Source organism: Fulvimarina thalattae (assembly GCF_040239565.1).
In the GTDB taxonomy this organism is placed as follows: domain Bacteria; phylum Pseudomonadota; class Alphaproteobacteria; order Rhizobiales; family Rhizobiaceae; genus Fulvimarina.
On the sequence record NZ_JBEHWS010000002.1, the window covers coordinates 56712 to 172054 of the forward strand.

The window sequence follows — 115343 nt, forward strand, 5'->3', positions numbered from 1 at the left end:
ACGATACCAGCATTTTAGGTCTCGATACCGATCAGCCGCCTGAAACGCCGAAGCGCCGAAAGGAAGACCGCGAGGGGATCGCCCTCGCCCTCGGTGGCGGCGCGGCACGCGGCTGGGCTCATATCGGCGTTATCAAGGCACTTGAAGAAGCCGAAATCCCGATCTCGATGGTCGCCGGAACATCCATCGGCGCCCTGGTGGGCGGCTGCTACCTTGCCGGCAAACTCGATGAGCTCGAACATTTCGCCCGATCCCTCACCCGCCGCAGTATGTTCCGCTTTCTCGATTTCCAGATGGGCGGCAGCGGTCTCATTCGCGGCATGCGGCTGTCCAACCGGCTGACGGAGTCCCTCGAAGGCTACACCGTCGAAAAGCTCTCCAAGCCGTTCATTGCCGTTGCGACCGATGCCCGGTCGGGTCACGAGATCTGGATCGACAGGGGCCCGCTGGTTCTCGCCATGCGCGCCTCCTACGCCCTGCCGGGCGTGTTTGAACCGGTCGATTGCTCAGGCCGCCGCCTTCTCGATGGCGCACTCGTCAATCCGGTGCCCGCCAATGTCTGTCGCACCATGGAGGAGCGCCTCGTCGTCGCGGTGAACCTGCATCACGATCTGTACGGCCGGGCCGCCGTCGTCCGAATGGGCGCGCGGGACTGCGACGACACGAGCAATCAGGAGCATCGCGACCGGCGGAACCCGGATATGGCGGCACGCCGCGAGAATTTCGGCGTCATCCGCTCCATGGTCGATGCCTTCAACATCATCCAGGACCGCATCTCGCGGGCAAGGCTTGCGGGCGACCCGCCGGACATGACGGTAAGCCCACGGGTTCGCGAGATTGGCCTGTCGGAATTCCACCGCGCCGGCGAGGCGATCGAGATCGGTTACGAGTCCGCCATGGCGCGGATCACCGAAATCAAGCAGATCGCCGAAGAGGTCGCACGCATCCACGACTGACCCGCTCTTGGGGCGACGCGATGCGAAGGTCAGCTGGTGTGGATATAGTCCCGCATCATCGAGGCTTCCGCCTCGGCTTCGGAAATCTTGCGCTTCACCACGTCACCGATCGAGACGAAGCCGACCAGTGCCTCGTTCTCATCGACAACGGGCAAGTGGCGGAAGCGCTTCTCTGTCATCAGCCGCAAAGCTTCATCGATCGTGATATCCTCACGAACCGTGATCACTTTCGGCGTCATCGCCTCTTTCACAGGTTGCTTGAGAATTTCCGGGCCGCTCGCCGCGACGACGCGAACGATGTCACGCTCGGAGACGATACCGGCAAGACGCCCGTCCTCCTCGATGAGAATGATCGCGCCAATCCGCTTTTCCGAAAGAACCTTTGCGACCTCGGCCAAGGTCACGCTTGGCGTCAGGGTCGTCACGTCGCGACCCTTTTCCTCCAGAATTCGCTTGATCGTCATGCCATTTCACTCCTCGAATCCTGGCACCCTCCGCACATATCGTGCGACGGAGTGCCCTTTCCCGCAAGTGGGCTTTTCGAATGAGATCAGGCCAAGCTGTTGGGCGGCGGCCTTCTATCGAACAGCGCAAAGCCCAGAAATCCGAACGCGAAGCCGCCCAGATGGGCCTCCCAGGCGACGTTCCCTTCACCGAGCGCCCCACCGAGGCTGGTCGAAAACAGGAAATTCGTCACGAAGAACGCGGCAACGAAAACCACCACCGTTCGATTGGTGAGGCAGGTGGCGATCGGCTCCAGTGGCAGACGCATGTCTGCGCGCATGAGATTGACTCGCCCGCCACGCGGCAGCGCGAACCGGCTCGCTCCGCCCATCAGCGCTGAAACCGCGCCCGAAGCACCGATCACCGGCGCGAGCAGATCGGGATTGACCAGGAAGAACAGCGCGGCGCCCGCGACTGATCCGGCCAGGGAGAAGGCAATGAAACGCTGGGACCCAAGTCGGCGGGCGACGGGCGTTCCGAAGACCAGAAGCCACAGGCTGTTCAGACCAATATGCATGGCATCCCCATGCAGCAGCGTGTAGCTGACCGGCGTCCAGTAATCGACGCCGGCTAGCCGGTCCGAGCAGTCGATGGCAAGATCTCCGTAGCACCCCGGAATGAAAGCGAGGTTCAGGACGAAGGATCGCTCCAGTTCCGGTCCTGCTACATAGACGCGGAATACGTGTACGACCACCAGCACGGCAATGCAGACGAGGATGATCGTCGGCGCGTTGAAGGCCGGCGGCGGTCTCCGCCGGATCGGTTCATAGGGGTCGGGTTGTGGTGTCACGTCAAATCCGGTTCGGCTGTCTCATGTCGGATGGCAAGCTAGGGCGTAGTGTGGCGGCGGCATCAACACCGTCGATGAAGGGTCGAGATCACGGATCGCATACTGGTCAAACTTAAAAAAAGAGGCCGCCCTCGCGACTGATGCGCGCTGGCGGCCCTAAAATATCCGACGAGATGTGAGGTCAGGCACCCCGACAGTTTGATCCGTGCTGCAGATCGAGAACCGGTATTGTCCTGGAACCACTGATAGCTGGACTCCGCAGCGACCGCAAAGCGTATTCTAACTCATCGTTAACGCACCCCAAGGCAGCCCGTTAACCCCAAGCTCGCGATGCTTGGCATCTTCAGATTTGAAGCGAATTGCGAAAGAACGCCGCCGGACGAGAGCTCCCCGTGCGGCGGCGTTCCTGTGCCCCCGCAGCTATTCCGCGGGCTGACTGCGATCGCCGAGAAGCTGGGGCGGCCCCTTCAGCAGCTTCTCGTCGACAAAGGGGCTTGGGCTCGCGGCTTCCGCCTCGGCCTCGTTTCGATAGAACTGTTCGTTTCGGTAGAGCGGAAGTTTGTCGCGCCCGAGCGCTCGTAGGAGACCCCACATCAGAAGGAGCAGGACGAATGCGAACGGGAAGCCGGCAATGACGGCTGCCGCCTGAAGGGCATTGAGCCCACCGGCTGCCAGAAGGATCGCCGCGATCACGCCCTCGGTCGTGGCCCAGAACAGACGCTGGATCTTCGGTGGGTCGTCGTGCCCGCCCGCGGTCAGCATGTCGATGACGAAGCTGCCGGAGTCCGAGGACGTCACGAACCAGACGACGATCATCACGAGGATCAGGGTCTGTACGATCGAGGTGAGCGGATAGGACTCCATCAGGACGAAGATCGTGTTGCCGTAGCTCTCCTTGGTGGCCTCAATGAGGCCCGGATCGCCGTTGAGGCTCATCTCGACGGCGACGCCGCCGAAGGCCGTGAACCAGAAGAACAGGATCGCACACGGGATGAAGAGGACGCCCAGAATGAATTCGCGGATCGTACGCCCGCGCGAGATACGCGCGATGAAGATGCCGACGAACGGCGACCAGGAAATCCACCAGGCCCAGTAGAAGATCGTCCAGTTCACCTGCCAGTCGGTGCCAGAATAGGCCTCCGCCCAGGAACCGAAGACGATCATCTCGGAGAGGTAATTGCCGGTGTTTTCAAGGAAGCTGTCGAAAATATAGAGTGTCGGGCCGAAGATCACCGCGAAGGTGAGAAGCACGATCGTAAGCCAGATGTTGAAGGCCGACAGGCGGCGGATTCCGTCGTCGAGACCCATCATGACCGATGTCGCCGCGAAGGCCGTGATGATCGCGATGAGGATGATCTGCACGAAAGCATTGTTCGGAACGCCGAAGATCGTCTCCATGCCGTCATTGAGCTGGATCACGCCCAAGCCCAGGGTGGTCACGATACCGAACATTGTGCCGAACACTGCCAGAACGTCAACCGTATGGCCCCAGGGCCCGTATATCTTCTTGCCGATGAGCGGAAACAGCGCCGAGCGGATCGACAGGGGCAGACCGTGACGGAAATGGAAATAGGCAAGCGCCAGCCCGACCATCGCGTAGATAGCCCAGGCATGCAGCCCCCAGTGGAGGAAGGATAGGACCATCGCCTCCTTGGCGGCGGCGGCCGTCTCCGGCTCTTCGATCGGGGGAGAAAAGAAGTGGTAGAGCGGTTCAGCCACGCCCCAGTAGAGCAAGCCGACACCGATGCCGGCCGAAAACAGCATCGCGATCCAGTTGAACAAGCTGTATTCGGGCTGTTCTGTCTGCGCTCCAAGTCGAATATCGCCGTATCGGCTAAAAGCGAGATAAAAGCTCAAGACGAGAGCGATGTTCACGATGATGATGAACATCCAGCCGAACTTGTTGACGATCTCCTTTTGAAGCCAGGGAAAGACCTCGGAAGCCAACTCGGTAAAGAAGGCGCCAAAGACGATAAAGCCGAGAATAAGCACAGCGGAGGCGATGAACACCGGTACGCTGACATGAGGAAATGGCCCTAGGGCCCTCGCTTTGACTTCTCCGCCTGTACCGGTTTCGGCCATGCCTTCTCCTTCTCTCAATATTTCTGATTATTCGTTTCGTAACATGAAACCATAGGGCTGTCGCCAAAGCTTCAAATCTGCAATCGTGAACCGCCTAAACAATACACCCAGAGCGTGTAGTTGAGCCGATGCAACCCTTTCCGGCGCAAGCGCATTGTTTTGTCAGTTAAGAAAACGATGACGCACCAAAGCAGGAATTGAGCGATGATCCGCAGTATTCTGAAAGCCATCTTCGTGGGCTGGGTCGCCCGGAAATTTACAGGCCGAGGCCGTCGCCGCGCACCACGCCGCTACTGAGCGGTTGGCAATAGCAAGACGCAGACGTTGAGTGAAAAAGGGTCGGCACAGAGCCGGCCCTTTCTTTATGGGATACCAATCGGACCCGCGCACGGAAATGTCTTCCATCCGTCAGCCGATGAAACCGATGAACCGGCCGGCGAAGATAGCAAGCGTCCAGACGCACAGAGACACGAAAGCCGAAGCTTTAACGGACACGGATACGTTTCCTATCGAAGACGCATCACGCCATGACGGACGCGTATGCAGCCAGAGCGCATGGATAACTCCAATCGCGACGAGAAGGAGCTTGATCTGAAGCGCCGGATTGGCGGCATATTCGAAAGGCTCGACCGCAAAGAGCGCAAAGCCGGTGAGGAGCGCCGTGGCTAGACCGCCGGCCGCAATTTTCGGAAGAAGCTCAGCCAGCGGCGCGACGGGCACCGACCGGAAAGCGCCAAGCAAACGCAAATCGAGCGAGAGGATCGCACCGAACAAGGTCGCGAGGGATAGTATGTGCGCGGCGTTGACGAGCGGATAGGCGAGACGCGACGTCTTCATCGCTTCGGCGATAGGCGATGCCTCCACAGCGGCGAGGAACGCGTCGATCATTGTGCATGACCATCCACCAGCGATCCGAAATGCCGCACCTGTATAGCCGCTCGGTTTGTCGGCACCATCTCGATCAGCATGACCCCACGCATCTCATTCATTCTCGCAACCGTCATCGGCCTCGTAATGACCGCCTCAGCACTCGCCGCTCCGCTCTCTGCCTATCGCTGGGAAGCGCGGCCTCTCCTCATCTTCGCGCCCGAAACAAACGAAGCCCATCTCACGCGCCAGAGCGAATTGTTGGAACGGGCGAACGAAGCCATCGATGAACGCGACATGGTGGTTCTTCTCGTCACGAGCGACAAGGAAAACGCCGTCGCCCGTTTTGGACCACCGAAGCTCAAATCTGTTCGAGCGCCGCAAAACGAGGCACTTCGGAAAGCCTATTCCGTTGCCGCCGATCGGTTCACGGTTATTCTCGTCGGCAAGGATGGCGGCGAGAAAAACCGTTGGAGCGATGTCGTGGAACCGCAGCGGATCTTCGACCAGATCGATTCCATGCCGATGCGCCAGCGGGAAATGCGCGAGGGCGGATAAAACCGACCGCCCTCGCCTCGTTATGCGCTGTCAGGCGGCCGGTTCGGGCTCGAGCGTCTTTTCGCGGCGCGGATAGACGTCGTAGGTTTTCCCGTTCACCGTGATCGTCTCGGCCTTAAACGCGCGCTCGCTTTCGTCGCGCGAGCGGTGGCCGGTAAAGGTGGCGGCGTCACCGACATTCGCGACACCTTCGACGAAGCCGGCGCTTTCGGTGGCATAAGGCGGCGCGAGATCGACCTCCCAGATGCCCTCTTCATTCTCGATCTGGAGATGGGCGTGGGGATTTCCGAGCGAGATTTCCTGGATCGTTCCGGAAAGCCGCGATTCCTCGTCGGCCGTCCAAGACCAGCCATGATGTGCAAAGGCGAAGACGGGCGCGGCCACGAGGGCGATGGTGGCGATCGAGGCGCGCTTTGCGAAGGAGGCAGTGAAAGTTTTCATTCGTAGTCTCCTGATCTGAAAGGGAAATCAGGAACTGAATCTAGGCTGCGGCCAAGGAAACAACAGCCCTGCCCCCGCATCACAGCGCGATGACCATTGCGCGACCGCCTCGCTTCCTAGCCCCTTACTGCCCGGTCCATTCCGGCTTGCGCTTTTCCAGGAACGCGCCGATTCCTTCTTCGGCGTCCCTGGCCATCATGTTGTCGACCATGGTGCGGGCCGCGTAGTCGTAGGCTTCCGACAGGGGCATCTCCATCTGCCGGTAGAAAGCTTCCTTGCCGGTCCTGACGGTGAGCGGCGACTTGGACGCGATGGTGGTGGCGTATTTGCCGATGATGGTGCCGAGATATTCCGGCGGGACGACGCGGTTGATGAGGCCGAATTCGCGGGCGGTGCGGGCATCGATGCGCTCGCCGGTGAGCAGCATCTCCATGGCGTGCTTCGGGGCGACGTTGCGGGACAGGGCGACCATGGGCGTCGAGCAGAACAGGCCGATATGGACGCCGGGCGTCTGGAACTGGGCCTCCTCCGAGGCGATGGCGAGGTCGCAGGACGCGACCAGCTGGCAGCCGGCGGCGGTGGCGAACCCGCCGACCTCGGCGATGACCGGCTGCGGCAGGCGGACGATGGTCTGCATCAGATCCGAGCAGAGCCGCATAGTCTTTTCGTAAAAGGCGCGGCCACGGTCTTCGTCGGTGCGGTGGGCGGTGAGTTCCTTGAGGTCGTGGCCGGCGCAGAAGGTCTCGCCCTTGGCCGCGAGGATCACGACGCGGCAGTCGGTGTTTTCGGCGCAGCGTTCGAAGGCGGCCTTCAGCGTCTCCATGACTTCGATCGAGAGCACGTTGGCCGGCGGGTTGTTGAGGACGATCCGGGTGATGCCGGGCCCCTCCTCTATCGTGATCAACGCATCGCTTTTCGCTTCGGGCGACAATTCGACGATATCGGCCAAGGTGATGTCTCTTCAGGTCGTGATCTGGATGGCGGTGGCGGCAGTCACATCCACTGCGGCGTCTCGGTCGATTTCGGGCTTACCATTGGCAGGGCGAAACGCCTCGTATAGCCAACCCGTCATCAGTGCCGTTGAAATACAGTCAGACAGTGTCTGCTTCCCAAGCTCCAAGATAGGGCGGCGGGGCGGCGGGAAGCAAGACGAGGGGGCGACAAATGCAGGCGATCGACAGCGTGGACGCAATGGATGCGTTCCTGCACGAGCACTTTCCCGAACTCGCCGAAGCCCTGCCGGGCCTCAGCGTCGCCGAGGTCGCGCCGCGGCGGGCGGTGCTGAAGCTTCAGACCGACAAGCGGCATCTGCGGCCGGGGGGCACGGTGTCGGGCCCGACGCTGTTCACCATCGCGGACGTGACCGGCTGGCTGTCGATCCTGACCGAGATCGGGCCGAAGGCGCTGACGGTGACGACCAATCTCAACATCAACTTCCTGAAGAAGCCACAGCCGGGGGCGATCATCGGCCGGGGCCAGGTGCTGAAGCTCGGCAGCCGGCTGGGGGTGACCGAAGTCTCGATGCTCAACGAGAGCGACGGCGAGATCGTCGCTCATGCGACGGCCACCTATTCGATCCCGCCGAGGTAGATGCGGGACCTCGATTGGTTCCGACATATATGTCACAGGTGAAACACGACTGTTTGAGCCGTCACTTTAACGCTTCATTTAGACTGTGCCGTGACCCTGTTCGCATCTGAAATCGCGAAGAGGGGAATTCGCAATGAAGGTAACGAGACGCTCGCCGAGCCTGGGGATCGCCGCGGCATTCGTGGTGATGGGCCTGCCGGTCGCGCTGATGATGATCGGCGGCTGACGCACTCGGCTCAAGCGTCCGGCGATCGACCAAGATCGCCCGACCCTTTCGTGTTCTTGAGTGCCGCGCCGGGTGGTCGAAAAACCGGTGGCCACTTTTTCGCCCGGCGCTTCGAGAGGGGACGCAAGCCGTTCCGGCATCGGCCGGGGCGGCTTTTTTCCTGAAGTAGCGGCCAGGCCGGGCCGGCGTGGATGCCGCTTCCTGTCGCCCATGCTTCGCCGTCCCGCACCGCACCGCGGCCGGGTTCGATCGTCTCGCCTTTCTGGTCCCCGGCGTCAGGGACGCCGCTCTGTCCGCCACCGCCTGTCAGGGCGGCGATGCGCCGGAGGCAAGCCCTCCGAATTTGGTATGTTACGGCTCGCCTCCAGCGCACCGCGCGGGGTTTGTCGAACTCGCTGCGCCCGAACTTCGGGGCCTGCCTCGCTGGAACCGATCCATGCCAGCCTTGCGCCGCGCCTTGGGGGCGGCGAAGGGGGGATGAGACCGGCCCGGCCAAGGCCTGACCCGTGGTTAGAGCGGCTGCCGGCGCTTCGGACGCGTTTCAACGCCCTCAAGCGGACCGATCCGCACCCGCGCCGTATTACGCGAGGGGCCGGCGGAGCCGCGAGCCGTCCGGGACGCGATCCCTCCGGAAGAGACCACGCCGCAGACCCGCACCATCCGTCCGAGAGCGATCCCGGTGATCACCCGTGCCCCTGGAGCGGAATGGCTGCGGGGATTATGAGGGTGTGGGGTGGGGTGGGGATAAGAATTTCATTTGGCGGCACTGTGATTTCCTCCGCACCGTCGTCATCCCGGGCTTGACCCGGGATCCATGCCTGAAGTCTCTCCGCCATCTCGTGGTTCTTCGTGGGTACGGACCAAGCGTCGATCCGATGGGACTCACAAATGGATCCCGGCTCGGAAGCCGGGATGACGAAGCTCTCAGGGTATCGTTGAGGGCCGATAGGAATGCGCGACTCAACTACTTTACCTCACACTTGCCAACATCGAGTCCGACCCAGAAGCGGCTTGTTTCATCGTATTCCAACCCACTGACGTTTACGAGAATTCGGTTGCCGTCGTCGAAGAGGCGATCGGCAGCCATCGCGATGGCATTGCTGGAGACAAGCTTCACATTGCTAACGTCAAGGCAGGCATCGACGGACAGCACATATCCGTTGAATTAGGCATGGGCGAACACGCTCGGAGATTTCGAGGTCCGATAAGTGAATTCGATTTCCAGATTTCCGACGTCAACGACTAGTGGGAAAGCGGCGTGATGCTGAGGCGTTGCCACGCATCTGACCACGAACTCTGGCCCTTCTCCCACAACGAAAAATCGGCTTCGCTGACATACAAGGCACACTCTTCGACATCGTATGTCAGGATTTGAAGAGCGAAATTCGTTCGTGAGAGGATGTTGTCATCTGCGAGCGCCGGAGACGCGCTACCGATGCGGCGGAATAATACTATTCTCGTAAAATCTGGCTTGTTGCCAATTAAATAAGCTCAATAATAAGCTGCGGGTTAAAATAATATCTAATAAACTAGGTCGTTATAACGCGGCATCACCTTCATCAGCGCAGACAATCTATTACCATCTTTGATGACTAGATATTCACGCGGCTGTCTAAAATTGAAACACGTCATATTCAACATCTCAATTCATAAGGAGTCGTTCTTAATAAAATTAAGGCGAACAAAGATCGATGTAATCGATGGATTCTATCAATGAAAGAGCAACCTCAGTGGCGTTTGCTGCGGCAACGCTCCTGATTTCGTTCCCCGTCTCTTTATCCAAATCTCCCTTATACTCGCAAATGTCCGAAATGCCGCGCACAATCACTCCTCCAAATAAGTTACTACAACCACCTTCTGAATCTGGAGTGGCCCTAGCGCTTTCCACGGCCCGCAAGACTCCGTAGCTCTCCATATCCACAGCTAAAACTGGACTGTCTTCCCATTGAACCCGATCTGAGTCTCCCCGCTGGCGATGGACATCGAGGTGAACTTTTGCGTTCTTCTCGACAAGATATTCTCGATACTCAGTGCTATCCACCACATGATGGCTGCCCAGCAACCACCCAAAATGCACTTCGCGATCGCGGCCCGACGACTCGAGCTCAGAGAACCTTTTTGGAAGCTTATCCTTCCGCAAAGGAATGAGCTTACTGCATCGTAGATGTGCTTCGATGCTTGATATCAAGCCATCCATCGGCCTCGAATGAGCTATCTTTCTCTCGTATCGAAGAAACGACGACGAAAGAAAACGATCGCGTTCATCAACTACGATCTCGCCTTTTGCCGCACTTTTCAATTCTTTTTCGCCACCGAATATGTAACGAGAGCTCGTTTCTTCTTTGTAGATTTGAGCAACCTTGTCGCTTGCGTAAAATTTTGCTCCGTTTGACACAACTACGTCGCCAAGCCCGACGGTTATCGGGTCAAGTGATCCTGCAATTCCGACCATGACGACAAGATGTGGGGTTACTGTCGCAATTGCGGAACCAGTGCCCACTACGGCCTCGATATGCCCCATGCCGTCCAGCGTCTGAACTGCAACGGAAACCTTTCCATGAGGTGACTCATACGTACAATAATAGCGCTTGCGAGCGGTTGTAGCTGTCCAATTAGGCCTACTGCTGACTACATCATGGAAGTATTTTCTTTCCTCGGGAAGAGCTACGACCAAGACTATATTTGCAATTGGCAAATCGATAGATCTATGCATCATCGCGCTTTCTCGAGCGGCCTTCTTCCTGTTTCTCGCCATAAAATCAGTAGACCCTGCGTTTCCCAACCCGCGCGCTAGCTTCGAACGCACGATACCTTTGCTTATTGGCCAACAAATTATCAAGTCCAGCAATCACACTAGAACTTGGCACTAAACTTTCGAGCGTGAAAACCACCTTTACACACCCTGTTCTAATTTCGATGATTTTTAGTTCCGAAATCAAAGACCTCTCTAGAAAACTTTTAATTGAATATATTATATTAAAAATGGGAATTTTCTCGTATTTTTTTTCTATATCTTTGAATAAAACAGGTCCATTTCGGTCGCTTGGCCAGTCTGCATCTATATGCACACTTACATAATCAATCTCTTGTCTATTAGGAACTGGGTAAAAGTAAACCATGTTCGGAAAGCGATCGTCGTTTTCACCCAACATCGCAAACAGTTCACTTCGCGGATCACGCATGCGGCTTGCCCGTTTCATCTACCTACGTCAATCAAGATAACGACCGTAAGATTTTGTATGACTCTCGCTTTCGGAATCCATAAGCGTTCCATCTCGGGGTTCGTTTCGATGCCAACTGGTGCTCGGCGGCAACTATCTCAGATAGTCGTGCTCTACTTAATCTGGCGGGTCAATAGGAATTTACGATGCTCAACAGAAAACGGATCTCTTCACCTTCCGTTCCGGTTGGCCTGTCCTGAAATTTGTTTCAGCGAATTACCCTACGTAATTTCAAAGATTTTCAGCAATTTTGGCCAAGTCAATTAAGTTTGGGTGGGCGAATGCCCCTTTGGCGTGACGGGTGAACGTAGAAAAATTTTCTGCTATCTAAAGAAAATTGAGTGCCAATAATCTGATTGATGCGGAGACCGGTTAGCAAGATGGCCGTTTTGATAGACCTATCGCCGCGGCCGCCCGGTCTTGCTCGGCCGGCGTTTGCGGCATTTCTGGCCGGATTCGTCCTCGTAGGAGCCTCGCCCAACGCGGTGGCGGCGGATGGGTTCGGCGGTGTTGGATATGTGGAGCTACCGTTCCAACAGCTTGTCGTAATCCGCATGGGTGCCGATCCAGAACCAGATGCAATCATCTCCCTGTCGGACAGCAAGTGCGCGGGTGCGAAGACCGACACGGGATGACCAGAAGCGGCCGACTGGCTTGAAATGCAAGGAGGGATGCGAGGGGTCCGTCTTCATCAGTTTAAAGCTGCGATCCGCCAAACGTTGGGTCTTCGACGGTAGGGCCTCATAGGCCTTCCAGAAGGTCGGGGTCGCATGATGGTTCACAGACGACGGGTGCAGCCTGAGGCGAAGTCGGCAAGGGCTGCATCGGCGAAAGCGTCGAGACGGCCGGAGGTCGCGTCCTCTTCGATCGCCGCGTCGAAGCGTTCGGCGTCGTAGGCGTCGAACCATTCGCGAAAGCGGGAGAGTTCGTCGGCCGAAAGTGCGGCTACGTCGCGTTCGATCTTTTCGAGTTTGGTCATGCGGACAACCTGCGGAACGATTTCCGAGATTGTACGGGATTCTTTCCGCTTTCGCACGGAATTTGCGGATCGGTTTCCGCATGGAAGCGGAAGGAAATCCGGGTGGCTTTCATAGCGGTGCGTTTACCGTCCCGGCCGGCCGGTCTTGCTCGGCCGGCGTTTGCGGCGTTTCTGGTCTGATTCGTCTTCGTAGGAGCCTCGGCCGACGCGGTGGCGGCGGATGGGTTCGGCGGTGTTGGGATCGGTTCTGGGCTCGCTGGCTTTGTTCGCGGTGGAGGGTTCTGTACCCCCCTCTGTCGCCTTCGGCGCCTGGGCGCGAGTCGCGTGCCTCGCCCCGTCCTGCGGACCCCCCTCAAGGGGGGAGAGGGTCCCAGACGCTGGCTTTTTCGGCTTCGCCTTGTCCACCGGCTTTTCGGTTCGACCCACCGTCATTTCATCCAAGGTGTTCTTGCGGAACAGGGACTTGCCCGCCGGGGTCGCGGTGTCGGTGCCGGGGCCCATGTCATCCAGCGAGGGTTTGCGGAAGAGTGAGGCGGGGGCTTCGACTTCGCCGGAGCCGCGGGGCTTGAGGGGTTCGCCGCGGGGGCCGAAGCGGTCGCCGCCGATGGGGCCTCGGTCGCGCTTGGCCTTCTTGCCGTATTTCGACTTGCCGGAGGCGGGGGACATCGCCTCTTCTTCCATGGCGATGGCGGCGGAGGCGGGGTCGGCTTCCTCGACGGCGTTCTTTGCGCCGCCTTTGCCTTTTGCGCTCTTCGCCTTGCCGGAGCTGGCGCCACTGCTGGACACGTCGCCGAATTCCAGCTCCTTGGCCTGGAGCTTCTTGATCTCGTCGCGGAGTTTGGCGGCCTTCTCGAAGTCGAGATCGGCGGCGGCCTCGCGCATGGACTTTTCCAGATGCTCGATATGGGCGCGCAGATTGTTGCCGACGAAGGCGCCGGAATCCTCAGAAACCCCGCCGGTATCCACCCGGACGTGATCCTTCTCGTAATAGCTGTCGAGGATGTCGGCGATCTTCGCCTTCACCGAGGCCGGGGTGATGCCGTGCTCGGCATTATAGGCGAGCTGCTTCTCGCGCCGCCGGTCGGTCTCGGCGATGGCGCGCTCCATCGAGCCGGTCTTGTTGTCGGCGTAGAGGATGACCTTGCCGTCGACGTTTCGGGCGGCGCGGCCGATGGTCTGGATGAGCGAGGTTTCCGAGCGGAGGAAGCCTTCCTTGTCGGCATCGAGAATGGCGACGAGGCCGCATTCGGGGATGTCGAGGCCCTCGCGCAACAGGTTGATGCCGACGAGGCAATCGAAGGCACCGAGGCGGAGATCGCGGATGATCTCGATGCGCTCCAGCGTGTCGATGTCCGAATGCATGTAGCGCACGCGGATGCCCTGCTCGTGGAGATATTCCGTCAGGTCCTCGGCCATGCGCTTGGTGAGGACCGTGCAGAGGACGCGGTAGCCCTTCTCGACGGTTTCGCGGATCTCGCCGAGGAGATCGTCGACCTGGGTGCGGGCGGGGCGGATCTCGACCGGGGGATCGGTCAGGCCGGTGGGGCGGATGACCTGCTCGGCGAAGACGCCGCCGGACTGTTCCATCTCCCAGGTGGAGGGGGTGGCCGAGACCGCGACGGTCTGCGGGCGCATGGCGTCCCATTCCTCGAAGCGTAAGGGGCGGTTGTCCATGCAGGACGGCAGGCGGAAGCCGTATTCGGCGAGCGTCGCCTTGCGGCGGAAGTCGCCGCGATACATGGCGCCGATCTGGGGCACGGTGACGTGGGACTCGTCGATGAAGACGAGGGCGTTGTCGGGCAGGTATTCGAAGAGCGTGGGCGGCGGGTGGCCGGGCTGGCGGCCGGTGAGATAGCGCGAATAGTTCTCGATGCCGGGGCAGGAACCGGTGGCCTCGATCATCTCGATGTCGAAACGGGTGCGCTGTTCGAGACGCTGGGCTTCGAGCAGGCGGCCGGCCTTTTCGAGCTCGACGAGGCGGTGCTTCAGCTCCTCCTTGATGGACTTGATCGCCTGATTGAGCGTCGGGCGCGGCGTGACATAGTGGGAGTTGGCGTAGATCTTCACCGACTTCAGATCGTCGGTCTTCCGGCCGGTGAGCGGATCGAATTCGTGGATCGCCTCGATCTCGTCGCCAAAGAGCGAGATGCGCCAGGCGGCATCCTCAAGGTGGGCGGGAAAGATCTCGATGGTGTCGCCCTTCACGCGGAAGGAGCCGCGCTGGAAGTCCATGTCGCGGCGCTTGTATTGCTGGGCGACGAGATCGGCGAGGAGCTGGCGCTGGTCGAGGCGGTCGCCGACCGACATCTGGAAGGTCATCGCCGTATAGGTCTCGACCGAGCCGATACCGTAGATGCAGGAGACCGAGGCGACGATGATGCAGTCGTCCCGCTCCAGAAGCGCGCGGGTGGCGGCGTGGCGCATCCGGTCGATCTGCTCGTTGATCGAGGATTCCTTCTCGATATAGGTGTCCGAGCGCGGGACGTAGGCCTCCGGCTGGTAGTAGTCGTAGTAGGAGACGAAGTATTCGACCGCGTTGTCCGGGAAGAAGGACTTGAACTCCCCGTAGAGCTGGGCGGCGAGCGTCTTGTTGGGCGCGAGGATCAGCGCCGGGCGCTGGGTGCGCTCGATGACATTGGCGACGGTGAAGGTCTTGCCCGAGCCGGTGACGCCGAGGAGGACCTGCGTCTTGTCCTCGTCGCCGACGCCGGAGACGAGATCGGCGATGGCCGTCGGCTGGTCGCCCATGGGGGTGTAGTCCGACGCGATGCGGAATTTCACGCCGCCTTCCGACTTGTCGGGCCGGGCGGGGCGATGGGGGATCCAGAGTTCGCCGTTCTTGTGCAGCGGGTTGCCGGAAGAGATGAGGTCCGACAGGGCCTGGACGGTGGCGGTGACGCCGCCTTCGGGCAGGGATTTCGCGTCCTCGAGGGAGACGTCCATGCCGGCGACGGGATTGAGGCCGGCGGCGGCGCGCTTCCTGGGGTCGGACGTGCCGCCCATGGAGGTGCCGCGCGCCGATTTCATCGGCTTCTGGTTCTTATCGCTGGCGGCGGTGCGCGGCTTCGCTTTCGGCTTGGGGTCGCGGGCGGAGGTCTTGGGCTTTGCGTCGGCGTCCCCGGGCGCTGCGTCCGGGTCGTCGGCCGTGCGTTCGGCGCGGGTTTCGGCGGTCTTGGCGATTTCCTCGGCCCAGGAGCCGATGGGGCCGGAAAAGGTCTCCGACGCGTCGAATTCGGCCTGGGGGGCTTCGCCGAAGCCCTCGGGCGAGCCGCGACGCGCCGGGCGTGTCGGGTCGAACGCGGTCTCTTCGTCGAACGTCTCGGTGTCGGACGAGCGGGACGCGGGCTTGCGCGATGCGGACTTGCGGGGTCGGGAGGCCATGGCGGAACATATAGAGACCGCGACGGCCGGATGGAAGGCGGGAAACGGGCTCGATTTATGCGGCGCAAACGCACCGTCGAAGGCTGATCGTCAGCCCTTCGCGGTCAGCAGCCAGGCGGTCTCGTCGACGTCGTCGTGGCGCTTGAGGCCACCGGGGATGCGGCCCTGTTCCAGGAGATGCGGCAGGTAGCGCGCGCCGTGGACGCGGTCGATCTCGGCGGCGTCCACCGAAAAGGGCGGGCCGTCGAAGAGACGCTGGTCGTAGTCGAAGCTGAGGAGCAGCTGGCGCGCTGCGTCGGTAATCTCGGCGAGATGGGCGGCGTAGCGGGCTCGCATGTCCGCCGGCAGGGCGACGAGGGCGGCTCGGTCGTAGATGGCATCGACGGGACCGAGCTGGTCCCATGTGAGGGCGAAGACATCACCGACGAAGATGTCGATGTTCGGGGCGCTATAGCGGGTGAGCTCGCCGTCCTCGGTGATGGACGGTTCGAGGCCGAGATCGTCGAAGAGCTGACGGATCGCGATCGGGCTGAGATCAATGCCGACGACGCGGAAGCCACGGCCGAGGAGCCAGTGGATGTCGATCGCCTTGCCGCAGAGGGGCAGGAAGATACGCGCGCCCTCGGCGAGTTCGAGCGCGTCGAAATGCTTGATCAGGAGGCGGTTGGGCTTGCCCTCGTGGAAAGCGGTCTCGCCCTTGTCCCAGCGCTCGTGCCAGAAATCCGCTTCCATGTCCGGTCTCCTCGAAGGCGGTCAGAGCGCGTCGATCAGTGCTCCGACGATATGGTCCTGAACCTCTTCGGAGAGATAGGGATGCATGGGCAGGCTGATCACCTCATGCGACAGTCCGTCGGTCTCCTCCAGCACGTTGCCGGCAACCGGGAAACGATCGTAAGCGGTCTGGCGATGGAGCGGGATCGGGTAGTAGACCGCCGTCGGCACGCCCGCCTCGCGCAGCGCGGCCTGAACGGCCTCGCGCTTCGACGGTTCAGGCAGGCGGACGGTGTACTGCGCCCACGTCGAGACAGCACCCTCGGCGAGCTTCTGGGGGACGACGTGGCCTTCGAGCTTGGCGTGATAGCGCGCGGCGATCCGCATGCGGGTCTCGATCTCTTCGGGGAAGATCGCAAGCTTCTCCAGAAGGATCGCGGCCTGCAGCGTGTCCATGCGGCCGTTCATGCCGATACGCACACAGTCGTACTTGTCCTTGCCCTGACCGTGGACGCGCATGGAGCGCATGATGGAGGCAAGATCGTCATCATTGGTCTGGATGGCACCGCCATCGCCGTAGCAACCGAGCGGTTTGGCCGGGAAGAAGCTGGTCGAGACGACGTCGGCCCATTCGATGGAGAGCTTGCCGTTGGTGGTGGCACCATAGCCCTGAGCGGCATCGGAGATCAGCTTTAGGCCGTGCGAGTCGCAGACGGCGCGGATGGCGGCGTAATCGGCGGCCTGCCCGAAGAGATCGACAGCGATGACGACTCGCGGCGTCAGCTTGCCCTCCCGCTTGACCGCCTCGATGGCGAGGTCGAGCTTCGCCGCGTCCATGTTCATCGTGTCGCGCTCGACATCGACGAAGACCGGCGAGGCGCCGAGCCACGCGACGACTTCCGCCGTCGCGGCAAAGGTGAAGCTCGGGCAGAAGACGGCGTCGCCCGTGCGCAGGCCCCAGGCCATCAGCGGCAGGGCGAGCGCATCCGTGCCGGACGAGCAGGACAGGGTGTGCTTCGCCTGTCCGAACGCATCAAGCGCCTGCTCCAGCTCAGTGATTTCCGGCCCCATGATGTAAGCGCCATGATCGAGCACCGTCGCCATGCGTCGATCGACCTTGTCGCGAATGCGGTCGCGCTGGGTCGCGAGATCGATGAACGGAATGGCTTGGGGCGGAGGTGTCCGATTCATGGGAAAAATGGTCTCGTTGAAAGCTGTTGCAGCGCAGCAGGTGACGCAGATCGCGCCGTGGTGCCAGTCAAAAAAGATAACGGTCGTTCATCAAGGCTGAGACGCGGCCAGAATGAGCGGCCTCTGCCATATTGCAAAGCGACTTGTCGCGCCCGATTATGGCGGTATCGCGCCGGTTTCCGGCGGCAGCCCCCTCGCCCCTTCTCAGCTTGCGTGAGGCTTGCGGCGCAGATCAGGCCGCTTTCTTCTCCGCGAGAATACCGAGCACGTACATCGCGACCGTCGCGCCGGCTATGGCGGTGATGTCGGCATGATCGTAGGCCGGCGCGACTTCGACGACATCCGCGCCGACGAATTCGAGATTCTTCAGATGGTGGAGAACGGCGAGCATCTTTGCCGATGACGGCCCGCCGGCGACGGGCGTTCCGGTGCCGGGCGCGAAGGCCGGATCGAGGCAGTCGATGTCGAAGGTGAGGTAGACGTTTGTGCCCTTCGTGCGTTCGTAGATCTGCTCGGCGATCGCTTTCGAGCTCATCTCCTCGATATCGTAGCCATAGAGGATATCGACGCCGCAGGTCTCCGGCGCATGGGTGCGGATGCCGATCTGGATCGAGGTGTCCGGATCGATCAGCCCGGTCTCGACGGCGGCTTTCACGAAGGAGCCGTGATCGACGCGCGCCTCGTCGCCCTCGGCCTGATCGCGCGCCACCGGCCAGGTGTCCTGATGGGCGTCGAACTGAACCAGCGAAAGCGGCTCGTGCCACTCGCGAAACGCCTGAAGCAGCGGGAAGGTGACGGAATGGTCGCCGCCGAGCGAGAGAAGGAAGCCGGTCTTTTCCAGAAGATCGCTCGCCTGCGCACGAATGGCCGCATGGGCCGTCTCGGGCCGACGATAGTCGAGGGCGCAGTCGCCGAAATCGGCAACCGACAGCCGCTCGAACAGGTCGCGGTGGAAGGGATATTGCGGATCGTTGTCGAAGATCGCCGAGGCCCGGCGGATCGCCTGAGGACCGAAGCGGGCGCCCGGCCGGTTCGACACGGCGCAGTCATAGGGAATGCCCCAGACCGTCACGTCCGTGCCGGTGACGTCCTTCGTGAACCGCCGCCGCATGAAGGAGAGCGCGCCCGCATAGGTAGGATCGCCGGCCGCTCCGAGCGTTCCGGTGGCTGTGAAGGCGTGGTCGGGATTGGGGTCTGCCATGGCTGCATTCCTCAAAAAGAAAGCCGCCGAGAGATCCCGGCGGCTTTGTAGAAATTCGAGACTGGCGCTCCGAAACCGGAGCCCGTTCGATCAGCGCTTGGAGAACTGGAACGAACGACGGGCCTTGGCGCGGCCGTACTTCTTACGCTCGACCACACGCGAGTCGCGGGTCAGGAAGCCGCCCTTCTTGAGGACCGGACGCAAGCCCGGCTCGTAGAAGGTGAGAGCGCGCGAGATGCCGTGACGAACCGCACCGGCCTGACCGGACAGGCCACCGCCGGCAACCGTCGCGATGATGTCGAACTGGCCGTCGCGATCAGCGGCGACGATCGGCTGGCGCAGAACCATCTGCAGGACCGGACGGGCGAAATATTCCGCGAAGTCCTTGTCGTTGACGATGATCTTACCGGAGCCGGGCTTCACCCAGACGCGGGCAACGGCGTCCTTGCGCTTGCCCGTGGCATAGGCGCGGCCGTACTGGTCGAGCTTCTGGACATGGACCGGAGCCTCGGGCTGGACGCCCGTTTCGGCCTGGCCGAGATCTTCGAGGGAGGAAAGCTGGGACATGGAAATTATGCGGCCTTCGCGTTCTTGGAATTCATGGCGCGGACGTCGAGCGTCTCGGGCTGCTGTGCCGTGTGCGGATGCTCGCTACCGGCATAGACGCGGAGATTCTTGAGCTGCTGGCGTCCCAGCGGACCGCGCGGGAGCATGCGCTCGACGGCCTTTTCGACGACGCGCTCCGGGAAACGGCCTTCGAGGATGTCGCGCGCCTTGCGCTCCTTGATGCCGCCCGGATGGCCGGTGTGCCAGTAATAGGTCTTGTTCCAGTACTTCTTGCCCGTGAGCACGGCCTTGTCGGCATTGATGATGATGACGTTGTCGCCATCGTCCACGTGCGGGGTGAAGGTGGCTTTGTGCTTGCCGCGCAGGCGGAGCGCGACGAGCGAAGCGAGACGGCCGACGATCAGTCCTTCGGCATCGATCAGAATCCACTTCTTCTCGATCGTCTCGACCTTCTGCGTGAAAGTCTTCATGGGGTTGGTCCCGGTGCTGGTAATTTCGGTCGGCGCAGGCGATGTCGCGCGCCACATAAAAAAGGGCGGGCCGTGGGGCCCGCGCTTCGTGAGGGCGATCTACGGACAGATGCACCCGGTGTCAAGCGCCAAATGGAAAAACGGATGCGCCGGAAAAGCCGGATTTTCAGCGCTTCGCTCCGCCTTGGTATCTGGATACCGCATCGATGATCGATATGGCAAGTTCGATTTTCCGCTGTCGGGGCCTAGCTCTCGGACGGGACCCCCGGAACGAGAGCGTATTCACCCAGTGGCCGATCAAAACATCGACGACGTCGTCGGCATTCTCGACAAGCTGAAGGAACTGGCGGAAAGCGACCATCAGGTCTCGGTCGGCGAGGTGACGGACGCATTCGGGCGACGCGGGTATGGTCCGCTTCTCGCTGTTCCCGCGCTTGTCGGGGCTTCGCCCGTCGGCGGCATTCCGACGGTACCGACGATCCTGGCGGTCGTCATCGTCATCGTGGCAGTCCAGATGGTGTTCGGAGCCCGGAGTTTCTGGATGCCGGGTTTCCTGTCGGACCGCGCCGTCTCCTCCAAGAAGCTCGGCAGCGCGGTCGAGCGCGTAAGGCCATGGGGCAAGCGGCTGGACCGCCTGTTCAAGGATCGGCTCCAGGTTTTGACGACGATGGTCTTCGAGCGGATCGCGGCGGTCTGCTGCGTGGTGCTGGCCCTGATCGTGCCACCGCTCGAATTCGTGCCCTTCGCGGCGGCGATCCCGTTCATCGCGATTCTGCTGTTCGGGATCGCGCTCGCTGTCCATGACGGCGTTGTCATGCTGGTCGCCTTCGCGTCGGCAGCCGGCGCTGCCTATGCGGCCTACACGTTTTTCCCGAGCGACACGCCTTCGTGGTTCCCGTTCTGAACGGGAACCATCGACCTCGTTGCTTACGAGGGAGCCTCTCCCTCCGACACGTCGTGACTGGCTTCAAGCGTCTCGATGAAGCTCTGGCACCAGGTCTGCGCCGTACCCGAGAAGACCGCCTCGCGCATCGCCTCCCAACGGCGCTTGCGCTCTTGCAGGGGCATGGTGAGCGCGCGCTGCATCGCGGCTGCGACATCGTCCGTGTTGTAGGGATTGACGACGATGCAGCCGCTTTTCAATTCGTCGAGCGCTCCCGCGAAGCGTGACAGGATGAGGACGCCGGGATCTTCAGGATCCTGCGCCGCAACGAATTCCTTTGCGACGAGATTCATGCCGTCGCGCAGCGGCGTGACGAGACAGACGCGGGCGGCGCGGTAGATGCCGGCGAGCGCCTTTCGCGTGAATCCGCGCGTCATCATCTGCAACGGCGTCCAGTCGAGCGTGGCGAAGCGGCCGTTGAGATGGCCCGCGGTGCGTTCCAGCTCGTCCCGGAGGTCCGCATAGGCGTCAAGTTCCGAGCGCGAAAGCGGCGCGACCTGCAGAAAGATCGCGCTGCCGCGGTTCTCCGGATAGTCCTCAAGCAGGCGTTCGAAGCCGTAGAAGCGTTCGAGCAGGCCCTTGGAATAGTCCATCCGGTCGACCCCGACGATGAGCTTGCGCTCGGCCCCCTCGCCTTCGTTGTTGCGCCGGTCGCGCGTCATGGAAATCAGCATTTCCTCGTGCTCGCTCGCCTCCGGCGAGACCGCGAAGCGGGCATACCCCTCGGCATCGATGCCGATCGGGAAGGTCTTGGCGATCACCGTGCGGTCGCCGACGCGGACGCGGTCCTGCTCCAGCTCTTCGCCGCCCAACTCCCCGACGCAGAAACGCACGAAGTTGTTCCTGTCTGTGTCGGTCTGGAAGCCGATCACGTCGTAGGCGAGAAGTGCGCGCACGATGTCGTGGCTGGCCGGAAGCGCGGAGAACACTTCCGGGGCACAGAAGGGAATGTGAAGGAAGTAGCCGAGCCGCCCCTTGTAGCCCGCCTGCCGCAATTCCGAGCCCATGTAGAAAAAGTGGTAGTCGTGCACCCAGACGAGATCGTTCTCCTTCAGATGCGGAATCAGGCGAACGGCGAAACGGTGGTTCACCTGACGGTAAACCTTGTCCGACGCCCGGTCGAACTCGGCGAGATCCAGCCGGTAGTGCAGCAAGGGCCAGAGCGAGCGGTTGGCGTAGTTGTAGTAGAAACCCTGAAGCTCCTCCTCGCTCATGTCGATCGTGGTCATTTCCACGTTTTCCTGAACCTCGGTCTTGGCGTCTCCCTGCGTGCCCTTGTCGGAGGTTTCGCCGCTCCAGCCGAACCAGAGGCCGCCGCGCCGTTTCAGGGCATCGGAAAGACCCACGACGAGCCCGCCTGCCTGTCCTTCGTCGCTCAGCGGGCCGACACGGTTCGACACCGCGACGAGACGCGGATTGCTGTCAGCCATTGGAATTCACCTCGTCCTTGTCTGTCTTGCCGATCGTTTCGGCGATCCATCGATGCACGGCCTCTACATCGGCTAACCGATATTCGGCGGCACTGTTTCGGCTGCCGACCTTGACCGAGATGCCGCCGCGGCGCTTCACCTCTTCCAGCGCGAATTCGTCGGTCGTGTCGTCGCCGGCATAGATGGGCGTGCGGCCCTTGAACGGCGGCTCCTCCATCATCGCGGCCAGCGCCCGGCCCTTGTCCATGCCGGCGGGGTGGACCTCGACGATGTTGTCGCCATCCATGACGACGAGATCGTCGCGGTCCTCGACCGCGTGCTTCACCGCCGAGCGGGCGACCTCCTCAAGATCGGGCGCGGTGCGGTAATGAACGACGAGGGCGAGGCCCTTGTCTTCGAGATGCAGGCGCGGATTTTCCTCGACCAGCGAACTCAGCGCCTTTCGAACGGGCTCAAGCTCGTCTTCGGTCATCAGGCGCGTCGTTTCGGCGCCGGGTTGGACGCGCCGTTCGAGGCCGTGGACACCGGCGGCGGCGAACTTCATCGGGTCCAGAAAGCGGTCGAGATCGGAGACCTTGCGTCCGCTGACGATCGCAAGCGCGCCTTTGCAGGCACGCTGGAGCGCCATCAGCGGCTCGAGCGTGCCCTCGGGAAGGGAGACGGCATCGGGGTCGTCGACGAGTTCGGCGAGGGTGCCATCAAAATCGAGGAAAATGGCGTGGGTTGCGGGATCGATCGGAGGCGGTGCGTCTGAATGGGTCATCGTGATCGGAAACCTAGCGCCAAGCCGACCGGCGCCAAGCGCTTCCATCCAAACGAACCGTCCTCCGGCAGGTTCGGCGGGCTATAGACGGAGCATGGTTGCGGTTCGTTCGTCGACGACGCCGGTTGCCGGAAGCCCGGCGGCGGCCTGCCAGGCGCTCAAGGCCGCGGCCGTGCGCGGACCGAAAAGGCCATCGATGCGGATCGCCGAACCGGCGGATCGAAGCGCTTCCTGTAGGCGGAGCACCGCCCTTCCCTTTGCACCGATTGCGAGCGGTCGCATGGCGTGATCGGTGGCTTCCAAAGCCGCAGAGGCGCGCTTGAAGGCCGCAGCGATCTTCTTGTCATAGGCGTTTCGGCGATAGCCGGGGCCGTTGTAGCGGCGGGCGAAACCGGCATAGTCGCCATCGGACAGACGATCGGACAGCGCGCCGATGCGCAGGAAGCGCGCGGCGACATCGAACTGGCCGGCAATGGAACGCCGCGCTGTCGCCGCGAGCGCTTCGGCGGAGCCGTAACCGAGCGTCTCACCGTGCGATCCCATCACCTGGCAGAGCCCCCAGGAGACCGAGCCGCAGGCCGCTTCCGCATCGATCCGGCAGGCGCGCTCGAACAACGCCCAGCGTGCGCTCTGACCGACGGGATTCTTGATGCGCCCGGCGCGCGGGCTGGAGAGACCCTCGGCGCGTGCTCGCGTCCGTGCGGCCTCCGAAAGGCGCCGGTCGAAGTAATGGCCCTCGAACCGGATCAGCGGTTCGGGCCGCCCGTCGATTTCGGCGAAAGGCACGGCGCGGGTTTCGACCAGCGCAACCGCGATCAGCACATTCGGGCCAACGCCCGTTTCACCGGCGACATGCTGCGCCGCCTCGATTACCCGTTTCTCGATCGCCATTATCGTCATCCTTTCCTTCGGACCTGTTCCGAAGATCGAGGATGCGGGCGGTAGCGGAGGCCGTGGATAAAGCCGGCCTGGACACGGGGAGATCGAGCGACGGTTGTGCCCTCGCCGGCGCTTCCAGCGGCAAGCAGGCCTACTCGGCGGCCTCGGACCGTTCCGGCATGTCGGTGGCGACCGAAGTCCGTCCGTAGGCTCCAGCGATTTCGTTCGCGATCATCTCGGCGGTGACGGGACCGAGGGTCCAACCGAGATGGCCGTGTCCGGTGTTGTAGAAGACCGTCTTCGTTTTTCCCGGCCCGACCTTGGGCATCATGTTCGGCATCATCGGACGAAGGCCGGCCCAGGATTCATAGTCGCCGATCGCAACGCCCGGAAAGCGCGTGCGGCACCAAGCGAGAAGCGGATCGATCCGCTCCTGGCGCACGGTGCGGTCCTCGCCGGTGAACTCGGCGGTTCCGGCGATGCGCAGGCGTTCGCCGAGGCGGGTGCCGACGACCTTTGCGTGATCGTCGAGGATCGAGACATGGGGCGCTGCATTTCGGCTCTCTTCGTCCTTCAGTTCGATCGTGATCGAATAGCCCTTCACCGGATAGACGTTGACGCGATCGCCCAGCATCTTCGCGATCGCCCGGCTCCGAACGCCTGCGCAGACGACCACCGCGTCGAAGGTCTCGGTCAGCTCCGGGCCGTCGTTGTTGAGGTCGCGCACCGTGAGTTCGGCGCGTTTCTCGTCGGCGTTCGCGCCGGTCACCTTTGTCTCGTAGCGGATCGAAGCCCCTTTGCGCTGGCAGGCCTCGGCAAGGCCGCGCGTGAAGGTGTGGATGTCGCCGGTGAAGTCGCTTTCGGTGTAATAGCCGCCGATGAAATTCCCGGTGACGGCCGGTTCGATCTGGCAGATATCCTCGGGGGAGATATAGCGGCGGGAGAGCCCTCCCCGTTCGAGCAGCTTGTTGACCTCGGTCGCGTGCTCCAGCTCGCCGGCATCCTCGAAGACATGCATGATGCCGCGCTTCTCGATGTCGAAGTCGATGCCCTCGCGATCGGCCATGTCGAGAAGGTGGCGCCGGGCGGCGATCGCCATCTCGGTCGTGCGGACGGTGTTGTCCTCGTAGGAACGCGAGGCGAGCACGAATTCCAGAAGCCAGGAGAGTTTGTGCGGCGTCGGCGCCGGGTGGACGAGCAGCGGCGCGTCCTTGGTGAACATCCATCTGAGGCCCTTGAGGAAGGTCGAGGGCCGGTTCCAGACCTCGGCGTTCGAGGCCGACAGCTGTCCGGCGTTGGCAAAGGATGTTTCCATCGCCGCACCCGGCCGCTGCTCGAAGACGGTGACGTCGAACCCTCTCTCCAGAAGCTTGTAGGCCGTGGTGATACCGGTGATACCGGCTCCGAGGACGGCGATGGAGGTCATAAGCGCCACTCCGCTTGCGAGCTTGAACACGAATGGAAGTTTGTGTGCTGCAAGACCGAAAGGCAATCTTCGGATTTCACATGACGGCGGAAACCCACGGTTTCGAGAGGCGCACTTGAAACTGAATACGCTGAAAGTGGTTCAAAAATGGAGCGTTCGAAAGGCCGGGATAAGCGGCAAGCGACCATATCAGCGACCGCTGTCTAACGGCAGCCATGCGGACGACGCGGACCCACAGCTGTAGAAACTGACATGTGGTGCGCGCGTGGCGTTCAATTTAAGCGTGTCACCGATCAGGCTTACCGCATCAAGCGCCCCGTCATATTACGACCTATGTGATAGCACGTTGAGAATCTTCCCGGTGGGATCAGCGACGAAGAAGCGACGCACTCCCCACGGCTCATCGGTCAGGTCGTACTTGATGTTGCAGCCCGTCTCTTTGCTCGATCATAAACAGCGTCCACGTCGTCAACCTCAATGGAAAGGTCAGGCACCGGAGCCCCTGAGCCGCCTTCGCTCATCAGACTTACCTGGGTAGTCGCACGTTCCTCGGAGCCTAGAGCACATTTGCCGAGCCGCCCGGAAAATCGCAGCGCGTCGTTCCGGCTTCGACATGCATGAAGGTATCGGCGACGAAGGCCGCGTCTCCCATCACATAGGTTACCGAGCCAAGCGTGTGGCCCGGCGTAAGCATGACCTTCACCGGGATGGAGCCAACTTCGAAGGTTTCGCCGTCGGCCAAAAGACGATCAAAATCGCGGTCGGGATCGAAGGCGCCCGGCGTGTGGTAGAGATCGCGCCAGAGACCGGCGATCTCGCGCACCTTCTCGCCGATGGCGGCGGGCGCGCCGAGCTTCTCCTTGAGATAGGCTGAGGCCATCAGATGGTCGGCATGCGGGTGCGTGTCGAGGATTCAATCGATGTCCAGACCCTTTTCCCTGACGAAATTCAGGATCTCGTCGGCCGCTGCCGCGCCAGCGTTTCGACGCCGCCGAATACAAGCTCGTGCAGAGCCTCGGCACGAACATCACGGCCAAGCGCAGCAAGTTCGAGCTTGCCGCCGGAAAGCTCAGCCCGAACAGTCTGGAAACGCGTGCGCAAAGAGATCGGACAGCACTCCAACGGCTGGCGCGCGATCTTCCAAGGGCGCTCGAGCGCGAGAAGGACCGCAAGCGGGACCTGCTGAGGTTCCAGGCGGCGCGACTGACGCCGGCCGGTATCGAACGGCAATACAGGCAGGGTCGCGAGCGTCTCGACGCGCTCCCGAAACGCCTTGACCGCAGTATAACGCAGAGACTTGCGGAAGCGCGCAACGATGTCGATCAGAAGGCGCGGCTGCTCAAGGGCCTTTCCTATGAAGCTGTGCTCGACCGGGGCTTTGCGCTGGTGCGCGACGAAGCCGACAAGCCGGTCAAGCAGGCGTCCGATGTGAGTGAAGAATGGCGAAAAGCTGACGCTTGAGTTCGCCGGGCGCCAACGCGTCGATGTCGTCGCAACGGAGGGCGCAGCGGCAAAGCCGTCTCCGCGGCAAGGCGATCTGTTCTAGCCTTTAAAACGCAAGAAAGCCCCGAGGATCATCCATCGGGGCTATTTGGATATTTTGGTCGCGTGGGCAGGGTTTAGACACTGCTTCTTTTGATCCGCGACCAGAATGCCTGACAAAAATCCAGCCCTTACGCCAATGCAACGGGGCTTCCTGTAGAAAACAGGATAGATACGTTGCTCCCGGCCTTTACCGGGAGCTTGTCGTTGCGATTGGCCTTTCCGGTCCTCAGAATGCCCAGCTCAGATTTCCGCGTCCACCGTGATCGGAAACGCCGTCGCCGACTTTTCCGGAATACGATACGCCAATGCTCAGAGCATCATTGATCGCTGTATTCAGGCCTGCTTCGAACACAGCCACATCCTCGGGGAGCGGAACGCCCGAGATGGTGAACGGGCTGCTGCCGTCAAACTGATGCCTGCTCGTCGGCGTTTCGTCACTGAAGGCATGGCTCCAGCCCACCATACCCGAGGCCGTCAGTGGGACCTCTCCAAAGTTGAAGTCCTGGGACACCCGAAGACCGATCGTCGAGAACGTCGTGTCTATCTCGTTGCCAAAACCGGTCAACGCGGCAGCCCCACCGGACTCGGTGAACCCATCCGTGTTCAGGTTAACGTATTCCAGTCCCACGAAAGGTTCGAAACTCGCCTCGCCCACATCAATTGTGTAGCCAACATCACCATAGATCTGGAAGCTCTGAGCATCGTAATCTGCCGAAAGCTTATCGCTGAAGCCGCGAAAGGCAACAGACCGATCCGTCGAGACGTCATGCCAAGTGTAGCTGATGCCGAAACTCGCACCGAGCTTATCCCATTGGCCACCACCATATACACCCAAGTCGAAATTATCGCTGGTACCGGACGAGTTGAGATCATCCACGCTGAAAGAAGATTGGCTATGACCACCGACCACCCCGAGACGCATATTTTCGGAGACAGCAACGTCGGCGCCAACAAACAGACCGCCGATATCGCGTTCCATGTCGGCTGCATTGCCATCGCCATCGAACTGCCCCCACGAACCGAAACCGCGAGTCCAAAGGGCAAGCCCTTGGGCTTCTTCAGCATCTACGATCACTGCGCGAGGTGTCCGATCATTCAGATCAATGCCAGGTTCATAAGTGATGACCTGCTGCGGCTTACCAACTCCGCCAAAAGCACCACGAATATGATCGCCAGTGGCTTCGCGCACGAAGCGGCCGTCCTCGATCAGAACCGTCATTGCCGAGGCATGAATCTCGCCGGAACTCTGATCAAAAGCGGCGCGTGCTGTTGCATCGTCCGGCATTGTTTCGATTATACCGCGCAATCCATTGCCGACCGGCAGGCTTTGCAGACCGGAGCCAGCACCATACTGGTTGCGTGTCAGCGCTGCATCTGTAAAGGACCGGATCTGGGCCACGTCGAGATAGACATTGTTGGCGTCATAGTTATCGCGGATACCGTAGAACGCCGAGATAAGTGTGTCGTTGAGCGTGTAAGTGCCTGTTACGCCGCCTGTCGCAGTTAACACTGTATAGCGGCTATTGGGTAGAAAGCTGCCGGTGCCGTAGCTGGTAGCCTGAAGAGTTGCACCGTTCTGAATTGTGGCAGTTCCGTTAACGACAATCTTGTCGGACGTCGTTGTTCCGGGCACCAGCTCCACCGCATAGGCAGAGCCAGGTTGAGCCACATAGTTGCCGTTGACCGTCAGTGTGCCAGGACTGTTGCCGGGAGAAATTGTAGAGCCGGCTTGTGCCACGATGCCGCCGACCGTGCCGGAACCTGACAAAATCGAGCCGGACTGCGTCGTCACCACGGAGCCCGCCAGCGAGCCGTTCACGTTCAAGCGGCCATCTGCAAGCGTCGTCGCTCCCGAAAAAGACGAAGAATCCCCTGTCAGATTTAGTGTGCCCGTGCCCATCTTGGTTAGGGTACCTGTGCCCGAAATCGTTTTGGCGAAGGTAAAATCGTCATTATCGGCAAAGGTCAGTGCGCTGTTGTTCGTGATCGACCCGCCGAAATTCGCGTCTGCGCCCATCAGTAGCCCCGCCCCGGAAGCGATGACGGCTGAACCGGTGAATCGAGAGGCGTCTCCCGTCAGTGTCGTTGTGCCGGCGAGTGCGTCGATCACGCCATCGCCAGCAATAGCCGCGGCAAACAAATAGTCCGATGCAGTATGGTTAAAGACCAGCGTGCCATCGCCCTCGCCAAAGGCGAGATTGGCCGCCTTCAGTGTACCCGGCGCAGCCGCGGATTGCCCGGCTCCGGCCCCGATGTTCAGCGTGCCAGTCGATCCAGCTTTGGAAGCTATGCTGAGGGTCCCATCATACATTCCGTTCGTCTCGGCGCCAACCGTCACCAAACCACCATCGGAGATGTTTAGCGTGCCATTGCCTTCGTAGCCGACACGAAGGGTGCTGCCATTATCGGTCAGGGTCGAGTTAGCGCCAGTGACGGTTACCACGCCGGTACCGCCGGAACTCAAGCCAATACGACCGTCTTTATTGATGACCGTTCCGCCATTCTCGATGGACAGTGTGCCCGCAGAGGCTCCAAAGCCAAGTATCAGCTGGCTGCTGTTCGTCCAGATCGATCCCGCATCCCTAACCGTCACGGTACCTGAACCACCGGCGCGCGCGCCGATGAAGCCGTTAGAATTGCTGACTGACCCACCGTCCGTGATCGTTAGTGCACCAGTGCCGCTCCAGCCTATGGAGAGTTCGCGGCCCGGTCCGTTGACCCAGGATGAACCTGAACCATCCACCGTTACCGTGCCGTTGCTGCCAGCTTGATATCCGACAGTACCTTCGCCAGCATTGGTGACTTTCCCACCATCCTTGATGTTCAGGGTACCGGTGCCGCCTGAGCCGACAATGAGCTCGCCGGTATATGAAGTTGTCGTGTTAACGTCACGGACATCGCCGTCGTCGATGACCTCGTCAACCGAGGCCGCCATAGCCCCGTGCGAAAGCATAGCCATCAACGCCGTCGAGGCAAGGAACAGTCGCTTGCGGGCAACAAGGCAAGCAGAGCGCGAGCAGGAATTCTGTAAATCAGTGGTCATCAAAAAAGCTTTCTCGCCCCTTCATTCACTACATAAATTCGTACCGTCTGGCACTTTTCGATCCGTCTGGCACTTTTCGATTCCGAAAATGAACGGACAAGAATCTCGATACGTGAGACCAGTGCTCGAATCAAGTGTAAAATACAATCTCCGAGACTTTCCAGAGAACTAAGGATTCCCACTTTCCAGAAAACTAAGAAATCCCACTTTTCCCTTATTATACAATGACTTACGTCGAATCTCTCCTGCGCTCGATCGCTCGAGCCCTTCTCGGCATATCGCCTGCCGCCCCAGCCGAAAGAAAGGCACGGTCACAACTGAACCGCCAGCTCCAGGACAAGGCCGCGAATCGGCTCATGAACCCAGCGATGTCGTGACTGGCCTCAGTTCGCGCGCAAGCTTTATGGCTGGCGTGCGCGCCAATTCGTCAATGAAGCGATCCATGAGCACGTTGACATCGCGACTTATGGCAAGGCCAGGTGCGCCGATCAGTTCCGTTCGTCGCTGCGTTAGGTGTTTGGTCCCGCAGCGTGATGATCCATCCGAAATCCATCAGCACGCCGAGTCCGAACAGGTCAGTATAGAACTGCTGCACCTCGCTCGGAACGTCGGCTGCAACGTTCGCAACGATACGCAACACCTTCATCTGCTCACCTCTCAATGTTCCCGTCACCATGGGCAGCAGTCTAGATAAAGCCACGCTAGAAGCTTCACGCTTCCCATTGCAAAACCGCTGTCCTTCATTCTTTCGAACGGCAGCAACTGGTAATTTGGGCCGGAAGCTGAACGCAGCTTCCGGGTGGGATTGGCGGAAAGCTGCCCTCTGGCCCACGATCCTTCCGATGCGTTGAATGCGCCATCGTCATCATCCGGCAACTGCAATCGGCAGACATTCGAAACCACAGGCCTTGCGACCCCGGCCAACAGCTGGAGCGGTATTGGAGCCATTCGCCGGACACACGAATTGACACCGAGGATCAATTCGTGTGTCCGGCAGGACGAGAAAATTGGCGGGCGTCTAAACGCGGACGCGTCTGGTCATCGGTGTCTTGCCGAACCATCTACGCCAGCGCCAGGCGTCGAGGTCGCTTTTCCAGCCTCTTGATTGTCGCGCCGCCAATGGCAGACCCAAGAAGAGGACATTCACCTTCATGACAGCCGCACTGTTTCAACCGCTTGATCTCGGCGCGCTCAAACTTTCCAACCGCATCGTCGTCGCGCCCATGTGCCAGTATTCGGCGGACAATGGTTCGGCAACAGACTGGCACATGATGCATCTGGGGTCGCTCAGCCTGTCGGGTGCCGGTCTTCTTATCTTCGAGGCCACCGGCGTGTCACCCGAAGCGCGGATCACAGCGTGGGATCTGGGACTTTATTCAGACGAAAATGAAGCCGCGCTCGCTCAGGTGATCGCCGCCATCCGCGTTCATTCCGATATCCCGCTTGCCATCCAGCTCGCCCATGCTGGACGCAAGGCGTCCAGCGACAAGCCCTGGAACGGCGGGAAGCAGATTTCCGCGACCGAGCCCATGGGCTGGCGCACGAAGGCACCTTCTGCCGTGCCCCATTCTGAGGGCGAGCAAGCCCCCGAGGCGCTCGACGACGCTGGCCTTCAGAAAGTGATGGACGATTTCGTGGACGCTGCCCGGCGCAGTGTCGCTCTCGGCTTGCAGGGCATCGAACTCCACGCGGCACACGGATATCTCCTGCACCAGTTCCTCTCTCCGATCGCCAACAGGCGCGACGACGAATATGGTGGCTCACTGGAAAACCGCATGCGCTTTCCGCTCGCGGTGTTCGACGCGGTCAAGGCTGCCGTTCCCGCCGGTTTTCCGGTCTGGGTCCGTGTCTCCGCCAGTGACTGGGTCGAGGGCGGATGGGATATCGACGGCACGATCGCGTTTTCCAAAGCGCTCGAAGAGAAGGGTTGTGCGGCGATGCACGTGTCCTCGGGCGGTGTTTCGCCGGACCAGCAGATTCCGATCGGCCCCGGCTACCAGCTGCATTTTGCCGAAGCGGTGAAAAAGGCCGTGTCGATCCCGGTCATGGGGGTCGGTCTCATCACCGACGCCAAGCAGGCCGAACAGGTGGTCGAGACCGGTCAGGCGGACGCCGTCGCTCTTGCCCGCGCGATGCTCTACGATCCGCGTTGGCCCTGGCACGCGGCCGCTGAACTGGGTGCGAGCGTCACCGCTCCGCCGCAATATTTCCGCTGTCAGCCGCACGGCCTGAAGCACCTCTTCGAGGCGGCAAGCCACGGAAAGCGTTAGAGCGCGGGGCGAAAAGGTCGGCACCCGTTTTTCGATCGACGCAACGCGCACACTGGTCTTCCCATCGCCGGCGCTTGTCGCTATACGGGCCGCCCTTTGCCCGGATCGTTACGTCCACTTCTCCCGGCATTTCCCATAGATGCCGCAGGTTGGCGTCCGTCCGTCGCTGCGCTGTCCGAGGCTCGTTTCCATGTCCATCACGGTTTTTCCGGGCGTCGATTTCGGCACCACGAATTCGACTGTCGCCCTCGGCACCGCTGACGGTGCCCCCCAATTGGTCGCGCTCGAGGGAGAGCACCTCAGCCTGCCGTCGGCGCTGTTCTTCTCGCTCGAGGACGGAGAGACCTATTACGGGCGGGCGGCTGTAGACGAATACGTGGACGGTGCCGAGGGCCGGTTCATGCGCGCGCTGAAAAGCATTCTCGGCTCATCGCTCATGAAGGAGACGACAGCTGTCGGTCGTCAGCGCATGAGTTTCGAAGCCTTGATCGGCTGTTTCCTCAAGCGCTTGAGGGAACGGTTGGAAGCTGCGACCGGTGCGGCGGCGGGACCGGTGGTCTTCGGACGCCCGGTCCGGTTCGTCGACGAGGACGATGCGGCCGATGCAAGGGCTGAGGAAGAGCTGGCGCGCGCGGCGCAGAGCGTCGGCTTCTCCCATGTCGAATTTCAGTTCGAGCCGGTGGCAGCCGCGCTCTATGCCGAACGTCAGCTGACCGCCGAACGGCTTGCCCTCGTCGTCGACATCGGCGGCGGCACGTCGGACTTCACTCTGGTGCGGTTATCGCCGGAACGGGCACGCTCGCTCGATCGGCGGGAGGATATCCTCGCGACCGGCGGCGTCCACGTGGGCGGAACGGATTTCGACCGGCTCCTCAACATCGCGCGAATGCAGCCGCTGCTTGGTCTCGGCTCCTTCACGCGCGATGGCAAGCGTGAGATGCCGCGCTGGTACTTCAACGACCTCGCCACCTGGCACCGGGTCAACCTCCTCTACACGCAGAAGATCAGGCGCGACGTCTTTGAGTTGACGCGTGAGGCCGCCGAGCCGGAAAAGCTGGAGCGGCTCGCCCATATTTTGGAGAGTCGCTCCGGCCACCGGCTCGCGGGCGCTGTGGAGCGCGCCAAGATAACTCTGACCGACGAGCCGGAAACGGCGATCCGCCTTTCGGAGCCGGGTCTGAAGCTGGACGCCCCGGTAAGGCGCGCCGATTTCGAGATGGTGACCGAGGAGCTGACCTTAAGGATCACCGACGCCATCGAAGCCGTGCTTGGCGGCGCGGGCGCGAAGGCGAAAGCGGTTGAGACCGTGATCCTCACCGGAGGCGGCGCGGAGGTTCCAGCAGTGCGACGGGCGGCCCTTGCTCCCTTCCCCCATGCGGAGGTGACGCGCTCCGATGCCTTCGGCTCCGTCGGTCTCGGCCTTGCGCTGGATGCAGCCCGCCGCTTTCGTTGAAAGCGAAAAGCGGCAAGCAGGCGTCGTGAAGCGCAGGGCGACCTCGAAGCCGTGATACCGTTTTCCAAGCGAATCCGGCTCTCAGCCTCGAAATCAATGGAACTTGAAAGCTGTCACAATGCATGAGCGGTGGATCGCTCTAAAGGGTCGGAAGCTGCCAGTCCCTCACGTCGCCAAACCTGAAACAGATCATCATTCTGTTCTATTGACCGGGCAAAATCATCAGCTATCGTTTTCGACACCGTCCCGGCGCTCGCCCTTTGCCACAACGCTAAGCGTACCGTCCGGCAAGGGCCGCTGCAGATTTTTCGCCTCGTCCCACTCCGCACGCAGCCATGTGTCGATCTCGCCCGCCTCGGTCAGGATCACCGGCATCGCCTTCGGGTGAACCTTGCCTACCTCCTCGTTCGCGTCGCAGGTGAGGAAGCCGTACAGATCGGCGTTGACCTTCCCCTCTTTCACCTTCCGCACGCTAGTCCAGTTCGTCCAGATGCCGGCGAAGACGGCAAGAGGTCGCTCTTCGGAGAGCGCGAACCAGATGGGCACCTTCTTGCCGCCGACGCTCTCGTATTCGCTGAAGGAGGTGAATGGCACCACGCAGCGATGCGGGGGCGAGAGCCAGCGCCGCCAGTGCGGGCTCTTCGTGTTCCGGATGTTGGTGACGCCGGGATCCGTCTTCCGGTCCTTCAGAACGAATTCCGGGCTGGGCATGCCCCAGCGCATCATGGTCAGCTCACGATCGCCGGACTCGCCGGTTCGCACGACCGGTGCTTCCATGTCCGGAAAAATGCCCGGCAGGCTCGGCAGATTGCCGGTACGGTCCGTTATCGCCCGCGTGAACTCGCGGATCGCCGCCTGGCCCTTGCTCATCGAATAGAGATTGCACATCGAATAAGTTTCCAGACGTCTAGAGCCGCTCCTCCCGCCATATGGGGCGCCGTATCGTCCTGACGCGCACCAGACGCCTGACGATCAGATCGCGCATCTCAGGTCCGGTGAGATATGGCGCGTCCACCTCGACGTAATCCCTTCGGCCGCACCGTTCGCATTTCAATCGCCGCCGCAGTTGGTCGACCTCGACGTCTCCAAGGAGGATTGCGAGATCGTCCGGGTGATAGAAGCGCGTGGCCGATCGGCAGTAGTCGCACTTCACGCGCACAAATCGGCCCTGCGGGCCAAGCTGGCGAAGCGTCAATCCCACGGTGGTCCGGTGCGGCGTCATTCGGAACGAATAAGGAACAAACGGTCGATTCGGCAAGGAAGCGAGAGAATGCCAGATCGCGCCTCAAACGAACTCCGTATCCTCGAAAGCCGCGTGATCGGGCGCCGATCCAGCCGGTGAGACAGAATAGGGTGAAAGTGTTTCGGAAAGAGCGTTCGAAAGGCCGGGCTGGGTGGATTGCTGCTGGTCAGTTTTGGGAAGGATGATCGGCAAGCTGCCATGCGCTCCGATTTAAGCTTCGGTAACGTGCCAAAGGACGCCAGAGGATCGTGAACAAATCTGACGATCAGCGCCCATGGCTAAAGAGCTGGACGGGACGGCGGTTTGGCTCCGAAGCGCGCTGCCACCTGTTCGGGATCATACCGCTCCCACCAATCGGAGAGATCGGTAATCGCTCGCTGAATCATGAGGTTTTCGGCCAAATCCTTCAGGTAAAAGTTTGGAGAAAAAAGCCGTCGGTCCCGTGTGCCATGGCGGTGATCTGGTCTGTTTCAGACCCCGCCACGAACCCACGAGCTTCGTAGAACTGTCGTGATTGATCGTAATTCTTTGCGGGCACAAACGGTCGAAGCACAAAGACCCCCAGCGCACACGGCACTGTGGCACGTCAGATTCTGAGATGCGGCAACTGCTGAGTCAACGACGAGGAAGGGTCCAAACCTGCCGATCACCTATCCCGCCGTGTCTGAAACCGAGTTGATATTTCAATCCCGACGTCGGGTTCATGCGGGTGCGTCAGAACCCTCGCCTGCCGCTCGAGCATTCGCAGCTGAGATTGTCTGCGTGTTCTGAATTCACAGCGCCGCCTGGATTTCGATGCGTGACTTGAGCTGCTCTTTCACGAGGCCATTCGCCAGATCGGCCATGAGAGAGAGGCTGAGACCGCCAATGTTCTGCGCGACATCCTTGGTCTTCTGCCAAATAGCCGGATCGCGGATGCTGTCGAGGAAATCGTGGCCGAAGGACGTGAGCCGTAGAACGCTTGTTTCAGCACCGTTTACCGGAGCGGTATGAATGAGGCCGCTCTCAGCCATAAGCGCCAGATGATACTCGACAGCGTTTTTCGAATATCCTCCGAATTCCCAGCCGGCTATCGCGGTAGATCCATCGAGATCCTCGTTTTGCTCGAAATCGAGGAGAATTTCGCGGATCAAGTCCATATCGCGTGTCATGCGGCTTCCTCTCCAGGTCGTCGTGGTTCTGCAGAACCAAGCCACAGATTTCCAATTTGGTGAATTTGACACATAATCACTTTTTATCTGTGATCGTTGCAGCCGTTCTCAGAATTTTTTATCGCCGGTGCTTGGTTGCACTTTCAGTCTGAAAGCACAAAAGGCCTTTTCGGAAGACATGGGTCGTTACCCCAAAACCTGCGGGGGACTTTTCATATCCGGAGCCTTCGTCATCCTTCCGCCCTCCTAAAGCTTATCGAAGGGATTCGAAGTCGCCTTGATGGATGTACTCAGGCGTATAGTCGAACTCCATCCGGCCCAAGCGAAAATCGAGAAAGGTGAAAATAGACAACCTGGTGGGGCGAGGGTTGCCTGCCGGCTTGTCCGTCCGCTTGATGTGCGTTGCAACCTCTTTCAGATCGAACATGACCTCTTCGAAGCCCTCAAGCTCCGACTACCACGTGAACGTCAAAAGCTTAGCGGGGAATACTGTCTCCGGCGGGTCAGAAAGACCATCAGCAACTCACCTAGCATCGGCAGACGCAGACCCGGCACCGATCACCGATCACCGATCATTACATCCGTTCGTGAAGAGTACGTTTTCGGTGCGGATACGAAGAATAGGGTGAAACATCCGAGAAACCGTCTGAGCTTCTTTTATCGTTTCGTTTAAATTATAGCCGTAGCGAACAAGACAACACTGCAAATAATCGAGGGGGAATACAAGTATATTTTTGAAAAGATCGAGTACATCGAAGACCGAGAGCTGATATATGGAGCGAAGAACCTCCATGCCACCGTTATTTCGACGGCTCACGTGACAGAGCGGAAAGGCCAGCGCGGACTTTCTTGCGCTAACTCTCAAATATCACGGAAAAGTGCGGCAATCTTAAATAGAATACGGTGATTCTGCTTTAAAGATGGTGTCGCTAAAGCAAACGGTTTTGAGATTCGTGCCTGAAGCATCATCTCGGTGTAAGGTTTGGGCACAGCAACGGCTCAGCTTATACTGCTGGCCTCGCTCGAATATCGTCGATCAGAACCTGAAGCCGATCGAGGTGCGGCCGCTGTGGATTTCGGTGTCGTCGCCGAAGGCGCCGTCATAGCGAGCCGTCGCCGTGATTGTCTCGGTGATATTCGCTGCAGCCCCGAAGCCGATCGCGAAGCGATCGTCGTCAGCGTCGACACCGCGCACCGTGAACGGTGTCGACGGTGCTCCGGCAAGCTTCATCCGCCGGTCCGGACGGTGGTCGCCGAAGCCGTACTCATAGGCAAGACGGGCGTCGAGACGGGCCGGCATACCGCCGAGCGCCAGCTCGTAGGTGAATGCCGCCCCCACCGAGGCAGCGGCATGTGTGTAGTCATCATCGCCGCTTTTAAGGTTGAGCGCGCCTGCGCCGTTTTCCCGGAAGCCGTCGACGCTCACCGAGGCGAGATCGTAGGCGACAAGCGGCGAGACCGTGACGCCGCCGCCGAGCGCGATTGGGACAGAGACTTCGCCCGAGGAAGTGAAGGTCACCGCGTCGTAGTCGGCCGTCGCCGTCCGGTCGATCGCGCCGAAGCGGATGCGCCGGTCGGTCTCGACATTCGAGAAGGCGACCGAGCCCGCTGAGGACAGGCGCACGAGACCGAACAGCTCGCTCGCGGCGTAATAGCCGATATGGCCCGTTTGGATGTCGGCTTCGGACAACCGGGCGGCGACGTCGAGATCGCTCTCCGAATAGCCGCCGGCGAGACCTAGCGTCAGCGGGCTTGCGCCGAGGCCGACCATGGTCATCAGCTCGTCGAAGCGGCCCTCAATGCCGACCGCGACACCGATCTCGTCGCTTTCGAAGTTGCCTGCGCCGATCGAGCCGGAGCGGTTAGGATCGCCGTCCCAGTCCGCTCCTCCGGCGAAGGCGGCGGTCCACACGCCGAGCGTGCGCGAGGTCGTTGGATCTAGCGGCTCGCCCTCGACCGGGAAGACGCCCGGCATCTTGCCGTCGGAGCCGTCCTCGCCATAGGCGAGCGCGAGCGGCGCGTAGCTCGTCGCGACACCGCCGAGCGAGCCGCTGGTGCCGTCGAGGCCGGCGAGCAGGCCTGCGCGGCGGCGCAGCGTGCGGGTGAACTCAGCCCCGCTCTGGCCGAGGGCATTCTGCAGCGAGGCGTGGATTTCGCCGGACGAGAGATCGAAGGCGCGCTGAGCCGCCTCGAAGCTCGGCAGCGAGAGAATCTGGTTGAAGACGTAGAGCGAGTCCGAGTCGGGGGCCTGGGAAAGACCGTTGAGGCCGTAGGAACTCGCAAACTGGTTGTCGGTAATCGCCGCAGCGGGGAAGATCAGCGGCGTGCCGTTCGGCGTTTCGGCCGGCTCCTCAGGATCGGTGACCCAAACGACATTCGCCTGCAGAAGCACATCGTCCGCCGTATAGATCAGCGAGAAGTTGACGAAGGCCGAATTCAGACTATCGGTCACATCGTCGAAGGTTCCAGACACGCCGTTTGCCGTGTCGATGATCAGCGACTGTCGGCCGTCGACATAGCTTGCCTCGGGATCGAGCGCGACGACTTTGACCTTGCCGCCGTTGATCGTAACAGTGTCGGAGACCAGCCTGTCCGCATTGCCGCTTCCGTCCACCTCGACCTCGAAGGTAGATCCAGGCTGGAAGGTCGTATTGCCGGCAACGTTCAGGGTACCGATCGAATTGCCCGGCGCGATAGTCGAGCCGGCATCGACGACGACCGTGCCGACCGTGCCGGAGCCGCCGATTGCGCCACCATTAAGCATGAAGGCTGCGTTTGGCAGAGAAGCGTTGTTTGTGAGAAGGCCGTCGTTGACCATGAAAGATCCGGCGATCGTGGAGCTCGTGCCCGTCAGAGTCCAAGCACCGGCGCCATTCTTCGCGTAATTCTCAAAGTTCAAGAGCGGCGTCGTATCGAGGTTCAACACCCCGCTCGTGCCGGTCTGGCCATTGAGAATGAAGCTATCTGACCCGTCACCGCCATCAATTGCTCCGGTCACGGCTGCCGTCGGAAGCAATGTCACCCTGTCATTGCCTGTAAAGAGGTCGACCGCAGTCCCCGATGCAACGCCTGTCGCGACCGTTCCTGCAATCGTCAACGCCGTGTCGATCGCGACCGGCGCGCCGGAAGAGGGCGCAGCTTCGGTGATGGCAACAGCCTGGGCCGACGAGACACGTCCTCCGGCGGCGATGCCGATCACGGCCGAGGCGTTGGCACCGTCATTGGGCGTCGTGGCGCCGCTAGTGTCACCCGCAACCACGCGAATGCCGGCTGCGTCAGCACCGGTCGTCTCCACAATACCGGCCACGTCGATGTCCGCTATCGCACCGAGCGGCGCGCTACCACTGCGCTGGCTCTCAGCTCGCAACCCGTCGGAACCGGAGCCGGCAGTGCGCACCGTGCCGTCCGTCACCGCAACGCGCGACAGGCCGCTTGCATCACGCAGGGAGAAGAGCCCGTGTGCCAGGTTACCTCCGGTCGAGACGGCCGCCCCCGAGGTGACCGTGACGTCCCCCAAACCAGAATGATAGCCGTAAAGGCCGTGGGCGCTGCTGCCCGTCGTTGTGATGCTGCCGCCGGTCGCACTGACCGACACCGTGCCCGTGCTCGCTGGGTTGTTGGCTTGGCCGTAGAGGCCGATGGCGTTCGATCCGCGCGTGCTGATGTCGGCGACCGACGTGACCGTAACGTCGCCCAAGCCAGTATGAAAGCCGTAAAGGCCGTAGGCGTCATTGTTCGTCGTCGTGATGGTGCCGCCGGTCGCACTGACCGACACCGTTCCCGTACTCGCTGAGGAGGCTCGGCCATAAAGGCCGGTGGCTCTCAATCCGCCAGTGCTGATGTCGGCTGCCGACGTGACCGTGACATCCCCCAAGCCAGAATGAAGGCCGTAAAGGCCGTAGGCGTTGGCGTTCGTCGTCGTGATGGCGCCGCCGGTCGCACTAAGCGACAGCGTGCCCGTGCTCGCCGAGTTTTTGGCGTGGCCATAAAGACCGGTGGCGTTCAATCCGACCGTGCTGATGTCAGCGGCGGACGTGATCGTGACGTCCCCCAAGCCAGAATGAGAGCCGTAAAGGCCGTAGGCGGAAGAGCGCGTCGTCGTGATGGCGCCGCCGGTCGCACTGAGCGACACCGTGCCCGTGCTCGCCGAGTTGTTGGCGTTGCCGAAAAGACCGTAGGCGGCAGATCCGCCCGTCTTGATCTCGGCGGCCGAGGTGACCATGACGTCCCCCAGGCCACGATGAATGCCGTAAAGGCCGTGGGCGTTGCTTTTCGTCGTCTCGATGGTGCCGCCGGTCGCACTGACCGTCAAAGTGCCCGCGCTCTGTAAGTTGGCGGCTTGGCCGTAAAGACCGTAGGCGTCAGATCCGTCCGTCTTGATCTCGGCGGCCGAGGTGACCGTAACGTCTCCCGAGCCTTGATGATATCCGGCAAGGCCGTAGGCATCGTTTTTCGTCGTCGTGATGGTGCCGCCGGTCGCACTGACCGAAACCGTGCCCGTGCTCGCTGAGTTGGTGGCTTGGCCGAGAAGACCGACGGCTCCCAATTCGCGCGTGCTGATGTCGGCGGCCGACCTGACAGTGACGTCCCCCAAGCCAGAATGAAGGCCGTAAAGGCCGTGGGCGTTGCCGTTCGTCGTCGTGATGGTGCCGCCGGTCGCACTGACGGACACCGTGCCCGTGCTCTCCGGATTGGAGACTTGTCCGTAAAGACCGTGGGCGATAGGTCCGTCCGTAGTGATGTCGGCGGCGGACGTGATTGTGACGTCCCCCAAGCCATAATGACGGCCGTAAAGGCCGTAGGCGGAAGAGCCCGTCGTCGTAATGGTGACCGGACCCGTTGCAGTGATGGCAAGACCGCGCGTCTCGTCGGTCCTTGTCGTTTGATTTGAAACACCCGTTTTCGCGCCGCTATTGATGACCACGGGTGTGTCCGCGTCGCCGTCGAGCACGACCGTAGCCGCGTCCGTAGTAGTATAGGTGATGCCGTTGGCGTACGGATTGCCTGTGCTCGTGCAGGTCACCGTGCGGCCGGTCCCAACCGCGCCGCATTCATCTGCGGCGGCGGCAGAATCCGCGAGCGCAAGCGTCAGAGCTGAGGTCAGGGCCAATCCCGACACACTGAGGAGAAGTTCACGCGGTAAGCCAATCAGATGGCTTGCATTCTTAGTCATCGCCCTACCCACTCGCGGATGAACTGCGTCCAGCAAGCCTTCATGCTCTCTGCGCAAAGCTCTTCACTCGAATTTCGTTCACGGAACGAATTACTCTCCACGCGTGTGTTGTCGCAACGAAAATGTCCACGATGGAAATTTGATTTTTTAAAGCGTTGCTTGGAAGGCACTGGTCAGAAATTCAATTAGTAGAATATAATATTCCCTTATTGTAATGTATGCTGCCGTCTTTTCTGAAAAACCAATAATATGAAACAGATGGGTTTTGAGACGGTTTTTCAACTCGTCATAGATCCATGGCTTACCCAACGCAAAGTTTGTCGCGCAATAGAGGCCGGTTTTCGGCCCTTTCTCATACTTCGAAGCCGCGACCGTCTTGGGCCGTGCTTCTAAGCTGCCAACGCCACCGAGGCTGATGTGAAAAGCCCCGGACGAACCGTCCGGGGCTTTCTGGTTGGAGATGCCTTGATCTTCGCAGGGGTCAGATGGCGCCGTTGCGCTGCTGGATCATCATGAAGGTGTCGTAGGTGTATTCCGAGAGCTGCGCGTAGAGATAGGCGTCGCGCTTGAACTCGGTCTGGCTGTCGTGGATTTTCTTGAACGACTCGTTCGAGCTCGAAATCTCGGTGTAGATTTCCTTCGCGGCATCGTAGGCGGCCTGCATGACGTCCTGACTGAAGGAGCGAAGCTTCGCACCTTCGTTGACGAGCCGGCGGATGGCGGCGGGGTTCTTGTAGTCGTAGCTTGCCAGCATGTCGCAATTGGCGGCTTGGCAGGCGGAGGTGAGAACGCTCTTGTAGTTGTCCGGCAGTTCGTTCCACTTGTCGAGATTGATGAAGGTGTGGACCGTCGGCCCGCCTTCCCACCAGCCCGGATAATAGTAGAAGGGCGCGACCTTCACGAAGCCGAGCTTCTCGTCGTCATAGGGACCGACGAATTCGGCGCCGTCGATGACACCCTTTTCGAGAGCCGGATAGATGTCGCCGCCCGCAAGCTGCTGGGGCACCGCGCCGAGCTTTTCCATGATGCGGCCTGCAAGACCGGCGATGCGCAGCTTGAGACCCTGGATATCCTCCAGCGAATTGATCTCCTTGCGATACCAGCCGCCCATCTGCGCACCGGTATTGCCCGAGGGCAGACCGTAAAGACCCTTCGTGGCGAAGAACTCGTTCATCAGGTCGTTGCCGCCGCCATAATAGTACCAGGCGTTCATCTGGCGGGCATTGAGGCCGAAGGGCACCGTGGTGCCGAGCGCATAGGTCTCGTCCTGACCGACATAATAGTAAGAGGTGGTGTGCGCCATCTCGACCGTACCGTCGCGCACGGCATCGGCCGCCTGGAGGCCGGGCACGATCTCGCCGGCCGCGAAGACCTGAAGCTCGAACTGACCGTCGGTCGCCTCGGTCACGTATTTCGCGACGGTTTCCGCGCCGCCGTAGATGGTGTCGAGCGACTTGGGAAAGGACGAGGTGATACGCCATTGCAGCTTGGGATTTTCCTGCGCGATGGCGGGGGTCGCGAGCGCCGTCGCGCCGAGAGCGCCCGTTGCTGCGCCCGAAATGAACTTACGTCGATCCATGGTGATCCTCCCTGATGGTTTTGGGCAATTTATGGCCCTTCGCCCTATGATACGAGAGGGTTGGATACAAGATAACATCACGCGTCCGGCAAACCGATCCGCTGCGAACCGACAATTTGCCTCAACAGCCCCTCGCCTTGCGATCGCGCCCGCGAAGCGATTAAGGCTTGGTTTCCCGGAACCCACCCTTTCCCGAGCGACTGATCCGATGTCCCCTGCCCCGCTGATCGCCCTTCCCGCCGATGTCCGTGAGTTCGACAACTACCGCTGGCACGCGACACCGGACACGTATCTCAAGGCGGTGACGCGGGTGGCGAAAGCGATCCCGGTTCTCGTGCCGGCGATGGCCGAGGAAATCGACATCGAGACGCTGCTGACGCGCGTCGACGGCATCATGCTGACCGGCGCGGTCTCGAACGTGCATCCCGACCGCTACGGGGTTCCGCCAAGCGTCGCGCACGAACCCTACGACCCGGACCGGGATCGGCTCACCGAAAAGCTGATCAAGAAAACGATCGAAGCCGGTGTTCCGCTTCTCGCGATCTGCCGGGGCCATCAGGAACTCAACGTCGCCTTCGGCGGGACCCTCGTGCCCGAGGTCCAGGAGATCGAAGGCCGGATGGATCACCGGGCGATCAAGCATCACGAACAGCGCGAGCGCTTCGCGATCCGGCATGACGTGTCGATCGAGGCGGGCGGAAAACTGGAGGGTATCGTCGGCAGCGGCCCGATCCGGGTCAACTCGCTGCACCGCCAGGGGATCGACCGGCTGGGCGAAGGCCTTTCGGTGGAGGCAACGGCGCCGGATGGCACGATCGAAGCCGTGTCGGTGAAGGATGCGCGCGCTTTCGCCCTCGGCGTTCAGTGGCACCCGGAATACTGGGCCGAAACCGATGCGGCCTCGCGGGCGATCTTCGAGGCCTTTGCCGCGGCATGCCGCGACCGTGCGGGACGATCAGCCTAGGATCAAAAAGAACAGCGCCAGAGCGCCGCTCACCCATAGAAGACGGTTGAAGAGCTTTCGCGTGAGCCGGAGAGCCGCGTCGATATCGGCCGGGGCCAAAGTGGTTCGCCCGGCGGGATTCAGATAGGGCGCATCGACGATCAGATCGCCGTAGCGGCGGGGGCCGCCAAGCGCGATCCCCAGAGGCACCGCTGTCGCGGTTTCCGGCCAGCCGGCATTGGGCGAGCGATGGAGCGGCGCGTCCCGTTTGACGATCTCGGTCGCCTCATGCCGGGCTTCGGTATCCCGAATGCCAGCGCGCAGGAGAAGCCAAGCCGTGATGCGAGCCGGAGCCAAGTTGAGAAGATCGTCGAAGCGAGCCGAGGCCCAGCCGAAATCGCGATATTTGTCGTTGAGATGCCCGATCATGGAGTCGGCCGTGTTGACGGCCTTGTAGGCGATAACACCCGGCAGGCCCAGGACGAGATACCAGAAGAAGGGCGCAACGATGCCGTCGGAAGCGTTCTCGGCAAGACTCTCGATCGCGGCGCGCGAGACCCCCGCCTCGTTGAGGACGTTCACGTCGCGGCCGACGATCTTTGCGACTTCGGCCCGCCCGCCGGCAATGCCATTCTCGCTGAGGGCGACCGCCACCGCCTTCACGTGATCAACGAGGCTCTTTTGCGCGAGAAAGGCGGAGAGAACGGCGATCTCGGCGAGAAAGCCGATGGGACCGAAAAGCCCGAAAAACGCCGAAAGACCGAGGCCCAGAACAAGGCTGGCCGTGACCAGACCAGCGAGAAACAGAAGACCATCCCGCCGGCGCTTCTTCGAAGACACAGTCGGGTCGTTCATTCGCCGATCGAAAAAATCGATGACGCGGCCGATGAGGACAACCGGATGCGGGCAGTGCCGCCACACCGCTTCGGGCTCTCCGATGAGCCGATCGAGCAGGGTCGCGAAAAACAGAATAGCGAAATGAGCGGCCATGGTCCGGTGTCGAAGGCGCTGCGATACGGCCGGAGAGCGCGGATACTTCTACGCGCAAAAATCCCGGCGTTGCAAAGCAGACGCCGGGACCTTTCGAAAAGCCGTTCGGCTCAGGTTTCGGTGCGGACGATCACCGGAATCAGGAGATCGCCCCAGTTGTTGTTGCCGCCATGATGCCGGGCCGAGCGTACGAGTTCGACCGAGACACCCGCTTCCACCGCCTTCATGACGGACTGATTCAGGCGATGAAGGTCGTTCGCCAGCATGCGGATCGCCGCCTGCTGATCGTCGCCCATCGTGCTCGACTGCTCCTCGGCACGCTCGCGAACGCGGGTGCGGGGACGGTCCTCACCGGTCGTATTGTTGTCGCTCATTGATGCACTCCCAAAAATCGGTTGTCCGTGTTTTGACCGTTTCCTGTCCGCTTCGCAAGGGTGCGCCCGAGGCGACCCGCAAACCCGGCCGGAAATGGCGGAGTTGCCAGAGGATCGTTTTACAAAATCCTATCCAGCAGCTTGTCATAGTTGTAAAAACCGGCAGCGCCGCAATGGACGACTTCAATCACGGGCCCGTGAGATTTCGTTGCCCGATCGCAACACTATGCAAAGGACCTCATCTGACTGAGATCGCTCACCAAAATTCAGCCTGGAAGGACCTTCATTTGCAAATTAGCAACGGATTTCAGTCAGTGTTGGCGTGGTCAAGAAACACGTTCAAACAAGGAAAGGGCCGCGGTCATGGTCGCATCTTGCAAGCGCCTGGTCTCGCACATCGTCGCCTTCTTTCACCCGTCCTACCGGCCGGAGCGCTATTACATGCGCGGTCCCGGCCCGGCCTGCGCGCGCCGTTCGGGGCAGCTGACGCTTTCCTGACCGAAAGACGCCAAGTGCGCCGCGGCTCGAGGGGCTGAGCCGTGGCCGAGAACAAGATCTTCGCCGGCCCGCGCATCCGCAGCATTCGCCATGGTCTCTCCCTGACGCAGACCGCGATGGCGGAGCAGCTCGGCATCTCGCCTTCCTATCTCAACCTGATCGAGCGCAATCAGCGGCCGCTGACAGTCCAGCTGCTGTTGAGGCTTTCCGAGACCTATAAGGTCGATCTCGGCGATCTTCGCGGATCGGAAGACAAGATCCTCGGCGAGTTGAAGGCGCTCTTTTCCGATCCACTGTTGAGCGGCGAAATCGCGGGCGATCAGGAGCTCGCCGAGATCGCGGAAGCAGCACCAAATGCGGCCAAGGGCATTTTGAAGCTCTATCGCGCCTATCGCGAACAGCAGAGCCGCCTTACCGATCTCTCGACGCTGCTCGCCCAGGAAGGGCGCACGACGAGCGTCGCCGCGACGCGGTTGCCGATCGACGAAGTGCACGAGATCTTCGAGAGCCGGCCGAACTTCTTTGCCGCAATCGACACGGCGGCCGAAGCGTTTCACGCGGAATTGCAGATCGATGCAGGCGAAGACGCGACGGCTGCGCTGAAGGCATGGCTGCGCAAGGAGCGCGACGTGACCGTGCGCGTGCTGCCCGTTCACCGGATGCCGAACTATCGCCGCCGCTTCGACCGGCATTCGCGGCGGCTGTTTCTCTCCGAGCGGCTTTCCCATGCCGATCGGCTGCGCGAGATCGCGCTTCAGGCCGTGACCCTGAAATTCGCCGACGTAATCGCGGCGGAGTGGAAGACATTCACCTTTTCCACCGACGAAGCCGGACGCCTCGCGCGGTTCGAACTCCTGCGCTACGCCGCCCACGCGCTGCTGATGCCCTATGACGCCTTCCAGAAGACGGCGGCGAAGGAAGCCTACGACATCGACGTTCTCGCGGCGCGGTTTCAGGTGTCGTTCGAACAGGCGGCAAACCGGCTGACGACGCTGCAGCGGCAGGGCGCGCCCGGCCTGCCCTTCTTCATGCTGGAGATCGACAATGCCGGAAACCATTTCCGGCGCGCCGGCGCTCGGGGCTTTCCTGCCCAGCGCTTCGGCGGAGAATGCCCGAAGCTGCCCGTTCACGCCGCCTTTGCACAGCCCGGCCATATCATCGTCGAAGGCGCGGTTATGCCGGAAGGAGCGGAATTCCTTCTTCTGGCGCGAACGCTCGAAGGGCTCCAGACGGGATTCGAGGAACGGCCGCGGCGCACGGCGATCCTGATCGGCTGCGATATCGGCTACAAGGACGAGACCGTCTACGGCCGGCAGCTGGAAACCGGCAGAGCGCGGCTGGACAAGGCCCGTGCGGAACGCGAGCCGAGCGAGGGCGAGCGAACCGACAAGGAGCCGAGCCATCTCCTGAAGATCGGCCCCGCCTGCCGGCTCTGCGAACGCCAGGCCTGCCTCGCCCGCGCAGAGCCACCGCTGGCCCGTCCGTCCGGCTTCGACGAGATGGTGACCGGCCTCTCGGCCTTTGATTTTCAGTGAACAATCCTCACATCGCAACTTGAACGACGGATTTTCCGTTTGACGACGATTCAATGACGGCCCGGAACGGCGGCATGTAAGCCTGCCGAACCTGCCGCCGGCAGCGCACGACACGAGTTGAGATCATGAGCAAGACAGCGACCGACCAGAAGTTCAAGACGGAAGGCCTCGAGGACACGATGGGCGGTGGGGGTTTCGCCGCCCGCACAGTGCAGAGCCTCGTCGACAAGGCCGAAAAGCTCAATCTCAAGCATTCGGCCGTCGGAAATCCACCTGTCTTTCCGACCGATGCCTTCCCGTGGGCGCGCGAGGTGGAAGCCGAGTGGAAGCTGATCCGCGCTGAGCTCGACAAGCTTCTCGTGCGAAAGGGCGAATTGCCGGCCTTTCACGAAATTTCCTCGGAAGTCCGCTCGATCTCCTCCGACAGCGACTGGAAGACCTTTTTCCTGTGCGGCTACGGCATCAAGTCGGAAGAGGCGATCAAGCAGTGTCCTGAGACCTGGCGCATCCTCCAGAAGATCCCCGGCCTCAAATCAGCGATGTTCTCGATCTTCGAGCCCGGCAAGCACCTTCCGCCCCATCGCGGCCCCTATAACGGCGTCCTGCGCTTCCATCTCGGCCTGATCGTGCCCGACGAGCCGGACAAGGTCGGCATCCGCATCGACGACCAGACCTGTCATTGGGAAGAAGGCAAAGCACTGATCTTCGACGACGCTTACGAGCACGAGGCCTGGAACCATTCGGACGCGGTGCGCGTGGTGCTGTTCGTCGATTTCGAAAAGCCGCTGAACCAGCCGGCCAAGGCGACCAACAAGGCCATCCTCAACATGGCGATGTTCACGCCGTTCATCCGCGAGGGGTACAAGGCCCACAAGAAGTGGGAGAAGATGTTCTACGGCGAGGGCACGAAGCACCGGTGACGGTGTGCCCAGGATGATAACAATCGCGAGCTCTCACCCGCCGGCCATCATCTCCAGTTCCAGCCATTCGTCCTCGGCCTTCGCCAGTGCAGCGCGGTCGGCGTCGATGGCTGAGGCGAGTTTGTTGAAGCGGTCGGGGTTCTTCGCGAAGAGGTTCGGGTCGCTCATCTCGCTTTCGGCCTTGGCGATCCGGGTCTCCAGCTTCTCGATTTCCTTCGGCAGGTTTTCGAGGGCGAATTTCTGCTTGTAGGAGAGCTTGTTTGAATTCGAAGCCGGCTTCGGAGTGGCCGAGGCATTCGAGCTCCCACCCTTCTTCGGCGCGCCCTTCCCGCCGCCATCCGATTTCTGCGCCTTGGCCGCATCGCGCTTCTGGGCGAGCATGTCGGAATAACCGCCGGCATATTCGAGCCAGCGTCCATCACCCGCAATGGCATCGGCTGGATTGACGACACTCGTCACCGTGCGGTCGAGGAAGTCGCGGTCGTGGCTGACGAGGAGGACGGTGCCAGGATAGTTCGCGACGAGCTCCTCCAGAAGGTCCAGCGTCTCCATGTCGAGATCGTTGGTGGGCTCGTCGAGCACCAGAAGGTTGGCGGGCGTCGCCAGCGTCTTGGCGAGCAGTAGCCTTGCCCGCTCACCGCCGGAGAGATTGCCGACAGGCGTCCGCATCTGCTCGGGCTTGAAGAGAAAGTCCTTGAGATAGCCGGCCACGTGGCGTGGCTCGCCGTTGACCATCACCTGATCGCCGCGCCCGCCGGTGAGGGCATCGGTCACGCTCTCTTCGTCCTTCAGCGCCGCACGCTTCTGGTCGAGGAAGGCGAGATCGAGATTGGTGCCGAGCTTCACGCGGCCGGAATCCGGCTTGATCGCGCCGATCAGCATCTTGAGCAGGGTCGTCTTGCCTGCCCCGTTCGGGCCGACAAGGCCGAGCCGGTCGCCGCGCGCGATGCGGGTGGAGAAATCCTTGACCAGCGTGCGCTCGCCATAGGCCTTGGTGACGTCGATCGCCTCGATGACCAGCTTGCCGCTCTCACGCGTCTCGCCGGCGTTCATCACCACCTTGCCCTCGGCCCGCCGCGCATCCTTGCGGTCGCGGCGGAGCTGATGGAGACCTTCGAGCCGCCGCTGGTTGCGCGTGCGCCGCGCGGTGACGCCGTAGCGCAGCCAGTGCTCCTCGCGGACGATCTTGCGGTCGAGCTTCTGAAGGTCCCGCTCTTCCTCTTCGAGCAGCTTGTCGCGCCAGCCCTCGAAGCTCGCAAAGCCCTCGTCGAGCCGCTTGGCCGCGCCGCGATCGAGCCAGACGGTCGCCCGGGTCACGGTTTCGAGGAAGCGCCGGTCGTGGCTGATCGTGACGATCGCGCTCTTGATCTGGCCGAGTTCGCCCTCCAGCCATTCGATGGTCGGAAGGTCGAGATGGTTGGTCGGCTCGTCGAGAAGGATGATGTCGGGCTCAGGTGCCAGCGTGCGGGCCAGCGCCGCGCGGCGGGCCTCGCCGCCGGACAAGTTCGCCGGCACCATGTCCTCTGTTATTCCGAGCGCCATCAGGCACATGTCGACCCGGTAAGGATCGTCCGCCGGGCCGAGGCCTGAGCGCACATAGTCGCCGACGGTCTCGAACGTGCCGAAATCGGGCTCTTGCGGCAGGTAGCGCAGGGTGGTTCCGGGCTTCAGAAACACCTCGCCGCCATCGGGCTCGATCTGCCCGGCCGCGATCTTCAGAAGCGTCGACTTGCCGGAGCCGTTGCGGCCGACGAGCGCGATGCGGTCGCCCGGCAGAACATTGAGTTCGCAGCCGGTGAGGAGAGGCGTGCCGCCGAAGGTGAGGCGGACATCGTCGAGGCGAAGAAGCGGTGGTGGAGCCATGGCGCCCATTTAGACGAATGCAGACGCCTTCGTAAGACCGGGAGCGATGCGATTTTGGATTGATTGGAGAGCAGGCCGTATGCGGGCGCGCCGAGTTCGTTACAACACATGTTGCAACATGGCACGAGCAGCGATATACTCACCGTTAAACTACGGAGACATCCCATGAACGTCACCATCCGAAAGATCGGCAATTCCGAGGGGATCATCATCCCGAAGGAGATGCTGCATCGACAAGGGCTCGAAGCAGGTGACCACCTCACGATCGTCGAAGATGGCGACAATCTTGTCCTAAAACGCGGACCAGAGGATCGCGAGGCCTTCCAGCGCAAGCTCGAGATCGCACGCGAGCGCATGAAAAAGTACGAGGTCGCGCTTCGCGAACTTGCGAAGTGACATGATCGAATTTCACGACCGCGCCTTCATTGAAGTGGTGCACGCCGAGCAGTTGAGATTGCACGGCGGCGCTGCCGGGTTGCGCGACGAGGGCATGCTCGAGAGCGCCTTGATGCGCGCTGAGCAGAAGTATCACTACGGTGAAAACGATCTTTTCGTCCTCGCCGCCGCCCACCTCTTCGGCATCGCAAAGAACCACCCATTCGTGGACGGCAATAAGCGAACGGCGTTCGTCGCCGCAGACCTGTTCCTGTACCTCAATGGCTGGTCGATCGAAGCCGACCAGTTCGACATCATCGCCTTCGTCCTCGGCGTCGCGGCAGGCGAGATCGACGAAGAGGGAACTGTACGGTTCCTGCGCGATCATACGGAGCCTGTCGCGGGCTGAGACTGGAAAGACTCGCGGGCTTACCCCTCCGCTCCGAGAGAGATTGATTATTTCGAGCCGGCGGCAGGCAGGTATGAAGCCGCCCGACCGTGAAGTCGCGGTCCGACCTCATCCGATCACGTCTGTGTGCATGGTAATCGGACTTTCGACGCCTTGCGGTCGTCCGTCCGGTTGCGCAAGCTGAGCGCGCGTGAGCGTCGGCGATTGGGAGAACGCCGTTTCGCGCAAAGAAACTTAGAGAACGCGAATACGGGAGGAACATCATGAGCGACACACTCGAAAGACCGAAGACCGACCAGAAAAGCGAAATCCGCAAGAAGACCGAAGCCTGGTTCGCCGATTTCGAAAAGGCGCTGGCCGCAGGCAATGCGGAGGCCGCCGCGAACATGTTCGCGGCCACCAGCTTCTGGCGCGACCTCGTCACCTTCACCTGGAACATCAAGACGGTGGAGAACCCAACCGGCGTGAAAGACATGCTGTCGGCAACCCTCGACCGGGTGCGGCCGAAGAACTTCCAGCTTTCCGACGAGCCGACCGAGGACGGCGGCGTCACCACCGCATGGTTCACTTTCGAGACCGATATCGCGCGCGGCGAGGGCCTTGCCCGGCTTCAGGACGGCAAGGCCTGGACATTCCTCACCGCCATGACCGAACTTAAGGGCCACGAGGAAAACCGCGGCAAGGAACGGCCGCTCGGTGCCGTCCACGGGCACGACACCGACAAGCTCAATCTTCGCCAGCGCATCGACCACGAGAAGGAGACGCTCGGCTACGAGACCCAGCCCCATGTGGTGATCGTCGGCGGCGGCCAGGGCGGCATCGCGCTCGGCGCGCGGCTTCGCCAGCTGGGCGTTCCGACCATCATCCTCGAACGCCGCGAGCGGCCGGGCGATTCCTGGCGCAACCGCTACAAGTCTCTCTGCCTGCACGATCCGGTCTGGTACGACCACCTGCCCTATCTGAAATTCCCGGAGAACTGGCCCGTCTTCGCGCCGAAGGACAAGATCGGCGACTGGCTGGAATTCTACACGAAGATCATGGAGCTCAATTACTGGGAGAAGTCGGAAGCGACTTCGGCCCATTACGACGAGGCCAAGGGCGAGTGGGTCGTCGAGGTCACCCGCGACGGCGAAAAGGTGACGCTGCGCCCGAAGGAGCTGGTCTTCGCCACCGGCATGAGCGGCAAGGCGAACATGCCGAAGCTTCCAGGGCAGGACACATTCAAGGGTGAGATCCAGCACTCCTCCCAGCATCCGGGACCGGACGCCTACAAGGACAAAAAGGTCGTTGTCGTCGGCTCGAACAATTCGTCCTTCGACATCTGCAGCGCGCTCTACGAGGCAGGTGCGGACGTCACTATGGTGCAGCGGTCGTCGACCCACATCATCCAGTCCGACAAGCTGATGGAGCACGGGCTCGGCGACCTCTATTCGGAGCGCGCGGTCGAGAGCGGCGTCGATACGCACACGGCGGACATGATCTTCGCGTCCCTGCCCTACCGCATCCTCCACGAGTTCCAGAAGCCGGTCTATGACAAGGTGAAAGAGCTCGACAAGGAGTTCTACGACGGGCTCGAAAAGGCAGGCTTCAAGCTCGATTGGGGCGATGACGGCTCCGGCCTCTTCATGAAGTATCTGCGCCGGGGCTCCGGCTACTACATCGATATCGGCGCGGCCCAGCTGATCATCGACGGCAAGGTGAAGCTCGCCTCGGGCCAGGTGAAGGAATTCACCGAGACCGGCATCAAGCTGGAAGACGGCACCGAGCTGCCGGCCGATCTCGTGGTCTTCGCCACCGGCTACGGCTCGATGAACGGCTGGGTGGAAGACTTGATCGACCGCGAGACCGCGCTGAAGATCGGCAAGGTCTGGGGCCTCGGCTCCGACACCACCAAGGACCCTGGCCCCTGGGAGGGCGAACAGCGCAACATGTGGAAGCCGACGCAGGTGGAACATCTGTGGATGCACGGCGGCAATCTCCACCAGTCGCGCCACTACTCGCTCTATCTCGCGCTCCAGCTGAAGGCCCGCTACGAGGGCATCCCGACGCCGGTCTACGGCCTGCAGGAGGTGCATCACGCGGGAATTTGAAGCTGCGCTGCAGCGCGGACGAATTCGCGGAAAGGGCTGGTCTTCGGATCGGCCCTTCTTTGTGTCTGGCATCCGAAAGGCGTCACACCGAAAAGTTCCCTTTACTTTGCCAGCGCAAATAATTTTTTATTCAGCACTTTGGGCGGGACAATCTTCGATAAAATACGACAAGAGAAAATACGATGGATCGCGGTGTCTCACTCACTTTATTGACCTTATTCAAAAGAATCTTGCAGCCGGACGGGATCACATCACACGTTACGGCGTTTTAATTTCCGAAATCACCGACGACCCGACCGAAGCAGGAAATAGCGCGGTCCCGCGCCGATGATGAAAACCGATCTCGAAAGGACCATGAGTATGTTTGGTTGGGCAATTCTGTTTCTCGTCGTCGCGCTCGTCGCGGCAGTTCTCGGCTTCGGCGGCATTGCTGGCACGGCAGTCGGCATCGCGAAGATCATCGCCGTCGTCGCGATCGTTCTCTTCGTGATTTCGCTGTTCATGGGCCGTCGCGGGCGCTCGCTCTGACGGGCACTTAGACAAGTGGAATAATCAATACGGCGCCAACCCGGCGCCGTATTATCTAGCTTTAGTATCGCCTATCCCAGTCGTCTCGCGCCCAATCAAATGATCGCGCGGCGCACCTTGGATGAGACCCACTCGCTGACGATCACGGTGCCGAGGATCATGATAAGGATCGTCGCCACTTGGCTCCAGGCCAGCGTGTTGAGCGAAGCCTGCAATTTCAGTCCGATACCGCCCGCGCCGACAAGGCCGAGAATGGTGCTCTCGCGGATATTGATGTCCCAGCGAAAGATCGAGATGCTCCAGAAGGCGGGCATGATCTGCGGGACGATGCCGTAGGTGAGTACCTGCGCGCCGCTGGCGCCGGTGGCCGTCACCGCCTCCACCTGACGTTCATCGATCTCTTCGATCGCCTCGTAGAGCAGTTTTCCGATAAATCCGATCGAACGAAGCGCGATGGCGACGATGCCGGCGAGCAGTCCCGGACCGATGATCGCCACCAACAAAAGCGCCCAGATCAGCGCATTGATCGACCGGGACGCGACGATGATGAAGAGGGCGATGGGCCTCAGGATCGTCGCTGAAGGCGTGGTGTTGCGGGCGGCGAGAAAGGCGACCGGCACGGCCATGATGACGCCGCCGACCGTTCCGAGCGTTGCGATGTTGATCGTGTCCCAGAGCGGCATAAGCAGTTCTGGAATGTAGGAAACACTCGGCGGGAACATGCGCGAGCCGATATCCGCCGCCTGACGCGGCGCGTCGGTGACGAAATACCAGATCGTGTCCGCCGTCATGATCTGCCAGCACCAGATGAACAGCGCGACGAGCGCCACCCAGCCGACCCACCTGACAAGCCGACTTTTCGGCGTGCGGTAGGTCCAGGTGTCGGAATAGTGCTGGATCTCGCTGAATTCGCTCACTGCAGATATTTCCGAATGGTGCTGGAGCCGTATTCGGCGATCAGGACGAAACCGATGATGATGAGCAGGATCGCACCGGCATCGTCATATTCGTAGCGGTCGATCGCCGTGTTGAGCGTCGCGCCGATGCCGCCCGCGCCGACGATGCCGATAACCGAGGACTCGCGGAAATTGATGTCGAGCCGGTAGAGCGACAGGCCGATAAGGCGCGGCATCACCTGCGGCTGAACTGCATAATTGACGAGTTGGAACCAGGAGGCGCCCGTCGAGCGGATCGCCTCGGCCTGCCGTGCGTCGATCTCCTCGATATCGTCTGCGAGGAGTTTGGCGAGGAAGCCGATGGTGGCGAACGAGAGGGTCAGGAAGCCTGCGAAGGGGCCGAATCCGAACATGGCGACGAGGAAGATCGCGATGATGATTTCCTGCAGCGCGCGGCTGACGGCGATGATGGAGCGGCAGACATAGTAGACCGGGGCCGGCACGAGATTGCGGGCCGCGCCGATGCCGATCGGCACCGAGATGAGGACGCCGACGACCGTGGAGGTCAGCGTCATCGTCAGGCTTTCGGTGAGACCACGCACGATCTCGTTCCATCGGCTGGTGAAGTCCGGCTGAAGGAAGCCCATGACGAAGCGCTGGCCGCGTTCGAGGCCGATATAAACGCGCTGCCAGTCGACATCGATCGAGAGGGAGGCGAGGATGAGATAGACGAGAATACCGCCATAGAGCGCATAGCGCGTGGTGCGGGTCGTGAAGACCTGCGGTGGCCGGCGCCAGGTTGTCGGATAATTCGAGGCGGCCGTTGTCATGCGATTTCGGCCATATGCCTGTCGGCCTCGGCGTCGGCCTCCTGCTTCTCCTCGTCATCCTTGCGCATCGTGTTCCAGTCTTCCGCGCCGTAGATCGTCGTCAGCGCGTTTTCGGTGAGATCATCCGGCGAACCATCGAACACGATCTCGCCGGCTCTGAGGCCGACAATGCGCTGCATGAACTGCTTGGCGAGAGGTACGTCGTGAATGTTCACAACGGCGGGAAGATCGCGTTCGGCGCAGATTTCGATGAGGAGACGCATGATCTGGCGGCTGGTCTTGGGATCGAGGCTCGCCGTCGGTTCGTCGACGAGGAGAAGCTCAGGTTCCTGCGCGAGGGCGCGGGCGATGCCGACACGCTGACGCTGGCCGCCGGAGAGGGCATCGGCGCGCTTGTCCACGTGGTCGATCAGGCCGACGCGGTCGAGAAGCTGGTAGGCCCGCTGGATGTCCTTGCCTGGATAGCGGCGCAGCCAGCTTCGCCAGAAGGAGACATAGCCGAGACGGCCGGAGAGAACATTCTCCATGAGCGTCAGGCGCTCGACGAGGGCGTATTCCTGGAAGATCATGCCGATGCGCCGCCGCTGGCGGCGCAGATCGGCGCGGCTGAGACCCGCAAGGTCAACATCGCCGAGGAATATCGAGCCGGATGTCGGTTCGACAAGCCGGTTGACGCAGCGAATGAGTGTCGATTTTCCGGCGCCGGAGGGGCCGATGAGGCCGAGGATCTGGCCCTTGGGCACGTCGAGCGAGACGTCGCGCAGGGCCGTGTCGCCGGTCTTGTAGGTTTTGTTGAGCCCTTCGATCCGCAGCATCCGCGATCCCGATATCTCCGCCGACGAAACTTACCGGCCCGGTTGAACATAACGAGCCGGCGGACGGATGAACCCGCCCGCCGGACAATCAGTGCGCGAAACGCGAATTACTGACAGTTATATTCGACGCCGTTGGCCTCGTCGATCTGACGGATGACGGACCAGTCGTCCTTGAAGGTGATCGGGATGAACTTGTCTTCGCCGTTCTTGCCGAATTCCTCGGCGAGCGCGGAGCCTTCCCAATCGAAGCTGAAGAACGCTTCCTTGATCTTTTCCTGAAGCTCCGGCTTCAGATTGTAGACCATGCCGTAACCCGTCGTCGGAAAGGTCTCCGAGGTGTAGACGATCTTGAGCTGATCTTCGTTGACGACATCGCGCTCGATCATGCGAGCCTTCACCGAATTCGCGATCGCGGCGGCATCGTAATCCTTGTTCGCAACGCCAAGGATCGAGGCGTCATGCGCGCCGGAAAAGGTCGTCTGGAAGTCCTCGCCAGCATTCAAGTCGAACTCCGACTTGAGGATCGCGGAGGGGGCCTTGAAGCCGGAATTCGAGCTTTCGGAGGTGAAGGCGACCGTCTTGCCCGCGAGGTCGGCCGGCTTTTCGATGCCGGAATCCGGATAGGTGATGATCTCCATCTCGTAGCCGAAGGAGCCGTCCTCGGACGCCATGATGGTGAAGGGACGGAAGCCGGCGCAGGCGACGGCGAGCGGGTTGCCGCCGGTGTTCACGCCCGCAATGTGCAGGCGGCCGGCGCGCATCGCCTCGATCTGCGCGGCGTTGGACTGAACCGGAAAGAACTGAACGTCCTTGCCCGTCGCCTCGGCGAGATGATCGAGAAAGCCGGCCCAGGCCTCCTGATAGACCGCCGGATCCTCGACCGGCGTATAGGAGAAGATCAGCGTATCGGGATCGATTTGTTCCGATGCGTCTTCCGGAATATCCGCGATCAGATCGCCGTCCTGATCCTGATACCGATCACTCAACGTGAAATCAGCGTGCGCCGGATAGGCGAGTGTGACAGCCGCGATCGCCGCGATGGCTAGCGTTTTCATGGTTTCTCCCATTTTCATTCAAACCGCGCCGTCACCTAACGATGCCGTATGACACCACTGTAACAGTTTGGCCTCCCACGAAATCAGATAGCATTGTCGGGAAGCGGAGTCAGCATCGCGGGGCGAGCATGGCGCCGGCGCGCCGTTTCACAAGCGAATTTGGGCCGTGGAATCGATGGGAAGCCAGTGGAGACCGGAATGTCTTTATCCGGACGAATCGGCGGCGAACCCATGCAAACCGGTTGACTTCCGCCGGCCAAACTTGTTGGCCTTGTCGCCATGTGAGGGAGTTCGAGAATGGCGGGCAAGTCAAGCCGGGAGGTCGAGGATGGCCGAAAGCATCTGGTTCAATGCCTGGGCCAGATCGCAGTCGGCGACAAGGCCGCGCTGAAAGAGCTTTATGATCGCACGCAGGCGAAGCTTTTCGGAATTGCCCTGCGTATCTTGAACGACCGGCGGGAAGCCGAAGACGTTCTTCAGGACGTCTATCTTTCGGTCTGGATGAAGGCCGCCGATTTCGACCCCGGCCGCGCGAGTCCGATCACCTGGCTCGCGACGATCGCGCGAAATCGCTCGATCGACCGCGTCCGGCAGATCGGCCGACGCGACGAGAAAGACATCGACACGGCTCCCGACGTCGCAGACGATACGCCCGACGCATTCGCTCAATTGAGCGCGGAGGACGATCGAAAGCGGCTGGATTCGTGCCTCGAAGAACTCGACGAGAGGACGGGCCAAGCCATTCGCACCGCGTTCTTTGGTGGACGGACCTACCAAGAGCTCGCGGATAAAGCCGAGGTTCCCCTCGGCACCATGAAGAGTCTCATCAGGCGCGGCCTGATCAAGCTGAAAGGATGTCTCTCCCAATGAGCGACACTCAGGATCAGCCGGAGGCAAGACCGGATGTGGCGGCGGAGTACGTCGTCGGCGTTCTCAATGGTGCCGAACGACGCGAAGCCGAACGCCGGATGCGCGAAGACGGCGCGTTCGCCTCCAGCGTCGTCTGGTGGGAGAACCGGCTCGCGCCGCTGATTTCCGAAATCCGCAGCGTCGAGGCCTCCTCCGTCGTGTGGGATCGGATCAGCGCCGATATCGACCGGATCGCGCGGGTGAGTGCCACCTATCGGGCCCGGTCCGAGCAGTCGACCAAGAAGAAATCAAAGGGTCTTGGCGGGGTTTCGCCGATCTGGCGCACGCTGGCAGGTGCAAGCTCACTACTGGCCGTGGGCGCGCTTGCCGCGCTGGCGATCCTCGTTCCACCGCAGGAATTTGGACCCGGCACGCCGGGAGACCAGACGACCCTCGCCGCGCGCCTCGCTTCCGATGCGGGCGAGACCATCTTCACGGTGGTCGTCGATCTCGAAAGCCGGACCGCGACGCTCGTTCCTGTCGACGGCATTAGCGATCAGGACCGCGTCCCAGAGCTGTGGCTGCTCGAGCAGCAGGCTACAGAACCCCGTTCTCTCGGCTTGATCCAAGCTGGCGAGCCGCTGACCCTTCAGCTTCAGGAGATCGGCGAGAACGCCATTGGCGGAACCGTCGAAATTTCGCTCGAACCTCCGGGCGGTTCGCCGACCGGTCTTCCCACGGGCCCTGTCGTCGCCATCGGCTCGCTCGACCGAATCTGATCGGCACGAGGACCTTCGCTCGCACCGCATGCCGATCGAGCTATTCAAGGTCCTTGTGCTCCGGGTTCGAGACGGCGTCTGAATCTCGCGCTTCTTCCGAACGTTACGCGAAAATTTTCGCACAGCACGCCTCGCTCGCGGGCTTCGTGCCGCTATGCTTTGGATAAGAAAACACCCGCAAAGGGTTGAGCCGGTCTTGGGTAGGCGGCCGGCAAAGCGTTGGGAGGCGCTGCGACATGAAAGAGAAGACGCCCTTTTTCTATTCGGGGATGACCGTTCCCTTCGTTCTCCTCGTCACCTGCTTCGCCGCCTGGGGCATCGCGGCGAACATGACCGATCCACTGGTCAACGTCTTCTCGAAGATCTTCTCCATGTCTGCGCTGCAATCGGCCTTCGTGCAGTTCGCCTATTACGGCGCCTATTTTCTGCTCGCCCTCCCCGCAGCCTTCATTACGAGGCGCTATTCGTACAAGACCGGCGTTCTCGTCGGGCTCGGGCTCGCGGCGGTAGGGGCATTCATGTTCTATCCGGCGAGCATCTGGATGACATACGGTCCGTTTCTTGCAGCCCTTTTCGTGCTGGCGGCCGGGCTTTCGGTGCTGGAGACGTCGGCCAACCCCTTCGTCATCGCCATGGGGCCGGAGGAGAACTCCACCCGGCGGCTGAACTTTGCCCAGTCCTTCAATCCGGTCGGCACCAATATCGGCGTTCTTCTCGCCGCGACGCTCATCCTGCCGCAGCTCAATCCGGCGAGCCAGTCGGAACGGGCGGAGATGGCGCCTGAACGGCTCGAACAGATTCAGCAGGCCGAACTCAGCGCCGTGATGACGCCCTATGTGGGCATGGCCTGCCTGCTCGTTCTCATCTGGATCGGCATCGCGCTTTCGAAGGTGCCGAAGACGCGCGACGACGAGGCCGGCATCTCGACCCTCGATTTCAGGCCAACCATCAAGCGGCTGATGAAAAACCGGCATTATCGCTTCGGCGTCATCGCCCAATTCTTCAACGTCGCGGCCCAGACCTGCACCTGGACCTTCACGATACAGTATTCCCAGGCGGCGATCGGTGCGAGCGAGTCCGAAGGCGGGGCCTGGCTTCAGGCGAGCCTCATCGTCTTCCTGATCTCGCGCTTCGTCATGACCTATCTCCTGGGTTTCTTCCGGCCGTCCCTGCTACTCTCGGCGATGGCCGTGCTGGGCGTGGTCCTGTGCCTCTATGCCGTACTCGTGCCGAATCTCAGCGGCGTCATCGCGGTGATCGGGCTCTCGCTCTGCCTGTCGCTGATGTTCCCGACGATCTACGGCATCGCGCTCGAAGGCCTTGGCGAAGATACCAAGTTCGGCGCGGCGGGGCTCGTCATGGCCATTCTCGGCGGGGCGCTTCTGCCGCTCGTCCACGGCGCGACGATGGACGCCTTCGGCGCGACGACCGCCTATATCGTGCCGGCGGTCTGCTTTGCGCTCGTGGCGGCATACGGCATCTTCGATCTATCGGTCAGCCGACGGAAGCACGGAGGTCGTGTCTTAGGCACAGAAGGATGAAGCTTGCGTGAAACGACCCATGCATTGAGGCATGGGCGATTCCCATCTCGGCGAATTGTGGTCTGGTGCGCTCAGCGTCATATTGCGGTGCAACAGAGACAGAAAGCCAGCAATGGAGACCACCGATGCTCACGAGCTTTACCGCAATAGACCACAACAAGCTGAAGCAGATCGACGAGAACGCTGATCGCCTCTCCGGCGAACCGAGAACCCGCATCCGCTTCTCGCTTCTTCCGCACCGGATCGCGGCGCGCAACGCACGCTGATGAAGCACATCGGCTGAGATTTCCGGCCGATACGCGTAAGATCAGATCGATCCGGCTTCGACCATATAGTTGTTGGCCGTGCACATCGCCGCATCGTCCGATGCGAGGAAAAGCACCATTCGCGCCACGAAGACCGGCTCGATGAGATCGGGCAGGCATTGGTTCTTCCGATGGGCCTCGATGGCATCCTCCGTGACCCAGAGCTCCTTTTGGCGCTCGGTCATGATCCAGCCCGGCACGACGGTGTTCACACGGATGCGGTGAGGACCGAGATCACGCGCAAACGCGCGGGTCATGCCGTGAACGCCGGCTTTCGCGGTCGTATAGACCGGCATGCCGCCGGCTTTTTCCCACCAGGAATTCGAGCCCATATTGACGATCGAGCCCTTGCCGGCCTCGATCATATGCGGCGCTACGGCCTGCGTCGCAAAGAACATATGCCGGATATTCGTCGCGATGCGCTCGTCGTAATAGTCCGGCGTCACGTCCTTCCAGTCGTGGCGGTCGTCGCGGGCGGCGTTGTTGACGAGGACGGACGGGGTGCCGATGCGATCGATCAGAGCATCGAGCGCCGGTTTGATGGAGGCAGCGTCGCGCAGATCGCAGAAGGCGAACTCGACTGACGACCCGAGTTCCGCCGCAAGCGCTTCACCGCCCTCCCGATCGAAATCGAGAAAGCCGACCTTGCTTCCCTGATCGGCGAAGGCCCGCACGATCTCGGCGCCGATACCGGACGCACCACCCGAAACAAGGACGGCCGCGCCTTCGAGGCTCGGATACTTAGCGAATTTCATCGGACTTCCCCCATGCCGGCGCCGGTCGAGCAATTCGAGCGACGCGAAGGGTTCTATCGGACGAAGCCGCGTTTCGTCCATCGCATGAACGACGCTGTTGTCGAAGGTGAGAAGCCGGACCGGCCGCTCGCACTGCCTACATTCCGAAAATGCTCTCCAGCAGGGACGGATTGCGCACCCGGCCCTGAACGCTGACGCCCGGAGGCGGAGGTGTATCGAACACCCGGCCGCGACCATCGGCCGTCCGCTGGCCTCCTCCGACATCTTCCGGCGGAATCTGACCGGCCGGCGCATAGTACGGATCGCCGTTCGGGTCCATGGACGGATCGTAGAAGCCACCGTTGGATCCGTCGGCCACCAGCGGCTGCTGCGGTCCGCCGATCTCGTAGCCACCCGGCAACGGGGACGCGGGAATACCCTCGTGAGCGGCGGTCATGAATTTTTTCCACGCCTCGGCCGGCAATGAACCACCGGTGACCTGACGCATCTTCGCGCCGTTGTCGTTGCCGAGCCAGACGCCGGCCGTCAGGTTCGAGGTGTAGCCGACGAACCAGGCGTCCTTGTAATCGTTCGTCGTCCCGGTCTTTCCGCCCGCTTGCCAGCCATCGAGCTGCGCACGGCGCGCCGTGCCGCTATTGACGACGCCCGAGAGCATCGCGTTCATCATCGCCACCGTATCGGGATCGACGATGACCGGCGGGACCTCCGCGCCGCGCTCCCAGATGATCTTTCCGTCTTCGCTCGTCACGCGATTGACGAGGTGTGGCTTGGCCTCGTAGCCGCCGTTCGAATAGGGCACGAAGGCGTCCGTGAGCTCCAGTAGAGAGACTTCAGACGTGCCGAGCGCGATCGCGGCGTTATCGGTGATCTCCGACTTGATGCCCATGCGGTTGGCGGTTTCGATGACCGAGGCTGGGCCGACGGCGTCGATCAGCTGCGCGGCGATAGTGTTAAGCGATTTCTGGAGAGCGACCGCGAGCGTCACGGGACCACGATATTTGTTGTCGTAGTTCGACGGCGTCCAGTTGCCGATCTTCACCGGCGCGTCGTTGAGGACGGTCTCCGGCCGCCATCCCTGCTCCATCGCCGTCTGGTAGACGAACGGCTTGAAGGAGGAACCCGGCTGGCGGCGCGCCTGGAAGGCACGGTTGTACTGGCTTTGCGAATAATCGACGCCACCGACCAACGCACGGATCGCGCCAGTGCCGTCGATCGCAACGAGCGCGCCCTGCGAGACGTTCTGGGTTGCGCCGTTGACGGTCTCCTTGATGACCTTCTCGGCGGCCTTTTCCAGATTGAGATCGATCGTCGTTTCGACGATCACGTCTTCCTTCACTTCGCCGATGAGGTCTTTCAGGTCGTCCATCACAACGTCGGCGGCATAGTTCTCCGCGCCGCTCCAGAAGCTCTTGGCCTTGGTCGGCTCTTCGGCCTTCGCGGATTTGTATTCCGCCTCCGTGATGAAGTTTTCCTGGCGCATCGCGGCAAGCACCACGTCCGCCCGCTCCTTGGCCGCTTCCGCATCCCGCGCCGGGGAGAGGCGCGAGGGCGCCTTGAGAAGCCCTGCGAGAAGCGCCGCTTCGTGAAGATCGACCTCCGCCGCACTCTTGTTGAAGTATCGCCGAGCAGCCGCCTCGACACCGGTCGCGCCGGAGCCGAAATAGACCCGGTTGAGATACATCTCCATGATCTGGTCTTTGGTGAACTTATGCTCGAGCCAGACGGACAGAATGGCTTCCTGTATCTTGCGCTGGAGCGACTGTTCGGGGCTGAGGAAGATGTTCTTGGCAAGCTGCTGGGTGAGCGTGGAGCCGCCCTGCACCGTGGCACCCGCCTGATAGTTCTCGACCGCGGCGCGCGCGATACCGATCGGATCGACGCCGAAATGCTCGTAGAAACGGCGGTCCTCGATTGCCATCACCGCCTGCGGAATCCACGGGCTCATCTCGTCGAGAGCCACTTCCTTGCCGCCCGTCAGGCCGCGATTGGCGATCATGCGCCCATCGACAGAGACGATCTTGACGTTGGGCGGCCGGTCAGGGATCGCCCAGGCCTCGTTCGGGAGCTTGACCGCGAAGTAGCCGAGCAGGACGGCAAGGCCGAGCGCGCCCCAGACGGCGAGCGTAAAGGTCATCTTGACGAGATGGCCGAAGAACGACCGTCTGCGCCGACCGTTGCCTCCGCCGCTATTGCCTCCGCCGCCCGAACCGGAGCGGCTAGCCTTGGGATTCGACCGGCCGAAGCCGAAGAAGGAACGGCGCTGCTTGGGGGCGGGCTTGGATTTCTTGCGCGCGCGGTCGTTCGCGGCCATCGGCACGGCGCGATCGTCCGCGGTCACACGGAAATCGTCGCCGTTCTGTTTTTCGAAACCGCCATCGAAACTCGGTTCGATCCGTTCCTGCCGTTTGGCCGCCATCAGCGTGGCCCCCACTTCTCAATCGATGCGATACTGCTTACCGTTCCAACCGGTGCACGGACCTTGAGACGCGTTGCGCCGGCCCGATCGCTTCCCCTCGTCCACCCTTCGCAGCGAGACGGGGTTTTCCGTTCGATGCGCCCCTGAGGCGGACGCTTTCCTTTCCAAACTTTAAATGCGGCGATTTAACGGGACCTGAACCAAATGTGGCACGCAGGGCCACATTGGGGCGGTCTTCCCTCTCTTGCTGTCCATGAATTTCGAACGCTGTTGCGCCGCAACCTTATTGGAAGCGAGGGGTTCGACTCAGCGAATTCAGTGTCGGAATATTGGAGCGAGCATGCATATCGATCTTAGCGGAAAGACGGCCCTTGTCACCGGATCGACTGCGGGCATCGGCCTTGCGAGCGCGATCGGCCTTGCGAAGGCCGGAGCGAAGGTCATCATCAACGGGCGTGGGTCGGATCGCGTCGAGGATGCCGTCCGCAAGGCGGTGAATGCCGCGCCGGGCGCGGACATAACCGGCATCGCGGCGGATCTTTCGAACGCCGAAGGCGTGAACAAGCTCGTCGATGCCGCTGGCGAGGTCGATATCCTCGTCAACAATGTCGGCATCTTCGGGCCGCAGCCGTTCTATGAGGTGGACGACGAGACGTGGGAGAAATTCTTCCAGCTCAACATCATGTCGGGCGTGCGGCTTTCGCGTAAGCTACTGCCGAAGATGACCGAGAAAGGCTGGGGTCGGATCGTGTTCCTCTCCTCGGAATCGGCGCTGAACATTCCAGCGGATATGATCCACTACGGCTTCACCAAGACGGCCGTTCTCTCGCTGTCGCGCGGCCTCGCCAAATTCGCCGCAGGCACGGGCGTGACGGTGAATTCGGTTCTTCCCGGCCCGACCTATTCGGAGGGTGTCGAGGCGATGCTCGAAGACATGGCGAAGGAGAAGGGTATCTCCATCAAGGATGCCGGCGTCGAATTCGTCAAGTCCGAACGCCCCTCCTCGATCATCCAGCGGCCGGCCGAGGTCGAAGAAGTGGCCAACATGGTCGTTTATGCCTGCTCGAAGGAAGCGTCGGCGACCTCGGGTGCCGCCCTGCGCGTCGACGGCGGCGTGGTCGACTCGATCGTGCCGTAAGCGCTCACGTTTCTTCGCTAATAAGGAAAGGCCCCCCGAGATCCGCTCGGCGGGCCTTTTTGTTTGCGTGAGGGCTCGGATCGAGGCAACTCAGAGCTTCGCGAAATCCGCGATATCGTTCAAGAGGCGGTCCTGGCTCGTATAGTGCAGGCCGTGCGGCTCGCCGTCATAGGCCTTCAGTTCGGCGCCGGAGAGCATGTCCGCGGCCTTCTTCGCAGAAATCTCGAAAGGCACGATGCTGTCGCTGGTGCCGTGAATGACGAGGGCGGGAACGTCGAACGCTTTCAGGTCCTCGCGGAAGTCCGTCTTGCCGAAGGCGTGGACGCAGGCGATCGTCGCGCGCAGGGAGCCCATCATCGCGAGCTGCTGTGTCCAGTTCAGATAGTCCGGCGAGACGGCATCCGAGCCATCGTCCACACCGTAGAACTGCTTGCCGAAACCGGCGAGGAAGCCCGGCCGATCCTTGTTGAGTTCCGCAATGAAACTGTCGAAGGTCTCTGTCGGCAGACCGTCCGGGTTGCTGTCGTCCTTCGCCATGTAAGGCGTGACGGCGGAGACAAGAACGGCCTTGCCGACACGCCGGCCCTTCGGCTGATGGCGAGACATGTAGCGGGCCACCTCGCCGCCGCCCATGGAGAAGCCGACGAGGACGGCGTCTTCAAGCTGGAGAAAGTCCATGATGGTGGCGAGATCGTCCGAGAACGTATCGTAGTCGTAACCAGACGCCGTCTGTTCGGAGCGACCGAAGCCGCGGCGATCATAGGTGATCACGCGAAAGCCGCGCTCGACGAGCTCGTTCGCTGTGTAGGCCCACATGTCGGCATTGAGCGGCCAGCCATGTACGAGGACGATCGGCCGCCCCGTTCCCCAGTCGTTGAAAAACAGGTCGACGTCGTCATTGGTGGTCAGGAAGGGCATTTCGAACCTTTCGGCGGAATTTGCAGTCGGTTCAAAATGCAGAAAGGCCCCGCATCGTTGCGGAGCCTTCCTGTGAAAGGATCATTAATGTGTGCTCGGCCCCGAACGGCCTGAAGCTCTACCAGAGATCAAGCGAGAAGCGCTTGGAGATGCCGACGCCGAAATAATACTGGTCCTCGTCGCCTGCCTTTTTCGTGATCGGCGAGTCGGCCGCGTCCCCGACGAGACGATCCCAGGACGCATCGGCGGTGACGAAATAGTCGGTGAAGATCTCGTAGCGCGCCTCGGCGGCAACGCCGACGCTGGTGAAGCCGCCATCGGCCTTATAGACATCGAAGCGGCCGTTTGATCGTGCGAACTCGGTCGGGCTGACCGAGAAATAGTCGTCGACATAGTCCGAATCGGCGAAGCTCGCCGTCGGACCGGCCTTGAGGGTCAGTTGCTCCGTCGGACGCGCGATGAGGTTCGCGCCGACATCGCCGGTAAAGCCCTCGGCACCGTTGAAGGCGTAGCGAAGCGCGCCGTAGACCTCGGCATACTCCCATTCGTAGCCGGCCTTGATGCCGAGCTCATAGGTCTCGTCCACGGGATCGAGGCCGCGCAGATCGCGGAACTCGGACGGGTCGCGCTCGCCGATATAGTTGAACGACGGGCCGATCGAGAGACCGCGTCCATCGCGGCCGCCGAAAGAGCCGATGCCGGGAATGTTCAAATATTCGACCGAGGCGATGCCGTAGACCGAAGCCATATAATCGTCGGAGCTCAGATATTCCGGCTGCAGCGCGCCTCCGATTCCGAGTTCGAAGACGAAATCGGTATCGCCATAATCATAGGCGGCCGGTGCCGGCGGGGCCGGGTTCGGCTCATAGGGCGTATAGACGTCCGCCGCGCTGGCCTGGATTGCCGTGGCAAGTAGGATCGCGGTGACCGAGGCGGCGAGACGCATGCGCATGTCCTGATACTCCAGCTTGCAGCGCTTCTTCGTGGCTGGCACGCGCCGAAGCTTTTGTGCTTCGTGTCACGGGCAAGTCGCTGCTTGAATTTCAAATTGAATCGGAAGGGGCCGGAGCGCAATTCACACAGGGTCTAAAAACGTGTTCTCAACGAGGCTTTGCGTCGACCCGTTGCAGCGAGGGCACAAGTCGTTACCGACCGGTAAAGATCGGGTTGGGGGATACGGCAAATTTCTTCACCGATAGGGCGGGATTTTTCACCTGCTCAAGCCTTGCGCGGGGCCGTTCGCACTTGCGAAACGATGCCTGCCGCAGCAATGTAGCGCGACAATTCCGGCGGGACGCAGACGATCGTTGCAGACCGCCAGCAATATCAGGGAGTCGCCCGCGTGCCCATTCGTAAGATCCTCGTCGCCAACCGCTCCGAAATCGCCATCCGCGTCTTCCGCGCCGCCAACGAGCTCGGCATCAAGACGGTCGCGATCTGGGCCGAAGAAGACAAGCTGGCGCTACACCGCTTCAAGGCGGACGAGAGTTATCAGATTGGCCGTGGTCCGCATCTCGACAGGGATCTCGGACCGGTCGAGAGCTATCTGTCGATCGAGGAGGTAATCCGCGTCGCCAAGCACGCCGAGGTGGATGCGATCCATCCTGGGTACGGCCTCCTCTCCGAAAGCCCCGAATTCGCCGATGCCTGCGCCGAGAACGGCTTTATCTTCATCGGCCCGTCCGGCGACACCATGCGCAAACTCGGCAACAAGGTCGCCGCGCGCAATCTTGCGCTTGAAGTCGGCGTTCCCGTCGTGCCTGCAACCGAGCCGCTCCCGGCCGACATGGGCAAGGTCCGCGAGATGGCGGAGGCCGTCGGTTATCCACTGATGCTCAAGGCCTCTTGGGGCGGCGGCGGGCGCGGCATGCGCGTCATCCGCTCCGCCGACGAACTCGAACGCGGCGTGACCGAAGGCAAGCGCGAAGCGAAGGCCGCCTTCGGCAAGGACGAGGTCTATCTCGAAAAGCTGGTCGAGAAGGCCCGCCACGTCGAGGTGCAGATCCTCGGCGACACCCACGGCAATGTGGTCGATCTCTTCGAACGCGACTGCTCGATCCAGCGCCGCAACCAGAAGGTCGTGGAGCGCGCGCCGGCCCCCTATCTCAACCACGAGAAGCGCCGCGAACTCGCCGGTTACGCCCGGCAGCTGGCCGACGCCACGAGCTATGTGGGTGCCGGCACGATCGAATTCCTGATGGATGCCGACACCCAGGAATTCTACTTCATCGAGGTCAATCCGCGCATTCAGGTCGAGCATACGGTCACCGAGGAGGTGACCGGCATCGACATCGTGAAGGCGCAGATCCACATCCTCGACGGCGAGAAGATCGGTGAGCCGGCCTCGGGTGTTCCGAAGCAGGAGGACATCAAGCTCAACGGCCACGCCCTTCAGTGCCGCATCACGACGGAAGATCCCGAGCACGAGTTCATTCCGGACTATGGCCGAATCACCGCTTATCGTGGCGCGACCGGCTTCGGCATCCGCCTCGACGGCGGAACGGCCTATTCGGGCGCGGTGATCACGCGCTTCTACGATCCGCTTCTGGAAAAGGTCACCGCCTGGGCCCCGACAGCCCAGGAGGCGATCCAGCGCATGGACCGTGCGCTCCGCGAGTTCCGTATCCGCGGCGTCGCGACGAACCTCACCTTTCTGGAAGCGATCATCTCGCATCCGCATTTCCGGGATAATTCCTACACGACGAAGTTCATCGACCAGACAAAGGAGCTGTTCGAGCAGACCAAGCGCCGCGACCGCGCGACCAAGCTGCTGACCTATCTGGCCGATGTCACCGTCAACGGTCACCCCGAGACCAAGGGCCGGCCGAAGCCGTCGGCAGATCACGCCAAGCCGGTGGTGCCGCGCTTCGACGCCCCCATCGTCGACGGCACGCGCCAGACCTTCGAGAAGCTTGGTGCCGAAGGCTTTGCAAAATGGCTGAGCGAGCAGAAGCAGGTGCTTCTCACCGACACGACGATGCGCGACGCGCACCAGTCGCTGCTCGCGACCCGCATGCGGACTCACGACATCGAGAAGATCGCCGAGTCCTATTCGCGCGGTATGCCGAACCTCTTCTCGCTCGAATGCTGGGGCGGTGCGACCTTCGACGTCTCGATGCGCTTCCTCACCGAGGACCCGTGGGAACGGCTTGCGAAAATTCGCGAGAAGGCGCCGAACATCCTTCTCCAGATGCTGCTGCGCGGCTCGAACGGCGTCGGCTATACCAACTATCCCGACAATGTCGTGAAGCGCTTCGTGGCTGAAGCCGCCAAGGGCGGGGTCGATGTCTTCCGCGTATTCGACTGCCTGAACTGGGTGGAGAACATGCGCGTCTCGATGGACGCGGTCCTCGAATCGGGCAAAATCTGCGAGGGCGTCGTCTGCTATACCGGCGACATCTTCGATCCCGAGCGTTCGACCTACGACCTCAAATACTATGTCCAGAACGCCAAGGAAGTGCGGGACGCCGGTGCCCACATCCTCGGCGTCAAGGATATGGCCGGCCTGCTGAAGCCGGGTGCCGCTAGAGTTCTCTTCAAGGCGCTGAAGGAAGAGGTCGGCCTGCCGATCCACTACCACACGCACGACACCTCGGGCGTTGCGGCTGCGACCGTGCTCGCCGCGATCGACGCCGGCGTCGACGTGGTGGATGCGGCGATGGACGCGCTCTCCGGTAACACCTCCCAGCCCTGCCTTGGCTCGATCGTCGAAGCGCTGAAGCATTCCGACCGTGATCCGGGCCTCGATGCCGAGGCGATCCGCCGGATTTCCTTCTACTGGGAAGCGGTGCGTAACCAGTATGCTGCCTTCGAGAGCGATCTGAAGGGACCTGCCTCGGAGGTTTACCTTCACGAGATGCCGGGTGGCCAATTCACCAACCTCAAGGAACAGGCCCGCTCGCTTGGTCTTGAAACCCGCTGGCATCAGGTCGCCCAGACCTATGCGGACGTCAACAAGATGTTCGGCGACATCGTGAAGGTGACGCCCTCCTCCAAGGTCGTCGGCGATATGGCGCTGATGATGGTGAGCCAGGACCTCTCCGTGTCCGACGTCATGTCCGGCAAGGACATCTCCTTCCCGGATTCGGTCGTCTCGATGATGCGCGGCGATCTCGGACAGCCGCCGCAAGGCTGGCCGAAGGACATCCAGAGCAAGGTGCTGAAGGGTGAAGAACCCACGACGGCCCGGCCCGGTTCGCTGCTGAAGGACGCCGATCTCGATGCAGAGCGCAAGACGATCGAGGAGAAGCTCGGCCGCAAGGTGAGCGACCAGGACTTCGCGTCCTACCTCATGTACCCGAAGGTCTTCACCGAATTCGCCAAGACCATCGAGAATTACGGCCCCGTCTCGATGCTGCCGACGCCGTCCTATTTCTACGGCATCGAGCAGGACGAGGAGATCCTCGTCGATCTGGAAAAGGGTAAGACGCTCGTCATCCGCTGCCTCGGCTTCGGTGAGACCGACGAGAAGGGCGACCGCACGGTCTTCTTCGAGCTTAACGGCCAGCCGCGCCGCGTGAAGGTGCCGGATCGCGCCCATGGTGCTTCTGGCGGTGCCGCGCGTCCGAAGGCGGATGCGGCGAACGAGAACCATGTGGGCGCGCCGATGCCGGGCGTCATCTCGACGCTCGCCGTGTCAAAGGGCCAGGAAGTGAAGAAGGGCGACGTCCTCCTCTCCATCGAGGCGATGAAGATGGAGACGGCGATCCACGCCGAAAAGGACGGCAAGATCGAGGATGTCCACGTCTCGGCGGGATCGCAGATCGACGCCAAGGACCTTCTGGTGGTCTACGCCGCCTGAGGCCGAAAGCGACTTCGACCCCTATCAGCGGGAGGGATGCTCATCCCTCTTCGCGCATGATGGCGCGGTGGCCGATATCGGAGCGCCAGAAGCCGTTCGACCATTCGACGCCGGCCAGAACGTCATAGGCCTTGCGCGCCGCTTCGTGGACGCTCGCGCCTGTCGCCGTGACGTTGAGGACGCGGCCGCCTGTCGCCTTCAGATCATCGCCATCGAGCGACGTGCCCGCATGGAAGATGAAGGCGTCATCGCCGGTGAGGGGCAGCGCGGTGATGGGTGTGCCCTTTTCGTAGGCGCCGGGGTATCCGTTGGAGGCCATGACCACGGTCACTGCGCGATCGTCGGACCATTCCGGTGAAACGCCGGAGAGATCACCCTTTGCCGCCGCGAGAAGAACCGGCAGGAGATCGCTCTTCAGGCGCATCATCAGCACCTGGCATTCCGGATCGCCGAAGCGGACATTGTATTCGATCAGCTTTGGCCCGGTCTCGGTCAGCATCAGCCCGGCATAGAGCACGCCCTTGAACGGCGTGCCGGCCTCGGCCATGCCGCGCATGGTCGGCTCGATGATCTCGCGCATAGCTCGAGTGACCAACGTGTCGCTCATGCCGATCGCCGGGGAATAGGCGCCCATGCCGCCGGTGTTCGGACCGCGATCGCCATCGAAGACGCGCTTGTGGTCCTGGGCGGTGCCGAAGAGGACGGCGCGGCTGCCATCGCAGACGCAGAAGAGGCTCGCCTCCTCGCCTTCCAGGAACTCCTCGATCACGAGTTCGGCGCCCGCGCCGCCGAATTCGCCATCGAAGCAGGCATCGATCGCGGCAAGTGCTTCTGCTTTGGTCTCGGCGATCGTGACGCCCTTGCCGGCAGCGAGGCCATCCGCCTTGATGACGATCGGACCGGAGCGGTCCTCGATCGCCGCGCGGGCGTCGGGCGCGTTGTTGAAACGCTTGTAGCGACCCGTCGGGATGTCGTGCAGCGAGCAGAGGTCCTTGGTGAAGCCCTTCGAGCCTTCGAGCCGTGCTGCCGAGGCAGAGGGGCCGAAGACAGGGATGGATTCGGCCTCCAGCCGGTCGGCTAGACCGGCGACCAGCGGTGCTTCGGGGCCGATGACGACGAGGCCGATCGCCTTCTCCTTGCAGAAGGCGACGACGGCATCCTGATCGCCGGCATCGAGGTCTACAAGACTAGCGCATTCGGCGATGCCGGGATTGCCGGGCGCTGCGTAGAGCGTTCCGAGTTCGCTCGACTGGGCCAGCTTCCAGGCGAGCGCATGCTCCCGTCCACCCGATCCGATGAGGAGTACGTCGATCGCCATGCCATGCTCCGTCTGGTGAGGCTCGGACGTCATCGCCCTTGGCGGACGCGATACGAAGTGCAGCGATGGCCGGTCAAGTCGGCTCTCGCAGTAAGCGGATGCGGAGCGAGATTTTCCTTGGGACGCAGACGAAAAAGCTTGACTGGCACGCTTCGAACACGCTTTTTCCGCCGCATGGCGAATCCCGACCCCAGCTACCTGGCAGAGAAAGACCGCGTCGCAGACGCCCCGTCAGAGAACTGGGTCTACCGCTTCCTGCCTCAGGCGCTTTGGCCCTATGCGCAGCTGGCGCGGTGGGATCGTCCCATCGGCTGGCAATTGTTGATGTGGCCGTGCTGGTGGTCGGCGGCCCTCGCGCCGCTCGCGGCTCCCACGACGGCGGTCCATATGGGCCTGCCGAGCCTATGGCACCTGTTCCTGTTTCTCGTCGGCGCCATCGCCATGCGCGGTGCGGGCTGCACCTACAACGACCTTGTCGACGAGGATATCGACTCCTCGGTCGCACGGACACGCTCTCGGCCCCTGCCCTCCGGACGGGTCAGCCGGCGGGACGCCAAGCTCTTCATGGTCGCGCAATCGCTGACCGGGTTTCTGGTGCTTCTCCAGTTCAACCCGTTCGCGATCTTTCTCGGCATCGCCTCGCTCGGCGCCGTCGCGATCTACCCTTTTCTGAAGCGCTTCACCGACTGGCCGCAGCTGGGCCTGGGCCTTGCCTTCTCATGGGGCGCGCTCATGGGGTGGGCCTGCTACTGGGGCAGCCTTTCGCTCGCCCCGGTGCTTCTCTATCTCGGCTCGATCCTCTGGGTGATCGGTTACGACACGATCTATGCCCATCAGGACAAGGAGGACGACGCGCTCGTCGGCGTCCGCTCGACCGCCCGGCTATTCGGAGACAAGACCAAACAGGCGATCCTCGTCCTTTATGGCGGCGCGATCTTCCTGTTCTTCCTGGCCTTCGCAGCCACCGGAAACGGCGTCGGCTGGCCAGCCTATGTCGGCCTTGCAGTCGGGGCAGCACAGATGGGCTGGCAGATCAGCAGCCTCGATATCGACAATCCGTCCGAATGCCTGCGGCTGTTCAAATCCAACAGCGCATTCGGCTGGATCGTCTTCTTCGGACTGGTCTTCTCGGCGCTCTGGTCGATCACCGCCGTCTGATCGGCTTTCGTCCGCCAGTGGCTTGCCAAAATTCAGGCTTCCGCGACCTCGGAATGCGCACAGCGATAGCGCTGCAGTGTCCACTTCGGACGCCCCTTGAGATGCTCGGCGGCGGCGGCCTGTCCGAACATGGCGCATTGCATGAGTGTGCCCTGGAAAGCGACGTTCTCGTGATGGCACTCGCTGGGCTCGGCCTTGAGGCAGAGGAGTAGGGTCATGGCGATCATAATAGCGAAACCTCGTTCGCGTTGATGATTATCGCCGATCGACCTCCCGCTTGGATCGACGGGGTTGGTCCGGTTTGTCCACCCCGATTGTCCCCCGGACATTAACCACTTTAGGAAAAACCTCGCACCGCACAATCCTAAAATTTAGGCATGCAAAACATTTGCGCAGCGCGATATGACGCCACGCAACATTTGGGTGATCTTAGGGCAATTTCAGACCGATAGCCGCAACTACACGCTGTCGCCGAGCTCCGGGTGGCGGGGACGTGTCCAGAGATGCACCGGTCGGGCGCCCTCTCTACGCACAATCCGAGAGCTCACCGTCCAGCCGACTCCCTTGAAGGCGTGCAGGAATTTCGTTGCCGCGCTCGTCGAAGCACGATCGTCCCAGGCCCTGCTTTGGCGTGTATGGATGACGGTTCCGATTTCGCGATAGACACCCAGCGCGGTCGCAACAGCCCATGCGGCGCGAGGCGGCAGAGCGGCCAGCCCCTTCGACGCAGACGCGTAATAGGGTTCGGCGAGATCGAGGAGGCGCAGGGCAAATCCCGCGGCTGCATCGCGGTGGCGGGGCAGATGGATCGCATTGCCCGAGACACCGGCCTCGTCGAGCCACGTCTTCGGCACGTAGACGCGGCCGGCTTCGCCATCGTCGATGATATCGCGGGCGATATTGGTCAGTTGAAAGGCCATGCCGAGATCGCAGGCGCGATCGAGCGTAAGCGTCACGTCGAAGCGCGAGCTTCTGTTCGGCCGCACGCCCATGACACGCGCCATCATGACACCGACGACGCCGGCCACGCGATAGCAGTAGTCGAGCGTATCCTCGATCGTCTCGTAAACCCGGCCCTCGACATCCATCCGGAAGCCTTCGAGATGGGACATCAGGAGCGTCTCGGGGAGATCGTGCCTGAGAGCGACGTCGCCGATCGCGTCGAAGGGCGCCTCGCCGGTGCGGCTCCCCCGGACGGCGGCGAGCGTCTTGTCCTCGATCTCCTGCAATCGAGCGCGCTCATCCACTTCGCTGACAAGGCCCGGCTGGCGAAAGCCGAGAATCTGGTCGTCCACCACATCGTCGCAGTGGCGGCACCAGGCGTAGAGCATCAGGGCACTTGCGCGGGTTTCCGGATTGAAGAGGCGCGCAGCGGCGGCAAAGCTCTTCGAACCCTTGGCGATCGTCGCTTCGGCCTCGGCGGCTAGCGCCGCACGCTCGCGCGTTTCGAACGGAAGTCCGCCGACGATCGGCACGTCGAGGCGGTCTGCGAAACTCATGCAGGCACGCGAGCGAGACCCGCGTCCTCGATCATAAGGCCAGCGGTCGCCTTGGCCGAGCCGACGACGCCCGGAACGCCAGCGCCCGGATGCGTGCCGGCGCCGACGATGTAGAGATTAGGGATCCGGTCGTCGCGATTATGCGGCCGGAACCACGCGCTCTGAGTGAGCACAGGATCGAGCGAAAACGCCGAGCCAAGATGGGCGTTCAGCTCGGTCTTGAAATCGGCCGGCGTGAAGATGCGACTGGTTACGAGATCTTCCTTGAGGCCCGGAATATATCGCTCTTCCAGATAATCGAGAATTTTATCGCGATATTTCGGTCCTTCGACCGTCCAGTCGATATCGGCATTTCCGAGATGCGGGACGGGCGAGAGCACGTAGAACGAACCCATTCCATCCGGCGCGAGCGAGGGATCGGTAACGCACGGATTATGGAGATAGAGCGAGAAGTCGCCTGCGAGCTCTCTGCCCTTGAAGATCTCGTCGATCAGCGGGCGGTAGCGGGGCCCGAAGCAGACGGTGTGGTGGGCGATGTCCGGCCTATGCGTCTTCAGGCCGAAATAGATGACGAAGAGCGACATGGAAAAGCGCTTCTTCTTGAGCGCGTTCCCCTTCTTTTCACCGCGCTCGCTGCGGCCCATCAGCTTGGCATAGGTGTGGACCACGTCGGCGTTCGAGGCGACGAGATCGGCCGGATACGTCTCGCCGCCCTTCGTCGTGACGGACGTCGCACGCCCGTTCTCGATCGCTATGTCCTCGACCTCGGCGTTGACCTCGATCCGGCCGCCGATATCGGTGAAGAGCTTCGCCATCCCCCGCACCAAAGCGCCGGTGCCGCCGCGCGGGAAAAAGACGCCCCATTTACGCTCCAGCGCATGGATGAGGGCATAGATGGAAGAGGTCGCAAACGGGTTCCCTCCGACGAGCAGCGAATGGAAGGAGAAGGCCTGCCGCAGCTGGTCGTCCTCGATGAATTGCGAGACCTTGGCGTAGACCGAGCGATAGGCTTCGAGCCGCACCAGTTGAGGCGCCGCCCGCATCATGTCCTTGAAATTGAGGAACGGAACGGTGCCGAGCTTTTCGTATCCCTCGTGGAAGACATCCCGCGAATAGGCGAGAAAGCGGCGATAGCCCTCGACATCTTTCGGGTTCTTCGCCCCGATCTGCCTGTCGAGATCGTCCTGATCGTCGGCATAGTCGAAGACGAAGCCGTCTTCCCAGGCGAGGCGGTAGAATGGCTTGACGGGGAGCAGCTCGACGTAGTCGGAGAGCTTCGCGGCCGCCGCCTCGAACAGCTCTTCGAGCGCGGACGGATCGGTAATGACCGTCGGGCCGGCGTCGAAGGTAAAGCCTTGATCCTCATAGACGTAAGCCCGGCCGCCGGGCTTGTCGCGCTTTTCGAGGAGCGTGGTCTGGATGCCGGCGGCCTGAAGCCGGATCGCGAGTGCAAGCCCGCCGAAGCCGGCCCCGATGACGACGGCGGTCTTCGCCCCGCCGGGAAGATCCTGCGGCATCTGGTTCATGCGGGCGCCCCCTCGACAGAACTCGGAGAAAGCACCTTCAAGGCGCTGATCACGCTGACGGGCGGCTTCCCGGTAAGGATGCGCACCTTATCGGCCCGGCGCAGCTTGGCGGCGTAGAAGCGCGACACCAGCGGTTCGGGGAGGCGGTAGAAGTGCTGAAGTATGACATAACGCTTCAAAGGATCACCGGCGAGATAAAGAAGGCGGTTCAGCATACGGAAGAAGCTCCGGCGCTTCCACGTCTCCACCGAGTGGCGCCGTGTCGCAGCGAAGAGCGCCGTCGCCGAGTGATCCGGCAGGCCCGCAATCAGATCGGCGAGATGCACCGCATCGGGCAGCGAATAGCCCGTCGTCGGGTGGAACAGCGCGGCGTTGAGCCCGCTCGACGGCACGCATTGCTTCTCGTTCCAGAAAGCTTCGATGTCACCTGCAAGCGCGATCGGCAGGACGCCGTCCTCTTCGCGAACCACCCTGCCCTGTGGCCAGCCCTTGTCAGCCCGGTAGCGATCGATGTTCCCGCGGATCGTCTCGCGGTCGAGCGCTTCTCCATTGGCGTAATACGTATCCTCGACGAGAAGCCGCGTGGGCGACATGGGAAGGAGGTAGACGAAGCGATAGCCATCCGCCTGGGGCACGGTCGCATCCATGATGACCGGGCGAGCCACATCATGGGGCGCCTCGAACTCGATCTCTTGCCCGAGAAACTTCTGGAAGCCGAGGTTGAGATGATCGCTCGGCCGATATCCCCGCCCATCGATGACCGCGCCGGCCTCGATCACTTCGCCGTCCGCAAGCGTCAGGCTCCCGGCACCGAGAGCGGCGACCTTCTGGCCGGTCCTGATCCGCCCGCCAAGGCGTTCGGAGAGGAGATCACGGAAGCGGTCCGACGGCACGCTGAGATAGCCTGTCGAAAGATGGCGATAGCGATCGGGAAACAGCACCTCGTTGGTCTGCCAACGATGGCCGACGAAAGGCTTCAGCCAGCGATGCTCGGCAGCTGTTAGATCGTGCTCGTGGAACGACCAGGTGTGATTGCCGCCCACTACGTCATCGCTTTCGAAGATCGTGACGTTGAGATCAGGCCGCAAATCGGCGAGACGCCAGGCGATCAGACCATTGGCGAGACCGCCGCCGACGAGCGCGATGTCGATCGAATTCTTGCCAGTCGACGTCAATCCCCAGCCGCCTCGCTCGTCTCAAACGTGATCATAAACGTTTCTTTGTCCAAACCTTCGTCTCAACATGCCAAGAGCGCATGCTTTTTGCCTATCAGGCAAGGTAACCCATCGCGATCATGCCTCAAGTCTCTCACAACTTTGCGAATTGGACGAAAGGACGCGGGGCTTTTCAAAGGACATGGCGTTCTGAGCTGTTTTTCTCGCCTCTGACTCGCCTTCGGCTGCCTAGCTTCGTTTCCGAAACGTGAACGGTTTCAAACCGCATCATCGATTGCCGCCGCCCGGCCTGTGGGATAAGCGCTTTTAGGACCGCTTCTCGGGCCGCAGGAGACTTGGGGAGGACCATCTGCCCCGAGGCGCAACCCTTGAACGACGAAATCCCTGACGACCTTGGTGCCAAGCCGGGCGCCGGCTCCGCGCGAACGCCCGATGACGACCGCTTCGCAGCATTCCGGAACGATCGCTTCCTGCGCTATTGGCTGGCGCGCTTTCTCTCCGCTTTCGCAATCCAGGTCGTCGTCGTTTCGGTCGGCTGGCAGGTCTACGATCTGACGCGCGATCCCTGGGACCTCGGGCTGATCGGGCTCTGCCAGTTCCTGCCGGCGCTCTGTCTCGTGCTTGTCACCGGCGCCGTCGCGGATCGGTATTCGCGGCGATGGATCATGGGCGCCATGGCCTGTCTCGAGGGTTTGAGCGTGATCGCGCTGATGATCTTCACCTGGGAGGGGCTGGTCTCGCCCGGGCCGATTTTCGTGATCCTCGTCATTCTCGGAATTGCGCGAGCGTTCTTCGGGCCGGCTTCCCAAGCGCTCGTCGTCAACCTCGTGACACGCGACGAACTTGCCAACGCCATCGCCTGGAATTCCTCGTCCTGGCAGATCGCATCGATCACCGGGCCGGTGGCTGGCGGTCTGCTCTACGGCCTGTCGCCGCTCGTCGCCTACGGCACGGGCGCGACCATGTTCTTCCTCGGCAGTCTGCTCGTCCTGTCGATCCGAACTCCGGCACAGCGCCTTCCCACCGAGCCGCCGAGCATGGAGACGATCGTCGCCGGCTTCCGCTTCATCTGGCACGAGAAGGTGGTGCTCGGCGCGATCTCGCTCGATCTTTTCGCCGTGCTTCTCGGCGGAGCCGTGGCGCTGATGCCGGTCTATGCGCGGGACGTTCTGGAAGTGGGGCCCTGGGGTCTCGGCTTCCTGCGGGCGGCGCCGGGCGTCGGTGCGGTTGCTGTCGCGCTCTGGCTGGCAGCCCACCCGATCAAGAACAACGCCGGCGCGATCATGTTCGCCTTCGTCGCGGCGTTCGGCGCGTTCACCGTCCTCTTCGGCCTGTCGACGATCCCGTGGCTCTCCATCGTCGCGCTCGCCCTGATGGGCGCATCCGACATGATCTCGGTCTATGTGCGCGAGACCCTGATGCAACTCTGGACGCCGGACGAAGTGCGCGGCCGGGTGAATGCGGTGAACATGGTTTTCATCGGGGCATCGAACGAACTCGGCGAATTCCGCGCGGGTACGATGGCCGCTTTCATTGGGGCCGTGCCGGCCGTGGTGCTGGGCGGCTTTGCGACCGTCGGGGTGGCAGGCTTGTGGGCTTACATGTTTCCGGATTTACGGAAGGCGAAGCATCTCGGCGCGCGGGAGTGATTGCGGCAGGACCCGCCGGACTTATCCTTCCACGCGTTCGCCGAAGATCTTCGTGAGAAATGCGTCGAGCCAGCGCTTCACCGGCTCGTCGTAAAGCGCGCGGCCGTGGAAATGATGCTTGCGATGCTGCGCGCCGGGCAGTTTCAGCCGCTCGTGGCCCTTGGTCGTCCAGCGATAGACCATGGCAAGGGTCAGTTCCGCGTGAAACTGGATCGCGAACGCCTTGTCGCCGTATCGAAACGCCTGGTTCGGATACCAGTCGCCTTCGGCCAGAAGATCGGCGCCCCGGGGAAGGTCGAAACCGTCCGTGTGCCACTGGTAGATCATGTCCGGCCAGTCCGGGAGAAACTGCCGGCCCGCCTCGGTCGCTCGTAGCGGATAATAGCCGATCTCGGCCAGACCTTCCCGATGGCACTCGACGCGCGCGCCGAGATGCCTGGCGAGCATCTGCGCGCCGAGGCAGATGCCGAGAAATGGCTTGTTCTCTTCGAGCGGTACGGAGAGCCAGTCGGTCTCGCGGTTGATATAGTCGAGATCGTCGTTGACGCTGGACGGGCCGCCGAAGACGATCGCTCCAGAATGGGCGTCGAGGCTCTTGGGAAGCGGTTCGCCTAGTACCGGTCGGCGTATATCGAGCAGCACATTGTGGGCGTTCAGCACCTGTCCGACACGGCCGGGCGTCGAGTTTTCCTGATGGAGGACGACGAGGATCGGTTTCAGCCTGCGGCCATCCATGCGGTATCGCACGTTGCCATTCATGCCATCGGTCCATTCGCGCTCATAAGACTGAAAACGTACGTGCTGGTTCATGGATCAACTCCGCTCTTTGTCGGCAAATTCCTTTTTCAAGAGCATGCGATCGCGTCCGGAGACGCCGAGCAGTTCGGACACGCGCCAGACGACGTTGTCCTCAAGCTCGTGGACCTCGCCGTCCGCGAAGGTCATTTCCCAGAGATTGCGGACAAATTCGATCCGCTCGTCTTCGCCGAGCCGGCTCTTCAGGACAGAGGTGAATCGGTAGAGGTCGACCGCTTCGTCGTTGGCGCGCTCACCCGCCCGTGCCACATCTTCCGCCTGAGTCGCCGAGAGGCCGTAGTCCTCACGCAGGACACCGGTGAGGCTCTGCCGCTCATCGTCCGTCACGATGCCGTCGGCGGTGGCGACATGAAAGAGCAGCGCGGCGACAGATACGACGAGATCGTCCTGACCCTGCGTTTCGTTCGGCGACGGTTCACCTGCGAACTGGCTGAGAAAGTCCCGGAAGCCGGAGAAGAGCGAGCGTGCCATCAATTCGCGAGCCTGTCCTGATCCTTCGCCGTGATGCTGCCTCCGCCAGCAAGACTATCGGTATTCGCCGATTTCGTCGCGCCTCATTCGTCCGCAGCACGCTCAACAGAAAGGCGTTCGTTGGTCCCGGAGCGCATATGCTCAACCAACGAAAAGCCTTCCGGTTTCAATGTGTAACACGCCGAGCCTGCACGGAGCCGACCAGGAAAGGACCGCGGGAGACCTCAGCGCCGGCTGGATGCCCCGGTGTCGTCGACCTCGCCCTTGATGGCCAGAAGCGCGCTCGGATAGGCCGTTCCACCATCGGCGCTTCGATCCGATGAGAGCGCATATTCCGGGCTTTGAGCGCCGTTATGGCCCGTCGGCGCGGCATTTGCCGAGGTCTGGATGGGGGTCGACGAAGACGCGGTCGAACTGCCGCTAGACGAGCCAATAACCCGCGCACTTTCTCCCTGATCCTTGGCCCGCGCCTCGATCACCGGGTTGCCGTCGCTGTCGCGGTGCTCCACCGGCGACTTCCATTCGACGACGCCGAGCTTACGGGTTACCGGAGAAATCGGCTGCCATTCGTCGAGTATGACCCCGTCGGCCATCCAGACCGGATCGCGCGGCGCGGTGATCGCCTTGGCAAGCCATTCGCGGATGCGTCCGACTTCCCCGCTCTGCTCCTCCTCGATATCGGCGAGCAGCAGGTAGACACTCTCGGTCGGGCGCTTCTGCGCCGCGTCGAGCGCCGAGGACCGTGCGAGATCGTATTCGCCCGCATCCAGCGCGGCACGCGCAACCGCGATGTCGGACTCGGGATGCTTTTCGTAAAGCGACTTCAGCTTTTGCGCCCGGCGGAGCCTGTCCTTTGCCGAATCGCCAGCCTTCGCGTTGACATAGGCCTCGGCGATATCGGGATGCGGCGCGTTCACCCATGTCGCTTCGAGATAACGCATCGCGCGGCGTGTATCGTTGACGCGCAAAGCGGCATTGGCGGCCACCAGAGCCGCCGGGACGAAGTCCGGCGCGATCTTCTGGGCGCTGCGTGCGGTCGAACGGGCTGTCTTCGGATCGGCGTCTACCTTGTCCTTCGCCTTGGCCGTCAGGAGGATCGCCCGGATCCGCTTCGCGTCCTTCTCGCCCAGCATGTCGATGGAGCGCTGCGCTTCGAGCACCCGAAGAGCGCCGTCCCAATCATGGCTGGAGGACTTGCGTTCGAGAACGGCTTCGGCTGCCCATGGCAGGTTGGGCGCAATCCGCAGGGCACGCTCGGCGTAGTATTCCTGCGCGCTTTCGTCATCGACACGCTTGGCTTCGAGATAGAGGCCTCGCAGGGCAAGAAGCTTGGTGTCCGGGTCACTCTCCATGTCGCGGAAGATCGAAACGGCCCGCTGGTGGTCGCCTTCGATCAAAGCCGTCTGGGCATCGAGAAATCCAAGGATGGCCTTGTCGTCCCTGCCGATACGGCCCCTGCTCTTCTTGATCATCTGGCGGGCAAGCGTCGCATTACCGGCGCCAGCCGCGAGGACGCCGCGCGACAGATAGTTGTGGCCCTTGCTGTGACGCCGGCTCGAACTCCAGGACGACAGTGCGCCGGGAGCCTGAAACAGCTTTGAGATGAGCCAGACGACCAGGATTGCGGCAACGATGAATGCAACCGCCGCGCCCAGAAACAGGATCAGCGATGTCTCGACCGTCTGCCCCTGCCAGACGAAAGTGACGGACCCCGGATTGTCCGCCAGCCAGCCGAAGCCGAGGTAGAGTGCAAGGATCAGGATGAAGAATGTCAGTATGCCCCACATGTTTGGCAGTGGCTCCCGTTATCCTTGGTTGGTCTGTGTTTCGGCGCCGGACTGCGTCGCGGCCGAGAGCGCATCGGACAGCACCTGATTGGCCGCGAGCCGCGCCTCGACATCTGCGAAGAACTCGCTGCCGGCCTGCTGGGCATCTTCGGGAAGTGTCTGCCACTCCTCGACGAAGCCCTGGAGATCACCGGTCGAGATCGCGTTGTCGAGCCGGCCGATGATCGCGTCAGGCGTATTCACGTCTTCCGGCACCTCGCCGGCAGAGCGGGTTTCGACCAGCGATCTCAGCCCCGCCATCACCTGGTCGGTGACCGGTGCATCGGTGCCAGGCCCTGTCAGCGCCGCCGAAACGTCACCCTCGACCTCGGTCCAGCGCTGGGCAAGCGTTCCGACGGTCGGAACGCCATTTTCGGCATAGGGCTGCAAGGCAGCGACCGTATCCACCGAACCGCCGGCATCGCCGTAATTCTGAAGCTCGGTCGCGAATGGATTGCCGTTGTCTATCGCATTCTTCATGCCTGCTGCGGCGAGTGCGAGCCGCGCCTGCGCATTACCGGCTTCGATCGCGTCGAGCCGCGCATTTGCCGCGCTCGTCGCTTCATCGATCGCCGCCCGCAATTCCTGACGGCCGCTCTCGCCAGCCTGAAGGGCTTCTTGGATGGCGGCGTTCGCCTCGTCGGCGCTTGCCTGGGCGGCAGCCGCGGCTTCACCGGCACCCGTAGCGGAGGCCTGCAGGTCGGTCATGCTGCCCTGTGTCTCGCTCAACGCCTGTTCGAAGGCGCTCATGTCCTGGGTCGCTCCGGTCGCGTCCTGCTCGCCCGAAGCGGCCTGCGCCGCAGCGCTTTCGAGCGTCGTGATACGATTGCCAAGCTCTTCGAGTTCTTCCGGCGAAAGGCCGGGAATGCCGTCGGTGGGTCCCTGATTGGCCGCAAGGCTTGCCTCGATCTCCCGGCGGAGCGTTACCAACTCTCCCGAGAGCCGTTCGATATCCGCGCCGGTCATGTCCTCGGCGATGACCGGCGGGCCAGCAATGCCATCGCGTATCTGATCCAGGAAACCGTAGGAATAGAGGTACGCCGTGACGACTAGAGCCACGAGCGCGCCGATGAGGCCGGCGAAAAGCGCTCCGCCGAAGCCAAGGCCGGAGTTTGAGCGCGGCGGCATCGAGCCGGTTCCTGAGCCAGCCATCGGCGTCGTTTCTCCTCGTTCGGGTGCGGGACGCGTCGGCGCCTGGGTGCGCTTGACTGGCTCCGGGGTGCGCGTCACCGCAGCAGGCCCCTGATAGCCGCCAGTCTTCGACCAGTCGGAATTCCCGCCGCGCCGCGCCGCAGGAACCGTATCGCCGACCGAGCCACCGGACGTAAGGCCTGTATCGACTGGCTTCACCGGCGCTGCGGCCTCTGGCTGCTCCGCAGGTGGTGCGAGGGTGTCGTCCGTCCTCTTGTCGGCATCGGCCTCTACGGTCTTCGGTTCTTCTGCAACATGCGTTTCGACGATTGAATCACTGCGTTCGGCAATGGTTCCGCTCGTATCGTCCGACGGGGTTGTCGTCACATCAGCCTCAGGAGCGGTATCCGCCTCCGTCGGAGCGGTGTTTTGCTCGGCCGCAGTCTTCGTTGACGTCCTGGTGGATTTTGCGGACGTATCGATCTTGTTCGACTCCCCGTCGATCGTCTTGTTGCGCGAACGGGTGGGGCGAGAACGCCGCGGACGGTTCGTCATCGAGACAGCTCCATCGCTTTATTCGAAACCTTAATCGGGCCGTTGTAGCCGGCAAAATTCGTTGTCGCCAATTCGTCACCCATTCACACACCGAGCGCAAGTTTGCCCTCGCATATTTCTGGAACTAGGCCTTTAAAGCCGTTCGAAAAGCGAGGCGAGCTTCGGTTCACCGGAAATCTCTACGCGTGACCGCAAGTCGGAGGGCAGAGCCTCAGCGATTCGTTCGGACAGACAGAGAAGCCGTAATGTCTCGGCTTTGGCGCCAAGATAGGGCATGACACAGTCCGCAAAGGCAGCTGCCTGAGCTTGCGACAGAATCAATGCAGCATCGCCCCCTGTATCGCCAAGACTTTGATCGAGGTCTGCAAGGTCGGGAACGCGGCGAACAATGTCGTAGACTTCCCACGTCGACAGGCTGAGCGAGGTGCCGGCGACGGCCTCTTCGAGTGAGCCCGATCGGTTTCGCCCGGCGGCGTAAAGCAGCCGCGTTCCGTCCGCAGGCGCACCAAGAATGCTCTCAACGAGACAGGGAAGCGAAGCGGCCTTCCCAGACCCCACTTGGACATTGGAAAAACCGGCCGATTCGAGGGCCTCTCCTGTCGCTTCTCCGACGGCAAAGACCGGCCGCGCGTCATCCGCGAAAGCCTCCGCCAATGCGGGGACGGCCTGAGCGCTCGTCACCACGAAGCCATCGAACGATGACACCGGCAGTTCGTTGTCCAGTCGGATCACCGCCTCGAGTGGAAGAAGAAGCGGCTCGTGCCCGAGAGCGCGCAGCTGATCAGCCGTCCGCTCGGCCGCGCCTTCTTCGCGAAGGACGAGCACCCGCGCCATCAGCGCCGGCTCATGGCTGGGGCTCACCCCAGCCGTCGAAGAAGTTGGGTCCTGCCGCTTCGAGAACGGTGCGCGCGGCGCGTTCGCCGATGACGATGGCATCATCCGCATCGCCTTCGTCGTGGGCCTCGTGCACTTCGGTGCCGTCGGGTCTGAGAATCATGCCGTGAAAGGTGATCCGGCCACCGCCGTTCAGAACGGCTCGCGCGGCGATCGGCGTGCGGCAAGAGCCGTCGAGCACCCGAAGAAAGGCCCGCTCGGCATGGAGCGCCGTCGAGGTTTCATCATGGGCGATGGCCGAGACCAACTCAGCGATCCGCTCATCACCCTCCCGACTTTCGATGCAGATCGCGCCCTGTCCCGGTGCAGGCGGGAAATCTTCGGGGGCGAGGATGTCCGTCGCGTGATGTTGCATATCCATGCGGTTGAGACCGGCGAGCGCGAGCAGTGTCGCATCGGCCTGCCCCTCTCCAAGCTTGCGCAGCCGTGTCTGGACGTTTCCCCGGAAAATGATGGTGTTGAGGTCGGGCCGTAGCCGCTTGATCAGCGCCTGCCGGCGCAGCGAGGCCGAGCCGACGGTCGCGCCTTCGGGGAGATCGGAAAGGGTCTTCACATCGCGCCCGATGAAGGCGTCGCGCACATCCTCGCGTTCGAGGAAGGCGGTGATCTTGAGACCGTCCGGCAGAGCGGTCGCCATGTCCTTGGACGAATGGACCGCGAGATCGATCCGGTCTTCGAGCAGCGCGGCCTCGATCTCTTTCGTGAAAAGGCCCTTACCGCCGACTTCCGAAAGCGGCCGGTCGAGAATCTGGTCTCCCGAGGTCGAGATCACCTCGATCGCGAAATCCTCCTCGGTGAGGCCATGGGCGGCGATCAGTCGGGCGCGGACCTCGCTTGCCTGGGCCAGCGCGAGCGGACTGCCGCGTGTGCCGATCCGGATGATCCTGTCCGCTTGCGCCATTTCGTCTCCGCTCCCGCGTGCTCAAGGTTTCCGACGTCGATCTGTTCGGCAACGTCCCGAACATCTCCGGACTCAATCGCATCGCGGGCCCGATGTGGCAACGTTTGCAGCGCCTTTTGTCGATGGCCGTCCACGGGGCTGGGAGCGGGGAAAGGGCTTCCCAGAAGCGGCACGACCTGCCAAAAGGTCGCGGCAAGAGGAGCGGCACGGCCAATGAACAGCGCAATTCGATCGAAGACATGCCCCGTTATTCTGGGCATCGAGACGAGCTGCGACGAGACGGCGGCGGCGGTCGTAACGCGCGACGAACAGGGCGCGCCGGTGATCCTGTCGAACATCGTCTACAGCCAGATCGAGGACCATGCCGCCTATGGCGGCGTCGTGCCGGAGATCGCCGCGCGCGCACATGCCGAAGCGCTCGACGGCATCGTGACGGCTGCGCTCGACGAGGCGGACATTTCGCTTTCGGAGGTTTCGGCGATCGCCGCGACAGCCGGTCCCGGCTTGATAGGCGGGCTCATCGTCGGCTCGGTGACGGCAAAAGCCATTGCCCATGCGCGCGGCGTTCCCTTCATTGCGATCAACCACCTCGAAGGACACGCGCTGACGCCCCGGCTGACCGACGATCTCGCCTATCCCTATCTGATGCTGCTCGTCTCCGGCGGCCACACGCAGATCGTGCTGGTGCGCGGGCTTGGCGATTACGAACGCTGGGGTACGACCATCGATGATGCATTGGGTGAAGCATTCGACAAGACGGCCAAGCTTTTGAACCTCGGCCATCCGGGCGGACCCATGGTGGAGCGCGCCGCCGAGAGGGGCGATCCCAAGCGCTTCCCCTTCCCCCGGCCTATGCGCGGAGAGGCGCGGCTCGACTTTTCCTTCTCCGGCCTGAAGACGGCCGTGCGGCAGGCGGCCGAGAAGAGCGCGCCGCTAAGCCAGCAGGACGTGAGCGACCTCGCGGCGAGCTTTCAGGCCGCCTGCGCCGACACGATCGCCGACCGCATGGTCCGCGCCTTCGCGCGCTTCCGCGAGCATCTGCCGAACATCGCGACACCCACGATCGCCGTCGCGGGTGGTGTCGCAGCCAATCAGACGATCCGAGGGGCGCTCGAAACCTGCGCACGAAACGCCGGTTTCACTCTTGTCGCGCCACCGCTGCGGCTCTGCACCGACAACGGCGCGATGATCGCCTATGCAGGGCTTGAACGCTTCGAAGCGGGGATCGCTGATCCGCTCGATACGCCAGTGCGCTCCCGCTGGCCGCTGGATCAGGCGGCACAGCCGCTGATCGGCTATGGCCGCAGGGGAGCAAAGGCGTGAGCCGTCTGACGGTCATTGGAGCGGGCGCCTGGGGCACCGCGCTTGCAAGCCTTTATGCGCGGGCTGGACACGATGTCGTCCTGCTAGGCCGCGATGCCGAGGGCATGGCCGAGATGAACGAGACGCGACGCAACGTGGCCTATCTGCCGGAGGTCGTTCTGCCGCCCTCCCTCACGGCGACCCACGATGCTGAAGAGGCGTTGAGCGGCGCAGAGGCTGTGCTCTTCGTCGTACCCGCGCAATCGCTTGGCGGGGCCGCCGAGACCTACGCCAATCTCATCCCCGCTCGGGCGATGCTCGTGCTCTGCGCCAAAGGGATCGAGCGCCGGAGCGGGCGGTTCGCCTCGACCATCATCGCCGAACGCTTCCCGGACAATCCGCTTGCGGTGTTGTCCGGACCGAGCTTCGCGGCCGATGTCGCGAACGGCCTGCCCACCGCCGTGACGGTCGCGGCCCAGTCGATCGAGCTTGCCGACGAGGCTGCAGAACTTTTATCGACGGGCACGTTCCGCTGCTATGCGAGCGACGATGTGGCGGGGGTCGAAGCGGGCGGCGCGTTGAAGAACGTTCTCGCGCTCGCCGCCGGAATGGCGATCGGCCGAGGGCTCGGCGAATCGGCGAAGGCCGCGATCGTCACACGCGGATTCGTCGAGCTGCGCCGGCTCGGCGATGCGTTCGGCGGCCAACCGCAGACCCTGATGGGGCTTTCCGGTCTCGGCGATCTCATCCTGACCTGCTCCAGTGAACAATCGCGCAATTTCGCCTACGGGGTCGCTTTGGGCCGCGGGGTCGACCGCACAAACCTGAAGCTTGCCGAAGGCGTCTATTCGGCTGGCATCGCGGCCCATCTGGCGCGCGAGCATCACATCGAAGCACCGATCGTTCAGGCGATTGCGGAAATCCTCGATGGCGAGATATCCGTCGACGACGCGATGCTGGCGCTCCTGTCGCGCCCCTTGCGCCGGGAAGTCGAGAGCGCGTAACGCTTCGGCCGATATTTTTCGGTGAGGAGAACCCCGATGCAATTTGCCATTATCTGCGAAGACAAGCCGAACAGCGTGGAGCTCCGCCAGTCGACGCGCCCGGAGCATGTCGACTACCTGAACGGACTCGGCAAGACACTGATCTTCGCAGGCCCGTTCCTGAGCGAGAACGGCGATCCCTGCGGCAGCCTCGTCGTGATCGAAGCGGCGGACCAGGCAGAAGCAGAAGCGATCGCCGGCCGCGACCCTTATGGCCATGCCGGGCTGTTCGACAGCGTGACCGTCCGGCCGTTCAGGCTTGCGTTCAACACCACCACCGGATCGTAAGGAACCGTTCCGCATGCGATACTGGCTGTTCAAATCCGAACCGTTCAAATGGTCCTTCGAGCAGCAGAAGGAAAAGGGCGATGCCGGCCAGGAATGGGACGGCGTGCGCAACTATCAGGCCCGCAACTTCATGCGCGAGATGAAGGTCGGCGACCGCGGTTTCTTCTACCATTCGAACGAGGGCAAGGAGGTTGTCGGCATCGTCGAGGTGATCGCCGAGGCGCACCCGGACTCAAAGGCCGATAGCGACAAGTGGGAGTGCGTCGACATCAAGGCCGTGATGGACGTGCCGAACCCGGTAAGCCTCGATCAGGTGAAGAACGAGGAGCGCCTGAAGGACATGGTGCTCGTCAACAATTCGCGCCTCTCGGTCCAGCCTGTCGAGGAAGCCGAATTCAAGCTCGTCTGCGAAATGGGCGGCGTTGATCCGAAGAAGGCGATGGGCGGCTAGACTGACCGCCCTCGCCAAGGGAGGGCTCAGCCTTCGCTGTTCTCGCCAAATTCCATCGGATTGCCTTCGACGATCGTGCCGGTGCCCTCGCTCTCACCGTCTTTGAACCATTCGAGTTGGTCGCCCTCGATTTCGGCCTGATAGCAGCCGTAGTCCGTTTCCGGATAGCAGACGCCGTCTTCGGTGATTTCGTACGTCCCCGTGGTGGTGGCGTCGGCATAGGTGCCGTCCTCACCGAAATAGCTGCTGTATTCACTGCTTCCCATGCTGCCCTGGAAAGTGTTGCCGACGAGTGCTTCGCGGATGTCCTCGGCCGACGACTGGGCGAAAGCCGGGACTGAGAATGCGAGGATGGACGCGGTTGTTGCAAGTATCGAAAGACGCATGGATGTCTCCTGGGTGAGCAAGGCGATTGTCGCATCGCCGATTGGGTGTGCACACTCACCTCGGGCGGAACGGCGAATTGGCGAGGCCCGGCGTTCCCTACACTGGCATCATGCCGCAGCCGTCTTCGCTCCGGCCGTAGCTCGCTGCTTCACTTTCCGAGCGACCTCTTCGAGCGTTGCCTGAAGGCGATTGGGTTGAGTGAGCGTCATCAGCTGTTCCGGCGCGTACCGGGCGACAATATATTCGCGTCGCTCGGAGAGGGCGATCAGATGCTGGACTGTTTTAAGGCGCAGCCTCAGATCGGATTTCAGAACGAGCTCCGTGCGCTTGGCGAAGTCGTGGTGAAGACCGCGGATGACAGACGGTTCGATACCATCGAGCAGCAACCAGACATTGAGATAAAGCTCGATCGCGTGGATCGCGGCGAGACGAAATGGGGCTCCAGTGATTGATCCGCCAAATCGCCCGAGCTTGACCAGAGCCTTAGCGGACGACCGATATTCTTCCGCCAAACGGAGAACATCTGCCGGATCCGTCTCGCTTCCGGGGTATGGGTCTGCTTGTAGCACCATGTCATAAAGTCTCGTGCCGAAAACCCAAAGATATTGCTACCGTGCCGGACTATTGAGATGACACGACATTCATTTTCGGAAGGTCGGTAAATCGACCCGATAGAAAACGCGTCAATTTGACAGTTTCGGTTCGGGAACCTCGCCGCTTTCAGAACATTTCATGAACAATCGAAACGAGTTTGGAGTCTCACAATGTCCGATGCACCGAAGGTCGATGCCCCGTCCAATGCCGAGAAAGATCCAGAGGATTGGACCACCGGAAACGAGCCGATGACGGGCGCGCAGGCGTCCTATCTGAAGACGCTGTGCGAAGAGACCGGGACGCCGTTCGACGAGACGCTCGACAAGGCGAATGCCTCGATCATGATCGACAAGCTGCAAACGGTGAGCAACCGCGTCGATGGCGAGTAACAGCCATGAGCGTTCGTCCCGACCGATGATGTAAACGCTGCGGCAAGGGCTCGCACCGTGCTTGCCTCTCTTGAAGGAAATTAGAAGCATTCCAGACTCTTTGCCATTGGATGCAAGGAGTCTGGCTCATGAGCCTGGTCGGCAATGTCGGTGATCTGTTTTTCGAGGACGAGGAAAATCGGGTCTGCAAGGACATTCCCGAAGACGCTTGCCGGGATCAGCCGCAGAATGCCGGGCTCCATCTCCTCAGCCTCACAGCGACGAAATCGGGCGATGGGCTTCTCGATCCAAAGCTGATCCTGCCCTGGCTTCTGCAATCGGTTGGGGCGCCGGGCGCCGCTATTGGCCTTCTGGTTCCGATCCGCGAGTCGCTGGCGCTGTTACCGCAAATTTTCGTCGCACATCGAGTGCGTCAGCTGAAGCAGCGAAAATGGGTCTGGGCGCTCGGGAGCGCGATCGAAGCGGCGGCGATCTTCGCGATGGTCGCCTGCCTCCTCGCGCTGGAGGGAGCCGCAGCCGGATGGTCGGTCGCTGGGCTTCTGGCGATCTTTGCGCTTGGCCGTTCGCTTGCCTCGGTGTCCTACAAGGACGTTCTGGGCAAGACGGTCTCGAAGACCAAGCGCGGGTCGATCACCGGGATGGCGGGATCGGTCGCAGCCGCCGTCGTACTCGCCTATGGCGGAGCGCTCGCGCTCGATATCCTGCCACTGGAACAGACGGTGCTTCTCGTTGGTCTCGGCGTCGGTGGCGCGCTTTTCGCTATCGCAGCATTCTCCTTTACCCTGCTGGTCGAGGTTGCCGGGGCCAATGAAGGTGCCGAGAACGGGTTCAAGGCCATCAAGACTTACGGTCGGCAAGCATGGGAGGACCAGCAGTTTCGGCTCTTCGTCATCACGCGTGCCTTGCTGACGGTGACGGCCCTCGCCCCGCCCTATCTGCTTCTCTCGGCGGGCGAGAATGGCGACCGCGCGCTGGGCACGCTCGGCAGCTTCGTGCTCGCCTCCTCGATCGCCGCGATCCTCGGCTCCTATGTCTGGGGTTCGCTGTCGGATCGATCGAGCCGGAGGGTGCTGATCTATTCCGCCATTGCAGGCTTCGTCGTGCTGGCCGCTTCTGCGGCGATCGCAATGATCGAAAGCGCGCGAGACTGGTGGCCGCTTGCCGCGCCCTTCGCGCTCTTCCTGCTGATGCTCTCCTATCAGGGCGTACGGCAGGGTCGGAAAATCCATCTCACAGACATGGCGAAGGCTGAGGACAGGGCCGTCTACACGGCAGTCTCGAACACGATGATCGGCATCGTGCTCCTCGTCATGGGCGCTTTCGGCTTCCTCGCCGATCAGCTGGGTTCGAGCTTTGTGCTCGGCGCCTTCGCCGCGTTCTGTCTTGCTGCGGTTTTTGTCGCGGCGCGTCTTGAAGAGGTTCAGGAGGGCTGATTGGCCTCGTCCTCGGCGTCATCGTCATCCGGGCTTTCGACGAGACCTGCGGCGAGCGGATCGACCCTTAACACACCGGCTTCGAGATCGAGTTCCGGCACGGCGGTTTCGGAAAACGGGATCATCAGCGTCGCCCCCTCCTCCGGTGCGACCTCCAGAATGTCGCCGGCCCCGAAGTTGTGGACCGCGACCACGATGCCGACCGCCTCGCCGGACACGGTCTCGACTGCCAGCCCTTCCAGATCGTCTAGATAGAACTCGTCACGCTCTTCCGGTTCCGGCAGCAAGGCGCGCTCGACGAAGAGCTCGCGGCCGTTGAGCCGTTCGGCGTGATTGCGGTCGTTCACCTCGTCGAACTTTACGACCACGACGGTCTTCTGCGCTCGAGCCGACTTTACGGTGTACCGGTTGCCCTTTTCGTCCTCCAGCGGACCGTAGGCGCCAAGATCGGTCGGCTCCTCGGTGTAGGATTTCACCCGCACCTCACCGCGCACGCCATGAGCGCCGCCGACGATGCCGAGGAGAACGGGATTTTCAAGCTTCATTGAGAACCGACCGGAATGCGCGCCAAGAAAAAGCCCCGCCGGATGGCAGGGCCTTCTCCATAATCATTCGCAATACGGCGTCAAAGCCGGAATCCGGCTCAGGCTGCTTCCATCGAAGCTTCGGGCTTCTTCGCGCCGGTCATCAGCGCGACCGCATCGTTCATCGAGGCCTGCTTTGGATCAATGACGCAGAGACGCTTGCCGAGCCGATGGACGTGGATGCGATCTGCGATCTCGAATACATGGGGCATATTGTGCGAGATGAGCACGATCGGCATGCCGCGCGAGCGGACATCCTGGATCAGCTCCAGCACCTTGCGGCTTTCCTTGACGCCGAGCGCTGCCGTCGGCTCGTCGAGAATGATGACCTTCGAACCAAAGGCCGCAGCTCGAGCGACGGCGACGCCCTGACGCTGGCCGCCCGAAAGCGTCTCTACGGCCTGGCTGATGCTCTGAATGGTCATCAGGCCGAGATCGTTGAGCTTTTCGCGTGCGATCTTTTCCATCTGGTCCCGATCGAGCATGCGAAGATACTTGCCGAGAAACCCCTGCTTCCGGATTTCCCGACCGAGGAACATGTTGTCGGCGATCGACAGCGCCGGCGACAGGGCAAGCTGCTGGTAGACCGTCTCGATGCCGGCTTCCCGCGCCTCGATCGGCGAGGTGAACTTCACGGGCTTGCCGTTCAGCTTGATCTCGCCCTCATCCGGCACCACGGCGCCGGACACGGCCTTGATCAGGGATGACTTGCCAGCGCCGTTGTCGCCGATCACGGCGAGAATCTCGCCGGGATAAAGATCGAAGTCGGAGCGGTCGATGGCGGTGACGCGGCCGTAATGCTTGACGATGCCGCGTCCCTGCAGGACCGGGGTGGATTTCTCACTCATGCCGAGATCCTCCGGATCCATTGGTCGATTGCCACCGCCACGATGATCAGCCAGCCCGTGGCGAAGAGCTGCCACAGGACATCGACGCCGGCGAGGCGGAGGCCGGAATTGAAAACGCCGACAATGATGGCGCCGATCAGCGGGCCGAGAATTGAGCCACGGCCGCCGAAGAGCGAGATGCCGCCGATCACCACAGCGGTGATCGATTCAAGGTTCGCCTCGAAGAAGGATTGCGGCGAGATCGATCCGACGCGGCCGATCGATGCCCATGCCGCAATGGCGCAGATAACGCCCGACAGAACGTAGACGGCAATCAGCGTTCGGTCGGTGCGAATACCCGAAAGATCCGCCGCCTCCTTGTCGTCGCCGATCGCGTAGATGTGGCGGCCGAAGGCGGTGCGATTGAGCACGAACCAGAGAGCGCCGAAGATCACGACCATGAGGACGACGCCCCAGGTAAGCACGGCACCGCCGAGGTTGAACCGCTCGCCGAAGAGTTTCAGGAGCGGCGCATCGGCATCCAGCGTCTGGGAGCGGATGGTCTCGCGGTTCGAGAAATAGTAATTGAGCGCCAGGAAGATGTTCCAGGTGCCGAGCGTCGTGATGAAGGGCGGCAGCTTGACCTTGGTGACGAGCACGCCGTTAAGCGCGCCGGTGCCGGCGCCGCAGAGAAGGCCGATCACGATCGAGATCGGGACGGGCATGCCGAGTTCGACGGAGAGGCGGCCCATGATGACCGAGATCATCATCATGACGGCTGCGACCGAAAGATCGATGCCGGCGGTGAGGATGACGAGGCTCTGCGCGGCGGCAAGAATGCCGACGATCGCCACCTGCTGCATGATCAGCGACAGGTTGAAGGCGGAGAAGAAGTTCGGCGAAACGAGGCCGAACACCACCACGGACATGACCAGAACGATGACCGGAACCATCGTCGGATTGCCGTGCAGAAAGTGCTGGGTGTTGCCGAGGGCGCCCCTGTGTTTCAGTTCGAAGGCCGCGACCGAAGTGTCGCTGTCGTTCAGGGAGGCTTCGTAGTCAGCTCCCTTGCCGCTGGTTTCGCTCATGACGATCGGATCTCCGAAAAGATTGAGGATGTCCGCCCGGCAAGTCGACGAAATTGATAGGTATCAAGATGTCAGCTTGCCGGGGGCATCGGCGGCACCGGTGACCAGGGACGATCCATTTTCACCCCCGCGCGCCCTGGAAAGGCGCGCGACGGCTAGATCAAATGGTCGACACGGGCCTGCCGTTCTGCATGAAGCCCAATATCAGCCCCAGCAGCGGTCGAGACCTTCCTCGACCGAAATCGACTCGACACCGTCGACCGGCGCGTCCGTCACGAGATTGACGCCCGTGTTGAAGAAATCGAGGCCCTCGGAGGGCTCTGGAACGGACTTATCCTCGGCGTACTGTGCGATCGCTTCGACGCCCTTGGACGCCATATCGAGCGGGTACTGCTGCGAGGTCGCGCCGATGACGCCGTCCTGCACGTTCTGGACGCCAGGGCAGCCGCCGTCGACCGAGACGATGAGGACGCCCTCTTCCTTGCCGAACGACTTGAGCGCTTCGTAGGCGCCGGCCGCGGCCGGCTCGTTGATCGTGTAGACGACGTTGATGTTCGGGTCCTGCTGAAGCAGGCTTTCCATCGCGCTGCGGCCGCCTTCCTCGTTGCCCGATGTCACGTCGTGGCCGACGATGCGCGGATCGTCCTCGTCGCCAATCGTGTTTTCGTCCTTGACTTCGATGCCGAAGCCCTGAAGGAAGCCCTGGTCGCGCAGGACGTCGACCGACGGGGCGGCCGGCGAGAGATCGAGCATGGCGATCTTGGCGTTCTCGGCTTCATCGCCGAGCGTGGCCTTGGCCCACTGGCCGATGAGTTCGCCGGCCTTGAAGTTATCCGTCGCAAAGGTTGCGTCGGCCGCGTCGATCGGCTCGAGCGGCGTGTCGAGGGCGATGACGAGAATGCCGTTGTCACGCGCCTGCTGAACGACTTCGGTGATCGCCTTGGTGTCGGATGCGGCGATCAGGATACCGCTGGCGCCAGCCGCGATGCAGCTTTCGACCGCCTGAACCTGAGTCTCGTGGTCCCCATCGACCCGGCCCGCATAAGTGGAGAGTTGAACGCCGAGCTCTTCAGCCTTGGCCGTCGCACCTTCCTTCATCTTGACGAAGAACGGGTTGGTGTCGGTCTTCGTGATGAGGCAGGCCTTGGTGCTGCCGTCTTGCGCGGCCGCGGGCATTGCGAAAGCGGCGGCCGCGACGAGCGCAGTCGTCCCGAGAAGCGTGCGGAATGTCACGTGAAAATCCTCCCTGTGATGATAGTCGGCACGGCCTTTGGAAGGCCTTAAACCGGTGCCGCCCGACCTCCCTGGCGCGAGCGTTCTAACGAAAAGAACACCGAACCCAGGCGGCTGTCAATATATAATTCATGAAAAGTTATTTATTGTGCGCGTGCCATTTTCCGGGCATTTTGAACCCGGTGAGAGCATGCTTTTTGACAGAGCATGCTCTATCGGAGACGGCTATACAATGCCGAACCGAAGGGAGACTTAGGATGTCGGATATCTCCACGGAGGGACAAGCCCTCGACGGCAGGGCCCGCGGATCGAATCAGTCGGGCCTAAGAGCTCATAACGAACGCGCGGTTCTGTCGCTGATTCGCCGCCGTGGCGAGATGGCAAAAGCCGACATCGCGCGCAGTACCGGGCTGTCGGCGCAAACCGCTTCGGTCATCATGCGCTCGCTGGAGCAGGAGAAGCTCGTCGTGCGCGACGAGCCAAGGCGCGGCCGCGTCGGCCAGCCCTCCGTGCCCATGCGGCTCAATCCGGAGGGGGCTCTCTCCTTCGGTCTGAAGATCGGCCGGCGCTCGAGCGAACTCGTCATGATGGATTTCGTGGGCAAGATCCGGCTGAGCCGTGTGGAGCGCTACAACTATCCGAAGGTTTCCGAAATCTGCCGCTTCGTCGAAGAGGCCCATCGTGAACTGACGGCGGAAATCGAACCTCATCTGCAGGAACGGATCACCGGGCTCGGCGTCGCAATGCCCTTCGAGCTCTGGTCCTGGGCAGCCGAGATCGGCGCTCCCGAAGAGGAAATGGCGCCCTGGCGCGATTTCGTAGCGGAGACCGACCTTGGTGAACGCACCGGGCTCTCCGTCTTCGTCGCGAACGACGCGACGGGCGCCTGCGCAGCGGAAAACGTGTTCGGTGGGGCCGATTGCGCCGATTTCGTCTATTTCTTTGTCGGCGCTTTCGCCGGCGGCGGCATCGTCATCAATGGCGACCTGATACCAGGCCGGCTCGACAATGCCGGCGCACTCGGTTCACTACCCATACCGCGAGAGAGTGGCGGTGCGGGCCAGCTGATCGAATTTGCCTCGGTCAACAAGCTCGAAAACCTGATTCGCGATGCAGGCGGTGATCCGACGGCGATCGTCGGCGACGAAGCGGCGTGGGACGGGCTCGGCGATGTCCTCGATCGCTGGATCGACGAAGCCGCCCATGGGCTTGCCTATGCCACACTCTCCGCAAGCGCGGTTTACGATTTCGAGGCAGCCGTCATTGACGGTGCCCTGCCCCGGCCTGTGCTCTCACGGCTGATCGAGGAGACGCGCGAGAAGTTCGAGGGCCTCAATCACAAGGGGCTTTCGCCTGTGGAACTGAGGGCCGGCACAGTCGGACCGAGCGCGCGGGTTCTGGGCGCCGCCAGCCTGCCGCTCTTTGCGCGCTTCCTGCTCGACCAGCGGGTACCCTATGCGGAGAGAAGCTAGACCTTTCATTATCTTGCGATACTGAACGATACATTTCGTAATGGATCGTCCCGGCATCTTCTGAATTTCTGATCGTGGAAGGGATCATCATCGATCTCGGGATTCAGGAGTTCAGGAATGCCCCGCTCGTTCATCAAATCCATGGCAGTCGCCCTCAGCCTCGCCACGGCTCTGCCGGTCGCCACGACGGCTCCGGCCTTTGCCGATCCGAGCCGACACGCCGAGTCGCGCCACTATCGTAACGACATCCGCAAAGAGCGCCGCGAGTTCAGGCGGGAAGTCCGTCGTGATCGCCGGGACGCACGGCATGAGCGTCGCGTGGAACGGCGTTGGCATCGCGGTCGCGCTCTGCCCTCAGCCTATCGCGGCCACGTCGTTTCGGACTGGCGCAGCCACGGCCTTGGCCGTCCGCACGATGGCCAGCGCTGGGTTCGCGTCGACAACGAATACCTGCTGATTTCGGCCGCGACCGGCGTCATCGCGAGCATCATCGCATCCGCCCGCTGATCGGCATGTCCTGCACCTGATTGGGATTGGAGCCGGTCGCTGATCGTCGCAGTGGCCGGCTTTTTCGGTTCAAGGATGCGGCGTCGAGTGTCGGTACAGATTTACATATTAACCGCCACGACACCGTCTGGTTGCGCTGACGTTCCGTCTCTCTAGGGTAGTAGTCATCGAAGCGATCAGGGACGCATAAGATGCTGGAACGTCGTCAGAAACCGCGCCGCCGCGTATGCCTTTCGGCTCAGATCGTGGGCGACCTGACATCCGCCCCTCAGCACGTGCGCCTGCGCAGCATCTCGGACGGCGGTTTCGAGATCACGACGCTGCGGGAAAGTCTGCCGGGAGAAAATGTTATCGTCCGTTTCGATCGAGATGACGGCAAGACGCGCAGTGCGAAGGTGGTGTGGAGAAGCTTCGACCGGTTCGGCCTGAGCTTCACGCCCGGCTCCCGTCCTTCCGACGATCCGGTCCCCGGCAGGCTTTCGGGGCTGCTTCGGGACGCCTGACATTTCATCTGACGAGGATGGATCGCGACTTTCGCGCTGGTCCATGACATCCACATGATCTCGATGGACTCTCCATCCTCGCCAAGCTACCTCTCACCCCATGAAAAAGGGTGATCATCTCTTCCTCGTCGACGGCTCGGCTTACATCTTTCGGGCCTATCACGCGCTGCCACCGCTGACGCGGAAATCGGACGGCCTGCCAGTCGGTGCCGTCTCCGGTTTCTGCAACATGCTGTGGAAGCTGGTCGAGGAATCACGCGATACCAATGTGGGCGCCGTGCCGACCCATTTCGCGGTGATCTTCGACTATTCCTCGACGACGTTCCGCAATGAGCTCTACTCCGAGTACAAGGCCAACCGCGAGGAGCCGCCGGAGGATCTGAGGCCACAATTCGGGCTGATCCGGGATGCCGTGCGCGCCTTCGACCTGCCCTGCATCGAGAAGGAAGGCTACGAGGCCGACGACCTGATCGCGACCTATGCCATGCAGGCTGTGGAAGCCGGCGGCGACGTAACCATCGTCTCTTCCGACAAGGACCTGATGCAGCTCGTCGGGCCGAACGTCATTCTCTACGATCAGATGAAAGATAAGCGCCTCGGACCCGAGGAAGTGAGGGAGAAATTCGGCGTCTATCCGGAGAAGATGATCGATCTTCAGGCGCTCGTCGGCGATACCTCAGACAACGTGCCGGGCGTGCCAGGCATCGGCCCGAAGACCGCCTCGCAGCTGCTGGAGGAATACGGCACGCTCGAAGAGCTGCTGGAACGGGCTTCCGAGATCAAGCAGAACAAGCGGCGCGAGAACCTGATCGAGTTTGCCGATCAGGCGCGGCTGTCGAAGAAGCTCGTCACGCTCGACTGTGAAACGCCGCTCGATACGCCGCTCGACGACCTCTTCATCCACGAGCCGGACGGCGAAAAGCTCGTTTCGTTCCTGAAGGCGATGGAGTTTACCACTCTCACCCGGCGCGTCGCGGCGGCGCTCGAAACCGATGCGAGCGAGGTGGAAAGCGCCAAACTCGACATCGAGGATGCGCCGCGTGGACCGGATCTCGACGCTTTTGAGCCCGAGGAGACGCCGGGCGATACGATCTTCCCGGCAACGCCCCAGCGCCTCGCGGCGAAACTGAAGGACGAAGCGGCCGGACAAACGATCGACCGCTCCGCCTATGTCACGATCCGCGATGTCGATACGCTGGAGAAATGGCTGGACCGCGCTCGTGACAAGGGCGTGATGGCTTTCGATACCGAGACGAGCGAACTCTCGGCCTACAAGGGCGACCTCGTCGGCGTCTCAATCGCGATCACTCCTGGAGAAGCGGCCTATGTGCCGCTCGGCCATGTCGCCGCCGATGCCGATCTCCTCAGCGATCCGGAAAGCGCCGAGGCCCTGGGTGGGCAGATCCCGATGGACGAAGCACTCAAGGCCCTGAAGGATGTTCTTGAGGACAAAAGCGTCCTGAAGATCGGTCAGAACGTCAAATACGATCTGCTGGTCATGCTCCAGCACGGCATCGCGATGACGCCCATCGACGATACGATGCTGATTTCCTATGCGCTCGACGCATCGTCAGGACTTTCGGGGCATGGCATGGACGAGCTTTCGGAAAGATGGCTCGGTCACAAGCCGATTTCCTACAAAGAGCTCTGCGGAACCGGCCGCAACGCAAAGCCGATCGCGGCGGTCGAGATCGACCGGGTGACGGAATACGCGGCCGAAGATGCGGACGTCACGCTGCGGCTCTGGAAGGTGCTGAAGCCGCGCCTTGCGGCCGAAGGCCTTGCCCATGTTTACGAGCGGCTGGAACGCCCCCTCGCCCCGGTGCTCGCCCGGATGGAACAGCGCGGCATCATGGTCGACCGGCAGATCCTCTCGCGGCTGTCGGGCAATTTCGCCCAGAAGCAGGCCGCGCTCGAAGACGAGATCGCCAAGATGGCGGGCGAAGAGTTCAATCCCGGAAGCCCCAAGCAGCTCGGCGAAATTCTGTTCGGGAAGCTCGGCCTGCCCGGCGGCAAGAAGACCAAGAGCGGCCAGTGGTCGACCGATGCGCGGGTGCTGGAGGACCTTGCCGCAGAAGGCCACGACCTGCCACGCCGTGTCGTCGACTGGCGCCAGCTGACCAAGCTCAAGGGCACCTACACCGACACCCTGCCTCATCACATGGATGCGAACGGACGCATCCATACGTCCTTCTCCATGGCCTCGACGACGACGGGCCGGCTCTCATCCTCGGAGCCAAACCTTCAGAACATTCCGGTTCGCACGGAAGAGGGCCGCGCCATCCGCACCGCCTTCGTCGCGCCGAAGGGCAAGAAGCTGCTGTCAGCCGACTATTCGCAGATTGAACTCCGCATCCTCGCGCATATCGCAGACATTCCGCAGCTGAAGGACGCCTTCCAGAACGGCGTCGACATCCATGCCATGACGGCATCCGAGATGTTCAACGTGCCGGTGGAAGGCATGGAGCCATCGGTGCGTCGACGTGCCAAGGCCATCAATTTCGGAATCATCTACGGCATTTCGGCCTTCGGGCTCGCCAATCAGCTGGCGATCCCGCGCGAGGAAGCCGGCCAGTACATCAAGAAGTATTTCGAGCGCTTCCCCGGCATTCGCGACTACATGGAGGACACCAAGGCGTTCGCGAAAAAGCATGGTTATGTGGAAACGCTCTTCGGGCGGCGCGCGCATTATCCCGATATCACCGCCAAGAACCCGCAGATCCGCTCCTTCAACGAGCGCGCCGCGATCAACGCACCGATCCAGGGCACGGCGGCCGACGTCATCCGCCGCGCCATGGTGCAGATGGAAGATGCGCTTGCCGAGGCGAATCTCTCGGCGATGATGTTGCTTCAGGTTCATGATGAACTCGTCTTCGAGGTCGAGGAGGACGAGATCGATCAGACAGTTGAAGTCGTGACTAATATTATGGAGGCCGCCGCCGGGCCCCGCGTCACATTGTCCGTGCCTCTTGAGGTCGAAGCCAAGGCAGCGTCGAACTGGGAGGAGGCTCACTGAGCCAGGCCAGCTACCCTTGATTGCAATCAATAAGGGTATCTTCAGTCGCATCAACCACTTGGTACCGGCTTTCGACGTGAGCGGACTCGATGTTCGAAAGTCGACCAAAGCTGTGATTGAAGGCGAATTTCCCGCACTCTTGGGCCAGGAAAGCATTTCCTGTCTTTTCAGACACTTGCGATTGCGACGCATGTTTACAATGTTTCTAAACAGCGTGTTACGCCGACCTATGACCCCATGTTGGCGACCTGCCAAACCTGTGGCAACGGTGGTAGCGCTGCGGCAGATTGCCGTCAGGCTCGATAGAGGATGTTGATGGATCAACGGGAGATCAACGAACGGGATGGGTTCTCGATGCCGAGCGGCATGAGCACCGCGGCGCTCTCCAAGCTTCCGTTGGCTCTTGTGCTGACCAATCCGCATCTCGATGACAATCCGATCATCTACGCCAACCGGGCGTTCGAAACGATCACCGGCTATTCCGCTGGCGCGATCATCGGGCGGAACTGCCGTTTTCTGCAGGGCGAGGCGACCGATGCGGAGCAGGTCCGCAGGATCGGCGCGGCTTTGCGTGACGAGGAAGACATCACCGTCGAAATCCAGAACTATCGCGCTGACGGGACGAAGTTCCTCAACAAGCTGATGATCACGCCGCTCTACGACGATCAGAACAATCTGCAATGCTTCCTGGGCGTCCAGCGCGATCTGACGGTGGAGCAAGATACTCCCACGAACAAGCGCTCCGATACGGCGCTTGGCGAGATACAGCACCGGGTGAAGAACCATCTGTCGATGATCATCGGCATGATCCGCATGCAGGCGCGGGTGAAGACGAGCGAAGAAAGCTTCTCTGCCCTTGCCCGCCGCATCGAGAGCCTTCAGCTTCTTTATCAGGAAATGACGGATGCCGGTGTCGGCTCGTCGAACTCTGAGATGATCCCGCTCGGTGCCTATGTCAGCCGGATCGCTTCCACGATCGGCCATCTCGACGGCCGCCGGTCGGTTCGGATTAACGTCGACTGCGACGCCATCACTTTGAAGGTCGACCGCGCGGCCCGGATTGGCCTCCTGTTCTCCGAGCTTCTCACCAATGCGCTGAAGCACGCTTTCGAAGGCCGCCAGGAAGGCCTCGTCGAGGCAAGGCTGAAGATGCTTTCTTCCGGCGTGATCCGCCTGACCGTCGTCGATGACGGAGTCGGTCTGAAGGAGAACGACAACTGGCCGTATAATGCGAAGAAGCCTCCACGCGAGCTCGATCGCGAGTCGATTCAGAAGGCTGTGGAGGATACCCGCAAGGAAGTCGAGGAAGATGAGGGCGGAAACGAAGCACGGCAAATTGCGTCTTCGTTCGGCATGGGGAGGAGCGAACGGATCCCTGCCGAGAAGACCAAGGGCGGCGCTTTAACCGAAGAGGCCCGCCGGGACGAAGCGAGAGAAAGCGGCGAGAAGGACGCCCAGGCGGGCGGTCTCGGCGGTCGTATCGTGATGTCGCTGGTACGCGGTCTCAACGCAAAGCTCGACGTCAACTCCGATACGGTCGGCACCACAGTAACCGTGGACATTCCTGCCGATTCCTGATGAGTCTCAGCCGGCAATTTCTCTCGATGCCGGAGTTTTTCGAGTTTGACCGATAAAGATATGCGCGACCGGCTCATCGTAGGTCTCGACGTCTCGACCCGCGATGAAGCGGTGCGATTGATCGAGACGCTTGGTGATACGGTGTCGACCTACAAGATAGGCTACCAGCTAGCCTATGCCGGAGGCCTTCCGCTGGTGAGTGAACTCTCTGCTGCCGGCAAGTCGGTCTTTCTCGACCTGAAACTTCTCGATATTCCGAACACTGTCGCGAAAGGCGTCGAAAGCGCACTCACCCTCGGCGCTTCGATGTTGACGGTCCATGCCTATCCACACGCAATGCGCGCCGCCGCAGAGGCGGCGAAGGGCAGCAACCTTCTCGTCCTCGGCGTCACTGTGCTGACGGCCCTGGATGACGGTGATCTCAGGGAAGCGGGATATTCGGCCAATGTCGAAACTCTCGTGGCGGATCGCGCAAAAGCGGCCAGCGAGATTGGTATCGGCGGCCTCGTCGCATCGGCCGCCGAAGCCCCGTCTATCCGCGAGATCATTGGCCCGGACATGGCGCTTGTAACACCCGGCATCCGCCCCTCTGGTGCCGAGAGCGGGGATCAGAAACGCGTGGTCACGCCAGGGGATGCGCTTCAGGCCGGAGCGTCCCATCTCGTCGTCGCGCGTCCCATCATCGCCGCTCCCGATCCCCTCGGCGCCGCGAGGGCGATCCTTGCCGAGATGAGCGCGGCGGCGTAAAGCGAAGCGAAACAAAGCGACTGCTCCAAGGAAAAGCGGACATGCCAAAAGGTTACTGGATCGCCAGCGTCGATGTCCGTGATCCCGATCGCTACAAGGACTACGTCGAAACCGCGGGGCCCGCTTTCGCCGAGTTCGGCGGGCGCTTTGTGGTACGCGGCGGTGAAGTGACGCCGATGGAAGGCGAGGCACGCCCCCGCAATGTCGTCATCGAATTCGACAGCGTCGAAAGGGCGCGGGCCTGCTACGAAAGCCCGCAATACCAGAAGGCAGCCAAGATAAGGCAGGCCATCGCCGATGCCGACCTGTTCATCGTCGAGGGGCATGACGGATAGCCGGAAACCACGGAAGAACGGACGCAAGGCGTTCAAGGGTTTGGCACCGAAAGGCTACGCCATCCGCATGATGGAGCCGGGCGAGGTGCCGGCGCTTCTGACGATCCTTAAGAATGCCCAAGCCGAAAGTATCGGCACCGGCGATAAGCCCGATATACACGCATTCACGCGTTATCTTCTGGCGCACGAGATCTTCGTGGCCGTTGACAAGAAAAGCGGCGAACCGTTGGCGTACGCCGCAGCGGCGGCCGAAAACGATCTCTATTGGCTGTCGGAACTCACGGTCGATCCCGGTGCCGAAAACGGTCATCAATTAGCCGGCGCACTGCTTAAAGCCGTTGCAGAGCGCGCACACTGGTTCTTCTATCGTGCACTTGGACACGCCTTGGCGGAAGATGCGTATTGCGATGCCGCATTTTACGTTAATCATGGCTTCGTCAAGATACCGGAAGCCGACCTGCCTGCATGGTTGAACGAGAAACGGCGCGCTTCCGCTCGCGACGGTGACGGAGAAAGCCAAGTTGTTGTGCTGAAATGGCTTTGAGTCTTCGCAGCGTCAGCCGAACTGCTGGACCCGATATTTGTGCGCTGCACCATATTCTGGTAAGAACAACACAAAGAGGACGTAAACCGACCCCATGTTGTATTACTTTTACGAGTGGAACCAGGCGATGCTCGCGCCGCTACGCGCTGCGGCCGACGCGACCCGGATCGCTTACCAGAACCCGCTGAATCCCGCAGCGCGCACGACCTTCGGTCGAGCGATCGCCGCCGGCGCGGAATTGTTCGAGCGTACGACCCGCGTCTATTCGAAGCCGGAATTCGGTATCGACGAAACAGTTGTGGGTCACACCCATGTTCCGGTGGAAGAAAAGATCGTCGTCGACAAGCCGTTCTGCCAGCTTCTGCACTTCGAGCGACAGCTGCCGAAGGATAGGAAATCCGACCCGCGTTTCCTGATCGTCGCACCGCTTTCGGGCCATCACGCGACGCTTCTGCGCGGCACGGTGGAAGCGCTGCTGCCCTACGCCGACGTCTATATTACCGACTGGAAGGACGCTCGCGAGGTTCCCGTCGAAGACGGCAAGTTCGATCTCGACGACTACACACAGTATGTCATCGATTTTCTGCACTTCCTCGGTCCCGACAGCCACGTTCTGGGCGTCTGCCAGCCCTCCGTGCCGGTAATGATGGCCGTCGCCCACATGGAGAAGCACCAGGACGACTGCTATCCGGCGACGATGACGCTGATGGGCGGCCCGATCGACACCCGCGTCAATCCGACGGCCGTGAACCGGCTTGCCGAGGAAAAGGGCATCGACTGGTTCCGCGAGAATGTCATCATGACGGTGCCCTTCCCGCAGCCGGGCTTCCGCCGGCGCGTCTATCCGGGCTTCCTGCAGCTCACCGGCTTCATGTCGATGAATCTCGACCGCCACATGATGGCGCACAAGGATTTCTTCTGGCACCTCGTGAAGGACGACGGCGACTCCGCAGAGAAGCACCGCACCTTCTACGACGAGTACAACGCCGTGATGGACATGACGGCGGAGTTCTACCTTCAGACCGTCGAAGAAGTGTTCATCAAGCACTCGCTCCCCAAGGGCGAGATGAAGTTCAACGGCGAGACCATCGACCTCACGGCGATCAAACGTGTCGCCCTTCTGACGGTCGAAGGCGAGAACGACGACATTTCCGGTGTCGGCCAGACCGAAGCCGCGCAGGACATCTGCCCGAACATTCCGGAAGAGATGCGGGTCCATTACGTGCAGCCGATGGTGGGCCATTACGGCGTCTTCAACGGCTCGCGCTTCCGGGCCGAGATCGTGCCCCGGATCATCGATTTCGCACTGACCCATGGCACGACGCACGGCTCCGCCGCGCTGCCGAAGAAGACCGAGATCACGAAGCGCGAGGGCCGCAATTTCGGCGCCTTCGCCGAACGCCGCGCCAAAGCGGCGACACTCGGCCAGTCCCTCGGTGCGGGAGGCGAGACCGGCATTGCCGATCCGCTGATGTTCGAGAGCAATCCCTTCGCTGCCGGCGAGCGCATGATGCGCGCCTTCGCCGAACCCGCCGAGAAGGCGATCGCCGAGACCATGAAGCAGGCGAAACCGGCAAGGAAAGCTGCGGAAGCCTCCAAGGCACCGGCGGCCGCGAAGTCGGAGGCGAAGCCTGCTCAGGCGAAATCCGAACCGGTGAAGCAAGAGCCCGCGAAGGGCAAGCAGGAACCGGCCAAGAGCGAAGCCGCCAAAGCTGCTCCATCCAAGAGTGAGGCTTCCAAAACCGCGCCGAAGGCAGAAGCCGCTCCGACAGAAACAAAGGATGCCAAGAAGGCTCCCGTGAAATCGGAAACGGCGAGCGCTGGCGCAGCGGATGTCTCCTCAAAGGGGGAGACACAGCCGGCTCCAGCGAAGGCAGAAGCAAAGGCGGAGAAGCCCGCCAAGTCGGAAGTGAAAAGCGAGCCGAAAGCCGCCAATGCGAAAGGTCCAGCTGCAGAGGCGAAGCCTGCCGACGTAAAGGCTCCGCAGGACAGGACGGCGGCCACGACTCCGGCAGCGAAATCGGCTGAGCCGAAAAAGCCTTCATCCGAAGAAAATGCGACCGCCAAGGCTGACGAGAGCAAGCAGGCCGCCGCTTCGAAAGCCAGCGGCGAAGCGACCAAGCCTTTGGACAGCAAATCCGTCGAGCCAAATCAGGCAAAGGCAAAAGCTCCTGAAAGCAAGGTCGCTGAAGCAAAGCCGGCTGAGCCCAACAAGGTAGCCACGGCCAACGAGACTGCGGCGAAACCGAACACCGCGAACAGCAGCAAAACCGCCGAGGCGTCCAAAGCCGAGACCAAGGCCAGCGAGCCTTCCGCCACGGGCACAGGTGCATCGACACCGCCCCCCGCTGCTGCGGAGAAGGCGAAGGAGCCGGCCAAGGCGGCGAGCACCTCATCTCCCGCAAAGCGGACCAGCGCCCGGACGGGTCGATCCGCCCCGCGGACGGGCACTCGGCAGCGCTCGCGGCGCTCCCCGGGCGGCCGCAACAAGAGTTGAGGCGCCTACAACGTCGGCATCAGTACTGGGACAAAAAAGCCCGGTCCGCTCACTGCGGACCGGGCGTTTCCTTTTCAGAGCTCCGATGCGGATGTCTGTCTAAAAATCGAGATCGGCGTAATGGCGCACCGGCGGCACGCCCCGCACTTTCTCCGCGAGCAGAGGTCTGAATGACGGGCGCGACTTGATGCGGCTGTACCATTCCTTCGCTGCCGGCTCGTTCTCCCACGGGATCTCACCGAGATAATCGAGCACGGAAAGTGCTGCGGCAGCCGCAAGATCGGCCTGGGACATGCGCGAGCCCGCCAGCCAGTTGCGATTTTCCGCAAGCCAGCCGACATAGCGCAGATGGTGACGGGAATTGGAGCGCGCGGCGCGGATTGCCGAGGCATCCGGCGAACCACCGCCGTCCTCCTTGGGCATTTCGAGCTTGAAGACCCGCTCGCGCACGAGATAGCGCGTCACTTCCTGATCGAACTTCTCGACGAACCATTCGGTGAGACGTCGCACTTCCGCTCGCTCCACCGGCTTTTCCGGCATCAGCCGCTTTTCGCGCGAGAAGACACCGCGCGTTTCGTCGATGTATTCGCCCACGATGACGCCGCCGACGATCGGCGGCCCGTCGTCCTCGATCAGCACCGGCAGCGTCGCTGCCGGGTTCATCGACAGGAATTCGCGCCGACGCTCCCAGGGCCGTTCCTCGACAAGATCGAGCTTCTCGCCGTACTCGCCAGCCAGAAGACGGACATAGCGCGACGTGGCGGACATGGGGTGGTGGAAGAGTTTCAGCATCGGGCGGGGTCTATCGCATTCAGGTAATATTTTGCAGGTACTGACAGGCCGAACGGGGGTTTTTCATGTCTTTCACGGCAGTTACGGGCTGAAAGCCTGCTTGCGCACGGTTGCAGAAATGCGTCAACGCCCGGTGAAGATTTCCGCAGGACAGGACGCGGCAAGGCCGAATGAGGCATGACAGTTCAGAATCATTCGGCGCGCGCCGGATGCGGACCGTCTTCGCGATGCGAAATTGAAGGACTACGAATGGATATCGGCTCAATTTTCGACGCCGTCATTCTGGGGATCACCGAAGGCCTGACCGAGTTCATTCCGGTCTCCTCAACTGGGCACATCCTGCTTCTCGGCCACTTTCTCGGCTTCGAGTCGACCGGCTTCGTCTTCGAGATCGTCATCCAGCTGGGCGCGATCCTTGCGATCCTCACCGTCTATCTCGCCAAGCTCTGGCAGCTCTTCATCACCCTGCCCTCGAGCGCCAAGACCCGGCGCTTCGTGGCTGGTATCCTGATCGCCTTCCTGCCGGCGGCTTTTATCGGGGTGCTGGCGCATGATTTCATCAAGACGGTTCTCTTCGAGACGCCGCTTGTCGTCTGCGCCGCGCTCATCGTCGGCGGCATCCTGCTTCTCGTCATCGACAAGATGCCGCTTGAGGTCCGCTATACCGACATCATGGATTATCCCCTCTCGCTCTGCCTGAAGATCGGGATATTCCAGTGCCTCGCCATGATCCCCGGCACCTCACGCTCCGGCGCGACGATCGCCGGCTCGCTGCTGATGGGCACCGACAAGCGCTCCGCGGCGGAATTCTCCTTCTTTCTCGCCATGCCGACCATGCTGGGCGCGGTCGTCTACGACCTCTTCAAGAATCGGGACGCCCTCTCGGCAGACGATTTCGGGCTGATCGCCATCGGCTTCGTCTGCGCCTTCCTTGCAGCTCTTCTCGTCGTGCGGAAACTTCTTGATTTCGTCTCACGGCACGGCTTCGCACCCTTCGCCTATTGGCGCATCGTGGTTGGCATTCTCGGGATCGTCCTGATCTTCGCCTTCGCGCCGGACGAGACAGTTGCCCCCGAAGCCGGCGGTGCCGGAGATGGCTATGCGATCGAGGAAGCGCCGGTCACCGTGCCCGACGAGGCCCCGGAAGACGGCTACGGCATCAACGAATAAGCCCGAACAACCCGCGACGGATCAGTTCGACCGCGAGAACGGTCAGCGTCACCGCGAGCAGTTTTCGGAAGAGCTTCTCGTCGAGGCGATCCAAGAGCCGTGTTCCCGCAAGCGTACCGAGAAAGCCGGTCGCGATCATGGCGCCGGCGAGAAGCGCATAAGGGCCGAGAACGACGCCAGCCGCCAGGAACGCGGCGACCTTCAGCGCGTGCTGGCTCGCGGTGACCGCCGCCATGGTCGCGACGACCTGCTTGCGGTCCTCGAAGACGCGGGTGAACAGCACCGCGTTGAGTGGCCCGCTCGCCCCGATGAACATCGACAGAAACGTGTTGATCGCGCCTGCGAGCGCGTATTGCCAGTTCCTGAGCCGTCCGAGCGCAGGCAGCTTCAGGAAGATGGTCGCGAGGATGAAGCTACCGAGGACGAGGCGCAGGATTTCCTCGGGCAGCGTGACCACCGTCCGGGCACCTATCGCCGCGCCGATCAGCCCGCCGAGGATGAAGGGCAACGCCTTGTCCCAGCGTACCGAACGCCGCTGAATGCCGAGCCGTCCGGCATTGGAGGCAAACTGAACGACGCCGTGGAGAGGAATGAGCACAGCGATCGGCAAGGCAAGGCTCATCAGGGCGAGCAGCGTCACGCCTCCGCCGAGTGCGAAGGCCGCCGTGAGCGCGGAGGTGAAAAAGCTCGCGACGATCAGGCCCAGGCTCGCCCAAAGCGGCAGATCGGGCGCAAGCCATTCGGCCACTGTCACGCGCTAGCCGGAAAAGCTGCCTCTGCCTTAGACAATACCGTCCTGATTTTCTGCGTCGAGACCGCCCGCATGGCGCACGGGCCGCGTGAACTGGCCCTGCGGACGGAAGCGGACGAGATAGGTCGGCAGGATCGAATCCACCGTACGCGGGCGGATGCCGAAAGCCTCAAACGTCCGACCCTCGGCAACCGCCGCGTCGGAGACGATATTGTCGGTCTGCAGCTGCTTCACCTGATCCACCGTCAGCGGAGCGCCCGGCACGAACTGCGTATACTTCGCGATCGAGCCCGCGAGCGAGAACGGGATCGACACCAAGCGGCGCTTGCGGTCGATCACCCGAAGCATCTCTTCCATCAGCTGGCGGAAGCTCGAAACCTCTGGCCCTCCGAGTTCGTAGACCTTGCCGCCGGCGACCTCACCGTCGACCGTCTTCGCCACCGCTTCCGCGACATCGACCACATAGACCGGCTGGAACTTCGTCTTTCCGCCGCCAAGCAGCGGCAGGACCGGCGAGAAGCGTGACATCTCGGCGAAGCGGTTGAAGAACTCGTCCTCGGGACCGAAGATGATCGACGGGCGCAGGATATAGGCATCGGGGCGCGCCGCGAGAACAGCTTTCTCGCCGGCTGCCTTAGAGCGTGCGTATTTCGACTTCGAGCCCTCGTCCGCGCCGATCGCCGAAACCTGGGTCATGTTGATGCCTTCGGCCTTCGCGGCCTCCGCAATCAACCGGGCACCTTCCGCTTGCAGGCCATTGAAGCTCTGCTTGCCGCTTTCGGCAAGGATGCCGACGAGATTGACCACGTGATCGGCGCCCTTCACAGCCCGCTCCACCGACCACGGATAGCGCAGATTGGCCTGGATCGGCAGGATTGCGCCGATATTGCCGGCGGTCAGCACGTGATAGGCGAGATCGGGCCTTCGGCAGGCGATGCGCACCCGATGGCCGCGCTTGGCGAGGGCCTGCGTCACGTACCGGCCCACGAAGCCGGACCCGCCGAACACCACCACCGTCTTTCCCGTATCGACCGTCATCGCTCGTCGCTCCTTGTAGTCGTGACGGCCGCCTCGGCACCCCTTTCCGCATATGGGCTGCGGGCCGTCTCGAATCGTCCGACACCTATAGCGTACCACATGGGTTTCGCCAGAGCTTAGAAGAGGGGGAAGGGTCGAAAGACCGCATTGATCGGGTCAATCAACCCGGCGCGTGTCATTTTGTCGATATCCCGCTTGCGGACATGGGACCCATCGATCCGCATGCGCCGAACACTAGAAAGCGCCAACGTAAAACTATCTTCAAACGGCGTTTAAATCCGCGTTGACAGCCCGCGCGCCAGCCCCTAATGCTCCGCCCCGAAGCCCAGGTGGCGGAATTGGTAGACGCGCACGGTTCAGGTCCGTGTGCCGCGAGGCGTGGAGGTTCGAGTCCTCTCCTGGGCACCAGTCATCCGCATAAGATTCTGATTTTTAAGCGTATACGTCAGATCAGGTTGAAAAATCCGTGATCCGGCGGACTGGAAGCGGCCAAACGCGGTCGCGCTAGGCAGTCCGAACGTACGTGACCGGGTTCTTGCAGTTCGCTCTTGCCGGGATGACCGGCAGGCTGCGGTTTGCGACTCCATGCCTTCGGCAGCAAGTCTCCCCTCACCTCCCTTTCCTTGTCCGGCAGGTCGGCTCGCGTCAAAGCCGCCTTCGAGAGGCAGCCTTGACTCAAGCCTCAACCGGTTGTGGATCCATTCTGTCCACAGGACCTAGAATTCTTCCCAGCTGTCGTCGTTCGCCGCTGGTTTGGTCGCGGCACCGCCGGATCCGACGACGCGCATCTGCACCACCGCTTTGGAGGTTGGCGCTTTCGAGACGCGCGCCTTCGGCTGAGCTATTGGGGTCGAGCGAGCCGCGGAAGAGCCCCCCGCACGAGCGGAGCTCTTCGTCTTGAAACGATGGACCGCTTGCGCAAGACTGTCGGTCTCGGCTGCCAGCGTCTGTGCCGCCGCGGTGGATTGCTCGACCATCGCCGCATTCTGCTGGGTTACCTTGTCCATCTGATCAGCGGCACTTGAGACTTCGTTCAGACTGACGGCCTGTTCCCTGGCGGACTGAGCGATCTTCGTGATGACCGAAGCCATGACCGCGACTTCGGCAACGATCTCGTCCAGCGATTGGCCCGAAGCCGTCACCAGTTCGACGCCGCACTCGACCTGTTCCGACGACATGGTGATGAGCCCCTTGATTTGCTTGGCCGCTTCGGCCGAACGCTGGGCGAGCGCTCGGACTTCCTGGGCTACGACCGCGAAACCCTTGCCGGACTCGCCCGCCCGCGCCGCCTCTACACCCGCGTTCAGCGCGAGGAGATTTGTCTGGAAGGCGATTTCGTCGATCACCGAGATGATCTGGCCGATCTGTTGAGAAGAGCCCTCGATCTTGCCCATCGCCGTCACAGCCTGAGCGACGATCTTGCTTCCGTTTTCAGCCTTGGCGCGTGCCAATTCCGCAGTACGTTTCGCCTCGCCGGCGTCCTGGGCTGCAGAATTCACGCCGTTCGTTACATCGCCGAGCGCAGCCACTGTCTCTTCCAGGCTGGCCGCCTGCTGCTCGGTGCGCTTTGCAAGATCGCTGGAGGCGACGGTAATTTCGCCCAGCCCAACATGAATCGTCCCGATGGCCTCGACGACGTGTCCGATCGCCGCTTCCAATTCTTCGATCGAGCCATTGAATTTGGCCCTGATCGGCTCGAACTCGGGAGCGACCGCGTCCTGCATGCGGACGGTGAGATCCCCCGCGGACAATCGATCGAAGCTTTGATCGACGATGCCCATGAAGGTGCGCAGATCCTCGGCCTTGGAATGATCCAGATCGGCCTGACGCTGCTTCATTTCCGTCTCTGAAGCGCGCGCAGCCGCAGCCTCGCGTTCCAACCGGTCGCGCTCAATCGCCTGTTCCTTGAACACCTGGACGGCGCCCGCCATCTGGCCGATCTCGTCGGACCTCCCCTGAGCGGGAACCTCGACAGATTTGTCGCCGGCCGCAAGCGAGCGCATCGCTGCCGTCATCCGGTCGATTGGGCGCGCGATCGAGCGGGCAAGCGGGATCGCGCAGGCAATCAGAGCTATGAACAAAACGCCAAACCAGAGAAGCGCCTTGTAGACCTCATCCATGAACTGCGCCTGTAGATCATCGACGTAAAGGCCTGTTGCCACAGTCCAGCCCCACGGGCCGAACAGCTGCGCATAGGACAGCTTGGTGGACAGTCCGCCCGAGCCATCCAGGCGGGTTCTGTAATATTTGGTGAAGCCGCCGCCCTTGTGAGCGTTCTCGACCATATCCCTGTTGTAGTGGAGGCCTGTCGCATCCTTCGATTCGAAAGCGTCCGTTCCCATCAGTTCGGGATCGGGATGCATGACACGCTTGCCGTCCGCGTTCATCATGAACAGGTAATCGTTGTCGCCGAACCGGATCGGCAGGGCAGCCTCGCGAGCACGGTCCTTTGCTTCCTGGAGCGTCAGTTCCCCCGCATCGACCCGAGCCTGGAATCCGCCAAGCATGGTTATGGCGCTTTGGACCTGAGAGACGATCAGGTTCTTGCGATCCTTCCAGATGCTGTCGTGTAGCGAATAAAGTTGCAGTGACATCACGGCAATGCTGCAGATCGCAGCAAGGGCGATCAACGCCGCCAGTTTGCGGGCGATGGTGAAATTCATCTGCGTAATCCTGTTTGAAACCAGAAAGAGTCTCTGCGTCACGAATTTATGCCAAGAACTTCAAAATTTACTCTTAACGATAACTGACGATAGCGCCGCCCCAGGGACCGCCGGAGGCCCCAACTCCTCGCAGGGAGGGGCTCATGAGCAAGACGACGAAAGACTATGTGCCTGATGTCCGCGAATGAACGGTCCGGATGGTTTTAGGGGGACCAGGGCGGGCACGGCTCGCGCCGGGGGTGGTCCTTGTCGATTGCGGCGGAGATCGGCTGCTGAGCGCAAACGCCGCTCGCGTGAGTGGATAAGGCCGAGGTCGATAGCGGCAGCCCTTCCAGGATGCCGGGCCAGACGGGCGAGAAGATGAAAGCGTTGGCTTTGCCGCTGGTCAAGCAGCGAAATCGCGCGAACAAAACACCGACAATCACAGCACTTGGTTTCACCATTCGAGCGTGAAACGCTTTCCGCCGAGCAGTCGCTGACTATTTGCGTTTTACCAGCCGTAGCTGAATGTCACGCCGCTGCGGTTTCTGCCGGTTTGGACCACGTTATCCTTCGCTCCCCGACCATATTGAAAGAGGCCGTATGCGTTGCGGTCGCCCGTCTGCTGAAGCGTTCCCGAATGGGCGTTGCCGCGCTGTTCGACAAGGCCGAGATTGCCGCGACCGTGCTGGGCGAGGCCTGCGCTGTTGTTCTTGCCGCGCTGGCGCACCGAGCCGTTCTTGAGATCGTTGTAGGCGGAATAGAGCCGAAGCCCGGTGGAAAGGGCATTCGAGGTCTGCCGATCGCCGGGCGTAAAGTGGAATGAAAGCTGACCCGCCGAGGCCGGGACCGCGAAGGTGCCAATGCTGCCGGCGGCGATGGCAAGCGTGGTGAGAACGGTTCTCAGGCTGAAGGATGGGGTCATGAAAGTCTCCGTCGCCCGCGCCTCGCGGGGTCTCTTCGAACAAGCTGGGGAAACCTCGCCGGGCCACTGATCGCGACATCCGAGGGGGACTGTCGTTTGATCCAGGCCCGGCGATGCAATATCCGTCTCAGATCCCGCCGCCGATCCGCGTCGAGCAGGACGTCGTGCGGTTGTTGACGGTGATCTTCAGATCGGCGTCGTATCCGGCATTACCCGTCGAGAGGGTGACCGAACCGAGCGTTTCCGGCTGGCCCGGCATGACGGTGAAGGGGCCGCCTTGCCGGATATCGTTTCCGCTCCCCGAGACCTGAAAGTCGTAGTAACCCTCGGCCCGCCTATCTGCGTGGACCAGAGCGGTAAGCTCGACGCCGTAGCCGGTGCGCGAGACGTTCAGTTCGCAGCGATAAGGCTCTTCACCTGCCGCCGAAAAGAGGGGATGGGCTAACGCGACGCCGGATGTCGCCACGAGTGCGAGCACTGCCGCAATGCGTCCGGAATATCGGCTGATCGTTGGCATGTCAGTCCTCCTCGAATGGGCGTGAATGATCGGATCAGTCGCAGGCCTGGACGATGGCGGTGACATTGCCGCGGCCACGCTGGGCGACGTTAGCGTCGCATCCGTGTCCGACCTGTACGCCGGCGGCGATATTGCCGTTGCCGTCCTGGGTCAGGATCGTCGTGTGGTTGGTGCCAAACTGGCCGATGCCGGCTGCGTTGCGCTTGCCCGTCTGATAGGTCGCGCCGAAGTTTCCACGCCCCTGCTGGCCGACCACCGAGAGGTTGCGCTTGCCGCGCTGCTCGCCGATCGACTTGTTGTGGCGACCGTCCTGATGGACACGCATGCGGTTGCGGAAGCCGTATTGCGACCCACCGCTGGAGTTCGCCCAGCCGAACTGGTCGCTGCGGAAATCGTTTGCCGATGCCGGGGCGACGGCGGTGAGACCGGCGAGGGCGACGATGGCGGCGGAAAGGGACAAGCGGATCATGGGGACATCTCCAGTCTGAGCGAGATCGTTCGGAAGTGAACACGCTCATCATGGGGATGTGCTTTGGAACGCGCGCTGAAGGCGCCGTTTATCCAAGGTTCAGAGCTGATATTTTTGCGTGCAGGTCTTCAAGCCGACGGGATTCGGTCAAACAGGAGCTTGGAATTCAAGGCAGGCGATCCCGCCCCCCGAACCGCATGAGAATCAAACATGGAACAGCCGGCGATCAGCTCGGCTCGATCCAAGTCCTGTTCGGCGCGCTACGGTTCTGCTGTGGAGCGAGACGCGCAAACTGGCGTCGAACGCTCGTCAGCTATCCATCTTCAGCGCGGCGATGAAGGCTTCCTGCGGAATTTCCACCTTGCCGAACTGGCGCATGCGCTTTTTGCCTTCCTTCTGCTTTTCCAGAAGCTTGCGCTTGCGCGTGGCGTCGCCGCCATAACACTTCGCGGTCACGTCCTTGCGCAGCGCCGAGATGGTCTCGCGGGCGATGACCTTGCCGCCGATCGCCGCCTGGATCGGGATCTTGAAGAGGTGGTTGGGGATGAGCTCCTTCAGTTTCTCGCACATCGCCCGGCCGCGCTTTTCGGCCTGGGTGCGGTGGACGAGCATCGAGAGCGCATCGACCGGCTCGGCATTGACGAGAATGCTCATCTTCACGAGGTCGCCCTCGCGATAGTCCGCCATCTGGTAGTCGAAGGAAGCGTAGCCCTTCGAGATCGACTTCAGCCGATCGTAGAAATCGAACACGACCTCGTTGAGCGGGAGTTCGTAGGAGACCATCGCACGCTTGCCCACATAGGACAGGCCGGTCTGGATGCCGCGACGCTCCTGACAGAGCTGCAGGATCGGCCCGAGATAGTCGTCGGGCGTCAGGATGTTGGCCGTGATCCAGGGTTCCGACACATGGTCGATCTTCACGATGTCCGGCATGTCCGCCGGATTGTGGAGCTGGGTCGTTTCCCCGTTCGTCATCACCACGTCGTAGACCACCGAGGGGGCGGTCGCGATGAGATCGAGATCGAATTCGCGGCTGAGGCGCTCCT

102 protein-coding genes, 1 tRNA gene and 2 pseudogenes (2 of these 105 cut by a window edge) are annotated in these 115343 nt (G+C 61.8%); 41 read left to right on the forward strand and 64 right to left on the reverse strand.

Annotation, left to right across the window (positions count from 1 at the left end; translation table 11 throughout):
* Nucleotides 1–956: the 3' portion of a patatin-like phospholipase family protein gene (locus ABRA89_RS03265; protein WP_349940027.1), read on the forward strand. It extends 55 nt beyond the left edge of the window; 956 of the gene's 1011 nt are visible here — the last part of the coding sequence; its start codon lies beyond the left edge, outside the window; the stop codon is at nt 954–956.
* A 29-nt stretch (nt 957–985) separates the two neighbouring features.
* On the opposite strand, the gene ABRA89_RS03270 is transcribed toward ABRA89_RS03265, so the two are convergent.
* The 4 genes from ABRA89_RS03270 to ABRA89_RS03285 all read right to left on the reverse strand — a co-directional run bounded on the left by ABRA89_RS03270 (nt 986) and on the right by ABRA89_RS03285 (nt 5220).
* Nucleotides 986–1420, reverse strand: a complete 435-nt coding sequence (locus ABRA89_RS03270) for a CBS domain-containing protein (protein ID WP_349940028.1) — start codon at nt 1418–1420, stop codon at nt 986–988.
* Between the two features lie 86 nt (nt 1421–1506).
* Nucleotides 1507–2250 carry a rhomboid family intramembrane serine protease gene (locus ABRA89_RS03275; protein WP_349940029.1) on the reverse strand — a complete coding sequence of 248 codons (744 nt, stop codon included), beginning with the start codon at nt 2248–2250 and terminating at the stop codon, nt 1507–1509.
* Between the two features lie 420 nt (nt 2251–2670).
* On the reverse strand, nt 2671–4332 hold the full coding sequence (locus ABRA89_RS03280; protein WP_349940030.1) for a BCCT family transporter: 1662 nt from the start codon (nt 4330–4332) through the stop codon (nt 2671–2673).
* A gap of 408 nt (nt 4333–4740) precedes the next feature.
* Nucleotides 4741–5220, reverse strand: a complete 480-nt coding sequence (locus ABRA89_RS03285; protein ID WP_349940031.1) for a DUF2214 domain-containing protein — start codon at nt 5218–5220, stop codon at nt 4741–4743.
* Nucleotides 5221–5298: 78 nt separating this feature from the next.
* On the opposite strand from ABRA89_RS03285, the gene ABRA89_RS03290 reads away from it, so the two are divergent.
* Complete coding sequence (locus tag ABRA89_RS03290; RefSeq protein WP_349940032.1) at nt 5299–5757, forward strand: DUF4174 domain-containing protein; 459 nt, start codon at nt 5299–5301, stop codon at nt 5755–5757.
* Nucleotides 5758–5787: 30 nt separating this feature from the next.
* On the opposite strand, the gene ABRA89_RS03295 is transcribed toward ABRA89_RS03290, so the two are convergent.
* On the reverse strand, nt 5788–6198 hold the full coding sequence (locus tag ABRA89_RS03295) for a DUF6152 family protein (RefSeq protein ID WP_349940033.1): 411 nt from the start codon (nt 6196–6198) through the stop codon (nt 5788–5790).
* 124 nt (nt 6199–6322) lie between these two features.
* Nucleotides 6323–7147, reverse strand: a complete 825-nt coding sequence (locus ABRA89_RS03300; RefSeq protein ID WP_349940034.1) for an enoyl-CoA hydratase — start codon at nt 7145–7147, stop codon at nt 6323–6325.
* Nucleotides 7148–7362: 215 nt separating this feature from the next.
* Here ABRA89_RS03300 and ABRA89_RS03305 point away from each other — a divergent pair, with 215 nt between their 5' ends.
* The gene (locus ABRA89_RS03305; protein WP_349940035.1) at nt 7363–7788 is read left to right on the forward strand and encodes a PaaI family thioesterase; all 426 of its coding nucleotides are present in this window, start codon (nt 7363–7365) and stop codon (nt 7786–7788) included.
* 1898 nt (nt 7789–9686) lie between these two features.
* On the opposite strand, the gene ABRA89_RS03310 is transcribed toward ABRA89_RS03305, so the two are convergent.
* Together ABRA89_RS03310 and ABRA89_RS03315 are read right to left on the reverse strand one after the other, a co-directional pair.
* Nucleotides 9687–10730 (reverse strand): 5'-methylthioadenosine/S-adenosylhomocysteine nucleosidase family protein, encoded by a 1044-nt coding sequence (locus tag ABRA89_RS03310; protein WP_349940036.1) that lies wholly within the window; start codon nt 10728–10730, stop codon nt 9687–9689.
* A 43-nt stretch (nt 10731–10773) separates the two neighbouring features.
* Entirely contained in the window at nt 10774–11214 is a 441-nt protein-coding gene (locus ABRA89_RS03315; RefSeq protein WP_349940037.1) for a hypothetical protein, read from the reverse strand.
* Between the two features lie 401 nt (nt 11215–11615).
* Between ABRA89_RS03315 and ABRA89_RS03320 the strand changes: the two genes are divergently transcribed.
* A complete protein-coding gene (locus ABRA89_RS03320) occupies nt 11616–11870 on the forward strand; it encodes a hypothetical protein (RefSeq protein WP_349940320.1) in 255 nt (84 codons plus the stop codon).
* 143 nt (nt 11871–12013) lie between these two features.
* On the opposite strand, the gene ABRA89_RS03330 is transcribed toward ABRA89_RS03320, so the two are convergent.
* The 7 genes from ABRA89_RS03330 to rplM form a co-directional block, all read right to left on the reverse strand.
* Nucleotides 12014–12214, reverse strand: coding sequence for a hypothetical protein (locus ABRA89_RS03330; RefSeq protein WP_349940039.1), 201 nt, complete (start codon nt 12212–12214; stop codon nt 12014–12016).
* A gap of 123 nt (nt 12215–12337) precedes the next feature.
* Nucleotides 12338–15595 (reverse strand): excinuclease ABC subunit UvrB, encoded by a 3258-nt coding sequence (gene uvrB, locus ABRA89_RS03335; RefSeq protein ID WP_463671246.1) that lies wholly within the window; start codon nt 15593–15595, stop codon nt 12338–12340.
* Nucleotides 15596–15685: 90 nt separating this feature from the next.
* Complete coding sequence (gene tmpT, locus ABRA89_RS03340) at nt 15686–16327, reverse strand: thiopurine S-methyltransferase (protein WP_349940040.1); 642 nt, start codon at nt 16325–16327, stop codon at nt 15686–15688.
* Between the two features lie 21 nt (nt 16328–16348).
* Entirely contained in the window at nt 16349–17497 is a 1149-nt protein-coding gene (locus ABRA89_RS03345; RefSeq protein WP_349940041.1) for a DegT/DnrJ/EryC1/StrS family aminotransferase, read from the reverse strand.
* A 232-nt stretch (nt 17498–17729) separates the two neighbouring features.
* Entirely contained in the window at nt 17730–18698 is a 969-nt protein-coding gene (gene speB / locus ABRA89_RS03350) for an agmatinase (RefSeq protein WP_349940042.1), read from the reverse strand.
* Nucleotides 18699–18788: 90 nt separating this feature from the next.
* A complete protein-coding gene (gene rpsI, locus ABRA89_RS03355) occupies nt 18789–19265 on the reverse strand; it encodes a 30S ribosomal protein S9 (RefSeq protein ID WP_349940043.1) in 477 nt (158 codons plus the stop codon).
* A gap of 5 nt (nt 19266–19270) precedes the next feature.
* Complete coding sequence (gene rplM / locus ABRA89_RS03360) at nt 19271–19735, reverse strand: 50S ribosomal protein L13 (protein WP_349940044.1); 465 nt, start codon at nt 19733–19735, stop codon at nt 19271–19273.
* Between the two features lie 289 nt (nt 19736–20024).
* Here rplM and ABRA89_RS03365 point away from each other — a divergent pair, with 289 nt between their 5' ends.
* Complete coding sequence (locus ABRA89_RS03365) at nt 20025–20639, forward strand: exopolysaccharide biosynthesis protein (protein WP_349940045.1); 615 nt, start codon at nt 20025–20027, stop codon at nt 20637–20639.
* A 23-nt stretch (nt 20640–20662) separates the two neighbouring features.
* On the opposite strand, the gene ABRA89_RS03370 is transcribed toward ABRA89_RS03365, so the two are convergent.
* The 6 genes and pseudogenes from ABRA89_RS03370 to ABRA89_RS03395 all read right to left on the reverse strand — a co-directional run bounded on the left by ABRA89_RS03370 (nt 20663) and on the right by ABRA89_RS03395 (nt 26089).
* Nucleotides 20663–22108, reverse strand: a complete 1446-nt coding sequence (locus tag ABRA89_RS03370) for an alpha,alpha-trehalose-phosphate synthase (UDP-forming) (RefSeq protein ID WP_349940046.1) — start codon at nt 22106–22108, stop codon at nt 20663–20665.
* Nucleotides 22101–22919: a trehalose-phosphatase gene (gene otsB, locus ABRA89_RS03375; RefSeq protein WP_349940047.1), complete on the reverse strand. Its 819-nt coding sequence runs from the start codon at nt 22917–22919 to the stop codon at nt 22101–22103. Before otsB ends, ABRA89_RS03370 begins: the two co-directional genes overlap by 8 nt.
* Before the next feature lie 33 nt (nt 22920–22952).
* Nucleotides 22953–23762 (reverse strand): N-acetylmuramidase domain-containing protein, encoded by an 810-nt coding sequence (locus tag ABRA89_RS03380; RefSeq protein WP_349940048.1) that lies wholly within the window; start codon nt 23760–23762, stop codon nt 22953–22955.
* A gap of 139 nt (nt 23763–23901) precedes the next feature.
* Nucleotides 23902–25176 (reverse strand): D-amino acid dehydrogenase, encoded by a 1275-nt coding sequence (locus tag ABRA89_RS03385; RefSeq protein WP_349940049.1) that lies wholly within the window; start codon nt 25174–25176, stop codon nt 23902–23904.
* A 324-nt stretch (nt 25177–25500) separates the two neighbouring features.
* Nucleotides 25501–25718, reverse strand: a pseudogene (locus ABRA89_RS03390) (VOC family protein); the annotation flags it as partial.
* Between the two features lie 14 nt (nt 25719–25732).
* Nucleotides 25733–26089, reverse strand: a complete 357-nt coding sequence (locus tag ABRA89_RS03395; RefSeq protein WP_349940305.1) for an MBL fold metallo-hydrolase — start codon at nt 26087–26089, stop codon at nt 25733–25735.
* Between the two features lie 53 nt (nt 26090–26142).
* Between ABRA89_RS03395 and ABRA89_RS03400 the strand changes: the two genes are divergently transcribed.
* Entirely contained in the window at nt 26143–26637 is a 495-nt protein-coding gene (locus ABRA89_RS03400; RefSeq protein WP_349940306.1) for an exodeoxyribonuclease VII large subunit, read from the forward strand.
* Nucleotides 26638–26947: 310 nt separating this feature from the next.
* Here the strand turns inward: ABRA89_RS03400 and ABRA89_RS03405 are convergent, their stop codons facing one another.
* Nucleotides 26948–29764: an autotransporter outer membrane beta-barrel domain-containing protein gene (locus tag ABRA89_RS03405; protein WP_349940050.1), complete on the reverse strand. Its 2817-nt coding sequence runs from the start codon at nt 29762–29764 to the stop codon at nt 26948–26950.
* A 1151-nt stretch (nt 29765–30915) separates the two neighbouring features.
* Here ABRA89_RS03405 and ABRA89_RS03410 point away from each other — a divergent pair.
* Together ABRA89_RS03410 and ABRA89_RS03415 are read left to right on the forward strand one after the other, a co-directional pair.
* On the forward strand, nt 30916–32034 hold the full coding sequence (locus ABRA89_RS03410; protein ID WP_349940051.1) for an NADH:flavin oxidoreductase/NADH oxidase: 1119 nt from the start codon (nt 30916–30918) through the stop codon (nt 32032–32034).
* Between the two features lie 190 nt (nt 32035–32224).
* Nucleotides 32225–33487, forward strand: a complete 1263-nt coding sequence (locus ABRA89_RS03415; RefSeq protein ID WP_349940052.1) for an Hsp70 family protein — start codon at nt 32225–32227, stop codon at nt 33485–33487.
* Between the two features lie 222 nt (nt 33488–33709).
* Here ABRA89_RS03415 and ABRA89_RS03420 read toward each other — a convergent pair whose 3' ends face one another.
* From ABRA89_RS03420 to ABRA89_RS03445, 6 genes are all read right to left on the reverse strand, one after another.
* Nucleotides 33710–34375 (reverse strand): SOS response-associated peptidase, encoded by a 666-nt coding sequence (locus tag ABRA89_RS03420; protein WP_349940053.1) that lies wholly within the window; start codon nt 34373–34375, stop codon nt 33710–33712.
* 19 nt (nt 34376–34394) lie between these two features.
* Nucleotides 34395–34688, reverse strand: coding sequence for a hypothetical protein (locus tag ABRA89_RS03425; RefSeq protein ID WP_349940054.1), 294 nt, complete (start codon nt 34686–34688; stop codon nt 34395–34397).
* Between the two features lie 815 nt (nt 34689–35503).
* On the reverse strand, nt 35504–35881 hold the full coding sequence (locus ABRA89_RS03430; RefSeq protein ID WP_349940055.1) for a DUF2513 domain-containing protein: 378 nt from the start codon (nt 35879–35881) through the stop codon (nt 35504–35506).
* Between the two features lie 253 nt (nt 35882–36134).
* The gene (locus ABRA89_RS03435) at nt 36135–36308 is read right to left on the reverse strand and encodes a hypothetical protein (protein ID WP_349940056.1); all 174 of its coding nucleotides are present in this window, start codon (nt 36306–36308) and stop codon (nt 36135–36137) included.
* Nucleotides 36309–36917: 609 nt separating this feature from the next.
* Nucleotides 36918–41054: an autotransporter domain-containing protein gene (locus ABRA89_RS03440; protein WP_349940057.1), complete on the reverse strand. Its 4137-nt coding sequence runs from the start codon at nt 41052–41054 to the stop codon at nt 36918–36920.
* 481 nt (nt 41055–41535) lie between these two features.
* A complete protein-coding gene (locus tag ABRA89_RS03445) occupies nt 41536–42633 on the reverse strand; it encodes a TRAP transporter substrate-binding protein (RefSeq protein WP_349940058.1) in 1098 nt (365 codons plus the stop codon).
* Nucleotides 42634–42841: 208 nt separating this feature from the next.
* Between ABRA89_RS03445 and ABRA89_RS03450 the strand changes: the two genes are divergently transcribed.
* On the forward strand, nt 42842–43597 hold the full coding sequence (locus ABRA89_RS03450) for a gamma-glutamyl-gamma-aminobutyrate hydrolase family protein (protein ID WP_349940059.1): 756 nt from the start codon (nt 42842–42844) through the stop codon (nt 43595–43597).
* On the opposite strand, the gene cbiB is transcribed toward ABRA89_RS03450, so the two are convergent.
* Nucleotides 43589–44566: an adenosylcobinamide-phosphate synthase CbiB gene (cbiB, locus tag ABRA89_RS03455; protein ID WP_349940060.1), complete on the reverse strand. Its 978-nt coding sequence runs from the start codon at nt 44564–44566 to the stop codon at nt 43589–43591. The two genes, ABRA89_RS03450 and cbiB, sit on opposite strands and share 9 nt — an antisense overlap.
* Before the next feature lie 110 nt (nt 44567–44676).
* The gene (locus tag ABRA89_RS03460) at nt 44677–44940 is read right to left on the reverse strand and encodes an SMc00767 family acetate metabolism repressor (RefSeq protein WP_349940061.1); all 264 of its coding nucleotides are present in this window, start codon (nt 44938–44940) and stop codon (nt 44677–44679) included.
* Between the two features lie 363 nt (nt 44941–45303).
* On the opposite strand from ABRA89_RS03460, the gene ABRA89_RS03465 reads away from it, so the two are divergent.
* From ABRA89_RS03465 to ABRA89_RS03475, 3 genes are all read left to right on the forward strand, one after another.
* Nucleotides 45304–45438: a hypothetical protein gene (locus ABRA89_RS03465; RefSeq protein ID WP_349940062.1), complete on the forward strand. Its 135-nt coding sequence runs from the start codon at nt 45304–45306 to the stop codon at nt 45436–45438.
* A gap of 41 nt (nt 45439–45479) precedes the next feature.
* The gene (locus ABRA89_RS03470) at nt 45480–46973 is read left to right on the forward strand and encodes a helix-turn-helix domain-containing protein (RefSeq protein ID WP_349940063.1); all 1494 of its coding nucleotides are present in this window, start codon (nt 45480–45482) and stop codon (nt 46971–46973) included.
* A 125-nt stretch (nt 46974–47098) separates the two neighbouring features.
* Nucleotides 47099–47893 carry an aspartyl/asparaginyl beta-hydroxylase domain-containing protein gene (locus ABRA89_RS03475; protein WP_349940064.1) on the forward strand — a complete coding sequence of 265 codons (795 nt, stop codon included), beginning with the start codon at nt 47099–47101 and terminating at the stop codon, nt 47891–47893.
* A gap of 33 nt (nt 47894–47926) precedes the next feature.
* Here ABRA89_RS03475 and ABRA89_RS03480 read toward each other — a convergent pair whose 3' ends face one another.
* Nucleotides 47927–49756 carry an ABC-F family ATP-binding cassette domain-containing protein gene (locus ABRA89_RS03480; RefSeq protein WP_349940065.1) on the reverse strand — a complete coding sequence of 610 codons (1830 nt, stop codon included), beginning with the start codon at nt 49754–49756 and terminating at the stop codon, nt 47927–47929.
* A 165-nt stretch (nt 49757–49921) separates the two neighbouring features.
* Between ABRA89_RS03480 and ABRA89_RS03485 the strand changes: the two genes are divergently transcribed.
* The 4 genes from ABRA89_RS03485 (at nt 49922) to ABRA89_RS03500 (ending at nt 53158) form a co-directional block, all read left to right on the forward strand.
* Nucleotides 49922–50152, forward strand: a complete 231-nt coding sequence (locus tag ABRA89_RS03485; RefSeq protein WP_349940066.1) for an AbrB/MazE/SpoVT family DNA-binding domain-containing protein — start codon at nt 49922–49924, stop codon at nt 50150–50152.
* Nucleotide 50153: 1 nt separating this feature from the next.
* Nucleotides 50154–50540 (forward strand): type II toxin-antitoxin system death-on-curing family toxin, encoded by a 387-nt coding sequence (locus ABRA89_RS03490; RefSeq protein ID WP_349940067.1) that lies wholly within the window; start codon nt 50154–50156, stop codon nt 50538–50540.
* Nucleotides 50541–50803: 263 nt separating this feature from the next.
* Nucleotides 50804–52630, forward strand: coding sequence for a flavin-containing monooxygenase (locus tag ABRA89_RS03495; protein ID WP_349940068.1), 1827 nt, complete (start codon nt 50804–50806; stop codon nt 52628–52630).
* A 360-nt stretch (nt 52631–52990) separates the two neighbouring features.
* The gene (locus ABRA89_RS03500; protein ID WP_349940069.1) at nt 52991–53158 is read left to right on the forward strand and encodes a DUF1328 domain-containing protein; all 168 of its coding nucleotides are present in this window, start codon (nt 52991–52993) and stop codon (nt 53156–53158) included.
* Between the two features lie 95 nt (nt 53159–53253).
* On the opposite strand, the gene phnE (ABRA89_RS03505) is transcribed toward ABRA89_RS03500, so the two are convergent.
* From phnE (ABRA89_RS03505) to phnD, 4 genes are all read right to left on the reverse strand, one after another.
* Nucleotides 53254–54057: a phosphonate ABC transporter, permease protein PhnE gene (gene phnE / locus ABRA89_RS03505; protein WP_349940307.1), complete on the reverse strand. Its 804-nt coding sequence runs from the start codon at nt 54055–54057 to the stop codon at nt 53254–53256.
* Between the two features lie 14 nt (nt 54058–54071).
* A complete protein-coding gene (gene phnE, locus ABRA89_RS03510) occupies nt 54072–54884 on the reverse strand; it encodes a phosphonate ABC transporter, permease protein PhnE (protein ID WP_349940070.1) in 813 nt (270 codons plus the stop codon).
* Complete coding sequence (phnC, locus tag ABRA89_RS03515) at nt 54881–55699, reverse strand: phosphonate ABC transporter ATP-binding protein (protein ID WP_349940071.1); 819 nt, start codon at nt 55697–55699, stop codon at nt 54881–54883. The genes phnE (ABRA89_RS03510) and phnC overlap by 4 nt, the downstream gene beginning before the upstream one ends.
* Nucleotides 55700–55806: 107 nt before the next feature.
* Nucleotides 55807–56754 (reverse strand): phosphate/phosphite/phosphonate ABC transporter substrate-binding protein, encoded by a 948-nt coding sequence (gene phnD, locus ABRA89_RS03520; RefSeq protein WP_349940072.1) that lies wholly within the window; start codon nt 56752–56754, stop codon nt 55807–55809.
* A gap of 297 nt (nt 56755–57051) precedes the next feature.
* Between phnD and ABRA89_RS03525 the strand changes: the two genes are divergently transcribed.
* The 4 genes from ABRA89_RS03525 (at nt 57052) to ABRA89_RS03540 (ending at nt 60189) form a co-directional block, all read left to right on the forward strand.
* The gene (locus ABRA89_RS03525) at nt 57052–57624 is read left to right on the forward strand and encodes a sigma-70 family RNA polymerase sigma factor (RefSeq protein ID WP_349940073.1); all 573 of its coding nucleotides are present in this window, start codon (nt 57052–57054) and stop codon (nt 57622–57624) included.
* On the forward strand, nt 57621–58382 hold the full coding sequence (locus tag ABRA89_RS03530) for an anti-sigma factor (protein ID WP_349940074.1): 762 nt from the start codon (nt 57621–57623) through the stop codon (nt 58380–58382). Before ABRA89_RS03525 ends, ABRA89_RS03530 begins: the two co-directional genes overlap by 4 nt.
* Before the next feature lie 236 nt (nt 58383–58618).
* On the forward strand, nt 58619–59923 hold the full coding sequence (gene fucP, locus ABRA89_RS03535) for an L-fucose:H+ symporter permease (RefSeq protein ID WP_349940075.1): 1305 nt from the start codon (nt 58619–58621) through the stop codon (nt 59921–59923).
* 125 nt (nt 59924–60048) lie between these two features.
* Entirely contained in the window at nt 60049–60189 is a 141-nt protein-coding gene (locus tag ABRA89_RS03540; protein ID WP_349940076.1) for a hypothetical protein, read from the forward strand.
* A 41-nt stretch (nt 60190–60230) separates the two neighbouring features.
* On the opposite strand, the gene ABRA89_RS03545 is transcribed toward ABRA89_RS03540, so the two are convergent.
* Nucleotides 60231–60983 carry an SDR family NAD(P)-dependent oxidoreductase gene (locus ABRA89_RS03545; RefSeq protein ID WP_349940077.1) on the reverse strand — a complete coding sequence of 251 codons (753 nt, stop codon included), beginning with the start codon at nt 60981–60983 and terminating at the stop codon, nt 60231–60233.
* A gap of 136 nt (nt 60984–61119) precedes the next feature.
* Nucleotides 61120–63399, reverse strand: coding sequence for a transglycosylase domain-containing protein (locus tag ABRA89_RS03550; protein ID WP_349940078.1), 2280 nt, complete (start codon nt 63397–63399; stop codon nt 61120–61122).
* A 340-nt stretch (nt 63400–63739) separates the two neighbouring features.
* Between ABRA89_RS03550 and ABRA89_RS03555 the strand changes: the two genes are divergently transcribed.
* Nucleotides 63740–64537 carry an SDR family NAD(P)-dependent oxidoreductase gene (locus ABRA89_RS03555; RefSeq protein WP_349940079.1) on the forward strand — a complete coding sequence of 266 codons (798 nt, stop codon included), beginning with the start codon at nt 63740–63742 and terminating at the stop codon, nt 64535–64537.
* Nucleotides 64538–64627: 90 nt separating this feature from the next.
* Here the strand turns inward: ABRA89_RS03555 and ABRA89_RS03560 are convergent, their stop codons facing one another.
* Complete coding sequence (locus tag ABRA89_RS03560; RefSeq protein ID WP_349940080.1) at nt 64628–65455, reverse strand: alpha/beta fold hydrolase; 828 nt, start codon at nt 65453–65455, stop codon at nt 64628–64630.
* Between the two features lie 118 nt (nt 65456–65573).
* Nucleotides 65574–66449 (reverse strand): MipA/OmpV family protein, encoded by an 876-nt coding sequence (locus tag ABRA89_RS03565; RefSeq protein WP_349940081.1) that lies wholly within the window; start codon nt 66447–66449, stop codon nt 65574–65576.
* Nucleotides 66450–66797: 348 nt separating this feature from the next.
* Here ABRA89_RS03565 and pyc point away from each other — a divergent pair, with 348 nt between their 5' ends.
* A complete protein-coding gene (pyc, locus tag ABRA89_RS03570) occupies nt 66798–70256 on the forward strand; it encodes a pyruvate carboxylase (protein WP_349940082.1) in 3459 nt (1152 codons plus the stop codon).
* A gap of 40 nt (nt 70257–70296) precedes the next feature.
* Here the strand turns inward: pyc and purD are convergent, their stop codons facing one another.
* Entirely contained in the window at nt 70297–71568 is a 1272-nt protein-coding gene (gene purD, locus ABRA89_RS03575) for a phosphoribosylamine--glycine ligase (RefSeq protein WP_349940308.1), read from the reverse strand.
* Between the two features lie 180 nt (nt 71569–71748).
* Here purD and ubiA point away from each other — a divergent pair, with 180 nt between their 5' ends.
* Entirely contained in the window at nt 71749–72732 is a 984-nt protein-coding gene (gene ubiA, locus ABRA89_RS03580; protein WP_349940083.1) for a 4-hydroxybenzoate octaprenyltransferase, read from the forward strand.
* A gap of 32 nt (nt 72733–72764) precedes the next feature.
* Here ubiA and ABRA89_RS03585 read toward each other — a convergent pair whose 3' ends face one another.
* The 4 genes from ABRA89_RS03585 to crtY form a co-directional block, all read right to left on the reverse strand.
* Complete coding sequence (locus ABRA89_RS03585) at nt 72765–72959, reverse strand: hypothetical protein (protein ID WP_349940084.1); 195 nt, start codon at nt 72957–72959, stop codon at nt 72765–72767.
* 231 nt (nt 72960–73190) lie between these two features.
* A complete protein-coding gene (locus ABRA89_RS03590; RefSeq protein WP_349940085.1) occupies nt 73191–74231 on the reverse strand; it encodes a phytoene/squalene synthase family protein in 1041 nt (346 codons plus the stop codon).
* Nucleotides 74228–75757: a phytoene desaturase gene (locus tag ABRA89_RS03595; protein ID WP_349940086.1), complete on the reverse strand. Its 1530-nt coding sequence runs from the start codon at nt 75755–75757 to the stop codon at nt 74228–74230. The genes ABRA89_RS03590 and ABRA89_RS03595 overlap by 4 nt, the downstream gene beginning before the upstream one ends.
* Nucleotides 75754–76932, reverse strand: a complete 1179-nt coding sequence (gene crtY, locus ABRA89_RS03600; RefSeq protein WP_349940087.1) for a lycopene beta-cyclase CrtY — start codon at nt 76930–76932, stop codon at nt 75754–75756. Before crtY ends, ABRA89_RS03595 begins: the two co-directional genes overlap by 4 nt.
* A gap of 380 nt (nt 76933–77312) precedes the next feature.
* Here crtY and ABRA89_RS03605 point away from each other — a divergent pair, with 380 nt between their 5' ends.
* A complete protein-coding gene (locus tag ABRA89_RS03605; RefSeq protein ID WP_349940309.1) occupies nt 77313–78581 on the forward strand; it encodes an MFS transporter in 1269 nt (422 codons plus the stop codon).
* Between the two features lie 21 nt (nt 78582–78602).
* Here the strand turns inward: ABRA89_RS03605 and ABRA89_RS03610 are convergent, their stop codons facing one another.
* From ABRA89_RS03610 to hemC, 6 genes are all read right to left on the reverse strand, one after another.
* The gene (locus ABRA89_RS03610; protein WP_349940310.1) at nt 78603–79340 is read right to left on the reverse strand and encodes a glutamine amidotransferase; all 738 of its coding nucleotides are present in this window, start codon (nt 79338–79340) and stop codon (nt 78603–78605) included.
* Nucleotides 79341–79394: 54 nt separating this feature from the next.
* A complete protein-coding gene (locus ABRA89_RS03615) occupies nt 79395–79868 on the reverse strand; it encodes a tellurite resistance TerB family protein (protein WP_349940088.1) in 474 nt (157 codons plus the stop codon).
* Nucleotides 79869–80092: 224 nt separating this feature from the next.
* The gene (locus ABRA89_RS03620) at nt 80093–81655 is read right to left on the reverse strand and encodes a heme biosynthesis protein HemY (RefSeq protein WP_349940089.1); all 1563 of its coding nucleotides are present in this window, start codon (nt 81653–81655) and stop codon (nt 80093–80095) included.
* An 18-nt stretch (nt 81656–81673) separates the two neighbouring features.
* Nucleotides 81674–83380: a COG4223 family protein gene (locus ABRA89_RS03625; protein WP_349940090.1), complete on the reverse strand. Its 1707-nt coding sequence runs from the start codon at nt 83378–83380 to the stop codon at nt 81674–81676.
* Between the two features lie 132 nt (nt 83381–83512).
* On the reverse strand, nt 83513–84241 hold the full coding sequence (locus tag ABRA89_RS03630; protein ID WP_349940091.1) for a uroporphyrinogen-III synthase: 729 nt from the start codon (nt 84239–84241) through the stop codon (nt 83513–83515).
* Nucleotides 84225–85175, reverse strand: coding sequence for a hydroxymethylbilane synthase (gene hemC / locus ABRA89_RS03635; protein WP_349940092.1), 951 nt, complete (start codon nt 85173–85175; stop codon nt 84225–84227). The genes ABRA89_RS03630 and hemC overlap by 17 nt, the downstream gene beginning before the upstream one ends.
* A gap of 213 nt (nt 85176–85388) precedes the next feature.
* On the opposite strand from hemC, the gene tsaD reads away from it, so the two are divergent.
* Genes tsaD through ABRA89_RS03655 form a run of 4 tightly spaced genes read left to right on the forward strand, consistent with a single transcriptional unit; the run spans nt 85389 to nt 88259 of the window.
* A complete protein-coding gene (gene tsaD, locus ABRA89_RS03640) occupies nt 85389–86498 on the forward strand; it encodes a tRNA (adenosine(37)-N6)-threonylcarbamoyltransferase complex transferase subunit TsaD (protein WP_349940093.1) in 1110 nt (369 codons plus the stop codon).
* On the forward strand, nt 86495–87481 hold the full coding sequence (locus tag ABRA89_RS03645; RefSeq protein WP_349940094.1) for an NAD(P)H-dependent glycerol-3-phosphate dehydrogenase: 987 nt from the start codon (nt 86495–86497) through the stop codon (nt 87479–87481). Before tsaD ends, ABRA89_RS03645 begins: the two co-directional genes overlap by 4 nt.
* Before the next feature lie 36 nt (nt 87482–87517).
* Complete coding sequence (locus ABRA89_RS03650; protein WP_349940095.1) at nt 87518–87808, forward strand: YciI family protein; 291 nt, start codon at nt 87518–87520, stop codon at nt 87806–87808.
* Between the two features lie 13 nt (nt 87809–87821).
* Complete coding sequence (locus ABRA89_RS03655) at nt 87822–88259, forward strand: EVE domain-containing protein (RefSeq protein ID WP_349940096.1); 438 nt, start codon at nt 87822–87824, stop codon at nt 88257–88259.
* A 26-nt stretch (nt 88260–88285) separates the two neighbouring features.
* Here ABRA89_RS03655 and ABRA89_RS03660 read toward each other — a convergent pair whose 3' ends face one another.
* On the reverse strand, nt 88286–88645 hold the full coding sequence (locus ABRA89_RS03660) for a hypothetical protein (protein WP_349940097.1): 360 nt from the start codon (nt 88643–88645) through the stop codon (nt 88286–88288).
* 108 nt (nt 88646–88753) lie between these two features.
* On the reverse strand, nt 88754–89158 hold the full coding sequence (locus ABRA89_RS03665) for a hypothetical protein (protein WP_349940098.1): 405 nt from the start codon (nt 89156–89158) through the stop codon (nt 88754–88756).
* Between the two features lie 252 nt (nt 89159–89410).
* Here ABRA89_RS03665 and ABRA89_RS03670 point away from each other — a divergent pair, with 252 nt between their 5' ends.
* Nucleotides 89411–89629: a DUF3072 domain-containing protein gene (locus ABRA89_RS03670; protein ID WP_349940099.1), complete on the forward strand. Its 219-nt coding sequence runs from the start codon at nt 89411–89413 to the stop codon at nt 89627–89629.
* A 128-nt stretch (nt 89630–89757) separates the two neighbouring features.
* Nucleotides 89758–91062 (forward strand): MFS transporter, encoded by a 1305-nt coding sequence (locus ABRA89_RS03675; protein ID WP_349940100.1) that lies wholly within the window; start codon nt 89758–89760, stop codon nt 91060–91062.
* Here the strand turns inward: ABRA89_RS03675 and rimM are convergent.
* From rimM to ABRA89_RS03695, 4 genes are all read right to left on the reverse strand, one after another.
* The gene (rimM, locus tag ABRA89_RS03680; RefSeq protein WP_349940101.1) at nt 91050–91607 is read right to left on the reverse strand and encodes a ribosome maturation factor RimM; all 558 of its coding nucleotides are present in this window, start codon (nt 91605–91607) and stop codon (nt 91050–91052) included. The two genes, ABRA89_RS03675 and rimM, sit on opposite strands and share 13 nt — an antisense overlap.
* 98 nt (nt 91608–91705) lie before the next feature.
* Nucleotides 91706–92494 (reverse strand): ATP-binding cassette domain-containing protein, encoded by a 789-nt coding sequence (locus ABRA89_RS03685; protein ID WP_349940102.1) that lies wholly within the window; start codon nt 92492–92494, stop codon nt 91706–91708.
* On the reverse strand, nt 92491–93561 hold the full coding sequence (locus tag ABRA89_RS03690; RefSeq protein ID WP_349940103.1) for an ABC transporter permease: 1071 nt from the start codon (nt 93559–93561) through the stop codon (nt 92491–92493). Before ABRA89_RS03690 ends, ABRA89_RS03685 begins: the two co-directional genes overlap by 4 nt.
* A gap of 204 nt (nt 93562–93765) precedes the next feature.
* The gene (locus ABRA89_RS03695; protein WP_349940311.1) at nt 93766–94737 is read right to left on the reverse strand and encodes a sugar ABC transporter substrate-binding protein; all 972 of its coding nucleotides are present in this window, start codon (nt 94735–94737) and stop codon (nt 93766–93768) included.
* 314 nt (nt 94738–95051) lie between these two features.
* Here ABRA89_RS03695 and ABRA89_RS03700 point away from each other — a divergent pair, with 314 nt between their 5' ends.
* From ABRA89_RS03700 to ABRA89_RS03740, 9 genes and pseudogenes are all read left to right on the forward strand, one after another.
* Nucleotides 95052–96266 carry an ROK family transcriptional regulator gene (locus ABRA89_RS03700; protein WP_349940104.1) on the forward strand — a complete coding sequence of 405 codons (1215 nt, stop codon included), beginning with the start codon at nt 95052–95054 and terminating at the stop codon, nt 96264–96266.
* A gap of 117 nt (nt 96267–96383) precedes the next feature.
* Nucleotides 96384–96773, forward strand: a complete 390-nt coding sequence (locus tag ABRA89_RS03705) for an RcnB family protein (protein WP_349940105.1) — start codon at nt 96384–96386, stop codon at nt 96771–96773.
* A 191-nt stretch (nt 96774–96964) separates the two neighbouring features.
* On the forward strand, nt 96965–97276 hold the full coding sequence (locus tag ABRA89_RS03710) for a PilZ domain-containing protein (protein WP_349940106.1): 312 nt from the start codon (nt 96965–96967) through the stop codon (nt 97274–97276).
* A gap of 100 nt (nt 97277–97376) precedes the next feature.
* Complete coding sequence (gene polA, locus ABRA89_RS03715) at nt 97377–100292, forward strand: DNA polymerase I (protein ID WP_349940107.1); 2916 nt, start codon at nt 97377–97379, stop codon at nt 100290–100292.
* 315 nt (nt 100293–100607) lie between these two features.
* Nucleotides 100608–101870 carry a PAS domain-containing protein gene (locus ABRA89_RS03720; protein ID WP_349940108.1) on the forward strand — a complete coding sequence of 421 codons (1263 nt, stop codon included), beginning with the start codon at nt 100608–100610 and terminating at the stop codon, nt 101868–101870.
* Nucleotides 101871–101930: 60 nt separating this feature from the next.
* A complete protein-coding gene (gene pyrF / locus ABRA89_RS03725; RefSeq protein ID WP_349940312.1) occupies nt 101931–102617 on the forward strand; it encodes an orotidine-5'-phosphate decarboxylase in 687 nt (228 codons plus the stop codon).
* 41 nt (nt 102618–102658) lie between these two features.
* Nucleotides 102659–102952, forward strand: coding sequence for a DUF1330 domain-containing protein (locus tag ABRA89_RS03730; protein WP_349940109.1), 294 nt, complete (start codon nt 102659–102661; stop codon nt 102950–102952).
* Nucleotides 102942–103496: a hypothetical protein gene (locus ABRA89_RS03735; protein ID WP_349940110.1), complete on the forward strand. Its 555-nt coding sequence runs from the start codon at nt 102942–102944 to the stop codon at nt 103494–103496. Before ABRA89_RS03730 ends, ABRA89_RS03735 begins: the two co-directional genes overlap by 11 nt.
* 94 nt (nt 103497–103590) lie before the next feature.
* A pseudogene (locus ABRA89_RS03740) lies at nt 103591–104811 on the forward strand (polyhydroxyalkanoate depolymerase); the annotation flags it as partial.
* A 1281-nt stretch (nt 104812–106092) separates the two neighbouring features.
* Here ABRA89_RS03740 and ABRA89_RS03745 read toward each other — a convergent pair.
* Nucleotides 106093–106785 (reverse strand): glutathione S-transferase family protein, encoded by a 693-nt coding sequence (locus ABRA89_RS03745; protein ID WP_349940111.1) that lies wholly within the window; start codon nt 106783–106785, stop codon nt 106093–106095.
* A gap of 249 nt (nt 106786–107034) precedes the next feature.
* Here ABRA89_RS03745 and ABRA89_RS03750 point away from each other — a divergent pair, with 249 nt between their 5' ends.
* Entirely contained in the window at nt 107035–107955 is a 921-nt protein-coding gene (locus tag ABRA89_RS03750) for an undecaprenyl-diphosphate phosphatase (protein ID WP_349940112.1), read from the forward strand.
* Here ABRA89_RS03750 and ABRA89_RS03755 read toward each other — a convergent pair.
* Both ABRA89_RS03755 and ABRA89_RS03760 read right to left on the reverse strand, forming a co-directional pair.
* Nucleotides 107945–108703 (reverse strand): sulfite exporter TauE/SafE family protein, encoded by a 759-nt coding sequence (locus tag ABRA89_RS03755; RefSeq protein WP_349940113.1) that lies wholly within the window; start codon nt 108701–108703, stop codon nt 107945–107947. The genes ABRA89_RS03750 and ABRA89_RS03755 overlap by 11 nt on opposite strands.
* Nucleotides 108704–108736: 33 nt before the next feature.
* Complete coding sequence (locus ABRA89_RS03760) at nt 108737–109744, reverse strand: complex I NDUFA9 subunit family protein (protein WP_349940114.1); 1008 nt, start codon at nt 109742–109744, stop codon at nt 108737–108739.
* A 323-nt stretch (nt 109745–110067) separates the two neighbouring features.
* On the opposite strand from ABRA89_RS03760, the gene ABRA89_RS03765 reads away from it, so the two are divergent.
* A tRNA-Leu gene (locus ABRA89_RS03765) sits at nt 110068–110152 on the forward strand.
* Nucleotides 110153–110460: 308 nt separating this feature from the next.
* Here the strand turns inward: ABRA89_RS03765 and ABRA89_RS03770 are convergent.
* The 5 genes from ABRA89_RS03770 to lepA all read right to left on the reverse strand — a co-directional run.
* Nucleotides 110461–112407, reverse strand: a complete 1947-nt coding sequence (locus tag ABRA89_RS03770; RefSeq protein WP_349940115.1) for a methyl-accepting chemotaxis protein — start codon at nt 112405–112407, stop codon at nt 110461–110463.
* Nucleotides 112408–112897: 490 nt separating this feature from the next.
* Complete coding sequence (locus ABRA89_RS03775; protein ID WP_349940116.1) at nt 112898–113311, reverse strand: curlin; 414 nt, start codon at nt 113309–113311, stop codon at nt 112898–112900.
* 127 nt (nt 113312–113438) lie between these two features.
* A complete protein-coding gene (gene csgH, locus ABRA89_RS03780; protein WP_349940117.1) occupies nt 113439–113828 on the reverse strand; it encodes a curli-like amyloid fiber formation chaperone CsgH in 390 nt (129 codons plus the stop codon).
* Between the two features lie 34 nt (nt 113829–113862).
* On the reverse strand, nt 113863–114297 hold the full coding sequence (locus tag ABRA89_RS03785; protein WP_349940118.1) for a curlin: 435 nt from the start codon (nt 114295–114297) through the stop codon (nt 113863–113865).
* A 309-nt stretch (nt 114298–114606) separates the two neighbouring features.
* Nucleotides 114607–115343, reverse strand: partial view of a translation elongation factor 4 gene (gene lepA, locus ABRA89_RS03790; protein ID WP_463671247.1) — the final stretch only. 1084 nt of this gene lie beyond the right edge of the window; 737 of the gene's 1821 nt are visible here — the last part of the coding sequence; the start codon falls outside the window, past its right edge; it ends in the stop codon at nt 114607–114609.

Bases quoted from the DNA above. Each gene is read 5' to 3' on its own strand.
- ABRA89_RS03550 (WP_349940078.1), bottom strand. From the start codon at position 63,399: ATGGCGGCCAAACGGCAGGAACGGATCGAACCGAGTTTCGATGGCGGT.
- ABRA89_RS03655 (WP_349940096.1), top strand. From the start codon at position 87,822: ATGCGATACTGGCTGTTCAAATCCGAACCGTTCAAATGGTCCTTCGAG.
- ABRA89_RS03475 (WP_349940064.1), top strand. From the start codon at position 47,099: ATGAGCAAGACAGCGACCGACCAGAAGTTCAAGACGGAAGGCCTCGAG.
- ABRA89_RS03730 (WP_349940109.1), top strand. From the start codon at position 102,659: ATGCCAAAAGGTTACTGGATCGCCAGCGTCGATGTCCGTGATCCCGAT.
- ABRA89_RS03545 (WP_349940077.1), bottom strand. From the start codon at position 60,983: ATGAAATTCGCTAAGTATCCGAGCCTCGAAGGCGCGGCCGTCCTTGTT.
- ABRA89_RS03270 (WP_349940028.1), bottom strand. From the start codon at position 1,420: ATGACGATCAAGCGAATTCTGGAGGAAAAGGGTCGCGACGTGACGACC.
- phnD (WP_349940072.1), bottom strand. From the start codon at position 56,754: ATGAAAACGCTAGCCATCGCGGCGATCGCGGCTGTCACACTCGCCTAT.
- uvrB (WP_463671246.1), bottom strand. From the start codon at position 15,595: ATGGCCTCCCGACCCCGCAAGTCCGCATCGCGCAAGCCCGCGTCCCGC.
- ABRA89_RS03465 (WP_349940062.1), top strand. From the start codon at position 45,304: ATGGTCGCATCTTGCAAGCGCCTGGTCTCGCACATCGTCGCCTTCTTT.
- ubiA (WP_349940083.1), top strand. From the start codon at position 71,749: ATGGCGAATCCCGACCCCAGCTACCTGGCAGAGAAAGACCGCGTCGCA.
- ABRA89_RS03695 (WP_349940311.1), bottom strand. From the start codon at position 94,737: ATGCCCGCGGCCGCGCAAGACGGCAGCACCAAGGCCTGCCTCATCACG.
- ABRA89_RS03785 (WP_349940118.1), bottom strand. From the start codon at position 114,297: ATGATCCGCTTGTCCCTTTCCGCCGCCATCGTCGCCCTCGCCGGTCTC.
- csgH (WP_349940117.1), bottom strand. From the start codon at position 113,828: ATGCCAACGATCAGCCGATATTCCGGACGCATTGCGGCAGTGCTCGCA.
- ABRA89_RS03705 (WP_349940105.1), top strand. From the start codon at position 96,384: ATGCCCCGCTCGTTCATCAAATCCATGGCAGTCGCCCTCAGCCTCGCC.
- ABRA89_RS03660 (WP_349940097.1), bottom strand. From the start codon at position 88,645: ATGCGTCTTTCGATACTTGCAACAACCGCGTCCATCCTCGCATTCTCA.
- ABRA89_RS03490 (WP_349940067.1), top strand. From the start codon at position 50,154: ATGATCGAATTTCACGACCGCGCCTTCATTGAAGTGGTGCACGCCGAG.
- ABRA89_RS03290 (WP_349940032.1), top strand. From the start codon at position 5,299: ATGACCCCACGCATCTCATTCATTCTCGCAACCGTCATCGGCCTCGTA.
- ABRA89_RS03285 (WP_349940031.1), bottom strand. From the start codon at position 5,220: ATGATCGACGCGTTCCTCGCCGCTGTGGAGGCATCGCCTATCGCCGAA.
- phnC (WP_349940071.1), bottom strand. From the start codon at position 55,699: ATGCTGCGGATCGAAGGGCTCAACAAAACCTACAAGACCGGCGACACG.
- ABRA89_RS03420 (WP_349940053.1), bottom strand. From the start codon at position 34,375: ATGTGCAATCTCTATTCGATGAGCAAGGGCCAGGCGGCGATCCGCGAG.
- ABRA89_RS03460 (WP_349940061.1), bottom strand. From the start codon at position 44,940: ATGAGCGACAACAATACGACCGGTGAGGACCGTCCCCGCACCCGCGTT.
- ABRA89_RS03540 (WP_349940076.1), top strand. From the start codon at position 60,049: ATGCTCACGAGCTTTACCGCAATAGACCACAACAAGCTGAAGCAGATC.
- ABRA89_RS03710 (WP_349940106.1), top strand. From the start codon at position 96,965: ATGCTGGAACGTCGTCAGAAACCGCGCCGCCGCGTATGCCTTTCGGCT.
- ABRA89_RS03775 (WP_349940116.1), bottom strand. From the start codon at position 113,311: ATGACCCCATCCTTCAGCCTGAGAACCGTTCTCACCACGCTTGCCATC.
- ABRA89_RS03670 (WP_349940099.1), top strand. From the start codon at position 89,411: ATGTCCGATGCACCGAAGGTCGATGCCCCGTCCAATGCCGAGAAAGAT.
- ABRA89_RS03410 (WP_349940051.1), top strand. From the start codon at position 30,916: ATGACAGCCGCACTGTTTCAACCGCTTGATCTCGGCGCGCTCAAACTT.
- ABRA89_RS03735 (WP_349940110.1), top strand. From the start codon at position 102,942: ATGACGGATAGCCGGAAACCACGGAAGAACGGACGCAAGGCGTTCAAG.
- ABRA89_RS03440 (WP_349940057.1), bottom strand. From the start codon at position 41,054: ATGACTAAGAATGCAAGCCATCTGATTGGCTTACCGCGTGAACTTCTC.
- tsaD (WP_349940093.1), top strand. From the start codon at position 85,389: ATGAACAGCGCAATTCGATCGAAGACATGCCCCGTTATTCTGGGCATC.
- ABRA89_RS03435 (WP_349940056.1), bottom strand. From the start codon at position 36,308: ATGTTCGATCTGAAAGAGGTTGCAACGCACATCAAGCGGACGGACAAG.
- ABRA89_RS03610 (WP_349940310.1), bottom strand. From the start codon at position 79,340: ATGAATGGCAACGTGCGATACCGCATGGATGGCCGCAGGCTGAAACCG.
- speB (WP_349940042.1), bottom strand. From the start codon at position 18,698: ATGGCAGACCCCAATCCCGACCACGCCTTCACAGCCACCGGAACGCTC.
- ABRA89_RS03495 (WP_349940068.1), top strand. From the start codon at position 50,804: ATGAGCGACACACTCGAAAGACCGAAGACCGACCAGAAAAGCGAAATC.
- ABRA89_RS03430 (WP_349940055.1), bottom strand. From the start codon at position 35,881: ATGACACGCGATATGGACTTGATCCGCGAAATTCTCCTCGATTTCGAG.
- ABRA89_RS03745 (WP_349940111.1), bottom strand. From the start codon at position 106,785: ATGCTGAAACTCTTCCACCACCCCATGTCCGCCACGTCGCGCTATGTC.
- ABRA89_RS03500 (WP_349940069.1), top strand. From the start codon at position 52,991: ATGTTTGGTTGGGCAATTCTGTTTCTCGTCGTCGCGCTCGTCGCGGCA.
- ABRA89_RS03280 (WP_349940030.1), bottom strand. From the start codon at position 4,332: ATGGCCGAAACCGGTACAGGCGGAGAAGTCAAAGCGAGGGCCCTAGGG.
- ABRA89_RS03560 (WP_349940080.1), bottom strand. From the start codon at position 65,455: ATGCCCTTCCTGACCACCAATGACGACGTCGACCTGTTTTTCAACGAC.
- ABRA89_RS03760 (WP_349940114.1), bottom strand. From the start codon at position 109,744: ATGACGGTCGATACGGGAAAGACGGTGGTGGTGTTCGGCGGGTCCGGC.
- ABRA89_RS03685 (WP_349940102.1), bottom strand. From the start codon at position 92,494: ATGAGTGAGAAATCCACCCCGGTCCTGCAGGGACGCGGCATCGTCAAG.
- tmpT (WP_349940040.1), bottom strand. From the start codon at position 16,327: ATGGAAGCGGATTTCTGGCACGAGCGCTGGGACAAGGGCGAGACCGCT.
- ABRA89_RS03530 (WP_349940074.1), top strand. From the start codon at position 57,621: ATGAGCGACACTCAGGATCAGCCGGAGGCAAGACCGGATGTGGCGGCG.
- phnE (WP_349940070.1), bottom strand. From the start codon at position 54,884: ATGACAACGGCCGCCTCGAATTATCCGACAACCTGGCGCCGGCCACCG.
- ABRA89_RS03320 (WP_349940320.1), top strand. From the start codon at position 11,616: ATGGCCGTTTTGATAGACCTATCGCCGCGGCCGCCCGGTCTTGCTCGG.
- ABRA89_RS03480 (WP_349940065.1), bottom strand. From the start codon at position 49,756: ATGGCTCCACCACCGCTTCTTCGCCTCGACGATGTCCGCCTCACCTTC.
- ABRA89_RS03590 (WP_349940085.1), bottom strand. From the start codon at position 74,231: ATGAGTTTCGCAGACCGCCTCGACGTGCCGATCGTCGGCGGACTTCCG.
- pyrF (WP_349940312.1), top strand. From the start codon at position 101,931: ATGCGCGACCGGCTCATCGTAGGTCTCGACGTCTCGACCCGCGATGAA.
- polA (WP_349940107.1), top strand. From the start codon at position 97,377: ATGAAAAAGGGTGATCATCTCTTCCTCGTCGACGGCTCGGCTTACATC.
- ABRA89_RS03380 (WP_349940048.1), bottom strand. From the start codon at position 23,762: ATGGCGATCGAGAAACGGGTAATCGAGGCGGCGCAGCATGTCGCCGGT.
- ABRA89_RS03315 (WP_349940037.1), bottom strand. From the start codon at position 11,214: ATGAAACGGGCAAGCCGCATGCGTGATCCGCGAAGTGAACTGTTTGCG.
- hemC (WP_349940092.1), bottom strand. From the start codon at position 85,175: ATGGCGCAAGCGGACAGGATCATCCGGATCGGCACACGCGGCAGTCCG.
- cbiB (WP_349940060.1), bottom strand. From the start codon at position 44,566: ATGGCCGCTCATTTCGCTATTCTGTTTTTCGCGACCCTGCTCGATCGG.
- ABRA89_RS03750 (WP_349940112.1), top strand. From the start codon at position 107,035: ATGGATATCGGCTCAATTTTCGACGCCGTCATTCTGGGGATCACCGAA.
- ABRA89_RS03405 (WP_349940050.1), bottom strand. From the start codon at position 29,764: ATGACCACTGATTTACAGAATTCCTGCTCGCGCTCTGCTTGCCTTGTT.
- ABRA89_RS03650 (WP_349940095.1), top strand. From the start codon at position 87,518: ATGCAATTTGCCATTATCTGCGAAGACAAGCCGAACAGCGTGGAGCTC.
- ABRA89_RS03770 (WP_349940115.1), bottom strand. From the start codon at position 112,407: ATGAATTTCACCATCGCCCGCAAACTGGCGGCGTTGATCGCCCTTGCT.
- ABRA89_RS03370 (WP_349940046.1), bottom strand. From the start codon at position 22,108: ATGGCTGACAGCAATCCGCGTCTCGTCGCGGTGTCGAACCGTGTCGGC.
- ABRA89_RS03485 (WP_349940066.1), top strand. From the start codon at position 49,922: ATGAACGTCACCATCCGAAAGATCGGCAATTCCGAGGGGATCATCATC.
- ABRA89_RS03555 (WP_349940079.1), top strand. From the start codon at position 63,740: ATGCATATCGATCTTAGCGGAAAGACGGCCCTTGTCACCGGATCGACT.
- ABRA89_RS03295 (WP_349940033.1), bottom strand. From the start codon at position 6,198: ATGAAAACTTTCACTGCCTCCTTCGCAAAGCGCGCCTCGATCGCCACC.
- ABRA89_RS03445 (WP_349940058.1), bottom strand. From the start codon at position 42,633: ATGGATCGACGTAAGTTCATTTCGGGCGCAGCAACGGGCGCTCTCGGC.
- rpsI (WP_349940043.1), bottom strand. From the start codon at position 19,265: ATGTCCCAGCTTTCCTCCCTCGAAGATCTCGGCCAGGCCGAAACGGGC.
- ABRA89_RS03625 (WP_349940090.1), bottom strand. From the start codon at position 83,380: ATGACGAACCGTCCGCGGCGTTCTCGCCCCACCCGTTCGCGCAACAAG.
- ABRA89_RS03585 (WP_349940084.1), bottom strand. From the start codon at position 72,959: ATGATCGCCATGACCCTACTCCTCTGCCTCAAGGCCGAGCCCAGCGAG.
- ABRA89_RS03450 (WP_349940059.1), top strand. From the start codon at position 42,842: ATGTCCCCTGCCCCGCTGATCGCCCTTCCCGCCGATGTCCGTGAGTTC.
- fucP (WP_349940075.1), top strand. From the start codon at position 58,619: ATGAAAGAGAAGACGCCCTTTTTCTATTCGGGGATGACCGTTCCCTTC.
- ABRA89_RS03345 (WP_349940041.1), bottom strand. From the start codon at position 17,497: ATGAATCGGACACCTCCGCCCCAAGCCATTCCGTTCATCGATCTCGCG.
- ABRA89_RS03525 (WP_349940073.1), top strand. From the start codon at position 57,052: ATGGCGGGCAAGTCAAGCCGGGAGGTCGAGGATGGCCGAAAGCATCTG.
- ABRA89_RS03330 (WP_349940039.1), bottom strand. From the start codon at position 12,214: ATGACCAAACTCGAAAAGATCGAACGCGACGTAGCCGCACTTTCGGCC.
- rimM (WP_349940101.1), bottom strand. From the start codon at position 91,607: ATGAAGCTTGAAAATCCCGTTCTCCTCGGCATCGTCGGCGGCGCTCAT.
- ABRA89_RS03385 (WP_349940049.1), bottom strand. From the start codon at position 25,176: ATGACCTCCATCGCCGTCCTCGGAGCCGGTATCACCGGTATCACCACG.
- ABRA89_RS03615 (WP_349940088.1), bottom strand. From the start codon at position 79,868: ATGGCACGCTCGCTCTTCTCCGGCTTCCGGGACTTTCTCAGCCAGTTC.
- ABRA89_RS03690 (WP_349940103.1), bottom strand. From the start codon at position 93,561: ATGAGCGAAACCAGCGGCAAGGGAGCTGACTACGAAGCCTCCCTGAAC.
- ABRA89_RS03720 (WP_349940108.1), top strand. From the start codon at position 100,608: ATGGATCAACGGGAGATCAACGAACGGGATGGGTTCTCGATGCCGAGC.
- ABRA89_RS03620 (WP_349940089.1), bottom strand. From the start codon at position 81,655: ATGTGGGGCATACTGACATTCTTCATCCTGATCCTTGCACTCTACCTC.
- ABRA89_RS03310 (WP_349940036.1), bottom strand. From the start codon at position 10,730: ATGATGCATAGATCTATCGATTTGCCAATTGCAAATATAGTCTTGGTC.
- ABRA89_RS03675 (WP_349940100.1), top strand. From the start codon at position 89,758: ATGAGCCTGGTCGGCAATGTCGGTGATCTGTTTTTCGAGGACGAGGAA.
- ABRA89_RS03595 (WP_349940086.1), bottom strand. From the start codon at position 75,757: ATGAACCAGATGCCGCAGGATCTTCCCGGCGGGGCGAAGACCGCCGTC.
- ABRA89_RS03415 (WP_349940052.1), top strand. From the start codon at position 32,225: ATGTCCATCACGGTTTTTCCGGGCGTCGATTTCGGCACCACGAATTCG.
- ABRA89_RS03305 (WP_349940035.1), top strand. From the start codon at position 7,363: ATGCAGGCGATCGACAGCGTGGACGCAATGGATGCGTTCCTGCACGAG.
- rplM (WP_349940044.1), bottom strand. From the start codon at position 19,735: ATGAAGACTTTCACGCAGAAGGTCGAGACGATCGAGAAGAAGTGGATT.
- otsB (WP_349940047.1), bottom strand. From the start codon at position 22,919: ATGGAAGCGCTTGGCGCCGGTCGGCTTGGCGCTAGGTTTCCGATCACG.
- ABRA89_RS03700 (WP_349940104.1), top strand. From the start codon at position 95,052: ATGTCGGATATCTCCACGGAGGGACAAGCCCTCGACGGCAGGGCCCGC.